Below are 89895 nucleotides of genomic sequence, written 5' to 3' on the forward strand. Positions count from 1 at the left end.
GGGTGAAGCGCAGCGCGCTTCCCGACTCGCCGTCGCGCTCCAGATGGAAGCGGATACGGCCGCCGGCCTCCACGGTGTACTCGGCGACCCGGTCCACGTCCCACGCGGTGACCCGCCCCGAGCCCAGCCCGCGCAGCCCGACCGCGCCGCCGAGCCGGGGTTCGAGGGTGTCCACCGGGGCCAGCCAGCCCGCGAGGCCCTCCGGGGTGGACAGCGCGGGCCAGACCGACTCCATGGGCCGGGGAAGCCGCACCAGGAAATGCAGGATGTGCGTGTTCCCGTGGGTCTGGCTGGTGCCCTGCTCGATGGCTCCGGTCTTTCCGGTCATGCCTCCAGCGTGACTCAGAAGCCCACGGAGTGCAGCGCGCCCAGGCCGACGTCGGCGTAGGAGTGCTTGCCGGAGAAGAGGATGTTCACGCCGTAGTAGTTGAACAGCCACGTGGCGAAGGCGAACAGGGCGAGCCAGGCGGCCTTGCGGCCCTTCCAGCCGGCCGTGGCGCGGGCGTGGAGGTAGCCGGCGTAGGCGACCCAGGTGATGAAGGACCAGGTCTCCTTGGGGTCCCAGCCCCAGTAGCGGCCCCAGGCGTCACCGGCCCAGATGGCGCCCGCGATGATCGTGAAGGTCCACAGCGGGAAGACCGCCGCGTTGACGCGGTAGGAGAACTTGTCCAGGGAAGCCGCGGAGGGCAGCCGGTCCAGGACGGAGTGGGCGAAGCTGCCGGGCTTGCCGCCGCCGGCCAGCTTGTTCTCGTACGAGTCCTTGAACAGGTACAGGATCGTCGTGACCGCGCCGATGTAGAACACCGCGCCGCAGAAGATCGCCGTCGAGACGTGGATGTACAGCCAGTACGAGTCGAGGGCGGGAACCAGCTGGTCGCTGGCGGTGTACAGGACCTTGACGGCGATGCCGAGGTCGAGGAGGACCGAGGTGATCAGGAACAGGCCGATCCAGCGGACGTTCTTCTTCAGCGCCAGCAGCCCGAGGTACACCCCGACGGCCACCGTGGAGAAGGTGATGTTGAACTCGTACATGTTGCCCCACGGCGCCCGCTGCACCGACCAGGCGCGGGCGAGCACCCCGCCGAACGCCAGCAGGAAGCCGAGCACCGTGAGGGAGATGGCGATACGGCCGTAGAGGTCGCCCTGCTCGTCACCGCCGTGCGCCCCCGGGCCGTCGGGCACGTCACGGGTGCCGGACGCAGCCCGCACGGTCACCTTGGGCCGCTCCAGGACCGCGGTGCCGCCCGCCTTGTTCACCGTCACCGCCGGGGCGGACTGCTGCTGCGCGGTGAGCGCGGCGGCCGTGCGGCCGACCTTGCTGCGGCTGCCGAAGGTCCATTCGGCGATGTAGGCGAGGAAGGCCAGGGTGTAGACGGCCATCGCGGAGTAGATCAGCGTGTTGCTGAGGTTCGCGAGGTTCTCGTTGGTCGCGGCGGCCAGATCGCTCGCGGCGGCGAAGTTCACGGCTTGTCAGCCCCTTCGGCAGGTGCGGCTTCGTTCTCGGGTTCGGGGGCGCCGGGCGCCTTCCGGTACAGGGCGTCGGCGAGCTCGCCCAGCTCCTCGGGCAGCTTCGCGGACTCGCTGCGGCCGAGGCCGGCCATCTCGACGACCGTCACTCCGTCGTCGCCGGTGGTGGCCCGCACCCAGACGCGGCGGCGCTGGATGAAGAGGGAGCCCGCGAGGCCCGCGATCGCGGCGAGGGCGCCGACCAGCGCCCAGCCGCCGCCCGGCTGCTGCACGATCTGGAAGCCGGCCCATTCCCGGGTCTCCTTCTCGTACGTGATGGAGCCGTAGCCGCCGGGGAGCGTCAGGGTGTCACCGGGGCGCAGCTGCTTCTTCAGCAGGCCGCCCTTGGCGTCCTTGAACTCCTTCATGTGCGTCTTGTCCAGCTGGTACACGTTCTTCGGGATGCCGGAGTTCACGCCGAGGTCGCCGTGGTAGGCGTTGACGGCCATCATCGGGCTGATCAGCGCGGGGAACGCGGAGACCATCTGGCCCTGGCTGTACGTCGGCAGGAACCAGATCTGGAAGCCGAGCTGGTCGCTCCTGCCCTCGGGGTCCTTGTAGCCGTCCATGACCCGGACGACGCCGGAGGAGGTGACGTTGGCGTCCTGCGGGAGCAGCGGGACCGCGTCCTGGAAGACGATGTTCCCCTTGCCGTCGCGGACCGTGATGACGGGCGCGTAGCCGTGGCTGACGAGGTAGGCCTTGGCGTCGCCGATGTGCAGCGGCTCGTTGACCTCGACGGTGGTCTTCTTCTCCTTGCCGTCGGCGCCCTCGCTGTAGGTGAGGTCGGCCTCGTAGGTGCGGGGGGTGCCGCGGTTGGGGCCGGTGAGCTCGTAGGTGCCGGTGAAGCGGTCCAGCTTGAAGCTGAAGGGTTCCAGATCGTCGTTCTGGAAGAGGCTGCCGGACTTGAAGTCGTCGTACTGCGAGAGCGTGTTGGAGAAGCCGTCGCCCTCGACGATCAGCTTGTTGCCCTCGGACTTGAACAGCTGGCCCCAGGCGAAGGCGACCAGCATCACGATCAGCGCGATGTGGAAGGCGAGGTTGCCGGCCTCGCGCAGATAGCCCTTCTCCGCGGCGACCGCGTCCCCGGCGATGTGCGCGCGGTAGCGGCGCCCCTTCAGCAGGCCGAGCGCGGCCTCGCGGACCTCGTCGGGCGTGGCCCCGGTGCGCCAGGTGGTGTGCGCGGGCAGCCGGGTCAGCCGCTTGGGCGCGGCCGGCGGGCGGCCGCGGAGCTGGCCGACGAACTGCCAGGTGCGCGGGACGATACAGCCGATGAGGGAGACGAACAGCAGGATGTAGATCGCGGAGAACCACACCGAGCTGTAGACGTGGAAGAGGCCGAGCTTGTCGTAGACCGGCGCGAGGGTGGTGTGCCGCTGCCGGAAGTCCTCGACCTGGGTGATGTCGACGCCGGTCTGCGGGATGACCGAGCCGGGGATCGCGGCGAGCGAGAGCAGCAGGAGCAGCAGCAGCGCGACCCGCATGGAGGTCAGCTGCCGCCAGAACCAGCGCAGCCAGCCGATCACCCCGAGGGCGGGCAGGCCGGTCGCGGCCTCCTCCTGGGGTGCGGTGGACAGCTGGGAGCCGGCGGCATCGAGGTCCTGGTCCTCACGGGTGCCGGGTGTCGTCTTGCTCATGGATCAGATCCCCACAGTGAAGCCGTCGGACCAGGTCTGCATCTCGCGCACCAGACTGTCCCACGCGCCGGTCAGCAGCAGCACACCGGTCAGGATCATCATCGTGCCGCCGATGCGCATGACCCACACATAGTGGCGCTTGATCCAGCCGAAGGCGCCGAGCGCCTTGCGGAAGGCGACCGCGGCGAGCACGAACGGGATGCCGAGGCCGAGGCAGTAGGCGACGGTCAGTATCGCGCCGCGCCCGGCGCTGGCCTGCTCCATGGCGAGAGTCTGCACGGAGGCGAGGGTCGGGCCGATGCAGGGCGTCCAGCCGATGCCGAACAGGGCGCCGAGCAGCGGCGCGCCGAGCAGGCCGGTCGTGGGCCGCTTGTGGAAGCGGAACTCGCGCTGGGTCAGCCAGGGCATCAGGCCCATGAAGAACACGCCCATGAGGATCATGAGCACGCCCAGCACCTTGGAGAGCACGGCCTGGTGCTCGCGCAGGGTGTAGCCGAAGAAGCCGAACAGCGCCCCGCCGGAGACGAACACGACGGTGAAGCCGAGCACGAACAGCGAGGCGCCCGCGACCATCCGCCCGCGCCGGGCCTCGGCCAGGTCGGTGCCGCTGACGCCGGTGACGTAGGAGAGGTAGCCGGGGACGAGCGGCAGGACGCAGGGGGAGAAGAAGGAGACGAGGCCGCCGAGGACCGCGAGCGGCAGCGCGAGCAGCAGCGCGCCGTGCATCACGGTGTCGTTCGGGTCGGTGGCCGCGGCCAGGGTGGACAGCGCGGTCACGTCACTTCTCCGCGAGGACCGGCTCGATCATGCCGCGCAGCTTGTCCTCGCTGAGCGGCTGCAGCGCACGCGCCGCGATCTTTCCCTCGCGGTCGATGACCAGCGTGGAGGGCACGAGCTGCGGGTTGAGCGTGCCCTTCTTGAAGCGGAGCATCAGCTTGCCGGTCGGGTCGTACAGGCTCGGGTAGGTGATGCCCCACTCCTTCTCGAAGGCGAGGGCGGGGACCGTGCTGGTGTCGCGGGTGTTGATGCCGACGAACTCGACGCCCTGGCCCTTGACGCCCCGGTAGACCTTCTCGAAGTTCTTCGCCTCGACGCGGCAGGGGCCGCACCAGGAGCCCCACACATTGACCACGAGGACCTTGCCCTTGTAGTCGGCGGTGCTCAGCGGCTTGCCCTCCAGCGTCTCGCCGTCGAGCTCGGGCGCGGCGGCCCGCTCGCCCTTCGCCGCGGTGGCGATGCCGTCGTCACCGGTGACGAAGTTGGTGCTGCCGCCCCCGCCGGACGTCCCCCCGGAGGTGCAGGCGGACAGTGCCAGCGCGGTGACGACGGCACCGGCGGCGAGCAGGGTGGTACGGCTGGCGGCACTCATGTGAAAAGTTTCGCATGTCCGTTCCGGGGATCTTGCGCACCCCCCTCGCGGGCGCAAAGCCGCATTTCACAGCCGCTTCCAGCCCTCTGCGGGCGCCTGTCCGACACCCAGGGTGCGCAAGCTGTCGAGCACCTCGGGCCGCTGCACGTCCAGCCAGTCGGTGAACTGCCGGAAGGACACAAGCCGTACGTCCTTCTGGCCGGCCATGTGCTTGAGCGCCTCCTCGACGGCGTCCATGTAGATGCCGCCGTTCCACTGCTCGAAGTGGTTGCCGATGAAGAAGGGTGCCCGGTTTGTCTCGTACGCCCGCTTGAAGCCGGATATGTAGGCCTGCGCGGCCTGTTCACGCCAGGCCGGGTAGTTGTACGCGGGCGCGTTGGTGGAGTTCAGCGACTGGTTGGCGAGCATGTTGTAGTCCATCGAGAGGACCTCGAAGCTCCGCCCGGGGAAGGGCACCTGCTGGAGCGGCAGGTCCCATATGCCCTGCTTCTTCGTCGGCCAGACCTGGAGGCCGCCGGGCGAGGAGGCGTCGTAGCGCCAGCCCAGCTCGCGGGCGACGGGCAGCAGGTTGTCCTGGCCGAGCAGACAGGGCGTACGGCCGCCGACGAGCTCCTTGTCGTAGTCGAAGGGCAGCGACGGCAGGTCGGTCCAGCCGGTGTTCGTGCGCCACTGCTTCACGAACGACTTCGCCTGGTCGATCTCGCTGCGCCACTGCTGGGGCGTCCAGTGGGCGACCGAGCCGTGGCCCTCGCCGCAGAAGTGGCCGTTGAAGTGGGTGCCTATCTCGTGCCCCTCGAGCCAGGCCCGGCGCACGCCGTCGAGCGTCATCCTGATGTGCTCGTCGGTGAGGTAGCCGATGTCGGAGGCGCCGCGCTGGTTGTTCGGGGGGTCGTAGAGCCGCTTCTTCGACTCGGGCAGCAGATACAGCCCGGAGAGGAAGAAGGTCATGGACGCGCCGTGCTCCTTGGCGAGGTCCAGGAAACGCGGGAAGAGGCCGTTGCCGACCTCGCCCGCGCCGTCCCAGGAGAAGACGACGAACTGCGGCGGGGTCTCGCCGGGCTCCAGCGGGACGGGCCGCTCCGGCTGGTGGGGCTGCCTGCCGGTGAAGGACGTCGAACCGTCCCCGATGGGGCGGACGGTGGGAGTCGGGCTGCCGGTCGGCCGGTGCTGCACGGAACCGGGACCGGGCGCGGCCCCGTCCGAGGAGTTGTGGGTGCCGCAGCCGGCCAGTGAGGCCGCCGCGGCAGCGCCCGCACCGAGTCCGAGCGCTCCCCTGCGGGTGAGAGTGCGCATGGCGCCCCCCGTTCGTCGTTCTTCTGAGGTGGTCACTCACTCAGAGGGCACGACGAACGAGGGGGTTCCTGCGCTATTTCCCGGTTTTGTAACGATCGACCACTTAGGCCCCGAAGGCCTTGTCCTTCCCCTTCACCGGCTTGGCGCCGGCGCGCAGGTGGGCGGGGACCAGGTCGATGGCCGGTTCGCTGTAGCCGACGGAGACGATCCGGTCGCCCGCGTAGGTGAAGGACGTCAGCGAGGCGAGCGTGCACTGCCGCTTGCGCGGGTCGTGCCACAGGCGCCGCTTCTCGACGAAGGAGCGCACGATCCAGATCGGCAGCTGGTGGCTGACCAGCACGGCCTCGTGCCCGCGCGCGGCGTCCTTGGCGGCGTCCAGCGCGCCCATCATCCGCACCACCTGGTCGACGTACGGCTCGCCCCAGGACGGCTTGAACGGGTTGACCAGGTGCTTCCAGTTGGCCGGCTTCTTCAGGGCGCCGTCGCCGACGCCGAAGGTCTTGCCCTGGAAGACGTTGTCCGCCTCGATCAGCCGGGCGTCCGTGGCGATGTCCAGGCCGTGCGCCTTGGCGATCGGCGTCGCGGTCTGCTGCGCCCGCTCCAGCGGGGAGGAGCAGACGTACGTGATGTCGCGGGAGGCCAGATGGTCGGCGACCCGCTCGGCCATCTTCCGGCCCAGCTCGGAGAGGTGGTAGCCGGGCAGGCGGCCGTAGAGGATGCCGTCGGGGTTGGCGACCTCGCCGTGCCGCATCACATGGACGACGGTGATGTCCTTCTCGCTGCTCACGCGGTGGCCTCCGCCGCGGCTCGGGCCGCCGCCGGGAGGGCGTCGGCGATCTTCTGGATCGCGCGCTCGTCGTGCGCGGTGGACACGAACCAGGACTCGAAGGACGACGGCGGCAGATACACGCCCTGCGCCAGCATCGAGTGGAAGAACGCGTTGAAGCGGAAGGACTCCTGGCGGCGGGCGTCCTCGTAGTCGCGCACCTCACGGTCGGTGAAGAACACCGAGAACATGTTGGAGGCGGTCTGCAGCCGGTGGGCCACGCCCTCCTTGGTCAGCGCCTCGGTCACGAGCGCCTGGATCTGCTTCGACACGCCGTTCAGGGTGTCGTAGGCCGCGTCGTCGAGGAGCCGCAGCTGGGCGAGGCCCGCCGCGGTGGCGACCGGGTTCCCGGAGAGGGTGCCGGCCTGGTAGACGGGCCCGGCGGGGGCGAGGTGGGCCATGACGTCGGCGCGCCCGCCGAAGGCCGCGGCCGGGAAGCCGCCGCCCATGACCTTGCCGAAGGTGATCAGGTCGGGGACGACGCCCTCGACGCCGTACCAGCCGGCGCGGCTGGTGCGGAAGCCGGTCATGACCTCGTCGGAGATGAACAGCGCGCCGTTCTTCTCGCACGCGTCCTTCAGGCCCTGGTTGAAGCCGGGCAGCGGCGGGACGACGCCCATGTTGCCGGGCGAGGCCTCCGTGATCACACAGGCGATCTCGCCGGGGTGCCGGTGGAAGGCCTCCTGCACGGCCTCCAGGTCGTTGTACGGCAGCACGATCGTGTCGCCCGCCTGGGCGCCGGTGACACCGGGGGTGTCGGGCAGCGCGAAGGTGGCGAGGCCACTGCCGGCCGCGGCGAGGAGCGAGTCGACGTGCCCGTGGTAGCACCCGGCGAACTTGATCACCTTGGACCGCTGGGTGAACCCGCGGGCGAGGCGGATCGCCGACATGGTCGCCTCGGTGCCGCTGGAGACGAGCCGCACCTGGTCGACCGGCTCGACCCGGGCGACGATCTCCTCGGCGAGCGCGACCTCGCCCTCACCGGGCGTACCGAAGGAGGTGCCGCGCGCGACGGCCTCCTGCACGGCGGCGATGACCTCGGGGTGCGCGTGGCCGAGGATCATCGGGCCCCAGGAGCACACCAGGTCGACGTACTCGCGCCCGTCCGCGTCGGTCATGTACGGCCCGGTGCCGGACACCATGAACCGGGGCGTGCCGCCCACGGCACGGAAGGCCCGCACCGGGGAGTTCACGCCGCCCGGCGTGACGGCCGCCGCACGGTCGAACAGCGCCTGCGAGACGGGTGCTTCGTATGGATATGGCAGTTCGCTCATGACCTGCGACTTCTCCGACTTCTCGGACTCCGGTGGGCAGTGACGTGTTCAGGGTAGGCCGCGCCCCCGGTCGATCGGTCATCCGCCGCCGGGGAATGCATCTGCGAAACTGAGAGCTGACACACACACGTCATTCGGACGATCGTTGTCAGGGGCTGCAAAGATCCTGCGGACAGGAGTTCCCACCGCACGTTTCGGCGGGCAACCGTGGGGGAGGTCACTGACACGATGATCGGGTTGCGCGGCGGGGGCCACGCGTCCTAGAAAAGCAGTCGGGTGGAGATATGCATCGCGGTGGCGGACTGGGCGAGGGGACTGACGATCTGGGTCCTCGACGTGCCCGGCGGGGAAGGCACCGGCGCGACGCGGAGGAAACGACCGAGGCACGGCAGGCCCAGGGCGGGCACAGGGAGCCCGAGCGGATCGACCAGCGCGTCGAGGGGCTCCGGGCGGGGAGCAGGAATGGTGGTCGGGTGGGGGTGACGTACAAGTACTTCGGCGCGCCGGACGGCGCGACCGCGGCCCGCGTCCCGATCTCGATGCGCCCCGAGGAACTCGGCGGCGACGAGCTCGGCATGAACGGCATGTTCACCAAGATCAAGCCCGAGACGATGGCCGCGATGGTCCTGACCGGCATCGAGGGCGTCCCCCTGCACAAGGTCCCCCCGCTCGAACTCGTCGTCCTCCACCCCGACTACGCCGTCGTCAAACTCCCCATGACCGTCGTCGACCCCCTGCGCGACATCGGCGAGGAGGCCGTCGGCGCGGCGGCCTTCATCTGGTCGACGGTCCCGGACCGCGGCGGCCCGCGGGACGCGTTCAACGTGTACCAGCTGCTGCACGAGTGGCAGGACTTCTCCAAGCGGCTGCACGAGGCGGGGCATCAGCCGTACTGCCTGGTCTGGCCCTGACCCGCCGGCCCGCTGCGAACGGAGCGCAGGCGCTCCTCCACAGGAAAGAAGTGCATGAAGCTCCTGATCCTCGGCGCGACCGGCCCCACCGGCCGCCATGTCGTCGATGCGGCCCTGCGGTCCGGCGACCAGGTCACCGCCCTGGTCCGCAACCCAGCGGGACTGGGCGAGTCGGCCGACCGGGTGACCGTGCTGACCGGGGACGCGACCTCCCGCTCCGACGTCTCAGGCGCTCTGGCCGGGCAGGACGCCCTCGTCTCCGCCCTCGGCCGGGGCAGGTCCGTGGTCGCCGACGGCTTGTTCACCCGCGCCTCGGCGGCCGCGCTCGCCGCCGCCGAGGAGACCGCCGTGTCGCGTCTGGTCTGGCTGTCGTCCTTCGGCGTCGGTCACACCTTCCCGTGGTCGAGCCTGACGCAGAAGCTGATGTACGCCACGCTGCTGCGCTCCCTGTACGCCGACAAGGAGATCGCCGACGACGACATCCGCTCCAGCGGCCTGGACTGGACGCTGGTCTACCCGACCCGGCTCACCAACGGCCCGGCCCGGGGCAGCTACCACGCGGACGACCGGCTGCCGATGAAGGGCAGCCCGACGATCAGCCGCGCGGACGTCGCCGCCTTCATGCACCGGGCGGCCCACGGCAGCGAGTGGGTGCACCGTACGGCGGTCATCTCCGACTGAGACCGCCCGCCGGGCCTTCCCATCTGATCTCGCCCTCGTGTCAGAGGCCGGTGGGCGTCAGGCCGGCGGCACGAGCGACGGCCGCGGAGGCGTGATGCTCCGGGTGGACATGGGCGCGTACCACCCGCACATCTCGCTCCGGCAGCCAGGCGACCAGGCCTCGGGCGGCCTCCGTCGCCACGCCGTGCCCTTGCCAGGGCGTGCCGACCACCCAGGCCACCTCGGCGACGGGCCCGCGCTCGGAGTCGGCGACCGTCGCCTGCACCGTCCCGGCCAGGCGTCCCTCCTCCCGGAGCCGGATCACCCAGTTCCACCACGTCACCGACGGATCGGGCGAGCCGGCCACCAGGCGCTCGTAGCGCGCGTGCAGCGCCTCGGCCGAGTGCGGGGCGCCTCCGATGAAGGCGTGCAGCGCCGGGTCGGAGAGCACCTCGGCCATCTCCCGCGCGTACTCGACCGCGAGCGGTACGAGGCTCAGTCGGGCGGTCTCGATCGGCGCGATCCTCAGGAAGTCCACGCCGCCGATTCCATCAGGTCGTCCCCCGCCCGAGCCAGGCGAGTCGGAGGGACGTGGCACCAGGCATCAGGGCGTGGCCCCGCTGTCATGGCGCCTCGCCCTCGCGGCCGGGGCGCCTCCCGCCCCGCCCGGGTCGGACGATCCTGCACCCCCGCCCCGCCCGCCTCACACGATCCGGCGGACCCCGTACCCTGCCGCGCGGTCGGCTGCGCGGAGAGTCTCGGTGACGCCGTTGCCGTTGCCGTCGGTGGCCGCCGGGGCGAGGTCCACGTAGGCGTCGGGCAGGTGGCGGGCCAGGGCGTCGGCCATGCCCCGGGTGCAGGTCCGGGCGCCGACGATCAGGAAACGGCTGTGGCTGCGGGCCAGTTCGGCCGCGGCCACCGCGAGGTTGCCGTCGTCCAGGTACACCAGGTGCGCATGGGCGAGCCAGGGCGCGAGGGCACGGGCGGCGCGGGCGGTGCCGGTGCCGTACTCGCCCACCGAGACCAGACAGACGGTGTCCTCGTCGCCGTGGCCCGGTGACTCCCAGGCCACGGGACGGGTCAGCGCGCCCGGCACGAGGTCGGGGCGTGGCCAGTAGGGGCGTGGCACGGTGCCCACTCTGATGTGGAAGGGCCGGTCCGTGGCGGCCGCGGCCCGCACGACCGCCCGGGTCTCCGCGTCCCCGCAGGGCGCGGCCAGTGTCACCCCCTCCAGGCGCCGTAACACCTGATAGTCCTCCAGAAAACCGGCGTACGGCGTGACCACGCTCGCGCCGGCCTCGAGCAGCCGGGCACGCAGCCCCAGGTTGCCCGCGGTGCCCAGGCCGCGTGGCCCCGGGCCGGTGCAGACGAACGGGCGGAACCCGGCCGCGACCATGCCCGAGACGACGTCCACCATCGCGGAGGCGACGCCGGCCAGGCCGAAGAAGCGGTCGGGGTGACGCAGCTCGAAGGGGTGGTCGGTGCGCCCCGGTGAGGCGTCCAGACACACGATCCGGCCGTCGTGCCGGGCGAGTGCGGTGAGTTCGTTGCGGTAGGCCTCGTAGCCGGACAGGCTCATCGCCTCACCCGGGTGCCCCGCGCGGTCCACACCCCGGGACGGGGTGCCCGACGCGTCGCCGCGGTGGCTCCGAACGGATTCATGACCTCGACTCCACTCCCTCCAGCGGAAAGTCACAGTGGTTTCACAGCCTTCACCTCTTGGGCAGCCGGTTGGCCTCCTCTACGCTCCGTTCGCATGCTCTGCCCGTCCGCGGCCACCGCTGTGGCCCAACTCGCAGCCGAGGGTGTTGCCGTGTGGCTGGCGGACAGCCCCGGCGCCCCGGCCGCCGTCGCCACGCTGCGACGGCTCGTCACCGGTGCCCCGGACGCTTTCCAGGGGCTGGTCAGCGCGGCCGTGTCGGTGGCGGAGGTCCGCTCCCTGTGCGACGCGCTGCTGCCCGCGCACCTGTCCTGCGACGGGCGCGCCGGTCTGGTCTCCGCGGCGCTGGACCCGGACGCCGCGCTCGCGGTCGGCCGGCCCAACCTGCTGGTGCGGATCGTGCCGGACACCGAGGGCCTCGCCGCCATCGCCGAGGCGCTGGGCCGGGGCCTTCGGGTGGACGCCGCTCCGGTGACCACCCTCGAGTCCTACGGCCGGGTCCTGGAGGCCTGTTTCGCCGGGCTGGAGCAGGCGCTGGCCCGTGGGCTGCCGCTGCCGGCCGGCACCGCCGTGACGTCGGTCCCGGTGGGGGCGATCGACGCGGCGGTCAATGCCCGCCTGGACGGGCGCCATGCCGGCGGCAGCCGGGTGCAGGCCTCGCTCGCGCTGGCCCGGGTGCTGTTCCGGATGCGCGAGGAACGCCTGGACGACGGCTGGTGGCGGGTGCTCAGGGCGGGTGGCGCCCAGCCGCCGAAGCTGCTGTGGACGATGTCCACGCCCCGCCATCTGACCGCGCTCGTCGGCTGGAACACCGCGCACACCGTGCCGGCCGAGCTGGCCGAACAGCGTCTGACCGTCGCCGGGTTGCGCGGCGACACCCTGCTGAACGAGCACGTCCGCGGCCACTCGGAGCTGGCCGCCCTGCGCCGGCAGGGCATCCGCCTGGACCAGTTGCACCTCGGTCCCGGCTTCCGCGACCAGACCCTGACCGGGGTGCCCGGCAGTTGAGGCGGCCGCACGGCACGCGCGGTGCCCGCCCGGTGCGGGCTCCGTACGCCGCGACCCGGCCGGTCTCAACGCCGTACGCCGTCCTCCGTCGGCGGACGCGCCGGGGCGGGCCCGACGTCGGGCGCCCCTTCGGTCCGCAGCACACGTATGTCCGCGTCGTCCCTCTCCCCCACTCGGCGCATGAACGCCCGCTTCCCTTCGTCGCCACCCCTGCGCACCGCTCTCCCCGCCGCCTTCTCGAACGGCCCTGCACACCGAGGCTGCCCGCCCGGCGGCGGCGGGGGAAGGTGTTTAGGCAACAGCATTCGGACGCCGGGTGGTGCTTGCGCCACCCGACCGTCTCCCACCTGCGGTGATGCCACGTCAAAAAGGGGCGGAGCGAAGGGTTCCGGCCAATGTTGACGGTAACCGCGGGAGCACTCTAGGTTCACAAAGGCCCGGTGCGGATTCCCCCTGTCCGCCAGGGCCTGGCTGGGGGTGACACACGGTGCCGGACGAGGACCGTCTCGTACGCGACGGGCTGCTCGGACTTCTGGAGATCCTGGCCATGGAGGCGCAGCCGGCACGGACGGGCCGCCCGGGCACCGCCCCGGCACCGCTCGTGCGGGACGAAGAGGCCGGGGAAGAGCCCGACGAAGAGGCCGACGCCGAGCCGTACAAGGAGCCCGCGCAGGGGCTGGCGCGCGATGTGCAGGGGCTGTTCGCCCGGCGCCGGCAGCGCGAGGCGGGTCTGGCCGCGCTGATGGAGACCACCCGCGAACTGACCGTCCCCTACGACGTGGACGAGTTCCTGCGGGTGGTGGCCCGGCGCGCCCGGCTGCTGCTGAACTGCGACACGTCCTGGGTCAATCTGACCTCCCCGGCCGGCGGCCGGTCGTTCGTGGTGACCACCGACGGCCGTACCACCGCCCTGACCGTCGGCTTCTCGGTGCCGCCGGCCGCGGGCGCGGGCCGCACGGCGGCCGCCCGCTCGGCGCCGTTCTGGACCCCGGACTATCTCGCCGACAAGCGGTTCCCGCACGCCCCCGCGCTCGACGACACCATCCGCGAGGACGGCCTGCACGCCCTGCTGGCGGTGCCGCTGAAGCAGGGCGGCACCGTGCTGGGCACGCTGTACGTCGCCGATCGCGCGGTACGTCACTTCACACCGGACGAGATCACCCTGATGTCGGCCCTCGGTGATCTGGCCGCCCTCGCGATCGAGAAGGCGCGGCTGCAGGAGCTGGCGGGCGAGGCGCCCACCGGGTCGCGGAGCCGCGGGCCACGGGCCGGCGGGCCGCGGGCCGGCGGGCCGCGCATCACCGGGCCGCGCGCCGCGGAGGGCTCGGCGCAGGCGGGGCCCGAGGAGCTGCACACCCGGCTGATCGACATGGTGCTGCGCGGCTGCGACATCACGGAGCTGGCGGCGAGCGCGGCGGCCGAGCTGGACGGCGCGCTGCTGGTGCGCGACGCGGCCGGGCGCACCCTCGCGGTGACGGACGGCTTCCCGCCGGTCGAGGACGGCGAGCTGTACCGGCGGATGCTGCAGGCGCAGGAGGCGCGCACCGCGGTCCGCAGCGAGGGCGGGCTGTGGGTGTGTCCGGCGGTCGCGGGCGAGGAGGTCGTCGGCACGCTCATCCTCGCTCCGGGCGCCGGCCTCGAGTTATGCGCGCCGCGGCTGCTGGAGGCGGTCGCACAGTCCACGGCCGTCCTGCTGCGGCTGCGCTCCACCGCGTCGGACGCCGAGGGCAACGGGCGCGACGAACTGCTGGCCGAGCTGCTGCGCGACCCGCCGCGCTCGCTGGAACAGGTGCAGCGCCGGGCCCGCCGGCTGGGCGTCGATCTGGACCAGCCGCATGTGGTGCTCGCCGTGCGGCCGGAGGGCGGGCCATCGGGCCGGGCCCTGGTGTGGGCGTCCTCCTACGCGCATCGACACGCCGGTCTGAAGACCACCGACGGCGGCTGTCTGGTGCTGGCACTGCCGGGCAGCGACCCTTCGGCGGCGGGGCGGGACGCCTCCGACGCGCTGCGTACGGCCCTCGGTCATCCGGTGACGGTCGGGTCGGCCGGGCCGGTGACCGAGCCCGGGGCCGTGCACCGCGCGTATGCCGAGGCACGGCGGTGTCTGGACGCGCTGACCGCGCTCGGCGGGGCCGGCGGCAGTGCCTCGCCGCAGGATCTCGGCTTTCTGGGCCTGGTGCTGGCGGACAACCCCGACACCGCGGCGTTCATCACGGACACCATCGGCCCGGTCCTCGACTACGACGCCCGGCAGGACACCGAGCTGGCGAGGACCCTGGAGGCGTACTTCGCCTCGGGCGGCTCGCCCCGGCGGGCCGCGGAGAGCCTGCATGTGCACCCGAACACCGTCTCGCGCCGGCTGGAGCGCATCACCGAACTGCTCGGCCCGCACTGGCAGGAGCCGGGCCGGTCGCTGGAGGTGCAGCTGGCGCTGCGGCTGCGGCGGACGCGGCACACCGTGCGCAGCCGCCAGGCGCCGCTGGCCGGGATGGACGAGCGGCGCCGCTGAGGCCGGGCCGGTTCAGAGCGCCTCGTCGTCGATGATCGACGACTTGGCGAGCAGAAAGGCGAGTTGGGCGCGGCTGCGGCTGTTGAACGCCTCGGACGCCTTCTTGATGTGCGTGGAGACGGTACGGGTGCTGATGCCGAGCCGCTTGGAGATCGCGGCGTCGGTGTGACCCTCGATCATCAGGCGGAGTACGGCTTTCCGCGTTTCGTCGGTCATCAGCGGGGGACGTGCCTGCTGGGAGGTGATGGTGACGGGCTCGGCCCGGTGCCAGGCGTTGTCGAAGACCATGGCGAGGTAGTGCACGATCGCGGGGTGCTCGATGGCCACGGCCGTGGAGTTGATGTCGAGTACCGGTTCGGGGATGAACGCGATGCGCCGGTCGTAGATGATCAGGCGGTCGAAGACCTCGTTGAGGGTGCGGACTTCGGCCCCGGCGGCGACCACCTGCTCGATGTAGGCGAGGGTGGGGCCGTGGGTGCGCACGGTGTGCTGGTAGAGCGTGCGCTGTTTGACGCCCTTCTTCAGCATGGAGAGGTTGGAGGGCAGGACCTGTTCCAGGAGGTGGGGTTCCCGGGCCCCGCCGGGCTTGGCGGTGATCACCTCTTCCACGCAGCTGTCGCGGGCCTGCCGCAGGGCGGCCCGGATGACGTCGATGCCCCGTAGCAGCCGTACCGCGGTGCCCGACTCACGGTGCTCCTCGCGGTAGATGTCCTCGGCCGCGCTGAGCGCCTCCTGGATGGCGGCGATGGCATGCTGCTGGACCAGGACGGCCCGCTCGATGGGGCGGCGTAACTCACTGCTCGCGATGTCGGGCGGGACGGCACCGAGGAGCGCGGGCTCTTCGGCCAACGGACGCAGCAGACCCAGCTCGACCAGACACTCGGGCACCTCGCCGCGGATCGGACCTTTCGTCAGGGCCTCGCGGTAGGCCTCCAGGCCTTCTTCGCACAGACGAACGACATTGGGTTGGGGATGTATGTCCGGATTCCTGCACACTTGCCCCCCCTTCCGGTTCTGACATTGCGTGCTCACGATGCTACCCAAGCCCCAGTTGGGCAGGGTTCGTACGGCATGATTCTGAAGGCGAAAGCGCGATTCAGTTTCAGCCAAACGGGAGAGGACATGCAATTCACGGATCACGCCGTGAAGGGATTTATCGGAACGCTGGCGATGGCAATAGCCATCGGCACCGCGGCGGCCCCCTCGGGAATCTCGACGGCCGAGGGCGACTCGGGCACTCAGACCGCCCAGATCGCTTCGGAGCGGGTCGTTTTCGGCCCGGACGACGACAACTGGCCGTAAACCAAAGTCCACTCAACACGATGGGGGCGTGATGAGCACCGATTCGGAAATCGTCGGCATCCTGCTGGCCGGTGGCCGTGGCGAACGGGCCAAGCCCATCACTCTTGAGTCCGCCGACTACATCAGGAGCAAGGCTCTGATCCCGCTCGTCGGCCGACGGCTGGTCGAGTGGGTGCTGGAGTCCTGCCGGGAGCAGGGGATCCGCCGCTTCTACGTGGTGACCCACGGCCTGGAGAACCGCAACCAGATCAAGCTGCTGCTCGGGCACGGCGAACGGTACGGCGTCCGCATCACGTACTCACGCTCCCGCTTCGACCGCTACAACGTCGGCTCCGCCGGCGCGACGCTCCACAATCTGGAGCAGTGGGACCTCCAGGGGAGGGCACTGGTCCTGCCGGTCGACTCGCTCTTCGACTTCGACCTCGCGTCCATGGCACGCACCCACGAGGAACAGGGCGCCGTGGTCACGGTCGCCTCCGTCGCCCGTACCGCTGCCGACATCGCCCGCAAGTACGGAGTGATGCGCACGGACGAGTCCGGGCTGGTGCGCGGCTTCGTGGAGAAGCCGGCCGAGGGCGAGCTGCGCGAGCTGTTCCCGCAGACCGCACAGGACCCGGCGGCCACCTTGCCGACCAACGCCGGCATGTACCTCGTCGACTGTGCCCGCCTGCGGCTGCTGGCCCGTGAGCCCGAGCTGTTCCGGCGCTCCCACCAGCGCCTCGACGTGGGCGGCGATCTGCTCCCGCACCTGGTCGAGCAGGGGCACCCCGTGGCCACCCACACCATCGGCAGGCTCGGCGACATGGGCAACGTGCCCGACTACCTGGACACCGTGCGGCTCGTGCTCAACGGCGCGTACGAGCAGATGAATCGTTTGACCGACCGCCCCGAGGACGGCTCCGGACGGCTGTGGATCCATGAGAGCAGCCTGCGGACCAAGGACGACGCCACCGGCACCACCCTCGCCCAGAAGATCGAGGAGGGCTCCGTGGTCATCGGCCCCGGTGTCCGGATCGGCGAGGACGTGGAGATCGGCCGGGGTGTGCGCCTGGAGCACGCGGACATCGGCGACGGAGCCGAGGTCCGCGAGGGCAGCACCGTGGTGCGCTCCACCGTCGGCGAATCCGCGGTCGTCGGCCGCTACGCCGACATATCCGACAGTTACGTCGGCCCGATGGCGGAGGTGTGCTCCGAGCGCGCCCGGCCCATCCGGCTGGAGAGGTACTCGGCCATCGGCGACGGCGCCGTGCTCTGGCCGGGATCGCGACTCTGCGGGGTGACTGTGTACCCGCGGCTGAGGGTGCCCGCGCTGACGGGACTGCCCGCAAGGACCGAACTCAGGAGCGCCGAGGACATCCTGCGCTGGGTGTGAGGCGTCGACCAGGGAGGGGACCCATGCAGAACCCCATCGCCGTCGTGGGCGGGGCGGGCCGGCTCGGCACGCGCATCACCCGGCGGCTCACCGAACAGGGCCATCGCGTACGAGTGGTGAGCAGAAGGCCGCAGAGCGGCCGGCTGCCACTCGGAGTGGAACTGCACCGGGCCGACGTCCGGTACGCCGACACGCTCGCTCCGGCGCTACGGGGATGCGCCGGAGTGGTGTTCACCGTCGAACCCGGCACGGCCGACTCGGGCCCCGACAGCCCCGAGACCACGATGTACGACGGTGTGCGCAATGTGCTCGCCGCGGCCACCGCACAGGGTGAACGCCCGCACTTCGTGCTGGTCAGCCAGATCTTCGTGACCCGGCGAGAACACCCGATGAACTCCTACGGCCGGCTGCTCGACTGGCGGCTGCGCGGCGAGGACGCCGTGCGGGCCAGCGGGCTGCCGTACACGGTGATACGCCCGAGCTGGCTGACCGACGACCCCTTCGCCGGCTGTGGTGTCCGTCTGGAACAGGACGACCGGGGCGACGGCTGGGTCTCCCGGGGCGCCGTGGCGGAGGCCTGTGTGCAGGCTCTGCGGGTGCCGGAGGCGGTGGGCAAGACGTTCGAGCTCTACAACGAGCCCGGCGACGCCCCGGCCGACTGGTCGCCGCTGTACCGCAGGCTCACCCCGGACCGGCTGCTGGCCTGGTCCGGCCGGGCCGGCTGAACCGCGCACCCCACGGTCACCGCCCGCCGGGAACCCCCCTCCCGCCGGGCCTCCTGAAGGATCCGGGGCCGGGACGAGCCGGCCACGCAGCGCTGCCGCGCCGCCGTCCCGCCCCGGGTCCCGTCGCCGCCGCCCGCACCGGGCCCGGTCCACGTCCCCCGCGCAGGGGGACGCAACACCGCGTGCCCGAAAACCCGACATCTGGACAGGCAATTCCACGCACCCGGAGTGAGCGACCGCTTTTCCGGGCCTGATGATCCACGGCCCAAAACCGGCCGGATGCCCTTGTTCCACTGCGGCGGCGAGCAAACAGCACCACTTGCAGAGAGGGCCCCACCATGTCCGTAGAACATCGGCAGAACTTGCCGGAGGGAATGCCGGAGGACGTATTCTCGGCCATCCTCTCCCGGGCTCTGGAGTCGATTCCGCGCAGCGATCAACGGCGCTGGGCAGAACTTTATGTCCGGGGTCTGCTCACGGTCGATGGCAAAAAGACGATGCGCGCGCTCGCCAACGGTGCCGGAAACAGCGTGGAGCAAAGCCTCTACCAATTCATCACCAAGTCCACGTGGCAGTGCGGGCCGGTGCGGCGTGCGGTGGCGCAGCTGCTGAGCGAGCGGCTGACCCCGCGGGCCTGGGTGGTCCACCCGCTGGTCATCACGAAGATCGGTGAGCACTCGGTCGGCGTGGAGCGCCAGTGGGTCGCGCACATCGGCCGGATCGTCAACTGCCAGCAGGCGGCCGGGGTCTGGCTGGTGTCGGAGCAGGGCAGCTGCCCGGTGGACTGGCGGCTGGCGCTGCCGGAGTGCTGGACCGAGCACCCCGAGCGCCGCCGGCGCGCCTCGATCCCGTCGCATGTGGACTCCTCGCCACCCGAGCAGTGCGGGATCGGCGCGGTCGACCGGATGGCCTCCGAGTGGAACCTGCCCGGCCGGCCGGTGGTGATGGACCTGCGCGACGGCGACCCGTACGCCGCGTGCGCCGAACTGAACGCCCGTCACATCCCGTTCGTGGTGCGGATCGACCCGGCCTCACGGTTCGCCCTCCTGGAGCCGCTGCAGCAGCCGGCGCTCGCCGACCGCGCGCAGGCGACCGACGTGCTGACCGCCGCGCTCAGCCGCAACTGCATGCCCGTCGAGTGGTACGACCACGTCACGGACACCGTCCGGGCGACGTCGGTCGGCACCATGCGCGTGCGGTTACGACGCCGCCGTGCGGTACCGGCCCAGCTCAACGAGCGGCAGGAGCTCGTCCTGCTCGGCGCCTGGACCTCGCGCAACCGGCGGGCGCCGGCCGAGTACTGGCTGTCCAATCTCTCGCGTACCCAGCTCGGCACGATCTATCGCACCGCGATGCTGGCGAGACGGGTCGAGCGGGATCTCTCCGAGGTGACCGACGGGCTCGGTGCGCGGGACTTCGAGGGGCGGTCGTTCCGGGGCTGGCATCACCACATGACGATGGTGAGCGTGGCGCACGCGGCTGCTGCGCTGGCCAACGCCTCCGGGGCTCCCGTGCCTTCGGGTGTCCGTCCTGCCCGGGTGGGTGTGGCATGAGTGCGCCCGCCGACCCGGGGGGTTCTGCCGGTGGGCGGCCGCCGGTTCGTCGTGGCTTGTCGCGCCCACGCGGCGACAGCCGCATATCGGATACAGCCCCGCGCCCCTTAGGGCATCAGCTGCTGCTCGGTCGTAAGAGCGGCTGGCATCTCATCGACGGGCAGGGCTGCCTCAGCCCCGGCTTCAAGGACAAGGACGACTCCTCCGACGCTCCCCCCACCCGGGCAGGTGCCGTATGAACACGCCCCTGATCACCACCGATGCCCCGCGGCTCGCCGCCGAGTTGCGGGAGCTGCTGCCGGGCTGGCTGGCCGGGCGGCGCTGGTTCGCCGGGAAGGGCGAGAGCGCGCCGGTCGTCGAGCCGGTGCTGGCCGATCTGGTCCAGGCCGGTGACCCGGCGCTGCTCCAGCTGATCGTGCGGGCCGGGCAGCCGGGCCAAGAGGAGTGGTACCAGCTGCTGGTCGGCGTCCGCGAGCAGGGGCCCGAACCGCCCGCGGAGGCCGTCATCGGGCGGGCGAGCGGATCGGGACTCCTCTTCTACGAGGCCACCGGTGACCCGGAGTTGATGTCCGGGCTGCTCGCGCATCTGGCCGCGGAGGACGCCGACGGGACCGTGGAGTGCCACCGGGTGGCCGACGCGGACATCCCGGCCGGGCTGACCCCGCATGTGATGACCGCCGAGCAGTCGAACACCTCCATCGCCTTCGGGGACAAGCTGATGCTGAAGGTGCTGCGGCGCCTGCAGCCCGGCCCGCACCCCGAGCTGGAGATGCTCACCGCGCTGCGGCGCGCGGGCGACGTGCCGAGCGCGCATCCGCTGGCGTGGATGCAGACCTCGGACGCGTTCGCGGCGGGCCGCACCACGCTGGCGATCCTCCAGCAGTTCGTGCCCTCGCAGGGCGACGGCTGGGCGCTGGCCACCCGGGAGGCGGCCGAGTGCATCACCGGCGAGTGCGCCTCGGTGGCCCCCTTCGGCGGGTTCGCCGAGGAGGCGCACGCGCTGGGCCGGGCCACCGCCCAGGTGCACACCGCCCTCGCCCAGCAGCTCGACAGCCGGCACCTGGCGGCCGACGAGATCGGCGCGCTGGCCGCCGAGCTGACCCGCAGGCTCGACGAGGCCGTCGACACGGTGCCTCAACTGGTGCCGTTCGCCAAGCAGTTGAGGGACATCCACCGCGATCTGCACGGCATCGCCGCCCGCGGCCACCCCCTCCTCGTGCAGCGCGTCCACGGCGACCTCCACCTCGGCCAGGTGCTGCGCGCCAAGGACGGCTGGGTGCTGATCGACTTCGAGGGCGAGCCGGGCCACCCGCTGGAGGAACGCCGCCGCCTCCAGCCCGCCGTACGCGATGTGGCGGCGATGCTGCGCTCCTTCGACTACGCCGCCCACCACGCCCTCACCGAGGTGCTCGGCGCCCCGCCCGGGGCGCAGGCGCAGGCGGGCCTCAAGGGCAGCAAGCTGGCCCGCCGCGCCTCGGCCTGGGCGGTGCACAACCGGCGGGCGTTCAGCGCCGGTTACGCACAGGCCGGCGGCGTGGACCCGCGCTGCGCGCCGGTGCTGCTGCGGGCCTTCGAGGCCGACAAGGCGGTGTACGAGGCGGTGTACGAGGCCCGTAACCGACCCGAATGGCTGGCGATCCCGCTGGCCGCGGTACGGCGTCTCGCCCAGGGCCGGCCCGAGGCCGTCTGAAAGCTCTTCAGGTCAGGAAGTCGTCCGAAGTTCATTGCCGGGCGCGTGTCGTATTGACACGCTTTTCCGAGTCCGGACCGGTGTGGAACAGGAGAAATTCAATGATCCACCAGTTCATTCTGGCGGCGCCCAAGCCGGGTATGACCGCGCAGGAATTCCAGGATTACTGGGTGAATGTGCACGCGGTGCAGTACGCATCGAAAATCCCGCAGATCCGGAAGTACATGGTCGACACCGTCGTCGACTTCGAGGGCAACCTCGGCACGCCGGCTCTGCCGCACCAGGGCATCGCGGAGATCTGGCTCAACCCCGAGGAGCAGGTCGCGTCGCTGCAGACCGACGAGTTCCTCAACGGCGCCCGCCTGGACGAGCCCAACTGGGCCGCGTTCTGGCTGACGATCGTGGTCGACACCAACGCCCACGAGATCGTCCCCGGCCCCGCGCTCGCCAAGGGCCAGGAGTGGGTGAAGCTGACGCTGCTGCAGAAGCGCCGCCCCGGCCTGGAGCTGGAGGCGTACCGCAAGCAGAGCCTCGGCGGCTACGCCGACGTGGTCAAGGAGACCCCGGGCCTGCGCCGCTATCTGCACGCCCACACGGTCGACGGTGCCTACACCTTCGGTGAGGCGTCCTTCGACTCGGTCGAGCAGCTGTGGTTCGACGACGTCGACGCGCTGCGGGAGGCCGTCGCCTCGCCGTACTTCACCGAGAAGGTCAAGGCGGCCCGGGACGAGATCGTCGACCCGAAGTACGTCTTCTCCCTCGCCGTCAAGGAGAACTGGATCATCGGCCCCGAGGCCCGCTGACGGCCCGCCGACGGTCCCCCGAACCACCCCACCACGAATCCAAGGAGCTGTCGTGGCCAGGAGGAATGCCAAGAAGATCCTCGTGATCCTGTCGGAGTACGGGTACTGGGGCGAGGAGCTCATCGGGCCCCTGTCCCACTTCGACCAGCGCGGTTACGAGGTCGTCTTCGCCACCCCGACCGGCAAGCGCGCGCACGCGCTGCCGCCGTCCATGGACCCCGAGTTCATCGACCCGCCGCTGGGCCGCTCGGTGACCTCCGAGAAGGTCGCCAAGATCACCAAGGAGATCGACGACTCGGACCGTCTCGACGACCCGATCGACATCTCCAGCTGGGTGCCCGAGCGCCCCTACACCTCCGACGACGACTACCTGCGCAAGCTGGAGGCGTACCACCGCGCGGTGGACGTCGTCGCGCAGGAGATCGAGGACTACGACGCGATCCTGATCGTCGGCGGCTCCGGCCCGATCGTCGACCTCGCCAACAACGAGCGCGTCCACCAGCTGATCCTCGCCTTCCTGCGGGCCGGCAAGCCGGTCGCCGCCGAGTGCTACGGCGTGACCTGCCTGGCGTTCGCCCGTGACTGGGAGGACCGCAAGTCGATCATCTGGGGCAAGCACGTCACGGGCCACTGCAAGGAGTACGACTACAAGGACGGCACCGGGTTCCTCGGTACCGACTTCCAGATGGGCCCGCCGCCGTACCCGCTGGAGTACATCCTGCGGGACGCCACCGGACCCGAGGGCCGTTACCACGGCAACTTCGGCAAGGAGACCTCGGTGATCGTGGACTTCCCGTTCATCACGGGCCGTTCCACTCCGGACTCGTATCTCACGGGCGAGAAGATCGTCGAGGTTCTCGAAGACGGGCTGACCCGCTTCGGCTGGTAATTCCAGAACTCGGCGCAGCACACAGCGCAGTCTCAGCGAGAGAAGGAAGACATGGCCAGGCAGGGCAATGCGGCGATCATCGAGCAATTCATCGCCGACGGAATCCCGTTCATGTTCGGCAATCCAGGAACGGTCGAGCAGGGTTTTCTGGACGCGCTGGAGAACTATGACGAACTCCAGTACATCCTGACGCTCCAGGAAACGGTCGCCGCCGGCATCGCGGACGGCTATGCCCGCGCCACGGGCCGCCCCGCCCTGCTCCAGCTGCACAGCGGTGTCGGTCTCGGCAACGCGATCGGCATGCTGTACCAGTCCAAGCGCGGCCACACCCCGCTCGTGGTGATCGCCGGTGAGTCCGGTGTGAAGTACGAGTCGATGGACGCGCAGATGGCGGCCGACCTGGTCGCCATGGCCCGCCCGGTGACCAAGTACGCGACCCGGGTCACCGACCCGAACTCCGTGCTGCGGACGCTGCGCCGGGCGTACAAGATGGCGATGACCGCGCCGCGCGGCCCGGTCTTCGTCGCGCTTCCGATGGACGTCCTCGACGCGGTCAACACCGAGCAGGTCGTGCCGAGCACGGTCCTGCGCACCGAGGCCCTTCCGGTGCCCTCGCTGGTGGAGCAGGCCGCGTCGCTGCTGGCCGGCGCCGAGAAGCCGCTCGTCCTGGTGGGCGACGGCGTCTCGGTGTCCGGCGGGCAGGCCGAACTGACCCGGGTGGCCGAGCAGTTGGGCGCCGACATCTGGGGCGTGGACTACTCCGAGGTCAACCTCGACGCCCGGCATCCGCTCTACCGCGGGCAGCTGGGCCACATGTTCGGCGAGGTCTCCACCTCGCACGTGAAGGACGCGGACGCGGTGCTGATCGTGGGCACCTATGTCTTCCCGGAGGTGTTCCCGAACCTGGGGAACCCCTTCCGTGAGGACGCGCGGATCGTCCACATCGATCTCGACGGCTACGAGATCGCCAAGAACCACCCGGTGAGCCTCGGCCTGGTCGCCGACCCCAGGGCCACCCTGGAGGCGCTCGCCGAGCAGCTGGAGACGAAGCTGTCCGCCGCCGACCGTTCGCGTGCGGCCGCGCGTCTCACCGAGCGGCGGGCGCAGCAGGCGCTGCTGCCGGCCGACGACGGCTCGCTGCTGAACACCTTCCTGCGTGAGCTGGCCGGCGCGGTGCCCGAGGACGTGATGGTCTTCGACGAGGCGCTGACCGCGGCGGGCCCCCTCAACGCCCATCTGCCCGGACGGCTGCCCGGCCACTGGTTCTCCACCCGCGGCGGCTCGCTCGGCGTCGGCATCCCGGGCGCGCTCGGCATCAAGCTGGCCCACCCGGACAAGACGGTGATCGGCTTCACCGGCGACGGCGGCTCGATGTACACGTTCCAGGCGCTGTACACGGCCGTCCGCCATGAGATCGGCGCCAAGTTCGTGATCTGCAACAACCGCAGCTACAAGCTGCTCGACCTGAACATCGAGCAGTACTGGCGGGAGCGGGGCGTCCAGCCGCACCAGTTCCCGACGCCGTTCGACCTGTCCCACCCCGATCTGCACTTCGCCGAGATCGCACGCGGTTTCGGCGTCGACGGGGTGCGGGTGGACACCAAGGACCAGGTGGCGGACGCGGTGAAGCGGATGCTCGCCGACGACCGTCCGTTCCTGGTCGACCTGCGCACCACCGAGGGAGCCTGAGCCATGGCCGGACCCATCCCGTCCCGCGACGGAGTGCTCTCCGGTCGCCGGATCGCGATCCTGACCGAGAGCGACTTCTACGAGCCCGAGATCGCCTACTACCAGCGCCGGTTCGCCGAGGAAGGCGCCCGCGTCGACCTGATCACCCGGCTGTGGGGGAACAAGTCGATCACCTTCTCGGGCCATGAGTACCGGGCGCCGCTGGTCGTCGACAAGAGCCTGGAGGACATCGACGACCGGGCGCTGCTCGAGTACAGCGCGCTGATCGTGCCCTCCGGCATGGTCGCCGACCGGCTGCGCTACACCGAGGACATCGAGAAGCTGCCGCCCGCGACGGACCTGCTGCGCCGGGCGTTCGCCCGGTCCGGGGTCGTCAAGGGGATCATCTGCCACGGCATGTGGCTGGCCGCCTCGATCCCCTACGTGGTGCGCGGCCGCAAGGTCGTCTGCCACAACAACCTCATCGGCGACGTGCGCAACATGGGCGCCAACTACGTGGACCAGGACGTCGTCGTGGACGGCGATCTGGTGACCGGACGTACCGGCGACCACTGCCATCTCTTCGCCAGGACCATCATCGACGAACTCGTGCTGCGAGGTGCGTGAGACATGACCAGCAACCCCGGCACCGTGAACTTCACCTTCTCCGACACCATCGCCGGCCGCGTCACCGCGTTCGACCGCGACGCCGCGGTGGTGACCGTCGCCACGGCCGACGGCCGGAGCTTCGACGTCTCCCTGGACGGCGCCCCCAGCGCGGAGCTGCTGCACAACCTGGGAGAGCCCTACCAGGACGCCTCGGGTCACATCTACGACCTGCTGACCCCGGGCCGTTTCCTCCAGGCGTACGGCATCTTCTACCCGCAGGGCGGAGGACTGCGGTTCGAGGCCAAGCGCCTGGTGTTCGTCGGCCGTGACACGGACGACTACCGCTACGAGGAGCCCGGCTGGTGGGTGCGGCAGATCCGCGAGATCGCCGCGTTCTACCGCAAGGCCCAGTTCGGCGACGGACCCGTCGACTTCAAGAACTACCGCACGGAGATCCGGCTCAGCGGCGACAAGACCGCCAGCCACATCCAGGAGACCGACACGATCTCCCGGCTGGTGTACGGCATGGCGTCGGCGTTCCTGCTGACCGGTGACGACCAGTACCTGGAGGTCGCCGAGCGCGGCACCGAGTACCTGCGCGAGCACATGCGGTTCGTGGACCAGGACGAGAACGTCGTGTACTGGTACCACGGCCTGAAGGTCGACGGCGACACCGAGACCAAGCTGTTCACCTCGGAGTTCTCCGACGACTACGACGCGCTGCCCGCCTACGAGCAGATCTATGCGCTGGCCGGCCCGATCCAGACCTACCGGGTCACCGGCGACCCGCGGATCAAGTCCGACGCGGACGCCACGATCCGCCTGTTCGACCGGTTCTACCTGGACCCCGAGCACGGCGGGTACTTCAGCCACATCGACCCGATCCTGCTCAGCCCCGAGCACGAGTCGCTGGGCCCGAACCGCTCGCGCAAGAACTGGAACTCCGTCGGCGACCACGCCCCGGCGTACCTGATCAACCTGTACCTGGCGACCGGCGAGAAGTCCTACGCCGACATGCTGGAGTACACCTTCGACACCATCGTGCAGCGCTTCCCGGACCTGGAGCACAGCCCGTTCGTCCAGGAGCGCTTCCACAAGGACTGGTCGGCGGACACCGAGCACGGCTGGCAGCAGAACCGCGCGGTCGTCGGCCACAACCTGAAGATCGCCTGGAACCTGATGCGCATGCACTCGCTGCGCCCCAAGGACGACTACGTCAAGCTCGCCACGAGCCTGGGCGAGACCATGCCGCCCATCGGCAGCGACCGGCAGCGCGGCGGCTGGTACGACGTCGTCGAGCGGGTCCTGGCCGACGGTGAGGAAAGGTTCCGCTTCGCCTGGCACGACCGCAAGGCCTGGTGGCAGCAGGAGCAGGCGATCCTCGCCTACCTCATCCTGCACGGCCTCACCGGCCGTGAGGACTTCCGCTCCGAGGCCCGTGACGCGGAGTCCTTCTACAACGCCTTCTTCCTGGACCACGACGAGGGCGCCGTCTACTTCAACACCCTGGCCAACGGCCTGCCGTACCTGCTCGGGGTGGAGCGGCTCAAGGGCAGCCACTCGATGTCGATGTACCACTCGGCCGAGCTGTGCTACCTCGCCGCGGTGTACAACAACCTGCTCATCAACGGCAACGCGATGGACTTCTGGTTCAAGCCGGACCCGTCCGACCTGCCCGAGCGCACCCTGCGCGTCTCCCCCGACCTGCTGCCGGCCGGCTCGGTGCGCATCGAGAGCGTGGAGATCGACGGCGAGGAGCACACCGACTTCGACGCCGGCGCGCTGACCGTGCGGCTGCCCGAGACCTCCGGGCGGGTCAAGGTCAAGGTCCGGCTCTCGCCCACGGAGGTGTCCGGATGACCGTCAAGCTCACGTCCCGCATGGAGGGCTCGGCCTGTGTGGTCGCCCTGGAGGGGGAGATCAACTCCACCACCTCCGGCGGTCTCCAGGCCCAGCTGCTGCCCTTCATCGGGCACAGCTCCAGCGTCCTGATCGACCTGACCGGGATCAGCTACATCTCCAGCGCCGGGCTGCGCACGCTGCTCATCGTGCACCGCCGTGCCCAGCAGCTGGAGGCCCGCGTCACGCTGGTCGGGCTGTCCGAGGAGGTCAGGTTCGTGATGTCCGCGACCGGCTTCCTGGACTTCTTCGACATAGCCGAGGACCTCGGCTCCGCACTGGAGAACGCGGGCCGATGACCGTCCAGGACGTACGAGAGCGCGTCGACGGTTATCCGACGCGCCAGATCTCCGGTTACCGGGTGCGCGCGGGACGTCCGTTCCCGTACGGCGCGCACCCGGTCCCGGGTGGGGTCACCTTCTCCGTGTACTCCGACCGCGCCACCTCGATGAGCCTGGTGCTCTTCGAGCGTGGCGCCAAGGAGCCGCTGGTGGAGCTGCCCTTCCCGCCCGAGTTCCGTATCGGCAGCGTGTACGCCATGACGGTGTTCGACCTGGACACCGAGAACCTCGAGTACGGCTTCCGCGCCGACGGTCCCTTCGACCCCGGCGCCGGCGACCGCTTCGACCCGACGAAGGTGCTCAGCGACCCCTACGCCCGGTCGGTCTCCGGCCGGGACGTGTGGGGCGCCGAGCCCGACTGGTCGAACGTCTACCAGTACCGGGCGACCATCCCCGACGACGACTTCGACTGGGGCGACGACACCCCGCTGGGCATCCCCAGCGAGGACCTCGTCGTCTACGAGACGCATGTGCGCGGCTTCACCCGGCACCCGTCCTCGAAGGTGGCCGCGCCGGGCACCTACGCGGGCCTGCGGGAGAAGATCCCGTACCTGCGCGAACTCGGCGTGAACTGCGTGGAGCTGCTGCCGGTCTTCGAGTTCGACGAGCTGGACAACACGCGCAGCAACCCGGCCACCGGGGAGCGCCTGTACAACTACTGGGGCTACAACACCGTCTCCTTCTTCGCGCCCAAGGCCGGATACGCCGCCACGGGACGCTTCGGCATGCAGGCCGACGAGTTCAAGTCGCTCGTCAAGGAGCTGCACAAGGCCGGCATCGAGATCATCCTCGACGTGGTGTTCAACCACACCGCGGAGGGCAACGAGCAGGGCCCCACGATCTCCTTCCGGGGCCTGGACAACTCCACGTACTACATGCTCACGCCGGAGGGGTACTACTACAACTTCTCCGGCACCGGCAACACGGTCAACTGCAACCACCCCGTGGTGCGCGACTTCGTGCTGTCCTGCCTGCGCTACTGGGTGTCCGAGTACCACATCGACGGCTTCCGCTTCGACCTCGCCTCGATCCTGGACCGGGCCCCCGACGGCACCCCGCTGCCCAACCCGCCCCTGCTGGAGCAGCTCGCCGCCGACCCGATCCTGAGGCACACCAAGCTGATCGCCGAGGCGTGGGACGCGGCCGGCCTCTACCAGGTCGGCAACTTCCCCAACTACGGCCGCTGGTCGGAGTGGAACGGCAAGTACCGCGACACGGTCCGCAAGTTCGTCAAGGGTGAGCCCGGACTGGTCGGCGAACTCGCGACCCGGATGGCCGGCTCGCCCGACCTCTACCAGGGCCGCACCTCCTCGGCGTCCGTCAACTTCATCACCGCCCACGACGGCTTCACGCTGTACGACCTCGTGTCGTACAACGACAAGCACAACGAGGCCAACGGCGAGGGCAACGGCGACGGCGCCAACGACAACAACAGCTGGAACTGCGGTGAGGAGGGCCCCACCGCCTCCGAGCACGTGCGCGCGCTGCGCATGAAGCAGATGAAGAACCTGATGGCGATCCTGCTCACCAGCCAGGGTGTGCCCATGTTCGTGGCCGGCGACGAGGTCGGCCGCACCCAGCTGGGCAACAACAACACCTACTGCCAGGACAACGAGCTGTCCTGGTTCGACTGGGGCCTGGTCGACTCCAACGCCGAACTCCTGGAGTTCACCAAGTCGTTGATCGCCTTCCGGCACGCCCATCCGGTGCTGCGCAACTCGATGCACCCGATCGGCGCCGACCAGGTCGGCAGCGGCTACCCCGACATCAGCTGGCACGGTGTGCGCGCCTGGGCGCCGGACTGGTCCAGCCACTGCCGGGTGCTGGCGCTGATGCGGTGCGGCAAGCACGCCAAGGGCGGCACCGTCGCCGACGACCACGTCTACATCGCCATCAACTCCCACTGGGAGGGCCACGACCTGGAGCTCCCGCGGCTGCCCGAGGGCCTGAAGTGGCGGCTGTTCGCGGACACCTCCGCGGCCGGCGCCCACCCGCTGGGCCAGGAGCCGCCGCTGGAGCATCCCGACAGCTACCACCTCGGCGCGCACTCCGTGGTGGTCCTCGTCGGCCGCTGACCGCCCCACCCCCGCACCATCCCCCGCGAAGGAGATTCCACCGTGTCTTTCGAAGTGAAGCTCAGGGTCAACGAGCGTGTCGCCACCATCGAGCTGAGCGGTGAGCTCGACGCGGCGACCGCGGGACAGTTCCACGACACCGTCGACGAGGCCGCCTCCGCGGGCGCCGTCGAGCTGGTCATCCGCGCCGAGAACCTCTCCTACCTGTCCAGCGCCGGACTGCGCTCGCTGGTCTTCGCCCGCCAGAAGATGGGCGACGACGTGCGGATCGCCGTCGTCGGAGCGCCGGAGCCCGTCGCCCGGACCATCCGGCTGGCCGGGTTCGACCACAGCATCGACCTCGTCGACGTGTGAGGGGGCGGGCAGGCCGATGGCGATCGACCACGGTGCGCCGTCCGCCGCCGGAGTCCCCGCCCAGGTGGCCCGCGGCGGCGGCCTCCCCTTGGGTGTCGTCCGCCGCGCCACCGCGGAGCACGCGGTGAGCGCGGGACGCATCAAGGTGCGCGCCGCTCTGGAGGAACTCGACCGCGTCGCGGCCTTCGTCCTGGACGTCGGCCGCCGCGCCGGACTGAACGAGAGCGCGCTGTACCGGCTGCGGCTGGCCGCGGACGAGCTGGCGACCAACATCGTCATGCACGGATACCGCGGCCGGTCCGGTGAGATCGCCGTGGAGGCCGCCATCGAGCCCGAGCGGCTCTGGGTCCGCTTCCAGGACGACGCCCCGGCCTTCGACCCGCATCAGGGCATGCGCGCGCCCGAGCTGGACGCGCCGCTGTCCGAGCGGCGGATCGGCGGCCTGGGCGTGTATCTCGCCGTCACGGCGGTGGACGAGTACCGGTACGAACTCGTGGCCGGACGCAACGTGAGCACGCTGGTCATGCTGCTCCCCGGCCGGGGCGGAAGCACACGTCCGCCCCGGACCCGGGGCGGCGACGACGAGCCGACAGCGGAGTAGACGAGGCGGAGATGGTGCAGACGAAGGTGCTGGTTCTGGGCGAGCATCGCAGCGTGCCTCCGGACCTGCACGACGCCCTGAAGCGCGTGGGCGCCGAGGTGCACGTGCACAGCCCCGGCGAGGTGCTTGCGACCTCGCCGGGGCGGCTGCCCGAGGTGACGGTGGTCCTGGCCCATGCGGAGCTGACCCCCCACACCGTCCGGGCGGTGGCGCGCAGACTGGACGACGAGGGACTGCAGCCTGCCGTGGTCGCCTACGCCGACCAGGAGCATCTGCATCTGCTGGATGGCCACGTGGGAGCCGGCGCGGACTACCTCGTCCCGCCGTTCCACACCCATCTGGTGCGGGCGCGACTGCGCGACTGCCATGAGAAGGCGCAGTTCAGCCGGACGATGGAGGACGTGGCCGCGCACGCGGAACTGCTGTCCTACGAGCGGGAGCTGGAGATCGGCCGGGAGATCCAGCTGGGTTTCCTGCCCGACGACCTGCCCAGCCCCGACGACTGGGAGATCCATGTGCGCTTCCGTCCCGCGCGGACGGTGGCCGGGGACTTCTACGACGTCTTCGAGATCGTCAACCGGCGGCGGCTCGCGCTGATCGTGGCGGACGTGTGCGACAAGGGCGTGGGCGCGGCGCTGTTCATGGCGCTGATCCGCTCGCTGCTGCGGCACACCGCCGAGCAGAGCGGGCTGCAGTCGCTGATCGCGGCCGAGCTGATGGGCGAGGAGACCACCTGGGCCGAGCACAGCCGGGCCATCCCGGTGGTGGGGGCGACACCGCTGCTGAACGCGGTGGTGGGCACCAACAACTACCTCACCCGCAACCACATCCGGCAGGGCTACTTCGCCACCATGTTCTTCGGCGTGCTCGACCCGGCCACCGGCAACCTCGTCTACATCAACGGCGGCCACAACCCGCCGGTGCTGCTGAGCGCGAGCGGCGCCGAGCCGGTGCTGCTGCAGCCGACGGGTCCCGCGGTCGGGGTCATCCCGGACGTCGACTTCTCCCTCGGCTACGCCCGCATCAGCCCCGGCGACACGCTGTTCATCTACACCGACGGGGTCACCGAGGCCCGGTCGGCGTCGGGGCTGTTCTTCGGCGAGGACGAGATGATCCGGCAGCTGACCGCGGCGAAGGTGTGCGGGGAGGGGCTGCTGGACCACATGGACGGGGCGCTCAGCGAGTTCGTCGGGTCCGCGGAGCAGTCCGACGACATCACCATGATGGCCGTCCACTGGCGCCCGCCCGGGCCGCAGAGCAACTGATCAGTCGGGGGTAGACGTGTCGCAGATCATCACCGTGCACTCCTATCGGGGAGGCACCGGCAAGTCGAGCACGGCCGCCAATCTGGCGCTGCTGCTGGCCGCCTCCGGCCGCCGGGTGGCGCTGGTGGACACGGACATCCACACGCCCGCGCTGGACGTGATCTTCGACGGCTCGGTGGAGCAGGTACGGCGTCGCTCGCTGACCGACTATCTGATCGGCCGGTGCGAGATCGAGGACGCGGTGTACCCGGCGGACGGCGACTGGGGCCACGACGGGTTCTTCCTGATCCCGGCGCGCAGCCGGTCCACCGCGGCCGCCGAGATCATGGGCCGCGGCTACGACGTGGGCCTGCTGCGCGAGGGCTTCGACCGGCTCATCGACTCCCTCGCCCTGGACGTGCTGCTCCTCGACACCCACGCCGGGTTCAACAACGAGACCGTGACCGCGATGGCCTGCTCCGACGACCTGGTCGTGGTCACCCGTGCCGACCGCCTCGATCTGGCCGGCGCCCGCGAGACGGTCGCCCTCGCCGAACGCCTCGGCGGGGTCGGCCTGACCGTGGCGGTCAACATGGCTCCCGACGGCCAGGTCCACGACCGTCTGCACGCCGAGGTGGAGAAGGCCTACGACACCAGGGTCTCCGCCGTCCTGCCCTACGCGCCCGAGATGGCCACCCTGGCCGGCGAACGCGTCTTCTCCACGGCCTACCCCCACCACCCCCTCGTCGCCGGCTACCGCCGCATCATCGCCGAGGTCAGCAACGGCACGACGGGGCTCCGCCGGTGAGCCGGCCTGAAGCCCGGCCCTCCCTTTCAGCGACAGCACCCCCCGTGCGAGGAGGCACATGATGCAGGAGAAGCGCGCCGCACGGCGGTTCGCGCCCAGTGTGGGGCGTATTCCCGTGCTGGACGTCCGGCCCTCGGTGGACGGGGGGCGGCGGCCCGCACGAGCCGTGCCGGGTGAGACGTTCGAGGTGTCGGCGACCGTGTTCCGGGAGGGGCACGACGCCGTCGCCGCGAACGTCGTGCTCACCGCGCCCGACGGCACCGAGGGCGAGTGGACGCCGATGCGGCTGCTCGCGCCCGGCACCGACCGGTACGCCGCCGCCGTCAGCGCCGACCGCGAGGGCGACTGGTCCTTCCGCGTGGAGGCCTGGTCGGACCCGGTCGCCACCTGGCGGCACACCGCCGACATCAAGGTCCCGGCGGGCATCGACGTACCCCTCGTACTGGAAGAAGGGGCGCAGCTCCTGGAGCGGGCCGCCGACGCGTTCGCCAAGCGTGAGGGCGCCCCGCTGATCGCCGCCGTGCGCCGGCTGCGCGACACCGACAAGGCGCCGGAGGAGCGGCTCGCCGCCGCCTCCGACCCGGTGGTGCTCGCGCTGCTGTGCGCGCGCCCGCTGCGCGAGCTGGTCACCCGCTCCGAGGAGCTGCCGCTGCGGGTGGACCGCGAACGCGCCCTGTACGGCGCCTGGTACGAGCTGTTCCCGCGCTCCGAGGGCGCCGTCGTGGCCGGTGCACCGCAGGCCGACGGGCTGCTCCAGCCGCCGCGCTCGGGCACCCTGCGCACCGCGGCCAAGCGCCTGGAGTCGGTGGCGGGCATGGGCTTCGACGTGGTGTACCTGCCGCCGGTGCATCCGATCGGCACGACGTACCGCAAGGGCGCCGGCAACACGCTCGTGGCGGGGCCCCACGACCCGGGCTCGCCCTGGGCGATCGGCTCCCCGGCCGGCGGCCACGACGCGATCCACCCCGACCTCGGCACGCTCGAGGACTTCGACCACTTCGTGGCCCGGGCCACCGAGCTGGGCCTGGAGGTCGCCCTGGACTTCGCGCTCCAGTGCTCCCCCGACCACCCGTGGGTCACCGAGCACCCGGAGTGGTTCAGGCACCGCCCCGACGGCACGATCGCCTACGCGGAGAACCCGCCGAAGAAGTACCAGGACATCTACCCGATCGACTTCGACACCGACCCCGACGGCCTGCACGAGGAGTGCCTGCGCGTCCTGCGCCACTGGATGGCCCACGGGGTGCGGATCTTCCGCGTGGACAACCCGCACACCAAGCCGGTCGCCTTCTGGGAGCGGCTGATCGCGGCCGTCCACGACACCGACCCCGATGTGCTGTTCCTCGCCGAGGCGTTCACCCGCCCGGCGATGCTGCACACCCTGGCCCGGGTCGGCTTCCACCAGTCGTACACGTATTTCACCTGGCGCAACTCCAAGGACGAGGTGGAGTCCTACCTCTCGGAGCTGGCCGGTCTCGGCGGCGAGGAGTCGGCCGCCTTCCTGCGGCCCAACCTGTTCGTGAACACTCCCGACATCCTGCACGCCTACCTCCAGTACGGCGGCCGTCCCGCGTTCGCCGTGCGGGCGGTCCTCGCGGCGATGGCGGGGCCCAGCTGGGGCATGTACGCGGGCTACGAGCTGTTCGAGAACGTGCCGGCCGGGCCCGGCAGCGAGGAGTACCTGGACTCGGAGAAGTACCAGTACCGGCCGCGCGACTGGGAGGGCCGTGAGGCGTCCGGCGACTCGCTCGCCCCGCTGGTGCGCACCCTGAACGAGCTGCGGCGCTGCCACCCGGCCCTGCACCAGCTGCGCAATCTGCGCTTCCACCGCACCGACAACGACGCGGTGATCTGCTTCTCCAAGCGGGACGACACCGACTGGGTGCTGGTCGTGCTCACCCTCGACCCGCACACCGCGCGCGAGGCGACCGTCTTCCTCGACCTGCCCGCGCTCGGCCTGGACCGCTCCGACAGCTTCGAGGTGTACGACGAGCTGTCCGGTCAGACGTACACGTGGGGCCGCGACAACTACGTACGCCTGGACCCGCACCGCCAAGTGGCCCACATATTCACGGACGGGAACCCGCAGACGTGACCACCGCATCGCACTCACCGGCCCTGCCCGCCACCGACATCAAGCGGCTCGTCACCGGCGAGATCAGCGACCCGCACGCCCTGCTCGGGCCCCATCCGGGCCCGGACGGGGTGACGGTGCGGGTACTGCGGCCGCTCGCCGACGCCGTCCGCATCACCGACCCCGGCGGGGGTCTGCTGCTGGAGCTGGAGCACGAGTCCGACGGGGTGTTCGCCGGCCGGCTGCCCGGTTCGGCCATCCCCGACTACCGGATCACCGCCGTCTACGGCGGCGGCAACGAAGTACACCGCTACGACGACCCCTACCGCTTCCTGCCCACGCTCGGCGACCTCGACCTGCATCTGATCCGCGAGGGCCGGCACGAGGAGCTGTGGCGGGTGCTCGGCGCCAACGTCCGCACCCACGAGTCGGGTTGGGGGCCGGTCACCGGCACCGCGTTCGCGGTGTGGGCGCCCAACGCGCGTGCGGTGCGGGTGGTCGGCGACTTCAACTACTGGGACGGCCGCGCCCATCCGATGCGCTCGCTCGGCATCAGCGGCGTCTGGGAGCTGTTCGTGCCGGACGTCGGCGACGGCTGCCACTACAAGTACGAGATCCTCACCCCCGACGGCCGCTGGATCCAGAAGGCCGACCCGCTCGCCACCCGCGCCGAGCCGGCCCCCGGCACCGCGTCGATCGTGCACACCCCCCGCCACCGCTGGGGCGACAGCACCTGGATGGCCCGCCGCGCCTCCTTCTCCGCGCACCGCGAGCCGATGAGCGTGTACGAGATGCACCTGGGCTCCTGGCGGCCCGGCCTCACCTTCCGCGAGCTGGCCCGTGAACTCCCGGCGTACGTCAAGGCGCTGGGGTTCACCCATGTGGAGTTCCTGCCGGTCGCCGAGCACCCCTTCGGCGGCTCCTGGGGCTACCAGGTCACCTCCTACTACGCGCCGTCCGCGAAGCTGGGCGGCCCGGACGACTTCCGGTTCCTGGTCGACGCGCTGCACCAGGCCGGCATCGGGGTGATCGTCGACTGGGTGCCGGCGCACTTCCCGCGCGACGAGTGGGCCCTGGCCCGCTTCGACGGCACCCCGCTGTACGAGCATCCCGACCCGCGGCGCGGCGAGCACCCCGACTGGGGCACGCTCGTCTTCGACTACGGCCGCAACGAGGTGCGCAACTTCCTCGTCGCCAACGCCCTGTACTGGATCGAGGAGTTCCATGTCGACGGGCTGCGGGTCGACGCGGTCGCCTCGATGCTCTACCTCGACTACTCGCGCGGCGAGGGGCAGTGGCTGCCCAACGTCTACGGCGGGCGCGAGCACCTGGAGGCGGTGGAGTTCCTCCAGGAGGTCAACGCGACCGTGCCGCGCCGCAATCCGGGCGCCCTGACCATCGCCGAGGAGTCCACGTCCTGGGAGGGCGTGACCCGGATGACCGACCACGGCGGGCTCGGCTTCTGCCTGAAGTGGAACATGGGCTGGATGCACGACTCGCTGGACTACATGGCCAAGGACCCCGTGTACCGGCAGTACCACCACCACGCCATGACCTTCGCGATGGTCTACGCGTACTCGGAGAACTTCGTGCTGCCGATCTCCCACGACGAGGTCGTGCACGGCAAGGGCTCCCTGCTGACGAAGATGCCGGGCGACCGCTGGCAGCAGCTGGCCAACCTGCGCGCGTTCCTGGCCTTCATGTGGGCCTTCCCGGGAAAGCAACTGCTGTTCATGGGGCAGGAGTTCGCGCAGGACACCGAGTGGTCGCACGACCACGGCCCGGACTGGTCGCTGCTCCAGCACGCCCCGCACGCCGGGGTGCGCGACCTGGTGCGCGACCTCAACGGCGGCTACCTCGCCCAGCCCGCGCTGTGGCGCCATGACACCAGCCCCGAGGGCTTCTCCTGGATCGACGCCGACGCGGCGCAGGACAACGTCTACTCCTTCGCCCGGCACGGCGACGACGGCGAACTCCTCGTCTGCGTCTACAACTTCCAGCCCACTCCCCGCCCCGGCTTCCGCATCGCGCTCCCCCGGGCCGGCGAGTGGACCGAGGCCCTCAACACCGACGCCCCGGCCTACGGCGGCAGCGGTGTGCTCAACCCGGGCACCGTGCACGCCGAGGAGACCCCCCACCAGGGCTTCCCGGCCAGCGCCGTCATCACCCTGCCGCCCCTGGGAGCGGTCTGGCTGCGGCCTGTCTGAGCGACGCGCCCCACGACGGCGGCCCCGGGACACGGCGGTGTCCTGGGGCCGCTTTTTGCCGTTCCTAGGGCTGCTTTTTACTGTCCTGAGAACCTCTTCCGCAGCGCCCCCGACCCGGTCTGCGGTGCCCCCGCGCACCCCTCCACCCGGCAAAAACCGGTGCGCTAACCGGAATCAGGTCCGCTACATACGAAAGTCGGCCTGTTCACCCGACGCATCCCGGCCATGCACCCTTCACAGGTTCTCCCAGTTCACCCACCCCGCCAGGACGAACTGCGTGTACAGGGCCGCTTTTCCCTCCCGACGGAGGGGGGCGTTCCAGCCATACGTTCCTCTCGCCGACCCGGCCGGAACTGACCGGCCCCTTTCGGCCAGACGCACATGCACTTTCCGTGCAGATCCGTGCAAGGAGGAACCTTCATGCGACTCACCCGCGCGCACCGCAGCCTCGCGGCCCTCGCCCTGGCGCTGTCCGGCCTCGTCGCCGCCGCGGCCGCCCCGTCGACGGCCCTGGAGCCGGAGACCGTCGAGACCCCGAAGAAGGTCGACGGTCCGCTCTACGTCCAGGACGCCATCAGCCTGCCCGGCACCGACGCCTACCCGGAGGGTATGTCCGTCGACTACCGCAACGGCGACACCTACATCACGTCCTTCGCGACCGGCGCCGTCTACAAGGCCCCGGCCGGCCAGACCCAGGCCCAGGTCTGGCTGCCCGCCGGCACCGACGGCCGCACGGAGGCGATGGGCGTCGAGGCCGACAAGAACGGCCGCATCTGGGTCTGTGACAAGAACTACGTCACCCTCTACGACGCGGCCACCAAGGCCCGGCTCGCCCGCTTCGTCACCCCGACCCCGGGCCAGTCCGTCCTCAACGACCTGGACATCACCCAGGACGGCACGGCGTACATAACCGACTCCAACCGGCAGAAGGTCTACAAGGTCACGCCGACCCAGCTCACCGAGGCGATCTCGTCCGGCGCCGACCGCACCCTGACGGTCGCCTTCGACCTCAACAGCCTCGTCGCGCCGCACGAGGAGGGGGCCATCACCCTCAACGGCATCGAGGCGGGCCAGTACAGCAACTGGCTGATCACCGTCGACATGATGACCGGCGACCTGTTCAACCTCAACATCGCCACCGGCAAGGCCACCAAGGTCCAGTTCGTGGGCGGGAGCCTGCTCTCCGCCGACGGTCTGATGATCGAGAAGAACAAGATGTGGGTCGCCCAGTTCGGCACCAACAAGATCAGCCGGCTGCTGCTGAACTCCGAGGGCACCTCAGCCCTGGTGGAGAGCGAGGCCACCGACGCCAGCCTGATGAAGCCCACCACGATCGTGCGCAAGGACGGCTCGATCCACGTCGTGCGCTCTCAGTTCGGGCTCGACCCGACGACGCTGCCCTTCACGGTCGGCCGGATCAGCAGCGGCATCTGATCCTCGGCGGGCAGCGGCCGCAGCCGGTCCACCAGCCGTAGCCCCGGCCCTGCCATCGCGGTCGTCGCCAACGCCACCACCGTCAGCGCGACCAGCAGACCCCGGTCGATCAGACCGGCGTCGAACCCGGCCGACAGCACCACGATCTCGGTGAGGCCACGGGCGTTCATCAGCACCCCCAGGCGCAGCCACTGCGCGGACGGCAGTCCGCGCACCACCCCCGCGCCCGCACAGCCCACGGCCTTCACCACCACGGCGACGGACAGCAGGACGGCCAGCAGGAGCGCAAAATCGGCGTCCCAGGGGACCCCGCCCAGGTCGACCCGCTGCCCGAACCCCAGAAAGAAACAGGGCAGCAGGACATGGTCCACCACCGTGTCCAGCCGCCCGGCGGCCAGGTCCTCCACCGGCCGGCGCCTGCCCCACACGAAGCCGAACACCACGGCCCCGAGCAGCTGGTGCAGCCCGGCGGCCGAGGAGGCCGCAGCGGCCAGCGCACACCCCGCGACCAGCACACCGGCGTCCGCAGGGGCGCTGGGGGCCCCGGCACCGCGCCACCGCAGCAGGGCGGCACACAGCAGCAGCCCCGCGGCCACCAGCGCGATCCGGCCCGGGCCCAGCCGGCCCGCCGCGACCAGCGCCGCGGTCAGGACGACCCACACGGCCGCGTCCCCGGCGGCAGCAGCGGCCAACGAGATCCGGCCGGCCCTGCTGTCCGTCAGCCCCTCGTCCTGCAGCAGCCGTGCCAGCACCGGCACGGCCGTCACCCCGAGCGCCCCGCCCAGGAACAGGGCGAGCGCGACCGGGGTGGCGTGCTCTCCGGCGTACGGGGCGCACAGCGTCAGCGCGAGCGGCACGCCCGCGGCGAAGGGCAGCACGAAACCGGCCGCCCCGACCGCGAGAACGGTCCCCCGCTCCCCCGAGCCGCCACCCTCGCCCCGCGCCAGCAGCCGCCCGATCCGCAGCGCCAGCAGCACCAGCCCGAGCTGCCCGAGCCCGTCGAGCAGCGGCAGCACGTCATCGCCGTAGAGCAGGGCGTGCGCGCCGGGGACGAGCGCCCCGAAGAGGGAGGGGCCGAGCAGAATGCCGGCGGTCAGCTCGGCGAGGACGGCGGGTTGTTTCATACGCCGGGCGACGAGCCCGGCGGCACGAGTAACCAACAACAAGCAAGCAAGGCCGAGCAGAAAACGACCGGAAAGGTCCACCTTCTCGACTCCCTAGGCTGGACATGCCCAGGGGCGCGGGGCTCTGTTCGATGTGCGGCTCCGCCGCGCGGGCGCGACCAACCACACTCAACTCGAACAGACCCCGCGCCCCAGGCACTCACATCCTCAGCGCTCGACCTTTGCGTACCGCCCGGAGGAGACGGTCGACTTGTCGATGGCGGCGAGGAACTCCTGCGTCTCCGGCGCGGCGAAGAAGCCGCCCATCGTCGCGTCGGCCTCCTCCGGCGAAGCCCAGTGCACGATGACGAGGTACTCGCCGTCCTCGCTGAGCGTCACCTCACGGGAGACGAACCCGGGCCGCTTGGCCATGTACTCGTTCTCGACCTTCTCGTCGAGCTTGCCGAAGGCCTCCGGGTCCGTACCGGGTATCAGCTTGAAACGGACGGTCTCGACAGTGGTCATGCCACGTACCCCTTCTCGAAGTTCAACTCTGGCTCTGGCTCTGGAAGTTCTGCGCGTGCGCCCGGGCCCACTGCGCGAAGGTGCGCGGCTCACGCCCCAGCACCTCGCGCACACCCGGCCGCACGATCGAGTCGTCGAGCGTGCCCTCGGCGTAGTAGCGGAAGAACGCGTCGACGTACTCCTGCGGCATCGAGCCCTCCATCCCGGCCCGCGCCTCCTCGTCGGTCAGCCCGACGAAGGTGAGCGGCCGGCCGAGGACCTCGCCGAGGATGCGCACCCGGTCCGCGGGCAGCAGGGCCTCGGGCCCGCTGAGGGCGTGCGCCGCGCCGAAGTGGTCGGCGTCGAGCAGCACCCGCGCGGCCACGGCCGCGATGTCGTACGGGTCGACCATCGCGACCCGCACCCCGCCGAAGGCGTCCCGCACCTCGTCGCCCGCCGCCAACTGGCCCTGCCACTGGAAGGTGTTGGACATGAAGCCGCTCGGCCTCAGGATCGTCCAGGGCACATCCGCGGCCCGGACCGCCTCCTCGGAGCGGATCATGAAGCGGGAGATGGCGTTGTCCAGGTCGCCGTCGGGTGCGGCGATGCTGGACAGCAGGACCACATGCTTCACGCCGGCCGTGCCCAGCTCGGCCAGCACGCCCGGCATGTCCGCGTAGCCCGGCAGCAGGAAGACGCCCTCGACGCCCTCCAGGGCGGGCCTGAGGGACGCCGGGTCGTTCAGGTCGCCGACGGCCGCCTCGGCGCCCTCGGGCAGGGTGCCCGCCGCCGGTGCGCGGCGGGCCAGGGCCCGTACCGGGCGGCCCGTACGGGCGAGTTCGGCGACCAGTTCACCGCCGACGTGTCCGGTCGCTCCCGTCACCAGGATCATTCCGCCTCCTCCTTCAGTGCCATGGGGTGGTCATCCGTTCCCCGGGAGGGTCAGGACAGATCCAGGACGAGCCGGCCGCGCACATGCCCCTGCTCGCCGAGCGCGTGCGCCTCGGCCACCTCGCCGAGCGCGAACACCCGCTCCACATGAGGGCGCAACCGCCCCTCCGCCAGCAGCGGGGCGAGCCGGTCCAGGACGGGCGCGTCGGGGTGGACGTAGGTGAATCCGGCGCGCACCCCGTGCTCGTCGGCGGCCCGCCGGTGTTGCGGACCTTCACCCTTGAGGGTGACAACGATGCCGCCGGGCCGGACGACGTCGAGCATGCGGAAGTACTCGGCGCCGCCCATCGGGTCGACCGCCAGGTCCACGTTCTTCACCTCGCGGACCATGTCGTGCGCGACGACGTCCTTCGCGCCCAGGGAGAGCACGAAGTCACGGTTGCGGGCCGAGGCCGTGCCGATGACCTCGGCGCCCGCGTCCGCGGCGAGCTGCACCACCAGGTGGCCGACGCCGCCGGCGGCCCCGGCGACCAGCACCCGCTGACCCGCGGTGAGGCCGCCGTGCCGGAACACGGTCTGCCAGGCGGTGATGCCGGGCATCGGCACCGCGGCCGCCTCCACCATCGACAGTCCCTCGGGGACGGCGGCGAGCTCGTCCTCGGGGGCCACCGCGTACTCGGCGTACGCCCCGGCGAGGGCCGGGAAGCGGGGCATGCCGTAGACGGCGTCGCCGACGGCGAACCGGCCTGCGCCGGGGCCGGTGGCGGCCACGGTGCCGGCGATGTCCCAGCCGAGCACGGCCGGGAAGGCGTCGATGCCGACGCCCCGCCCGACGCGGGTGGCCCAGTCGATGGCGTTGATCCCGGCCGCCGCCACCCGCACCAGGACCTCACCCGGGCCGGGCTGCGGCACGGGCAGGTCGGTCAGGCGCAGGGTGTCGGCGGCGGGACCGAGACGGTCGATGACGGCGGCGCGCATGGTTGTCGCTCTCTCCACGCTTTTCCAGCCTCTTTCCTTGGTCGTTCTTTGTCGCTGGTGCGCCGCCGTGCGGTCACCGACCCCGCTTGTGGTTACGGGGCCAGCGTCAGATCGTGGCGCGGCGCGAGGTCCACGATCATCTGCTTCTGTTCGGGCGTCAGCGGCGCCGGAGCCTCACCGGCCCGCGCCTCCTGGCCTATCTCCATGAAGAACTTCTCCAGGTAGGCCGGGGTGAACATGAACAGCATGTGCGCCGTCTGCAGACCGACGTTGCGGAAGCGGTGCCGGGTGCCGCGCGGCACGAACACGAAGTCCCCGGTGCCGGCGACGAAGGTCTTCTCGCCGTTGAGGAACTCGATCTGGCCGCTGAGGATGTAGAACGCCTCGTCGGCGCGGGGGTGGATGTGCGGGGGCGGGCCGCCGCCCGGCGGGACGGTGGCCTCGGCCAGCGTCAGGTTGCCGCCGGTGTTCTCCGAGATCGCCTTGAAGCTGTAGATCGCGTCGCCGAACCACACGGTCTTCACGCCCGTGCCCGCCGGACAGTGCACGACGGCACCCTCCGGGTGGTTCGCCGCCGGGGCGGCACCCGGCTGCGCTGTGGTGGTCATGATCTCTCCCAACTACAGAGGTGTTGGTGGTCTCGCTCAGAGCCGGAACAGGCCCGGGTCCTCGGTCTTGACGTCGATCAGCACCGGCCCCTCGGCGGTCAGCGCGTCACGCAGCGCCTCCTGCAGGCCGTCGGGCGAGTCGACGGTCTCGCCGCGCACACCGAAGCCGCGGGCGATCAGCGCCATGTCGACGTCGCTGAGGTCGTAGCCCGCCTCCCACGACTTCTGGTCCTGGAGGTAGTACTTCAGGGACAGATAGCCGGAGTTGTCCGGGATGACGAAGGTGACCGGCAGGTTGTGCCGGGCCGCCGTCCACAGGGCGTGGATGGTGTACTGCGCGGAGCCCTCGCCGACCACGACTACGGCACGCCGGTCGGGGCGGGCCAGCGCGTAGCCGACGGCACCCGCGAAGGGGAAGCCGAGCGCGCCGGAGGCCGTGGCGAAGTAGCCGTTGTCCTCGCCGAGCGGGATCTGCTCGTGGAAGTCGGCGCGGGCGATCGGCAGCTCCTCGAACAGCACCGCGTTGTCGGGCAGTTCCTTGGACAGCACGTGGAACAGGTACGCCTGCGTCAGCGGCGTCGACGGCTCCGGCACCGCGACCGGCTCGCGCACCGGCGCCAGCTCGACCCGCTCACGCTGCTCGACCAGCGGCACCAGGCCCTTGACGACGGCACCCGGCGGGGCGACGAAGCTGCGTCCGGCGAGGGTCGCGGCGGCGGCCTGCGGGTCGTCGGTGACGTGCAGGAAGTCCACGTCCGCGGTCAGCGTCGGCCGCGGCGACTTGTCCAGGTCGGCCGGGGCGGTGGAGAACAGGTCCCACGCGGTGAACAGCGTGAACGCCGGCCCGCCGAGGACGACGACCACGTCGTGCTGCGCGGACAGCCGCTCGTTGATCAGCTCGGGAATGGGCGGCAGCACACCCGCGAACAGCGGGTGGTTCTCCGGGAAGGCACCGCGCGCCCACACCGGCGCGCCCCACACGCGTGCGTTCAGCTTCTCGGCGAGCGCGATCAGGTCCCCGCGGGCACCCTGCGCGTCCACCGGACCGCCCGCGATCAGACCGGGCCGCTCGGCCCCGTTGAGCGCGGCGGCGATCTGCTCCAGCGCCGCCGGGTCCGGCACGACCGCCGACTCGACCTTGGCGATGCGCAGCGGCTCCGGGTCGGCCGGGCGTACCCAGTCGTCCTCGGGCACGGCCACGAACACCGGGCCCTGCGGGGTCTGCTTGGCGATCTGGTAGGCCTGCGCGATGGTCGCCGGCACGTCCTGCGGCCGCGCGGGCTCGGCAGCCCACTTGATGTACGGCTTGGGCAGCTGGGTGGAGTCCTTGGCGATCAGGAACGGCTCGCCCAGGAGCATCTTGCGGGCCTGCTGGCCACCGAGGATCACCATCGGCGTCTTCGCGGAGGCCGCGGTGTAGACGCTGCCCATGGCGTTGGCCAGACCCGGCCCGCCGTTGATGATGACCAGCGCGGGCTCGCCGGTGGCCTGCGCATACCCGTCGGCCATGCCGACGACGGCCTTCTCCTCCAGGCCCAGGACGAACTTGAAGTCCCCCTCCAGCCAGTTCTCGAACAGCTTCATCTCGCTGTGGCTGGGGTTGCTGAAGACCGTGGTCAGCCCTAACTGCTTCAGCACGTCCAGCGTGGCGTCACGTACGGTCCGCCCGGTTTCGGTCACGGGGTTTCACTCTCCTGAGAATGGTTGGTACGGAACTTGTGGGGGGCGTTCTAGGCGGGACGCGTCAGCCGGTGGCGGTGACCGGCGCCTTCTGGGCGGCTCCGGAGGCGGCGACCTCGCTGGGGGTGCCGGGCACCTTGAGGAACCTGGTGCCGAACACGGCCGGCAGGGCGATCACGGCGACGATCAGAGCGGTCAGCGGCACATTGCGCACCTCGAAGGTGTCCAGGGCCCAGCCGCCCACGGCCGCTCCCAGCGCGACACCCACGTTGGTCGCGGAGGCGCCCAGCGTCGCCGCGAGGTCACCGCCCTCACCGGCCAGCGAGATCACCCGCAGCTGGTACGCCGGCGTGACACCGAAGCCGACGATGCCCCAGCCGGCCAGCGCGATGGCGACCAGCACCGGGTTGCCGCGGAACAGATACAGCCCGGCCAGCGCCACGATCAGCACCACGTTGCCGATGAACAGCGTCGCCGAGGCGTTGATGTCGGCGAAGCGGCCGCCGGCGATCGTGCCGATCGCGCTGAACACACCGAAGATCAGCAGGAACGCGGAGACCGCCCCGCTGCTCACCCCGGTGACGTCCTCCAGGAACGGCGCGAGATAGGTGAACGCGATGAACTGCGCGCCCATCAGCAGCACACCGGAGGCGAGCATCGCCAGCACCCGCGGGTGGAAGGCGTGCCGGGCCTGGGCCGCAAGGCCGCCCGAGCCGGAGCCGTGCACGACCGACGGCACGAACGCCATCATCGCGGCCAGCGCCAGCACACCGAGCACGGCGACACCGGCGAAGGTGGCCTCCCAGCCGAGGTTCTGGCCGAGCAGCGTGCCCAGCGGCACACCGACGACCGTGGAGACGGAGATACCGCCGAAGACCAGGCCGACGGCCTGTCCGCGGTGCTCCGGCGCGACCAGGCCGGTGCCGACCGCCGTCGCGGCGCCCAGGAACAGGCCGTGGATCGCGCCGCACAGCACCCGCGCGACCACCAGGAGCCCGAACACCCCGGCGAACACGGCCACCAGGTTGCCCACGATGAACACGGCCATGGCCAGCCACAGCAGGGAGCGGCGCGACATGCGGATGGTCGCGGCGGTCACCACCGGGCCGCCGAGGGAGACGCCTAGGGCGTACGCGGTGACCAGCAGGCCCGCGGTGCTCACGGAGACACCGAGGTCGTCCGCGATCAGTTCCAGGACGCCGACGATGACCAGTTCGGCGGTGCCGATGACGAAGGCACCCAGACCGAGCGAGGCCAGCGCGAGCCGGTTAGGGCTGCCGGATGCCGTCGTGGTGGGGGTACTCATGGTGGACCTCTCCTGTCGGGCGGGTCAGGCGTACTGCAGGTCGAGCTTCGTGATGAGGCCGTCGCGGGAGGTGAACTCGTAGTTGGCCTCGAAGCCGCCGTCGCCGCCGGGGGCGAAGCGGACGAGGAGCGTGGTGCCGTCGGACTTGGGCGTGTTCTTCAGCACCGTGAGCTTGCCGCCGATGACCTCGTTGTCCGCCCAGTCGCGGATCTCGTCGTGGCCCGTGAACTCACGGCCGACGTCTGTGAGTTCGGCGTCGGGGTGGAAGGCGGCCACGAGCGCGTCCAGGTCCTCCGCGGCGACCGCGTCGACGTACTTCTGGGCCGCCGGGTCGATCCCGCCGGGCTTCTCGCTGCTCGCCACGTCGTCCGTTTCCTTCGTGTCGCTCGGTTCGTTCGTCGCGCCGGCACCGGAGTCCTGGGGCGCCGAGACACTGGTGGTGGGCCCGTCGGCGGCGGTGTCGTCCTCGCCGTCGGAGCAGGCCGTCAGCAGGACGGTGGCGGCCAGGGCCAGGGGGACGTATATGCGATGTCGCACGGCAGTCCTTCTTTCTTCGGGCTCAGGCGTACGCCATGGACACCCGGGCGATCCGGTCGTCGTCCACGTCGAACAGGTAGGTGGCCCGGAAGCCCACGAGCGGGCCCTCCGGGTCGAAGCGCAGCAGCACGCTGGAGGTGCCGTCGCTCTCCGGGGTGTTCCTCAGCACGGTCAGCCGGCCGCCGATCACCTCGTCGCTCGCCCAGGCACGGATCTCCTCGTGCCCGCGGAACTCGCGTCCGGTGTCGGTGACGACCGCGTCGGGGGCGAAGGTGCCGACCAGCGCCTCGACATCCTTGTCGTCGACCGCGCTGACGTATCCGCGCACCGCGGGGTGCAGCGAGGCCAGCGCTTCGGCGTCGTGCTCCTCGGGGGTGTCGCGCACCGCCTCCTTGGCGGCGGCCCGCACATAGTCGCTGCTGAAGGCGAGTGCCACGCCCAGCACCAGCACCGCGGACAGGGCGTACGCGACGATCCGCCGCCTGCTCGGGCGGCGTGCGGCCAGAGTCACCATGCGATCCTCCTGCGGTGGCGGAAGAACCCGCCGGTGGGTCCGTCGTCCGGCAGCCGGGCCAGCCAGACCGCCGTGTCGGCGCCCTTCTCGACGCTGGTCGGCGCCCATGCGCCGCCCATGTCGGTGCGCACCCAGCCGGGGCACACCGCGTTGACCTTCACCCCGTGCCCGGCCGCCGCGGACACCACCAGCGTCAGCGCGTTCAGCGCCGCCTTGGAGATGCCGTACGCGGCCGGGGAGGGCACGTTGTCGGTCATGGCGCCGAGCCCGGAGGACACGTTGACCACGCGGCCCCAGCCGCGCCGTGCCATCGCCGGGACGAACACCTGGCTGGTGTGGAAGGCGCCCATCAGGTTGACGTCGAGCGCCTCACGGAAGGTGTCCTCGGTCAGCGAGAAGAACGAGTCCGTCGGGTAGACGCCGGCGTTGTTGACGAGGATGTCGATCTCGACGCCGTCGGCGGCCAGCCGGGTCGCGCAGTCCGTGACGCTCGCCCGGCTGGTGACGTCGAGCTGTTCCACCCGGAGCCGGCCGTCGGCGCCCTTGAGGCCGCGGGCCGCCGACCGGCCGCGCGCCTCGTCGCGTGCGGCCAGGACGACGTCGTGCCCGGCCTGCAGCAGCTGCCGGCAGATCTCCAGGCCGATGCCCCGGTTGCCGCCGGTGACGAGTGCGGTGCGGGTCCTTGACCGGCTCACGTGCGTCAGTCCTCTCGGCTCAGACCTTGTAGCGCTTCTTGACGTCCTCGGCGAAGCCCAGGTAGTCGCGCAGCGGCCAGACCTTCTCGAACTCCAGGTAGTCGCGCATGGGCAGCCGGCCGAGCGCGGTGCGGTCCAGCTCCTCGGCGTCGGGCGAGTCGATGATGGCTATGACGCGCTTCTGCGCGGCGACCTTCCAGATGCCCACGCAGAACCCGGAGTCGAGGGTCTCCTGCGCGTGCTCGGCCTCTTCCTGCTCGAGCTCCCAGAGCTCGTCGAGGGTCATGCGGCCCTCGTGGATCCACTTCATCTGGACGTAGAAGAGCATGGACGACTCCCGTCGTACGAAAGGGGGTTGGGGGCGGCGGGCGGGGGTGCTCAGCCGGCCGAGCGGGCGCGGATCAGCTCGGTCAGGGCGTGGCCCTCGCCGAAGACCTCCACGGCCAGGTCGAGCGGCGTCTTGCCGTCGTGGGCGACGTGGGTCAGGTCGGCACCCGCCTCGACGAGGATGCGGGAGCAGTCCTCGTAGCCGTGCCACAGGCTGTCGTGCAGCGGCGTGTAGCCGTTGGTGGCGCCGACCCAGTTCAGGTCGATGCCGTCCTGGCGGACCAGGTCGGCGGTGATGTCCGCGTGGCCGTTGTAGACAGCCTTGTGCAGCGGGACCGCGCCGAAGGTCGGCTCGACGGCGTTGACGTCGGCGCCCGCGGCGAGCAGCAGCCGCACGATCTCGGTGTGGCCGTCGCGGGAGGCGACCAGCAGCGGGGTGTGGCTGTCGTTGAAGCCGCCCACGTTGGGGTAGCGCTCGTCGACCTCGGCGCCGTCGTCGAGGAGCTTGCGCACCCGGTCGGTGTCGCCCTCGGCGGTGGCGGCCATCAGCTCCTGGCGGGCGATCGCGGCCTCGTCGGCGCCGCGCCGGGCCTTGAGGTGCTGCTCGGCCTGGAGCAGCTTGTCCTTGCCGAAGGTGTTCACGTTCAGCTCGTACTGGAAGTGCTGCTCCAGCGAGAAGCCGTAGTGCGTGTAGATGTTCAGCGAGGTGCCCTGGGCGAGCAGGTACTCGGCGATGTCCGGGAACTTGTACCAGAGGGCGTCCATCAGCGCGGTGTGGCCGGTGGTCGTGGCGATGGCGTCGACGAACGCGCCGGCCTCGACGAGCTGGCGCACCACGTCCAGGCTGCCGCCCTGGCAGGCCTTGTGCAGTGCGGTGGCGCCCGCGCGCGGGTCGGTGGTGAGGACGTCGGCGCCGGCGCCGATCAGGACCCGCACGGTGGCGGGGTCGGCCTGGCCGGAGGCGATCATCAGCGCGGTCAGCCCGGAGGAGTTCTCGCGGGTGTCGGGGTTGGCGCCCGAGGCGAGCAGGCGCTCGACGACGGGGGTCTGGCGGCCGCGGACGGCCTTGATCAGTTCGGCGCTCATCAGGCGGCCACCTCATCGGGCTTGTCCCCGCGCAGGGCGCGGATGATCTCGGAGGGGTCGGTGTAGGACTTCCAGCGCACGATCTTTCCGTCGCGGACCGTGAGGGACTGGATGAATTCGATGTGGAATTCGACGCCCGTCTCCTTGACGACGGAGACCTCGTCGATGACACCGAAAGCCTGGTCCCCGTCGGCGACGAGGTTGATCAGCCGCTCGGATTTCACGTCGACGGCACCGGTGAAGATCTGCAGGGTGCCGAGGACGGCCTCACGGCCGTGGACCGTGCCGATCCACTTCATGTCGTCGTTGTAGCCGGGAACGATCGTGTAGTTGATCCACTCGACGTTCTCGTCCAGTGTGTTGAGCGCGGTCTCGAAATCACCGGAGGTAAGCGCCTCGAACCACGTCCGGGCGACTTTCCTGGTCTCTTCGGTGAGGTTGCTCATGGGGTCTCCTCGACAAGGTGGAGAGAGTGCCGAATGGTCGCGCAGGCATTCACCGGAAAATCATTCGCGGGCCGCTCGACCTGCGGCAAGAAAGGGAAGGTTGACTTCCTGACTTTCGGCTCCCGCCGACCGGCTTTCAGCTCTCGCCGGACGCGATCTTGGCCGCGTCGGTGAACAGCTGCTGGTTTCCGTCGGCCCACAGGACGGTCATCACGACGTCGTCGATCTGCCAGCCCGACTGGGTGCGGGTCAGCCCGAAGCGGTACTTCCCGGCCAGCGTCCACAGCGGACCGCCGTGGTCGCTGGGCATGCGGTGGGTGGCCTGGAACATGGCGGTGACGACCGCGGTGTCACCGGACACCTCGGCGAGGAAGTTGCTCAGGATGTGCTGGGTGGCGGTGAACGCGCCCAGCAGGCCCGACCAGGCGGCCACGAGGTCCTTGCGGGCGATGGTGAAGGGCTCACCGCCGTTCAGGCTCGTGTAGTCCAGCCGGATCTCGTCGGCGAAGGTCTCGCCGAGCTTCTCCCAGTCGCGGGAGTCGGTGTACCAGGCCATACGGGTACAGGTGTCGATGACGTCCAGGCGGTCGGCCACGGAACTCATGAACGGTTCACCTCCGGTGTCGCGGTGACGCGGGTGGGCGGGGCAGGGGGGTGGTGCGGGCGGTCGGCCGTTTCGGCGGCCGTACGCAGATGGGGTGCGAGCCGGTCGATCTGCCGGGACCAGCGGTGCTCACTGACCAGGGCGGCCACGATGAGCAGTCCGAGCGCGACGACCTCCGAGACCGCGCTGCCGTAGCGGCCGACGGCGATGGCGCCGAGGCCGATGACGGAGGCCGCGAGATGGAAGCGCTGCGGCCCGATCTTGAGGATGCCGTGGAACCAGGCGATGCCGGCGAGATAGAGCGAGACACCGCCGGCCAGCGCCATGGAGGGCGCGAGCTCGAGGGGGTCGAAGGGATGCACGATGGTCTTCTTCACCGCGGAGGCGATCAGGATCAGCCCGAGCAGCATCGGCACATGGGCGTAGAAGAAGGCGCTGAGCGCGAGCCGGGAACGCTGGTGGGCGTCCTCCTTCTCCAGCGCCAGCTCCGCCCGGCGGGCCTTCTCGGACTCGTCGAAGTACACCCACCACAGACAGGCCGGGATGACGAAGATCAGGACGGCCGTCGTCACGTGCGAGAGCCCGGCCTGTCCGCCGTCCATGCCGATGCCGAGCGCCAGGAACGAGTCGCCGAGCGCGATGATCATCAGCAGGCCGTGGCGTTCCACGAAGTGCCCCGGCCGCAGTGCGAAGCCGGAGACGCCGGTCACGATCGGCGCGACGACCTCCAGCAGCACGGCCGTGGCCCACAGCGCGTAGACGACCGGCCCGTCCAGGAAGCCGGCCGCGATGATCAGCAGCGCGGACAGTGTGTGGAAGGGCGCGATCCGCAGCATGTTGCGGGCCGCGTCGGGACCGCCGTACGCGAACAGCGCCGCGTGCACGCCGACGGTCAGCAGGTATCCGATGCCGAAGGCCACGCCGTCCCCGCCGAAGGCGTTGGGCGTGGCCAGGCCGAGCACCAGGAAGGACGCCATGCCGAGCAGGAGCAGCAGCCGGTGGCTCTTGCGGTGCGGGGGCAGATGGTTGGTGAGCCAGGCGTAGCCGCCGTACATCCACCACAGCAGCCAGAACACCAGCAGGACCTGCACCAGGCCGCGCGGGGTCATGTCCCGGCTCAGGAGCCGGGCCAGCTGGGTGAAGTTGAAGACGAAGGCGAGGTCGAAGAACAGCTCCAGGGTGGTGACCCTCGTCTCGCCGTGCGTCGTCGACGGGGACTGCGCTTCCGACATGTCCGCGAACGTAACGGCCGTGCGGGTGCCCCGGTCAACGCCTTCGAACGGACTCCATGAGGTCGCGCCGCCTCACCCTCGAAGGGCGCTGCGGTACACCTCGTGCACGCGTTCGGCGGCCACGTCCCAGCCGAACTCCCGCTCGGCGCGCAGCCGTCCGGCGGCGCCCATGGAACGGGCCGTTCCGGGCTCGGCGAGGAGCCGGTTGACGGCGGCGGCGAAGTCGGAGGCGAAACGTTTCTCGTCGAGCGGCGTCCCGGTCCCGTCCTGCTCCTGCTCGATCGGCACGAGCAGCCCGGTCTCCCCGTCGACGACGACCTCCGGAATCCCCCCGGTGGCGGTCGCCACGACAGCGGTCCCGCAGGCCATGGCCTCCAGGTTGACGATCCCCATCGGCTCGTAGAGCGAGGGACACACGAACACGGAGGCATGCGTGAGCAGTTGCCGCAGCGAGCGCTGGTCCAGCATCCCGTCGATCCGCACCACCCGCCCCCGCCTGCGCCCCAGCTCCTCGGCGAGGGCGGCGGTCTCGGCGGCGATCTCCGCGGTGTCGGGCTGCCCGCAGCACAGCACCAGCTGCGCCTCGGGATCGATCTCGAAGGCGGCGCGCAGCAGTTGGGGCAGCCCCTTCTGCCGGGTGACGCGCCCGACGAACAGCACGATGGGCCGGTCGGGGTCGACCCCGTGCCGGACGAGGGCGTCGGTACCGGAGTCGGGCCCGTGGACGGCGGTGTCGATGCCGTTGTGCACGACGTGCACCCGCGCGGGGTCGACCTCGGGGTACACCCGCAGGATGTCCTCCCGCATGCCCCGGGACACCGCGATCACGGCGTCGGCATGCTCCAGCGCGCCCCGCTCCACCATGGACGACAGGGCGTACCCGCCGCCCAGCTGCTCGGCCTTCCACGGCCGCAGCGGCTCCAGGCTGTGCGTGGTGACCACGTGCGGGACGCCGTACAGCGTCTTCGCCAGATGCCCGGCCGCGTTGGCGTACCAGGTGTGGCTGTGCACCAGCTCGGTGCCCTCGCACCCGGCCGCCATCGCCACGTTCGCCCCGAGGGTGCGCAGCGCGGTGTTGGCCCCGTCGGCGAGGTGGGGCTCGGCATAGGCGCTCACCCCCTCCTCGTCGCGGGGAGCCCCGAAGCAGTGCACGCGCAGGTCGACCAGACGCCGCAGCGCCTTGGCGAGTTCGGCGGCGTGGACTCCGGCTCCGCCGTAGATCTCCGGCGGGTACTCCTTGGTGAGCAGATCGACGCGTGTGTTCATCCGACTTCCTGAGGTAGGCGAGCCTGGCGGTACGACTGTCGGCAGCCGCGGCCCGGACCTCAGGGCGGTGTTCCGGCCCGGTGGGGACGGGTCGCAGGGTGCCTGAACTGGCCTTGCGGGGGGCCGGCGACGCTGCGACGGCGGGGTTGTTGGCGCATCCACCACCGACCCCCTCGCCGGCACCGTAACGAAAACCGGGCGCGCACCCGGCGCGGACCGGGGGCGAGCGCGGGCTCGGCGTGGTCACGGTTTGTTGCGGAATGCAGGCCTTGAGCCACCTCTCACCCTGCAACTTTCGGTGATCACACCCCCGGAATACGCCGGACCCCCGCCCCGTTCAAGCGTATGGTTGAACGGTCAACAAAAACTGGAGGGTGAGCGACCATGCAGTTCGGGATCTTCACGGTCGGCGATGTCACGCCGGACCCGACGAACGGCCGGACGCCGACCGAGCGCGAGCGGATCAAGGCCATGGTCGCCATCGCCCAGAAGGCGGAGGAGGCCGGGCTGGACGTGTTCGCCATGGGTGAGCACCACAACCCGCCGTTCGTGCCGTCGTCGCCGACGACCATGCTGGGCTGGATCGCCGCCCGCACCGAGCGGATCATCCTCTCCACGTCCACCACGCTGATCACCACCAACGACCCGGTGAAGATCGCCGAGGACTACGCGATGCTCCAGCACCTGGCCGACGGCCGCGTCGACCTGATGATGGGCCGCGGCAACACCGGCCCCGTCTACCCCTGGTTCGGCAAGGACATCCGCGACGGCATCGACCTGGCCATCGAGAACTACGCCCTGCTGCGCCGCCTGTGGCGCGAGGACGTCGTCGACTGGGAGGGCAAGTTCCGCACCCCCCTGCAGGGCTTCACCTCCACCCCCCGCCCGCTCGACGGCATACCGCCCTTCGTCTGGCACGGCTCCATCCGCTCCCCGGAAATAGCCGAACAGGCCGCCTACTACGGCGACGGCTTCTTCCACAACAACATCTTCTGGCCCGCCGACCACACCAAGCGCATGGTCGAGCTCTACCGGGAGCGCTACGCCCACTACGGCCACGGCACCCCCGAACAGGCCATCGTCGGCCTCGGCGGACAGGTGTTCATGCGGCGGACCTCGCAGGACGCGATCCGCGAGTTCCGCCCCTACTTCGACAACGCGCCCGTCTACGGGCACGGCCCCTCCCTGGAGGACTTCACCGACCAGACCCCGCTCACCGTCGGCACACCGGAGCAGGTGATCGAGAAGACGCTGGCCTTCCGCAGTTACGCCGGCGACTACCAGCGCCAGCTGTTCCTGGTCGACCACGCCGGGCTGCCGCTGAAGACCGTGCTGGAGCAGATCGACATGCTCGGCGAGGAGGTCGTGCCGGTGCTGCGCAAGGAGTTCGCGGCCGGGCGGCCCGCCGGCGTCCCCGACGCCCCCACCCATCAGTCCCTGCTCGCCGCCGCTTCGAAGGAGGTCCTCGCATGAAGCTCGTCGTCGTCTCCGCGGGGCTGAGCGTCCCGTCGTCGACCCGGCTGCTCGCCGACCGCCTCGCCACCGCGGTGGGGCGGGCGACGCCCGTGGACGTGCAGTTCGTCGAGCTGCGCGAACTCGCGGTCGAGATCGCGCAGAACTTCACCAACGGCTTCCCCGGCCGGTCCCTCGCCGCCGCGCTGGACGCCGTGACCGAGGCCGACGGGCTGATCGTCGTCACGCCCGTGTTCTCGGCGTCGTACAGCGGACTGTTCAAGTCGTTCTTCGACGTCCTCGACAAGGACGCCCTGACCGGCAAGCCCGTGCTGATCGCCGCGACCGGCGGCACCGCGCGGCACTCCCTGGTGCTGGAGCACGCGCTGCGCCCGCTCTTCGCCTACCTGCGGGCCGTCGTCGTACCGACCGGGGTCTACGCCGCCTCGGAGGACTGGGGCGCCGAAGGGCTCCAGGACCGCGTCGACCGGGCCGCCGGGGAGCTGGCCGCGCTGATGAGCGGGCTCGGCGGGGCCCGGCGGCCCGCGCCGAAGGACGACCTCGCGGTCGTACCGTTCGAGCAGCGGCTGGCGGCGCTCCGGCCGACGGGGTGAGCAGCAGGTAAGAACAGGCGGTACGCGGGCCGGGGCCGCTCGTCCGCACAGGTGGCTTTGCCACACTGGGCGGGTGGCCCCGACTGTTCTGCTCGCCGAAGACGACCGCGCGATCCGGCACGCCCTGGAGCGCGCCCTGACCCTGGAGGGATACCAGGTGACCGCGGTCGCCGACGGGGTCGAAGCCCTGGAGCAGGCGCACCGCACACCACCGGACGTACTCGTCCTCGACGTGATGATGCCCGGCAAGGACGGCCTCCAGGTCTGCCGCGCCCTGCGCGCCGAGGGCGACCGCACGCCGATCCTCATGCTGACCGCACTGGTGGAGACCGCCGACCGGATCGCCGGCCTGGACGCCGGCGCCGACGACTACGTCGTCAAGCCCTTCGACGTCGAGGAGGTCTTCGCCCGCCTGCGCGCCCTGCTGCGCCGCACCAGCCCCCCGCCCGAGACCCCCGCCGCTCCCGAGCCCGCCCAGGGCACGCTGGAGGCGGCCGGGCTGCGGATGGACCCGCAGGCACGCAGGGCCTGGCGCGGACAGCGCGAACTGGAGCTCACCCGCACCGAGTTCGAACTCCTGGAACTCCTCGTACGGCACGCCGGCACGGTCCTCGACCACGCCACCGTGTACGACCGCATCTGGGGCTACGACTTCGGGCCCGGCTCCAAGAACCTCGCCGTCTACGTCGGTTACCTGCGCCGCAAGCTCGACGAGCCCGGCGCCCCGCAGCTGATCCACACGGTCCGCGGGGTGGGTTACGTCCTGCGGGAGGGCTGAGTGAGCGGCGGCCGCCGCTGGCGGCTGGTGTCGCTGCGCACCACCTTCGCGCTGTCCTTCGCCGCGGTCACCGCGGGCGTCACCGTACTCGTCGGCATCCTGTCCTACGGCGCCGCGGCCCGGCTCGTGCGCGTGGACCAGCAGACCGTGTTCGACGAAGTGGTGCAGGACGTACGGGCCGAGGTGCGGCGCGGCCGCATGATCCCGGCCGACTTCTCCTCGGCGCCCGGCCACGACCTGGTCCGCCCGGCCCGCACGGACGTACAGGTGCTCGGGCCGGACGGGCACGTCTTCGACGAGGGCAGCCCGGGCCTGCCGGTCGGCGAGGACGACCGGCGCATCGCGGGCGCCGCACCGGCCGGCCGGCTGGTGGTGCACGAAGGCGTCGGCGTCGGCGACGACGTCTACCGCGTGGCGACCGTCGCACTCGGCGGCGGACGCGGCGCGGTGCAGGTCGGGCAGCAGTTCAGCGACACCGAGGACCTGCTGCGGGTGCTCCAGCAGCGCACGCTGGTGCTGGTCGGCGCGGTCGTCCTGGGCGCGGGCCTGTTCGGCTGGTGGCTCGCCTGGCGGATCACCCGGCGGCTGGTCGTCCTCACCTCCGCCGCGGAGGCCGTCGCCCGCACCCGCCGCCTCGGCATCGAGGTACCCGTCTCCGGCAACGACGAGGTGGGACGCCTCGGCCGCGCCTTCGACCGCATGCTGGGCCGCCTCGCCCAGTCGGAGGAGGACCAGCGACGCCTCGTCCAGGACGCGGGCCACGAACTGCGCACACCGCTCACCTCCCTCCGTACGAACATCTCCCTGCTCAGACGGATGGACGAACTGCCCCCCGAGGCCCGCGAGGAACTCGTCGCCGACCTCGGCCAGGAGGCCCGCGAACTCACCGACCTGGTCAACGAACTCGTCGACCTCGCCGCCGGCCAGTCCGACAGCGAACCGCCCCAGCGGGTGGACCTCGCCGACATCGCCGAGGACGTCGCCGCACTGGCCCGCCGCCGCACGGGCCGGGACATCGTCGTGCAGGCGACCGGGGTGACCATCACCCAGGGCCGCGCCGGCTCCCTCACCCGGGCCGTGTCCAACCTCGTCGAGAACGCCGCCAAGTTCGACCGCGCCGGAACCACCCCGATCGAGATCCGCGTGACCGGCGGCCCCGGCGAAGGACTCCCCGTCCGCGTGGAGGTCCTCGACCGCGGCCCCGGCATCGCCGACGACGACCTCCACCGCGTCTTCGACCGCTTCTACCGCGCCCCCGACGCCCGCGCCCTCCCCGGCTCCGGCCTCGGCCTCTCCATCGTCCGCGAAGTCGCCCTGGCCCACGGCGGCGCCCCCTTCGCCTACCCCCGAGAGGCCGGCGGCTCAGTGATCGGCTTCACGGTCCGCACGGCGTTTCCTGAGACGGGGGCGGGCTTGTGATCGCCGGACACTGAGCCGTCGGCGGCCTCTCCGGACCGTCCCCTACGGCGACGGCGACGGCTACGGCATCGGCTACGGCACCAGCACCACCCGCCCCCGCACCCCGCCCTCCGCCAGCAGCGCGTGGGCCTTCGCCGCGTCCTCCAGGGCGATGGTCTCGGCGACCCGCAGGGTGAGTACGCCGTCGTCGACCAGCCGCGCCAGCTCGGCCAGGCGGGAGCCGTCCGGGCTCACCTCGACGGCGGCCACCCGCACATCCCGGACCGGGGAGGGAGCGGCCTGCGGGATGACGCCCGCGTAGGCGCCGCCGTCCCGCACCCAGGCCAGTGCCCGCTCCCCCAGCACCGCCGCGTCCAGTACCGCGTCGAAGCCGGAGTCGATGCCCTCGGTCAGGAACGCCGAGGCGCCCAGCGAGCGGACCAGGTCCTCGTCGGCGGCGCGGGCCAGCCCCGTCACCGTGACGCCCGCGTGCGCGGCGAGCTGGACGGCGAAGCCGCCGACCGCGCCGGCCGCGCCGGTCACCAGCAGGGACTGCCCCGGCCGCAGGTCGAGCAGGTCCAGGGCCTGGGCGGCGGTCAGCGCGTTCAGCGGGAGCGTGGCCGCGTGGACCGGGTCCACCGACGCCGGCGCCTTGGCGAGGGCGTCCGTGTCCACGACGACGTACTCCGCATGCGTGCCCAGCGCCTTCGCCACGCCGTACTGAAGGGCCACGACCTCCTCGCCCACCTGCCACGCCGAGGCGACGGCCACCGCGTCCACCGTGCCGGCCACGTCCCAGCCGAGCCCCACCTGCGTGCCGGCCCCGCCGAACGCGCCCGAGCGCACCCCGGCGTCCACCGGGTTCAGCGTGGCCGCCGCGACCTTGATCCGCACCTGCCGCGCGGCCGGCTCGGGCACCGGCGCGTCCACGATCCGCACGGCCTCAGGACCGCCGAACTCCGTCACCACTGCAGCTCGCATCTCAACTCTCCCCGGTTCACCATCACTTGTGGGGCTCGCCGCCCCGTGACCACAACCCTAGGAAGAGTTACTATCCAGAAGGAAGTAGTTACCTGAAGGTGCCTACCGCACCCCAAGGGGAGCGCAGAGGAGAGCCATGGCCACCCAGACCGCCGCCCAGCGCCGCGAACAGGCCCGCGCCGAATACGACGCGTTCATCAAGGCCTGCCCCACCAACCAACTGCTCGACCGCATCAGCGACAAGTGGGTCAGCCTCGTCGTCTCCGCCCTCGCCCCCACACCCATGCGCTACAGCGACCTCAGCCGCAAGATCGCCGGAGTGAGCCCCAAGATGCTCACCCAGACCCTGCGCTCCCTCGAACGCGACGGCATCCTCACCCGCACCGTCACCCCCTCCGTCCCCGTGCGCGTCGACTACGAACTCACCCCGCTCGGCCGCAGCCTCGCCCTGCTCCTGACCGCCGTGAAGGACTGGGCCGAAACCCACTTCGACGAGGTCCACCGCGCCCGCGAGCGCTACGACGACCAGCCGCTGCAGGCTCAGAAGTAGTACGTGTCCCCGGTGTCCAGCACCAGCACCCGCTGCCGGTCGTTGTCCCGGTTCCGGTCCACCGCACCCCCACCCCACACCGTGTCCAGCTCCAGCCCCACCTCCGGCGGCACACCCCGCAGCCGTACCGCCAGCTCCACCCGCTCCCCCAGCCCGTCCGCCGCCAGCTCCCCCGTACGGCACACCACCACCCGCACACCCGCCCGCGCACAGCCCTCCGGCAGGACCTGCCGGACGCCCAGCGGCACCGACCAGCGCAGCCGCACCGTCGCATCCGGCACCGCCTCCGGCCCGTGATTGCGCGCCACGAACCACACCCGCATCCGCCCGTCCGCCATGACAGCGGCCCCGTGATACGCCAGATCGGCCTCCCCCTGCGCCGCACCCACCTCCCGACCGTCCCCCGACAGCCCCGGCCCGCTCACCGCACCCGCCCCCGACACCCCCGCCCCGGCCAGCCCCAGCACCGCACCGCACACCACAAGCCGCCGCGCCACCGCCCGCATGCCGTTCACCAGCCCTCACTCCCGCACTGCGCCGGGCCACCCGATGTCCACCCGGTACGCACGGCCATGTATCCCCCGGCCCACCGGCCCCCAGGCGCCCTCCAACAGGTGACAGACCCCCGCCGTGCCAAGCTGCCCCCATGCTTGTGCTCCGCTCCGCCGCCCTCTTCGTCGTCGCCGCCCTCTTCGAGATCGGCGGCGCCTGGCTGATCTGGCAGGGCCTGCGCGAACACCGCGGCTGGCTGTGGATCACCGGCGGCGTCCTCGCCCTCGGCGCCTACGGCTTCGTCGCCACCTTCCAGCCGGACGCCCACTTCGGCCGCATCCTCGCCGCGTACGGCGGGATCTTCGTCGCCGGCTCGATCCTGTGGGGCGTGGTCGCGGACGGCTACCGCCCCGACCGCTGGGACATCGCCGGCGCACTGATCTGCCTCACCGGCATGGCCGTCATCATGTGGGCCCCGCGCAACGGCTGAGGCGTCCGCCCCACGAAACTCCACGTCATCCGCAGCAACACGCCGCCTATCCTGGCGGAAGCCCGACGTACGAACGCCAGCACGAGGAGCAGCCCCATGGCCACCGCCGCACCGTCCGCCGCCTCCCGCATCGCCGTCGTCACCGGTGCGAGCAGCGGAATCGGCGCCGCCACCGCCCGGCAGCTCGCCGCGGCCGGCTACCGCGTCGTGCTCACCGCACGCCGCAAGGACCGCATCGAGGCACTGGCCGAGGAGATCAACGCGGCCGGCCACTCCGCCACGGCGTACCAGCTGGACGTCACCGACCGCGCCGCCGTCGACGAGTTCGCGACGGCCTTCAGGACGATCGGCGTACTCGTCAACAACGCGGGCGGCGCCCTCGGCGCAGACCCGGTGGCCACCGGCGATCCGGCCGACTGGCGCACGATGTACGAGACCAACGTCATCGGCACCCTGAACCTCACCCAGGCCCTGCTCCCCAAGCTGGAGGCCGGCGGGGACGGCACGGTCGTCGTGGTCTCCTCCACCGCCGGCCACGGCACCTACGAGGGCGGCGCGGGCTACGTCGCCGCCAAGCACGGCGCCCACGTCCTCGCCGAGACCCTCCGCCTGGAGATCGTCGGCCGCCCGGTCCGCGTCATCGAGGTCGCCCCCGGCATGGTCAAGACCGACGAGTTCGCCCTCACCCGCTTCGGCGGCGACGAGGCCAAGGCGGAAAAGGTCTACGCGGGCGTCCCCGACCCCCTCACCGCCGACGACGTGGCCGACACCATCACCTGGGCCGTCACCCGCCCCAGCCACGTCAACATCGACCTCCTGGTCGTCCGCCCCCGCGCCCAGGCCTCCAACACCAAGGTCCACCGAGAGCAGCCGTGACGGACCCCGAATCCCCGGCCCACCGCCAGGCCCGCCGGGCCCGCGAAAAACGCGACGAACGCCAGATGTGGATGTGGCTCGCCTACTTCCTCTTCGGCATCCACATCGTGGCGCTCGTCATGATCTACGCGGTCATGCACGCGAAGTAGCGCGCGACGGCCCGGCTCAGCCCTTCACGCAGACGACCTGCTTCAGCTTCGCCACGACCTCCACGAGGTCCCGCTGCTGGTCGATGACCTGATCGATGGGCTTGTAGGCGCCCGGGATCTCGTCCACGACGCCGGAGTCCTTGCGGCACTCCACGCCCTGCGTCTGCTCCTCCAGGTCCTTCGTCGAGAAACGCCGCTTGGCCGCGTTGCGGCTCATGCGCCGACCGGCACCGTGCGAGGCCGAGTTGAAGGCCTTCTCGTTGCCGAGTCCCTTCACGATGTACGAACCGGTGCCCATGGAGCCGGGGATGATGCCGTAGTCGCCGGAGCCCGCGCGGATCGCGCCCTTGCGGGTCACGAGCAGGTCCATCCCGTCGTAGCGCTCCTCGGCCACGTAGTTGTGGTGCGCGCTGATCTCCTGCTCGAAGGTCGGCTTCGCCTTCTTGAATTCCTTGCGGATCACGTCCTTCAGGAGCGCCATCATGATCGTGCGGTTGTACTTGGCGTACTCCTGAGCCCAGAACAGGTCGTTGCGGTACGCCGCCATCTGCGGGGTGTCCGCCACGAACACGGCGAGGTCGCGGTCGATCAGGTTCTGGTTGTGCGGGAGCTTCTGGGCCACGCCGATGTGGTACTCCGCCAGCTCCTTGCCGATGTTGCGGGAACCGGAGTGGAGCATCAGCCAGACGGAACCCTCCGTGTCCGTGCACACCTCGACGAAGTGGTTTCCGGATCCGAGCGTTCCCATCTGCTTCGTGGCACGTTCCTGACGGAATTTGACCGCTTCGGCCACCCCGTCGAACCGCCCCCAGAAGTCGTCCCACCCCCCGGTCGCGAGCCCATGGAAGCGCCCCGGGTCCACCGGGGAGTCATGCATGCCCCGCCCCACCGGAATCGCCTGCTCGATCTTCGACCGCAGCCGCGACAGATCCCCCGGAAGGTCGTTCGCCGTGAGGGACGTCTTGACGGCCGACATCCCGCAGCCGATGTCGACGCCCACCGCCGCCGGGCAGACCGCGCCCTGCATGGCGATGACGGAGCCGACGGTGGCGCCCTTGCCGAAGTGGACGTCCGGCATGACCGCGAGGCCCTTGATCCAGGGCAGGGTCGCGACATTGCGGAGCTGCTGCATGGCGACGTCCTCGACGGTCGTCGGGTCGGTCCACATGCGGATGGGCACCTTGGCGCCGGGCACCTCGACGTACGACATATCGTCCTCATTCCCCCGGAAAGCAATCAGAAGCCATAAATCGCAAAACCGGCGCCAAGGTCGATGAAAGGGATGACGGACCGGCGTCCACGGCATTGCGTGCGATACACATTGTCTGCGGGTGACACCCCCGCCCGGCAACCGAATAAGCGGCGGCCGGCACCCGCGGGGACATCGACCGAGAGGAGCCCGACCGTGCAGCGGAAGGCCTACGTACCCGGCACCGCCGCCCTGCTCGCGGCGCTGCTGGCCGGCTGCACAGGCGGCTCCGGCGGCGACGCCACCTCCGACGGCTCCAACCCGGAGGACACCGGCACGACGGTCACGGACGTCGAGCCGGGCCGCTACCGCACGCTCCCCGAGCCCTGCGGAGTCGTCAGCCGCGACACGCTCGACACCCTCCTGCCCGGCATCCGCGAGATCCCCGACGAGGTCCAGCGCGAGCAGGCGTACGAGGGTGAGGCGACGCTCACCTACGACACGGACCGCAAGGTCGGCTGCCGCTGGAAGGTCGAGTCCGCGACGGCCACGGACCATCTGCTGATCGACTTCGAGCGGGTGGTGTCGTACGACACGGCGGTCAGCGACGACAGCGAGGCCGAGGCCCTCTTCGCCACGAAGGTCACCGCCGCGGACCTCCCCGAGCCGATCGCCACGGACACGGAGACCGGCACCGAGACCAGCGCCGAGGCCGCGGACGCCGACGCCGACGCCGACGCCGACGCCGACAGCAGCCAGGGCGCCAGCCCCTCACCGAGCAAGTCCGCCAAGGCCCCCTCCGGCAGCCCGAGCGCCCACTCCTCCCCCTCGGCCTCGGCCTCCCCCTCCGCCTCCTCCACCCCCACCGCCCTCCAGCCCCGGCTCCTGGACGACCTCGGTGACGAGGCGTTCGTCGACGACGAGCTCGGCAGCTCCGGTTCGACGGCCGAGCGCCGTACGGTCACTGTGGCGTTCCGCACGTCGAACGTCATCGTGACCATCGAGTACGAGGAGCAGCCGGCGACCATCGGCACGGCCCCGGACAGCCAGGAAATGCAGGACAGGGCGCGGAAACTGGCGTCCCGGCTCGCCGACTCCCTGTCGGGCTGAGCCACTTGCGCGGCCGGCCCGTGCCGTCCGGCGATGCGTCCGTAGGAAGGCCGTGGGTGTCGCGCACCGCGTACCGTGGCCCCTCGGACCCGATCCGACCGCAGGAACCACGAGCGTCATGAGTGAAGGAACCATGCAGCGACGAGCACAGCGAGCCGACCGGTCTGAACAGCGTGCCCAGCGAGTGACGCGGGGTCGCCGCGTCCTTGTCGGTGCCGCCGCCCTCCCCGTGGTGCTGCTGGCCGCGGCCTGTTCCTCCGGCTCGGACTCCGACGGCGGCGACGCCAAGCAGGCGTCTGCGAGTGTCACCGCGAGCCCGTCGCCGACGGTGCGGGCGGCCGCGTACGCGACGCTGCCGGAGGCATGTGACGTGTTGTCGGACAAGACGCTCGAGGATCTGGTGCCCGAGGCCCGTAAGTCGGGCAAGGAGGGCAGTTCGGACGATCTGGAATCCCGGGCGAGCTGTTCCTGGGACAGCCTGGACAACAACGGCGTGAAGGGCTCGCAGTTCCGCTGGCTGAATGTCTCGATGCTGCGCTTCGAGTCGGACGTCGCGCGCGGCGCGGGTGACGAGCTGGCCGCGGAGTACTACGAGGGTCAGGTCGAGGACGCGCGGGCGGTGACGGGTGCGAAGAACGTGAAGTCGGCTCCCGCCGCGGGCATCGGTGACGAGGCGACGGCCGTGCGGTACGACCTGAAGAAGAAGGAGGGGTCCTTCAAGCAGCAGACGGTCGTGGCCCGGGTGGAGAACGTCGTGGTCACGGTGGACTACAACGGTGCCGGTCTGGCGGGCGACAAGACTCCGGACGCGGACGAGCTGATGAAGGACGCCCAGAAGGCGGCGAAGGAGGCTGTCGCGGCCGTTCTGAAGGCGAACAGCGCGGTCAGCGGGGACGCCGATGCCAAGGTGCCGTCCGCGACGAAGTCGCCGTCGAAGTCCGCGTCGACCTCGTCGGGCACGTCTTTGAAGAAGCCGTCGGCCTCCAAGTCGTCCTCCACTTCGCGGAGTTCGTCGAAGTCGTCGACGCGTAAGAGCTGACGCCGACAGCATCACCCCGGTCCGGCCACCCGTTCCCCGCACATGTGTGCCACTCTGTTGCCCGCACAACAGCATGCAGTGGGAGGGGAGTACGGGTGGCCGCGCCCATACAGCTGACACGGATGCACCGCGTTCTCATCGGCGTGGTCGTCTTCGGTGCCGTGATCATCGCCGGCATCGGTTTCGCGGGTTCCTACGCGGCCGTCCGCGAGCTGGCCCTGAAGAAGGGCTTCGGGAACTTCTCCTACGTCTTCCCGATCGGGATCGACGCCGGTATCTGCGTGCTGCTGGCGCTGGACCTGCTGCTGACGTGGATCCGTATCCCGTTCCCGCTGCTGCGGCAGACGGCGTGGCTGCTGACGGCGGCGACGATCGCGTTCAACGGCGCGGCCGCCTGGCCGGACCCGCTGGGCACGGGTATGCACGCGGTGATCCCGGTGCTGTTCGTGGTCGCCGTGGAGGCGGCGCGGCATGCGATCGGCCGGATCGCGGACATCACGGCCGACAAGCACATGGAGGGTGTCCGGATCACCCGCTGGCTGCTGAGCCCGCTCCCGACGTTCCTGTTGTGGCGGCGGATGAAGCTGTGGGAGCTGCGGTCGTACGACCAGGTGATCAAGCTGGAGCAGGAGCGGCTGGTCTATCAGGCGCGGCTGCGGTCCCGGTACGGCCGGGCGTGGCGGCGGAAGGCTCCGGTGGAGTCGCTGATGCCGCTGCGGCTGGCGCGGTACGGCGTGCCGCTGGCGGAGACGGCTCCGGCGGGGCTGGCCGCGGCGGGCATCGAGCCGGCGCTGATCCCGCCGGCGCCCCAGGTGCAGCAGGCCCAGCAGATTCAGCAGCCGCGGTTCGCCGCCGTGCCGGTGCAGGCGCAGCAGCAGTTGCCCGCGTCGGATCGGGCGGTGGATGCGGATGCGGATGCGGACCCTGAGCAGAATCCGTGGCTGCATGCCCGGGACCCGCATGCGGTGGAGTACCACGGGGGCTACGACCCCAACTTCGATCCGGAGCTGTACGGGCCGCCGTACGAGGAGTCGCCGTTCCCGCCTCATGAGGAGGAGCCTGTGCCCGAGGGGCCTTCGGGTGAGGAGACGGGTGGCTTCCCGGTGCCGGCAGGGCCGGGCCGGACGCGTGAGCTGGGTGAGGGTGGCGGCTCGGAGCCGGACGAGGAGGCGTACTACCAGGTGTTCCGCGAGTCGATAAAGAGCGGGAACGGGGCGCCGACGCCGCGCGGGTTCATGGCGGACGTGGAGGCGACGTACGGGATCGCGCTGCCCGAGGCGGAGGCGAAGCGCATGGTGAACCGTTTCTCGAACCGGTTGAACGCGGAGCTGGCGGACGAGCACATCGCGTAACCCCGGACATGCGGAAGGGGCCCTCGTGAGAGGGCCCCTTCTTCATGCGCGACTCACTCCCCGAGCAGTGCCCGGACGCGGTCCTGGCCGACCGCCAGCAGCAGCGTGGGCAGGCGCGGGCCGGTGTCACGGCCGACGAGCAGGTGGTAGAGCAGGGCGAAGAACGTCCGCTGGGCGGTCTTGATCTCCGGCGGGAGCTCCTTGGGCGTGGCGTCCGCGGAGAATCCGGCCTGGACCTTGGGGACGCCGTAGACGAGGTGGGTCAGTCCGTCGAGGGACCAGTGGGAGGCGAGTCCGTCGAGCAGGAGTCGCAGGGACTCGCGGCCGGCGTCGTCGAGGGACTTCAGCAGCTCGGTGTCGGGGTCGGTGCGGACGATGGTGCGCTGGTCGGCGGGGACGTGGGTGTTGATCCACGCCTCGGCCTTGTCGTAGCGGGGGCGGACCTCGTCGAGGGAGCCCACGGGCCGGGAGGGGTCGAGCTCGGTGAGGATGCGCAGGGCCTGGTCCTCGTGGCCGGCGGTGATGTCGGCGACGGAGGCGAGGGTGCGGTACGGCATCGGTCGTGAGGTCCGCGGCAGCTCGCCGGCGGCGGTGCGCACGGCGCGGGAGTGCGCGGCCACGTCGGCCGGAAGGGCGGAGCCGTCCGTCACCTTCGCGTCGAGCTTGTCCCACTCGTCGTAGAGCCGCTGGATCTCCTGGTCGAAGGCGATCTTGAAGGACTGGTTGGGCCTGCGGCGGGCGTAGAGCCAGCGCAGGAGCTGCGGCTCCATGATCTTCAGCGCGTCGGCGGGGGTGGGTACGCCGCCGCGGGAGGAGGACATCTTGGCCATGCCGCTGATGCCGACGAAGGCGTACATGGGGCCGATGGGCTGCTTGCCGCCGAAGATGCCGACGATCTGCCCGCCGACCTGGAAGGAGGAGCCGGGCGAGGAGTGGTCGACGCCGCTGGGCTCGAAGATCACGCCTTCGTACGCCCAGCGCATGGGCCAGTCGACCTTCCAGACGAGCTTGCCACGGTTGAACTCGTTCAGCCGGACGGTCTCGGAGAAGCCGCACGCGGTGCAGACGTACGTCAGCTCGGTGGAGTCGTCGTCGTAGGAGGTGACGGTCGTCAGGTCCTTGTCGCAGTTGCCGCAGTACGGCTTGTACGGGAAGTACCCGGCGGAGCCGGAGGAGCCGTCGTCCTCGCTCGCGGCACCCGACCCCTCGGCGGCCTCCAGCTCGGCCTCGTCGAGCGGCTTCTGCTGCTTCTTGGCGGGGGCCTTCTTGGTGCGGTACTGGTCGAGGATCGCGTCGATGTCGCCGCGGTGGCGCATGGCGTGCAGGATCTGCTCGCGGTAGACGCCGGAGGTGTACTGCTCGGTCTGGCTGATGCCGTCGAACTCCACGCCCAGCTCGGCCAGCGACTCGATCATCGCGGCCTTGAAGTGCTCGGCCCAGTTGGGGTGGGCGGAGCCCTTGGGGGCGGGCACGGAGGTCAGGGGCTTGCCGATGTGCTCGGCCCAGGTCTCGTCGACGCCCGCGATGCCGGCCGGGACCTTGCGGTAGCGGTCGTAGTCGTCCCAGGAGATGAGGTGGCGCACCTGGTGGCCGCGGCGCCGGATCTCGTCGGCGACGAGGTGCGGGGTCATGACCTCGCGGAGGTTGCCGAGGTGGATGGGGCCCGACGGGGAGAGGCCGGACGCGACGACGACCGGTTTGCCCGGGGCCCGACGCTCCGACTCCTCGATGACCTCATCCGCGAAACGGGAGACCCAGTCGGTGGTCTCGGTGCTCTGAGCCACGATCGGCACGTCCTTCTTTCCTCGGGGCGGCTGTACGGTCGATCGGCCGCGCCTTTCAGTTTAGGCGGCGCAGCGGCCTGCAAGGGGCGCGGGGAACTGCGCGACCGGCCCCCACCGGCCCGCGGCCGCAAAATCGCTTTACCCTCCATGGGATACTGGCGGAGTCTGTCAATCCACGAGGAGAACGGCTCCCACCCCATGACCTCGGTCACGTCGCTCACCGATCTCGTCAACCAGCAGCTCACCGACGCCCTCGCTTCCGCCCTGCCGGAAACCGACGGGGTCGACCCGCTGCTGCGACGAAGCGACCGGGCCGACTTCCAGGCCAACGGCATCCTGGCGCTGGCCAAGAAGGCGAAGGCGAACCCGCGTGAGCTGGCGACGCAGGTGGTGGCCGGGATCGTCACGGGCGAGGAGCTGATCAAGGACGTCGAGGTCTCCGGCCCCGGCTTCCTCAACATCACGCTGTCCGACCGGGCGATCACCGAGAACCTCGCGGCGCGGTACGAGGACGGCGACCGTCTCGGCGTGCCCCGCAAGCCGGAGCCCGGCATCACGGTCGTGGACTACGCCCAGCCGAACGTGGCGAAGGAGATGCACGTCGGTCATCTGCGTTCCGCGGTGATCGGCGACGCGCTGCGCGGCATGCTCGACTTCACGGGTGAGCGGACGATCGGCCGGCACCACATCGGCGACTGGGGCACCCAGTTCGGGATGCTCATCCAGTACCTGATGGAGCACCCGGGCGAGCTGGCCCCGGCCTCCGAGGTCGACGGCGAGCAGGCCATGTCGAACCTGAACCGGGTGTACAAGGCTTCCCGGGTGCTGTTCGACGCGGACGAGGAGTTCAAGGAGCGGGCCCGCAAGCGGGTCGTCGCCCTGCAGTCCGGCGACAAGGAGACCCTCGAGCTGTGGCAGCAGTTCGTGGACGAGTCGAAGGTCTACTTCTACTCCGTGTTCGAGAAGCTCGACATGGAGATCCGCGACGAGGAGATCGTCGGCGAGTCCGCGTACAACGAGGGCATGCCGGAGACCGCCCGGCTCCTGGAGGAGATGGGCGTCGCGGTGCGCTCCGAGGGCGCGCTGGTCGTCTTCTTCGACGACATCCGCGGCAAGGACGACCAGCCGGTCCCGCTGATCGTGCAGAAGGCGGACGGCGGCTTCGGCTATGCGGCCTCCGACCTGACGGCGATCCGCAACCGTGTCGTCGACCTGCACGCGACCTCGCTGATCTACGTGGTGGACGTGCGGCAGTCGCTGCACTTCAAGATGGTCTTCGAGGCGGCGCGGCGCGCGGGCTGGCTGACCGACGAGGTCACCGCCCACAACATGGGCTACGGCACGGTGCTGGGCGCGGACGGCAAGCCGTTCAAGACGCGTGAGGGTGAGACCGTACGGCTGGAGGACCTGCTGGACGAGGCGGTTCAGCGGGCGACCGCGGTCGTACGCGAGAAGGCCGAGAAGGTGGGCCTGACCGAGGAGGAGATCGTCGAGAACGGGCGGTACGTCGGGATCGGCGCGGTGAAGTACGCGGACCTGTCGACGTCGCCGAACCGTGACTACAAGTTCGACCTGGACCAGATGGTGTCGCTGAACGGTGACACGTCGGTCTACCTCCAGTATGCGTACGCCCGTATCCAGTCGATCCTGCGCAAGGCCGAGGGGGCGGCCCCGGTCGCGCACCCGGAGCTCGAACTGGCCCCTGCGGAGCGGGCGCTGGGCCTGCACCTGGACGCGTTCGGCGACACGGTCTTCGAGGCGGCCGCGGAGTACGCCCCGCACAAGCTGGCCGCGTACCTGTACCAGCTGGCGTCCCACCTGACGACGTTCTACGACCAGTGCCCGGTGCTGAAGGCCGACACCCCGGAGCAGACGGAGAACCGCCTGTTCCTGGTCGACCTCACGGCCCGCACCCTCCACCAGGGCATGGCCCTGCTGGGCATCCGGACGCCTGAGCGGCTCTAGCAGGAGGATGCCTCTCCGCCGCGCGGCGGAGAGGGTCCACCGGAGCGACTGATGTGAGGTCGCTGTCGTCACGGCCAGCATGGGGGCATGACGACAGCGACCGCTCCGTTCCCCGCCTCCCCCGTGTCCCTTCCCGCGCCCGTCTGGGCCCGTCGTGCCGCGCACGCGATCGCCCTGTGCGCCCTGCCGTCCGGCCTGTGGCGGATCGCGATGGCGTCGGGGGTGTACGTCGGCTACTCGGACCGGGTCCTGCGGGAGGTCTTCGACATCCCGGGGTGGGGCATCGCGTACGTCGTCGGGCTGTCGGTCCTCACCGAACTGGCGGCGCTGCTTCCCCTGTTGCTCGTCACGGATCGCCCGCCCGTGCGGCGGCCCCGGGTGCTGGGGGCGGTGGCCTGGACGGCGTCGGCCGTGCTGCTCCTGGGGGCGCTGTGGCAGCTGGTGGTGGCGTTCACCGTGGAGAGCCAGACCTATATGACGAGCGCCGCGGCCCATACGGTCTGGGCCGTCACCTTCGCCCCGCTGTTCGCCGTCCCGTTCCTGCTGACGGCGGTGACGTGGTCGTACACGAAGCGGTGCCGGGGCTAGACGGGCCGTTGTCAGTGGGTGCCCGTACAGTCCCGGGCATGGCGACTCTTCCGAATCCGCTGCCGGGGCTGGCGGCCGATCCCAGTGGGCGTTCTCTCGGGCTGCGGCTGCCGCCGGGCCGGCTGGTCGACGTGACCGGCGACGGGCCGTGGCACGAGCCGTTGTTGTGGCATGCCGAGAAGGGTGCCTCGTCGGGGAACTGGGCTGTGCTGGGCGGCCCTGCGGCCCAAGTGGGGCTGCTGCCGGTGCTCGTGGATCTGGGGGACCGTCAGGGTGGGCCTGCTGACTGGGAGTTGGATCCTGCGGGCGTGTCGTATCCCGGTGATCACGACGTCGAGGACGTTCTCGCCGAGTACTGGGAGGGCGACGAGGACGAGTGGGACGAGGAACTCGCCGAGGTGACCGAGCCGTTCGGGCCGGACTGGCCCGGGCTCGCGCCCGCCGGTGCGCTCACGGCCGAGCCGGGCTCGTGCGCGGCGCAGGTCGCGGACTCGTTGTGCGACGGGTCGCGGCCGTGGCAGGAGGCGCCGCACCTGTCGCTCGTCCCGGCGCGGCGCTCCGCCGACATACCGGCCGCGATCGGCTGGACGGGCCCGCTCAACCACGACAACGACGTGGCCCGGCTGTGTGCCGTGCTGCGGTCCTGGGAGGACCGGTTCGGCATACGGGTCGTCGCGCTGGGCTTCGACACGCTGGTGGTGTCCGTGGCCGCGCCGCCGGCCGACCTCGAGCAGGCGGAGGCGCTCGCGGCGGAGCACTTCGCGTTCTGCCCGGACGCGGTCACGCAGGACGGTCCGGGCAGTGTCGGGGCGTACGCGAAGGGGCTGGTCGGCGAGCGCGCCTGGCGCTTCTGGTGGGACTGAGGGCCTACGCCGCTCCCAGGCCCCGCGCCAGTCTGCGCAGGCCCTCGGCGATCTCGTCGGGGGTCTGGGTGACGAAGCACAGGCGCAGGGTGGCGGGGTCGGGGGTGCCGGCGTAGAAGGGGGCGCCGGGGACGTAGGCGACGTCGTGCTTGACCACTTCGGGGAGCAGGGCGGTGGTGTCGTAGGAGTCGGGGAGGCGGGCCCAGACGAACATGCCGCCCTCGGGCCGCTGCCAGGTGGAGCCCTGGGGGAGGGCGGCGGGCAGGCCGGCGAGCAGGGCGTCGCGGCGTTCGCCGTAGACGGCGCGGACCTTGGTCACATGGGCGTCCAGGACGTCCAGGTAGCGTGCGGCGGCGAGCTGGTTGAGGGTCGGGGTGTGCAGGTCGGCGGCCTGCTTGGCGACGGCGCAGGCGCGGCGCAGGGCGGCGGGTGCGCGCAGCCAGCCGAGCCGCAGTCCGGGGGCCATGATCTTGGAGAAGGAGCCGAGGAGGACGGTGCGGTCGGCGGCGCCTTCGTGGGAGGCGATCCACGGCAGGTGGTCGCCGTCGTAGCGCAGTTCGCCGTACGGGTCGTCCTCGACGATCCACAGCCCGTGCGTCAGGGCGACGGACGCGACGGCGGCGCGGCGGTCGGCGGGCATGGTGCGGCCGGTGGGGTTCTGGAAGGTGGGGACGGTGTAGAAGAACTTGGGCCGTTCGCGGGTGACGAGGTCGGCGAGGGCCTGCGGGTCGACGCCGTCGGCGTCGGTCGGCACGGGGACGACGCGTGCGCCGGCGAGGCCGAAGACCTGGAGGGCGGCCAGGTAGCAGGGGTCCTCGACGAGGACGGTGTCGCCGGGGTCGAGGAGTGCGGTGGCGAGCAGGGACAGCGCCTGCTGTGAGCCGGTGGTGATGAGCAGGTCGTCGGCGTCGGTGGGCAGCCCGCGGCGGGTGGCGCGGCCGGCGAGCGCGGCGCGCAGGGAGGGCTCGCCCTCGGTGGTGGAGTACTGCAGGGCCTGGGCGGGGGTGTGTTCCAGGGTGTCGCGGAAGGCCGCGGCGATGCCCTCGCGGTCGAACAGCTCCGGCGCGGGCAGCCCGCCCGCGAAGTTGATCACCTCGGGGCGTGCGGTGACCGCCAGGATGTCGCGTACGGGCGACCCGCCGACCGTCGCGGTGCGCGCGGCGAGCGGCGGGAGGGGAGCGGGGGCGATGGCTGCGGTCATGACACGGCTCCTTGGCTGCGGTGCGGTTCGTGACCGCAGCCTAGGTAATCCGTGCCGCCTACAACTTCCTTTTCGGGATGTGGACTTACCGCTACCGCTGCTGGGCGACCAGCCGGGCGGCCTCGGTCGCCCAGTAGGTGAGGATGGTGCGCGCGCCGGCCCGCTTGATGCCGGTCAGCGTCTCCAGGATGGCCCGGTCGCGGTCGATCCAGCCCTTCTCGGCGGCGGCCTCGATCATCGAGTACTCGCCGGAGATCTGGTAGGCGGCCACGGGGACGTCCACGGCGTCGGCGACGCGCGCGAGGATGTCGAGGTAGGGCCCGGCCGGCTTGACCATCACCATGTCGGCGCCCTCCTCCAGGTCCAGGGCCAGCTCCCGCAGGGACTCGCGGACGTTGGCGGGGTCCTGCTGGTACGTCTTGCGGTCGCCCTGGAGCGAGGAGCCGACGGCCTCGCGGAAGGGGCCGTAGAAGGCGGAGGCGTACTTGGCGGTGTACGCGAGGATCGCGACGTCCTCCCGCTCGATCTGGTCGAGCGCGTCGCGGACGACGCCGATCTGGCCGTCCATCATGCCGCTGGGGCCCACGACGTGGGCGCCGGCGTCGGCCTGGACCTGGGCCATCTCGGCGTAGCGCTCCAGGGTGGCGTCGTTGTCGACGCGGCCGTGTTCGTCGAGGACACCGCAGTGGCCGTGGTCGGTGGTCTCGTCGAGGCACAGGTCGGACATGACGAGCAGTTCGTCGCCGACCTCGGCGCGGACGTCGCGGATGGCGACCTGGAGGATGCCGTCGGGGTCCGTGCCCGGGGTGCCGAGGGCGTCCTTCTTCGACTCCTCCGGCACGCCGAACAGCATGATCCCGGAGACCCCTGCCTCCACGGCCTCGACCGCGGCCTTCTTGAGGCTGTCCCGCGTGTGCTGCACGACGCCGGGCATCGCCGTGATCGGCACCGGCTCGCTCACGCCCTCCCTTACGAAGGCCGGGAGGATGAAGTCCGCCGGGTGCAGCCGCGTCTCGGCGACCATCCTTCGCATGACGGGAGTGCCCCTCAGTCGCCGAGGCCGCGTACCGGGAAAGGAACCGTACTTCGTCATGCCCCTAAGCTACGCCTGGCCGACGGGTGCCTTTGCCGACGCGGCGTCGGGGGCGAGGCCGGGCGCGGAGGGGACAGAGGGGGCTGCCGGGACGATGCCGTCGTGCGCGTGCGGACCGTGGTGGGCCGGTCGCGCAGTTCCCCGCGCCCCTGACGGCACACCCGCCGCGGGACATCGGCCCGTACAGGCCACTCAGCTGCGGGCAATCGTGCCGCTGGGGCGGCACGGGTGGGCGCAGCGGCACCTCGTAGCGCCGAGCCGCGCAAACGCCCTGCCGCAGCCACACCGACGTGCACCCGGGCCGCGGCGACGGACACGCCTGCCACTGTGCAGGCGATGCGGCGATGGCCCCGTACGGCACGGGCCGCACCATGGTCAACATCCACGGCCGCCCCGGCGACGAGCCGGACCGCGCCCGGACCTCCGAGGTGTACGCCCGTCTGCGCCGCACGAAGGCGGCGTACGACCCGCACAACCTCCTCCGCCAGGGCCACACGGTCAGCCCGGAGGCCGCCCCGGCCTGACGGAGGAGGGCCGGCACATCACGTCGCCCGGCGTCTCCGTGCCCCGGGGCGTCGCTCGCTCGGCCGCGTCACCGGATCGCCGGCCTCCATGGCCGCAGCCCGGCGCTTGAGGCCGAAGTCGGCGAGGGCCTCGGCGAGCTTGTGGACGGACGGCTCCGGGGCCATCACGTCGACGCGCAGGCCGTGTTCCTCCGCCGTCTTCGCCGTCGCCGGACCGATACAGGCGATCACCGTCACGTTGTGCGGCTTGCCGGCGATGCCGACCAGGTTCCGCACGGTCGACGACGACGTGAACAGCACCGCGTCGAAGCCGCCGCCCTTGATCGCCTCACGGGTGTCCGCCGGCGGCGGCGAGGCGCGCACGGTCCGGTAGGCGGTGACGTCGTCGACCTCCCAGCCCAGCTCGATGAGCCCGGCGACGAGGGTCTCGGTGGCGATGTCGGCGCGCGGCAGGAAGACACGGTCGATCGGGTCGAAGACCGGGTCGTACGGCGGCCAGTCCTCCAGCAGACCGGCGGCCGACTGCTCGCCGCTGGGGACGAGGTCGGGCTTCACGCCGAAGGCGATGAGGGCCTTCGCCGTCTGCTCGCCCACCGCGGCCACCTTGATGCCGGCGAAGGCACGGGCGTCGAGGCCGTACTCCTCGAACTTCTCGCGGACGGCCTTGACGGCGTTGACCGACGTGAAGGCGATCCACTCGTAGCGGCCCGTCACCAGGCCCTTGACCGCGCGCTCCATCTGCTGGGGCGTGCGCGGCGGTTCGACGGCGATGGTCGGCACCTCGTGCGGGACGGCGCCGTAGGACCGCAGCTGGTCGGAGAGCGAGGCGGCCTGTTCCTTGGTCCGCGGGACGAGGACCCGCCAGCCGAACAGCGGCTTGGACTCGAACCAGGACAGCTGGTCGCGCTGGGCGGCGGCGCTGCGCTCACCGACCACGGCTATGACCGTGCGGCCGCCGTCGGGCGAGGGCAGCACCTTGGCCTGCTTCAAGGTCTGCGCGATGGTGCCGAGGGTGGCGCACCAGGTGCGCTGACGGGTCGTCGTACCGGCGACGGTGACGGTCATCGGGGTGTCGGGCTTGCGGCCCGCCGAGACCAGCTCGCCGGCGGCGGAGGCGACGGAATCCAGAGTGGTCGACACGACCACGGTCCCATCGGACGCCCCCACCTCCGTCCAGCACCGGTCGGACGCCGTGCGCGCGTCGACGAAACGGACGTCCGCGCCCTGCGCGTCGCGCAGCGGCACACCGGCGTACGCGGGTACGCCGACGGCGGTGGCGATGCCGGGGACGACCTCGAAGGGCACGCCGGCTGCGGCGCAGGCGAGCATCTCCTCGGCGGCGTACGCGTCGAGTCCGGGGTCCCCGGACACCGCACGTACGACCCGCCTGCCGCCCCGTGCGGCCTCCATGACAAGATGTGCCGCATCCCGCGCAGCGGGAGCACCAACGGTTGTTGACGCACCGTCAACAACCGCCTGCTGAGGCGTGCCCGCGCCCGGGTTCGGGTCCGACGAGGGATCCGTGTCCGTGTTCACGACGGAGACGCCCGGCCTGGCGTGCGTCCGTACGACGTCGAGCACCTCGTGCTCGGCGACGAGGACGTCCGCGTTCGCCAGCGCCTCCACGGCGCGCAGGGTCAGCAGTCCCGGATCCCCGGGTCCGGCACCGAGGAAGGTGACGTGCCCGTGTTCCGGACCGGCGGGAAGGGTGGTGGGGCTCACTGTGCTTGCTCCCCCATCAGACCGGCCGCGCCCTGGGTGAGCATCCGGGCCGCGAGTTCGCGGCCGAGTGCCACTGCCTGGTCGTGCGTCTCGGGCACGGGACCGGTGGTGGACAGCTGCACCGTACGCGTGCCGTCGGTGGTGCCGACGACGCCGCGCAGGCGCATTTCCTTGACGATCTGCCCGTCGGCCAAGAGGTCGGCCAGCGCGCCCACGGGGGCGCTGCAGCCGGCTTCCAGGGCGGCGAGCAGTGACCGCTCGGCGGTGACGGCGGCCCGCGTGAACGGGTCGTCGAGCTCGCCGAGCGCGGCGATGAGGGCAGCGTTGTCCGCGGCACACTCGATCGCCAGGGCCCCCTGGCCGGGGGCGGGCAGAACGGTGTCGACCGACAGGAAGTCGGTCACCTCGTCGGCGCGGCCGATCCGGTTGAGCCCGGCGGCGGCCAGCACGACGGCATCCAGCTCGCCGTCGTGGACGTACCGGATGCGCGTGTCGACGTTGCCGCGGATCGGGACGGTCTCGATGTCCAGGCCGTGGGCGCGGGCGTACGCGTTCAGCTGCGCCATGCGGCGCGGCGAACCGGTGCCGATCCGTGCCCCGCGGGGCAGGTCGGTGAACTTCAGGGCGTCCCGGGCGACGATCACGTCGCGCGGGTCCTCGCGCACGGGGATCGCGGCGAGCGCGAGGTCCTCGGGCTGCGTGGTCGGCAGGTCCTTCAGGGAGTGCACCGCGAAGTCCGCCTCGCCCTTGAGCAGCGCGTCGCGCAGGGCGGTGACGAACACGCCGGTGCCGCCGATCTGCGCGAGGTGCTCGCGCGAGACATCGCCGTACGTGGTGATCTCGACGAGCTCGACGGGCCGTCCGGTCACCTGGCTCACGGCGTCCGCCACCTGCCCCGACTGGGCCATGGCGAGTTTGCTGCGCCTTGTCCCCAGCCTCAGTGCCTTCTCACTCATGCTGGCCCTCGGTTCTTCTCGGTGCTGTCCTCGGCGCGGGAGACGGAGGCCACCGTCTCCTGGTCGAGGTCGAACAGGGTCCTCAGGGCGTCCGCGTACCCGGCACCGCCGGGCTCGGCGGCGAGCTGCTTGACCCGTACGGTCGGCGCGTGCAGCAGCTTGTCCACGACGCGCTTGACGGTCTGGGTGATCTCGGCCCGGTGCTTTTCGTCGAGCCCGGGCAGCCGCCCTTCGAGGCGGGCGATCTCGCCGGCCACGACGTCGGCGGCCATGGTGCGCAGGGCGACCACGGTCGGGGTGATGTGCGCGGCCCGCTGGGCGGCGCCGAACGCGGCGACCTCGTCGGCGACGATCCGCCGCACCTGGTCGACGTCGGCGGCCATCGGCGCGTCAGCGGAGGCCTCGGCGAGCGACTCGATGTCGACGAGACGCACTCCGGCGAGCCGGTGCACGGCGGCGTCGATGTCCCGCGGCATCGCCAGGTCCAGCAGGAACAGGCTCGGCTCGGGCCGTGGCGCCTCGGCGACCGGCTCGGGCTTGCGCCGCTCGGGGATGCGTCCGACGGTGGCCGCGGTCGCGGCGAGCGCGGTGATCAGCTCGGCGTCGGCCTCGGGCGTGCGCCGGGCGCCCTCGCGGCGCACGGTGCCGGTGCCGCTCAAGGCCCAGGCCGCGTGCTGCTCCAGCGTGGCCGCGTCCATCCCGGCGACGGCGGCCTCTCCCATGACGGAGAAGCCGGGCTGTACGGCGGTGAGGTCGAGCGGACAGTTCTCCTCGACGGCGGCGGGCTGGCGTACGTCCGTCCGCGCGGCGGGCAGCATCCGGGGGTGCTGCCCGGCGATCCGCTCGGCGGGCGCGCCGGTGCGGTCCTCGACGGCGGAGGCGACCGCGTCGGCGGTCAGCACGAGTCCGGTCGCGCCGGTGCAGGACACCGCGACATCGGCACGTGTCAGCTCGGCCGGCACCGACTCCATCGGTACCGCGCGGGCCACCACGTCGCAGTCGTCGGCGAGGTTGAGGATCTCGGCGAGGCGCTCGGCCCGCTCGAAGGTGCGGTTGGCGACGACGACCTCGGCGACCCCGGCCCGTGCCAGGGTGGCCGCGGCCAGCGAGGACATCGAGCCCGCGCCGATGACCAGCGCCTTCTTGCCCGAGGCCCAGGACGGGACGTCGCCGCCGCGGGCGAGCTGCTCCAAGCCGAAGGTGACCAGGGACTGCCCGGCCCGGTCGATGCCGGTCTCGGAGTGGGCGCGCTTGCCGACGCGCAGGGCCTGCTGGAACAGGTCGTTCATCAGCCGGCCGGCGCTGTGCATGTCCTGCGCGCGGGCCAGGGAGTCCTTGATCTGGCCGAGGATCTGGCCCTCGCCGACGACCATCGAGTCCAGCCCGCACGCCACCGAGAACAGGTGGTGCACGGCCCGGTCCTCGTAGTGCACATAGAGATACGGAGTGAGTTCGTCGAGTCCGACGCCGCTGTGCTGGGCGAGCAGCGTGGACAGCTCGGCGACACCGGCGTGGAACTTGTCCACGTCGGCGTACAGCTCGATGCGGTTGCACGTGGCCAGCACCGCGGCCTCGCCGGCCGGTTCCGCGGCGACGGTGTCCTGGAGCAGCTTGATCTGGGCGTCCGCGCTCAGCGCGGCCCGCTCCAGCACGCTGACCGGGGCGCTGCGGTGGCTCAGCCCGACGACGAGGATGCTCATGCCGGCATCACGGCGGGTACGTCCCCGTCGGGCCCCTTGTCGGCGGACTCCTTGCGGGTCGCGGCGGGGACGCTCGCCTCGGCGGCGCTCTCCTCGCCGGCCTTGCGCTGCTCGTGGAAGGCGAGGATCTGCAGCTCGATGGAGAGGTCGACCTTGCGTACGTCGACGCCGTCCGGGACGGACAGCACGGTCGGCGCGAAGTTCAGGATGGAGGTGACCCCGGCGGCCACGAGCCGCTCGCAGACCTGCTGGGCGGCGCCGGCGGGGGTCGCGATCACGCCGATGGACACGCCGTTGTCCTGGATGATCTTCTCCAGGTCGTCGGTGTGCTGCACGGGGATGCCGGCGACGGGCTTGCCCGCCATCGCGGGGTCGGCGTCGATGAGCGCGGCGACGCGGAAGCCTCGGGAGGCGAAGCCGCCATAGTTGGCGAGCGCGGCGCCGAGGTTACCGATACCGACGATCACAACCGGCCAGTCCTGGGTCAGGCCCAGTTCGCGGGAGATCTGGTAGACGAGATACTCGACGTCGTAGCCGACACCTCGGGTGCCGTAGGAGCCGAGGTAGGAGAAGTCCTTGCGCAGCTTCGCGGAGTTGACCCCCGCGGCGGCCGCGAGTTCCTCGGACGAGACCGTCGGCACCGAACGCTCGGAGAGCGCGGTGAGGGCGCGGAGGTACAGCGGAAGCCGGGCGACGGTGGCCTCGGGAATCCCTCGGCTACGGGTCGCCGGTCGGTGAGTTCGGCCAGTTGCCACGGTGCTCCTGCGGGTAGAGCGGGGCTGCAGGCGGTCATACGTCCCCAGACCGCCCCGTCGACAGCAGGCTATGTCTTTGTGAACGCGTGCACAAAGATGGTGTCCGATTTGCCCGGCCAACGTGACCGGGGTCACGCGCCCCCGGCGCGCGTCCGGGGAACCGGCGCCTGTGCACCGTCGTTCCTTCTGTCTTGGGGGCAAAACCGCACACTCTCCTCAACGATCCATGCCCCCGAGACCAGCTCGCCGTCGATCCTAAGCGACTTTTCGGACTACTTGTACTGGCCGGTCAGTGACTTACGGCTCTCCTACGACTCTCCGAGCGCCCGTCGCAGACGCTCCTCGTTCACGCGCCAGAAGGTGTGCTGCTCGCCGTCGACGAGCACCACGGGGATCTGCTCCCAGTACTGCCGGTGCAGTTCCTCGTCCTGGGTGATGTCCTTCTGCTCCCAGGGCACTCCGAGTTCCCCGCACACCTTCTCGATCACGGCCTGCGCGTCGTCGCACAGATGACACCCCGGCTTGCGGACGAGAGTGACGAGATGGTCCTGGGGAGAGCGGCGGGCCCTGCCGCGGCGGAAGAGGGGGCTCATACGAGTCATTGTTCAACGTCGCGGCCGTGAAGAGTTCACGGCGCCGGAACCTGGCCGGTCCGAAGCCACCGAACAAACTGGCTATGCTCACGCCATGGCCGCTCTCGGATGGCTCACTCCCCGTAGGCGCTCCGCCACGGCGCGGAGCGTGTTGGCAGGCGAGGCCTCGGCGGAGGCCGCGCGCAAGTCCGTGCCCGAGACCGCGGACGAGGAACCGCAGTTCCCGGTCTTCGGCGACGACAAGGCCGCGGCGTTCTTCGACCTCGACAACACCGTCATGCAGGGCGCGGCCCTGTTCCACTTCGGGCGGGGCCTGTACAAGCGGAAGTTCTTCGAGACGCGCGACCTCGCCCGCTTCGCCTGGCAGCAGGCCTGGTTCCGGCTGGCCGGCGTCGAGGACCCCGAGCACATGCAGGAAGCACGCGACTCGGCGCTGTCCATCGTCAAGGGCCACCGCGTCTCCGAGCTGCAGTCCATCGGCGAGGAGATCTACGACGAGTACATGGCCGAGCGGATCTGGCCCGGCACCCGCGGCCTGGCCCAGGCCCACCTCGACGCCGGCCAGAAGGTCTGGCTGGTGACGGCGGCCCCGGTGGAGATCGCCCAGGTCATCGCCCGCCGCCTGGGCCTCACGGGCGCGCTGGGCACGGTCGCGGAGTCGGTCGACGGCGTCTACACGGGCAAGCTGGTCGGCGAACCCCTGCACGGCCCCGCCAAGGCCGAGGCGGTCCGCGCCCTGGCCGCGGCGGAGGGCCTGGACCTCTCCCGCTGCGCCGCCTACAGCGACAGCCACAACGACATCCCCATGCTGTCCCTGGTCGGCCACCCCTACGCCATCAACCCGGACACCAAGCTCCGTAAACACGCCCGTCAACTCGACTGGCGCCTGCGCGACTACCGCACCGGCCGCAAGGCGGCGAAGGTCGGCATCCCCGCAGCAGCGGGCGTCGGCGCTGTGGCCGGCGGCACGGCAGCGGCGATCGCGCTGAGCCGACGCCGCCGCTAGGGGAGCGCCCCTTTCAGGGGCGCGGGGAACTGCGCGAGCACCCCGCACGGTCCGCGCTCGCGAGACGGCATGGATGGGGCAGCTCGGCGGGCGAGGTGTCGGCGGGGCCCAGCTTCCCGCGCCCCTAGGGCCTCGCCCTCGACACCGCATGCCCGCGCAGCGAAACGCGCCCAATCCAACGGACGTACCCGTCCGAGCCCCTGTCCAGTCACCTTGTCCGCGCACTGCCACAACACGCCCTGGTTCCAACCGGAATCCGAACCGATTCGATCAACAACCTGTCACTCTCCGGCAGTTGATCGAGCGTCAATCGGTTACAGAAGCGACGTAATCGATGATTTGAGCAACTCGGTGTAGCAGTGCCTGCACGAAGCGTTATTCTCCTCAGACGCAAACCGGTACCCCTCCGTCGCTACGACGGGTGAACGGTCCCGCACTGCACGTGATGGAAGCTCTGCCTCTGGGAGTCCCGTGTACCCACACGTCGGGGTTGACGCCTCGGGCCTGGCTACGCTGCGCGCAACGGTCCTCGACCTGTTGCGCGGCTTCGTCCCCACCGCGTACGCCGTCCCCGCCTTCGCCACCGCCGCGCCCCTCGGCCCGTGCTACGCACTGGCCGAGGGCAGCGCCGCGGTCGGCAGACGCGGACGCTCCGCCGGCGCGGCCGCCACCCCCGCACGCCGGCCGGCCGCCGACAGCGACAGCGCCCGCATGATGGACCTCGTCGAGCGCGCCCAGGCCGGCGAGGCCGAGGCGTTCGGCAGGCTCTACGACCAGTACAGCGACACGGTGTACCGGTACATCTACTACCGGGTCGGGGGCAAGGCCACCGCCGAGGACCTGACCAGCGAGACCTTTCTCCGTGCCCTGCGCCGCATCGGCACCTTCACCTGGCAGGGCCGCGACTTCGGCGCGTGGCTCGTCACCATCGCCCGCAACCTCGTCGCCGACCACTTCAAGTCCAGCCGCTTCCGGCTGGAGGTCACCACCGGCGAGATGCTCGACGCCAACGAGGTCGAGCGCTCCCCGGAGGACTCCGTCCTGGAGTCCCTGTCGAACGCCGCGCTCCTGGACGCCGTACGCCGGCTCAACCCCCAGCAGCAGGAGTGCGTGACCCTGCGCTTCCTCCAGGGCCTGTCCGTCGCCGAGACCGCCCGGGTCATGGGCAAGAACGAGGGCGCCATCAAGACCCTCCAGTACCGCGCCGTGCGCACGCTCGCCCGGCTGCTCCCGGACGACGCCCGCTGACCGCACCACCCTCGGTGACACCCAACTCACGGTCAGTGAAAGTCCGTTGACTTCTCGATCCGATCATCCGCAGTCCGTAACCCAAGTGCCACGCCGCTCGTTGTGCGGGATGCAGGCTCCCTGTGGTCACGTCCGAACCAGAGCCCGGTCACTCGATCGGGTGGAAGCGGTCCAGGACGTGCAACTTTCAGGATCCTCAGGGAGTCGACCGTCATGACGAGAGGAGGTGCCGCCAGTGATCGCGAACGTATCGGCGCACCGGCGGGCGAACGCCTTCGCCCAGGCCCTGGAGGAGCAGTCCGAGCAGGGCACGGCGGCCGAGCAGTCCGAGGGACCGGCACCCACCCCGGCCCCCGCGGAACAGAGCGAGCAGGGCCGCCTCTTGGCCCTGGCCGCCGGTCTCGGTGAGCTGCCCAAGCCGGAGCTGGACCCCGAGGTCAAGGTCGTACAGCGGGCCCAGCTCGTGGCCGCGATGGAGGCCATGCTGCAGACGGGCACCGCGGGGGGCGAGGCTACGGACCCTTCGGTACCCGAGCAGCGCTCCCGGAGCCGGGGCGCACACCGGGCGACACCACTGAGCAGATTCCGGCCACGCACCCGGCTGGCCAAGGGCCTCACCGCGGGCGGGCTCAGCGTGGGCGTCGCCGCGGGCGCGTTCGGCGGCGTCGCAGCCGCCAGCTCCGACGCCCTCCCCGGTGACTCGCTCTACGGCCTCAAGCGCGGCATCGAGGACTTCAAGCTCAACTACCTGGCCGACGGCGACACCGAGCGCGGCGAGGTCTACCTCGACCACGCCTCCACCCGCCTGAGCGAGGCACGCCGCCTGATGGAGCGCGGCCGCAGCGGACCCCTGGACCACGAGTCGCTCGGCGAGATCCGCCGCGCCCTGTCCGGCATGCAGCACGACGCCTCCGAGGGCCACCGGCTGCTGCGCGAGGCCTACGAACGCGACCCCGACTCGCTGGGCCCCATCCAGGCGCTGTCCAGCTTCTCCCGCTCCCACCGCGAGGCCTGGGGCGCCCTGCGCGACAAGCTGCCCCTCCAGCTCGGCGACGTCAGCGACGAGGTGTCCTCGGTCTTCGACGCCATAGACGAAGAAGTCGCCCCGCTGCAGTCCCTCCTGCCCCAGCCGCCCGCGCAGTCCGGCGGCGGCGCGGGCGGAGGCACCCGGCAGGGCAGCGGCCCCTCCCAGTCGACCGGCACCTCCGGCGCGGGCCGCTCCAGCGCACCCGGCTCAGGCGGTGGCAGCACCTCCGACAGCAGCCACGGCACCAGCACCAGCCGCCCGAGCGGATCGGCCGGCACCGACACCGACGAGGGCCTCCTCGGCGGCAACACCGGCGGCCTCCTCGAACCACCCCAGGAGCCCGGCACCGCCTCGCCGCCCCAGAGCACGACACCCACCGCCGAACCCGACGTCACCCTCCCGCCCCTCCTCCCCGGCCTCCTGCCGGGCCTGGGCATCGAGGGCGAGGACGCGAAGTAACGCCCTTACGGCGACGGGGCGCACCTCCTCATCAGCAGGAGGGACACCCCGTCGCCGTATGCGTACGGCTGTCTCGGTACGGCCTAGAAGAACACCGACCTGCGCTGCACCAGCAGCTTGTACAGCGTGTGCTGGATCTGTTCCCGGACCTGGTCGGTCAGGTTGAACATCAGCATCGGGTCCTCGGCGGCCTCCGGCGGGTAGCCGTCGGTCGGGATCGGCTCGCCGAACTGGATCGTCCACTTGGTGGGCAGCGGGATCGCGCCCAGCGGGCCCAGCCACGGGAAGGTCGGCGTCAGCGGGAAGTACGGGAAGCCGAGGAGCCGGGCGAGGGTCTTGGCGTTGCCGATCATCGGGTAGATCTCCTCCGCCCCGACGATCGAGCACGGCACGATCGGCACGCCCTGCCGCAGCGCCGTGGAGACGAAGCCGCCACGGCCGAACCGCTGGAGCTTGTAGCGCTCGCCGAACGGCTTGCCGATGCCCTTGAAGCCCTCCGGCATCACCCCGACCAGCTCACCCTGCGCCAGCAGCCGCTCGGCGTCCTCCGCGCAGGCGAGGGTGTGGCCCAGCTTGCGGGCGAGCTCGTTGACGACCGGCAGCACGAACACCAGGTCCGCCGCGAGCAGCCGCAGATGACGGCCCGCCGGGTGCTGGTCGTGCACGGCCACCTGCATCATCAGGCCGTCCAGCGGCACCGTGCCCGAGTGGTTGGCGACGATCAGCGCCCCGCCGTCGGCCGGGATGTTCTCGATGCCCTTCACCTCGACCCGGAAGTACTTCTCGTACACCGGGCGCAGCAGGGACATCAGGACCTGGTCGGTGAGTTCCTCGTCGTAGCCGAAGTCGTCGACCTCGTAGTCCCCGGTGAGGCGCCGGCGCAGGAACGCCAGCCCGCTCGCCACCTTGCGCTCGAGGCCGTTCTGCGGCTGCTGCTCCTCGCCCGTCACCGGCACATCGTCCTGCGCGGCCGCCCTCGTGGGCAGGGGCTCGACCTCGCGGACCGGCTCGGTGCCCTTGAGCCGGCTCCCCGCGCCGCGGCGCCGCGCGGGCCGCGGCACGCCGCCCCCGCGGGACCGGTCGTCGTCGAACGGAATGACCTTGGCGTCCGCCATCGTTGATGCGCTCCTCAGTCGGCGCTCTGCGTCCGGGGATGGGTCGGGGGCTGGGGCGTGGGGCTGTCGTCCGGTCGCGCCAGCGCGGCGATCCGGTCCACGGCCCCGGCGAGGGCCTCCGGCGGGAGGAGTCCGGGACCCCGGCTGCGGGCGAAGTCCGCGAACGCCTCCGCGGTCGTGTACTTCGGGTGGAATCCCAGCGTCTCGCGCATCTGGTCCGTCGACACCACCCGCCCGTGGGTGAGCAGCCGGATCTGCTCCGGCGAGAAGTCCGTCACTCCCAGCGTACGCACCATCGTGCCCGCCCAGGTGACCGCCGGCAGCAGCAGCGGCACCGTGGGGCGGCCCAGCCGCCGCGAGCACTGCGACAGCAGCAGGACACCGTCTCCGGCGATGTTGAAGGTGCCGCTGTTGAGGGTGCCGCGCGCCGGCTCGTGGGAGGCGATCCGCAGAACGTCCATCACGTCGTCCTCGTGCACGAACTGCAGCCGCGGGTCGTAGCCGAAGACGGTGGGCAGCACGGGCAGCGAGAAGTACGCGGCGAGCGGCGAGTCCGCGCTCGGGCCGAGGATGTTGGCGAACCGCAGCACGCACACCGCCACATCGGGGCGGCGGCGCGCGAAGCCGCGCACATAGCCCTCGACCTCGACCGCGTCCTTGGCGAAGCCGCCGCTCGGCAGCGACTTGGGCGGGGTCGTCTCGGTGAACACGGCCGGATCGCGCGGCGCCGAGCCGTACACGCTCGTACTGGACTTCACCACCAGCCGCTTGACCGTCGGGGACTTCTGGCAGGCGCCCAGCAGCTGCATCGTGCCGATGACGTTGGTCTCCTTGACCGTGGTCCGGCTGCCGCTGCCGAGCGCGGTGGCGGTGACGTCCATGTGGACGACCGTGTCGGCGCCCGTCTCGGCGAGCACACGCGCGATGGTGGGCTGCCGGATGTCGGCCTGGACGAAGGCCGCGCCGCCCAGGTGGTGCTCGGGCGGCACCGCGTCCACGGCGACGACCCGGTCCACGTCCGGGTCACGCAGGATCCGTCGTACGAACCGGCCGCCCAGCCGACGGGCCACTCCGGTGACGAGCACGACCTTGCCCAAGATCAGCGCCTTCCTTCCGCCTGGCGGTTCGGATCGGTTCCGGTTTCCCTGGCTCGTACCCTGCCGCGTTCCCCGTGTACGGCCAACTTAGCGGGTCGGCGTTGCGCTGTGATGACCTCCGGATGCGGGAGGTGACCGGAAAGAGAGGGGCCGGGGGATATGCGTGTGGCCCCCCACCGCAGGGTGGGGGGCCACAGCCACGCCGTCGTCGGACGGGCCACTACACGTGGCCGCCCGAGGCGCTTACTTCTTGTTGCGACGCTGAACGCGCGTGCGCTTGAGCAGCTTGCGGTGCTTCTTCTTGGCCATCCGCTTGCGCCGCTTCTTGATAACAGAGCCCACGACTACCCTCGCTCACTTCTCATCACTCGGTGCTGGGCGCCATGGGCCCATACGACCTACGAGGGGCTAGCCTACCCGCCCGAGGGCCGAGGTCGTAATCGAGGGGCTGGAGGAGATCCACAAGCGACCGGTATTGCCCTGCGTTGCCCGGAACGGATCTCCTCACCGGTGGCCGTCAGGCGGTTTCCACCCCCACGTAACTCTCCCGCAGGTATTCGTGAACCGCTTGCTCCGGGACACGGAACGACCGACCGACCCGGATCGCGGGCAGATGACCGCTGTGCACCAGCCGGTACACGGTCATCTTCGACACTCGCATCACTGAGGCGACTTCCGCCACGGTGAGGAACTGAACCTCGTTCAGAGGCCTCTCGCCAGCTGCAGCCATGACACACCTGAACCTTCCGCACTCGACGGCCACCGGCTTCCCCTTCCGGTGACTCTTCGTCGTTGCGTGCTCACTCCCCAATGTAGGGGCGGGTGATGCGAGTGGGGAAGAGGTGCACCCATCGGCGGCCTACTGTGACAGACACGCCCGATTGAGTACGTAGCGGGTAAGCGGACGGTAGTAATCGGACCGCACAGCGTCATCAAGTGGAACGGCCACGGACACCACGCCCTCCGCCTCGCCCACGAAGAGCGCCGGGTCGTCGGTGTCGCCGAGCCCGATGGCCTCGAACCCCAGCTGACCTGCCCCGCAGACCCAGCCGTGGTCGCCGATCACCAGCTCGGGCAGCGGGCCTCCGGCCTCCGCGGCAGCGGCCAGCGCCGTACGAACCGGGAGCGGTGAGTGGGTGTGTGCGCCGGTCGCACGACCCGGGGCGCGAGCGTCGGGGCCGCGCACCAACGCGACGCCTCGTACGTAGTCGAGGACGTGTGTACGTAGACCGAACCGGGTCGTTATGTCGACACAGCGACCCGTCGCTGGGGTGAGGACAGTACATCCCGCCGTCGACAGAGCGTCTGCGAGCTCGGCGTAGAAGCCGAGCAGCCGGTGAGGATGTCCGGTGCCCAGCAGCACGGGCACCCGGCGCCGGGCGGCGGCCCCGACCCTCTCCGCGAACGCGTCCAGCGCGGTGAGCGTCCGCTGCGGGTCGATCACATCATGCCCCGACGTGCAGCGCGGATCGGCCGAAACCCCGCACTTGTCCGCCATGAGCTCGATCAGATCCCGCTGCCCCCACGTCCACATCGGATCGAGCCCGATCAGCACCCGGGGGTCCCGCGCCGCGAACAGCCGATAGCTCCGCAGGCTCTCCTCCCTCGACGTCGCCACCGCCCCGGCGATCCGGGCAGCGACGAGATGCGCACGCAGGGCACCGGGACTCACCATGCGGCGATGGTGACGGAGGGGGCGAGGAGGGGGGACGTAAACAGGGGTAACACCCCACGGTTGGCGTAACGGCGCGCCGCGCACGGTTCGGGAGCCATCCACCGTGGACGACCGCGGGCCGTCGCAGGCCGATCGCGCAGTTCCCCGCGCCCCTGGGGACATCCAGCCGAGGTCCGTCCCGGCCGCGGGTGTCCGCGAGCGGCTCAGCTGGACGCGTGAGCGAGCCGCATAGCCGCGGGCATGCGCGAGCGGCTCAGCTGGACGCGTGAGCGAGCCGCATAGCCGCGGGCATGCGCGAGCGGCTCAGCTGTACGCGTGCACGACCCGCTCAGCTGCGGGCGCGCGGGACCGCTCAGCTACGGGCGGGCGCGAGCCACTTACCTGTACGCGTGAGCGAGCCGCATAGCTGCGGGCGTGCGCGGCCGCTCAGCTACGGGCGGCCGAGCGGCTCAGCTGGACGCGTGAGCGAGCCCGCATGGCTGCGGGCCTGCCCGAGCCGCTCAGCTGTACGCGTGAGCGCGCCGCTCAGCTGGACGCAGGCGCGATCCCGTCAGCTGCGGGCAGGCGCGAGCCGCATAGCTGTGCGCGTGCGCGAGCCGCATAGCTGCGGGCAGGCGCGAGCCGCTCAGCTGTGCGCGTGCGCGAGCCGCATAGCTGCGGGCAGGCGCAAGCCGCATAGCTGCGGGCAATCGTGCCGCTAGGGCGGCACGGGTGGGCGCAGCGGCACCTCGTAGCGCTGAGCCGCGCGAACGCCCCGTCCTCAGCCCAGACCCACCCGCACAGCGAAAACCCGCCCAGCGACCACGCCCCTACGCCAACAACCCCCGCAACGGAAACACGGCCCGCCGAGCAGCCAGCACGGCCTGGTCCAACCGGTCCGCCGGGTCGTACCCCGCCTCCCAGTCGGCGAAGGAAACCGGCCACCGCCCATCGGTCATCCGCATCGGCGCCAACTGCCGAGTCCGCGCGTAGACCTCCTGCCGCCAGCTCTCAGGAATCACCGTCTCCGGCCCGATCTCCCGCCCCGCCGCGATCCCCACCAGATGCGTCCAGGACCGAGGCACGACGTCCACCACCGCATACCCGCCCCCACCGAGCGCGATCCACCGCCCGTCGGCGTATTCATGCGCCAGCGAGTGACAAGCCACCTGCACCGCCCGCTGCGCGTCCAGCGAGACCGCGAGATGGGCCAGCGGATCCTCGAAGTGGGTGTCGGCGCCGTGCTGTGTCACCAGCACCTGCGGCCGGAAGTCGGCGATCAGCTCCGGCACGACCGCGTGGAACGCCCGCAGCCACCCCGCGTCCCCGGTCCCCGCCGGCAGCGCGACATTCACCGCGCTCCCCTCCGCCGAGGACGCCCCGGTCTCCTCGGGCCACCCGGTCTGCGGGAACAGCGTCCGGGGATGCTCGTGCAAGGAGATGGTCAGCACCCGGGGGTCCTCCCAGAACGCCGCCTGCACCCCGTCCCCGTGATGGACGTCGACATCGACGTACGCGACCCGCTCCGCCCCCAGCTCCAGCAGCCGCGCGATCGCCAGCGAGGCGTCGTTGTAGATGCAGAACCCGGCCGCACCCCCGGGCATCGCATGGTGCAGCCCGCCCGCGAAGTTCACCGCGTGCAGCGCCTCCCCGCGCCACACCGCCTCCGCCGCACCCACCGACTGCCCCGCGATCAGCGCCGACACCTCGTGCATCCCGGCGAACGCAGGATCGTCCAGCGTCCCGATCCCGTACGACCCGTCGGCCCCGCCCGGATCCGCCGAAGCAGCCTTCACCGCCCGCACGTAGTCCTCACGGTGGACGAGCCGCAGCGTCGACTCCCCCGCCGGCTTCGCCGCCACGACCTCCACGTCCCGGTCCAGCCCGAACGCCCCGACCAGACTCCTGGTCAGGGCGAGGCGGACCGGGTCCATCGGATGCCCCGGCCCGAAGTCATAGCCCGTTACTGCCTCGTCCCACATCAGCTGTGCGCGGCCGCTCATGTCCGCCACCGTATCGGTCCGGTTGAGCCGCGAACGACCGGGCATACACGAGCGTCACCAGCACCAACACCATCGGCACCAGCATCGCCCCGCGATAGCTCCACGTGTCCCCGAGCGCCCCCACCAAAGGCGAGCCGATCAGGAACCCGACGTAATTGAAGACGTTCAGCCGCGCCACCGCCGCATCCGACGCCCCCGGGAACAGCCGCCCCGCCGCCGCGAACGTCTGTGGCACCAGCACACACAACCCCAGCCCCAGCAGCAGGAACCCGAGCATCCCCACCCACGCCCCGGGCGCCCCGGCCACCACCGCGAACCCGACCGCCGCCACCAGCGCCCCACCCCGTACGACCGCCACCGCCCCGAACCGCCGCACCCCGAAGTCCCCGAGCGTCCGCCCCACCAGCGTGGTCACCATGTAGACGTTGTACGGGACCGTCGCCAGCTGCTCCGAGCTGCCCAGCACATCCTGCAGATACTTGGCACTCCAGTTGGAGACGGTCGAGTCCCCGATGTACGCGAAGGTCATCACCAGGCACAGCGGCAACAGCATCTTGAAGACGACACCGCTGTCCCCGGCACCGGCGGTGTACTCCCCGCCCTTGCCTCCGTCGCCCCCGTCACCTCCGCCGCCGACGTACCACCGGCTCCCCACCAGACACAGCGGCAACAGCACACCGACGACCGGCAGATAGGACACGAACAGCGCCAGGTCCCAGTGCGCCCCCACCCACGCCAGCGAGGCCCCGAGAATCCCGCCCAGGCTGTACGCCGCATGGAACCCGAGCATGATGCTGCGCCCGTACGCCCGCTGCAGACTCACCCCGAGCATGTTCATCGAGGCGTCCAACGCCCCCACGGCCAGCCCGAACACCCCCAGCGCCACGGCCAGTTCCGCCATACGGTCCCCCGCCCCCACCCCGAGGAGCGCCAGCAGCACGACCGGCTGGGACCAGCGCAGCACGGCACTGGCCGGTATGCGCCGTACCAGCCACTCGGTGCCCACACTGCCCGCCCCGGCCAGCACCGGCACGGCGGCGAGGAACGCGGGCAGCAGGGCGTCGGAGACCCCGTACCGGTCCTGAACGGCCGGGATGCGTGTCACGAGCAGAGCAAAGGCGACGCCCTGCGCGAAGAAGGAGAACGCCAGCGAAGCCCTGCCGCGGCGCAGCACATCAGTCATGGCGGCGAGCGTAGGGCCCCGCGGTCCGGCTGGATACGCCGAAGCTGAATTTTCCTCAGCTTCGCTGCAACAGCCCGGCCAGCTCCTTCATGGAGGAGAACAGCAGCGTGGCCCCCGCAAGCTTGGTCGCAGGCGTCATCGCCGTGAATCCATACACATCCATCCCGGCCGCCACGGCCGCCTGCACCCCGAGCGGGCTGTCCTCGACGACCACACACCGCTCGGGCGCCACCCCCATCCGCTCCGCGGCATGCAGGAACAGATCCGGCGCCGGCTTCCCCCGCCCCACGTCCTGCGAGCTGAACACCCGCTCCTCGTCGAACCACCGGTCCAGCCCGGTCGTCCGGTGCCCCACCCGGATCCGCTCATGACTCCCCGAGGACGCCACGCAGTACCGCACCCCGGCCGCGTCGAGCCCTTCGAGCACATCGGCGGCCCCGTCCACCGCTTTCAACTCCCGCTCGAACGCCGCGAAGACCCTGCCGTGGAAGACATCGTCGAACTCGGCCGGCAGCCGCTGTCCGGTCCGCTCCTCGATCAGATCGTGGATCCGGTGCATCGCGGACCCCATGTAGTCCCGAATGGAGTCCTCGTACGTCGTCGGATGCCCGACCTCGGTGAGGTACTCGGCCAGCAGCCGATTGGAGATGGGCTCACTGTCGACGAGTACGCCGTCGTTGTCGAAGATGATCAAGTCATAGCGCATAGGGTGAGCCTAAACGCAGAAAAGGCCCACACCATAAGGTGTGAGCCTTTTCTTCAATGATTGTTCGGCGGCGTCCTACTCTCCCACAGGGTCCCCCCTGCAGTA

At 71.1% G+C, this 89895-nt stretch carries 87 protein-coding genes (1 of these 87 cut by a window edge); 41 read left to right on the top strand and 46 right to left on the bottom strand.

The features are described from left to right. The 8 genes from ACIQ6Y_RS31400 to hemL form a co-directional block, all read right to left on the bottom strand. A protein-coding gene (locus ACIQ6Y_RS31400; RefSeq protein WP_404044009.1) for an SRPBCC domain-containing protein crosses the window boundary here: on the bottom strand, positions 1–328 show its 5' portion. It extends 80 nt beyond the left edge of the window; only the first 328 of its 408 coding nucleotides appear in the window; the start codon lies at positions 326–328; the stop codon falls past the left edge of the window. A 14-nt stretch (positions 329–342) separates the two neighbouring features. Next, on the bottom strand, positions 343–1380 hold the full coding sequence (gene ccsB, locus ACIQ6Y_RS31405; RefSeq protein ID WP_404044191.1) for a c-type cytochrome biogenesis protein CcsB: 1038 nt from the start codon (positions 1378–1380) through the stop codon (positions 343–345). 80 nt (positions 1381–1460) lie between these two features. Continuing rightward, a complete protein-coding gene (locus tag ACIQ6Y_RS31410) occupies positions 1461–3143 on the bottom strand; it encodes a cytochrome c biogenesis protein ResB (protein ID WP_404044011.1) in 1683 nt (560 codons plus the stop codon). Positions 3144–3146: 3 nt separating this feature from the next. Next, positions 3147–3920 (bottom strand): cytochrome c biogenesis CcdA family protein, encoded by a 774-nt coding sequence (locus tag ACIQ6Y_RS31415; RefSeq protein ID WP_404044013.1) that lies wholly within the window; start codon positions 3918–3920, stop codon positions 3147–3149. A gap of 1 nt (position 3921) precedes the next feature. After that, positions 3922–4512, bottom strand: coding sequence for a TlpA family protein disulfide reductase (locus ACIQ6Y_RS31420; protein WP_404044015.1), 591 nt, complete (start codon positions 4510–4512; stop codon positions 3922–3924). 66 nt (positions 4513–4578) lie between these two features. Continuing rightward, positions 4579–5805, bottom strand: a complete 1227-nt coding sequence (locus ACIQ6Y_RS31425) for a hypothetical protein (protein WP_404044017.1) — start codon at positions 5803–5805, stop codon at positions 4579–4581. A 103-nt stretch (positions 5806–5908) separates the two neighbouring features. Then, a complete protein-coding gene (locus tag ACIQ6Y_RS31430; protein ID WP_404044193.1) occupies positions 5909–6556 on the bottom strand; it encodes a histidine phosphatase family protein in 648 nt (215 codons plus the stop codon). Positions 6557–6588: 32 nt separating this feature from the next. Further along, positions 6589–7905 (bottom strand): glutamate-1-semialdehyde 2,1-aminomutase, encoded by a 1317-nt coding sequence (gene hemL / locus ACIQ6Y_RS31435; RefSeq protein WP_404044019.1) that lies wholly within the window; start codon positions 7903–7905, stop codon positions 6589–6591. A gap of 284 nt (positions 7906–8189) precedes the next feature. On the opposite strand from hemL, the gene ACIQ6Y_RS31440 reads away from it, so the two are divergent. Together ACIQ6Y_RS31440 and ACIQ6Y_RS31445 are read left to right on the top strand one after the other, a co-directional pair. Further along, positions 8190–8816 carry a hypothetical protein gene (locus ACIQ6Y_RS31440; RefSeq protein WP_404044021.1) on the top strand — a complete coding sequence of 209 codons (627 nt, stop codon included), beginning with the start codon at positions 8190–8192 and terminating at the stop codon, positions 8814–8816. A 54-nt stretch (positions 8817–8870) separates the two neighbouring features. Then, on the top strand, positions 8871–9497 hold the full coding sequence (locus ACIQ6Y_RS31445; protein ID WP_404044023.1) for an NAD(P)-dependent oxidoreductase: 627 nt from the start codon (positions 8871–8873) through the stop codon (positions 9495–9497). Between the two features lie 40 nt (positions 9498–9537). On the opposite strand, the gene ACIQ6Y_RS31450 is transcribed toward ACIQ6Y_RS31445, so the two are convergent. Together ACIQ6Y_RS31450 and ACIQ6Y_RS31455 are read right to left on the bottom strand one after the other, a co-directional pair. Further along, positions 9538–10014, bottom strand: coding sequence for a GNAT family N-acetyltransferase (locus ACIQ6Y_RS31450; protein ID WP_404044025.1), 477 nt, complete (start codon positions 10012–10014; stop codon positions 9538–9540). A gap of 165 nt (positions 10015–10179) precedes the next feature. Then, positions 10180–11055 carry a transketolase gene (locus ACIQ6Y_RS31455; RefSeq protein WP_404044027.1) on the bottom strand — a complete coding sequence of 292 codons (876 nt, stop codon included), beginning with the start codon at positions 11053–11055 and terminating at the stop codon, positions 10180–10182. A gap of 177 nt (positions 11056–11232) precedes the next feature. On the opposite strand from ACIQ6Y_RS31455, the gene ACIQ6Y_RS31460 reads away from it, so the two are divergent. Next, entirely contained in the window at positions 11233–12144 is a 912-nt protein-coding gene (locus ACIQ6Y_RS31460) for a hypothetical protein (RefSeq protein WP_404044029.1), read from the top strand. 487 nt (positions 12145–12631) lie between these two features. Further along, on the top strand, positions 12632–14653 hold the full coding sequence (locus ACIQ6Y_RS31465) for a helix-turn-helix domain-containing protein (protein ID WP_404044031.1): 2022 nt from the start codon (positions 12632–12634) through the stop codon (positions 14651–14653). Positions 14654–14665: 12 nt separating this feature from the next. Here the strand turns inward: ACIQ6Y_RS31465 and ACIQ6Y_RS31470 are convergent, their stop codons facing one another. Further along, positions 14666–15541 (bottom strand): LuxR C-terminal-related transcriptional regulator, encoded by an 876-nt coding sequence (locus ACIQ6Y_RS31470; RefSeq protein ID WP_404044033.1) that lies wholly within the window; start codon positions 15539–15541, stop codon positions 14666–14668. A 183-nt stretch (positions 15542–15724) separates the two neighbouring features. Between ACIQ6Y_RS31470 and ACIQ6Y_RS31475 the strand changes: the two genes are divergently transcribed. The 19 genes from ACIQ6Y_RS31475 (at position 15725) to ACIQ6Y_RS31565 (ending at position 38301) form a co-directional block, all read left to right on the top strand. Next, complete coding sequence (locus ACIQ6Y_RS31475; RefSeq protein WP_404044035.1) at positions 15725–15955, top strand: hypothetical protein; 231 nt, start codon at positions 15725–15727, stop codon at positions 15953–15955. 31 nt (positions 15956–15986) lie between these two features. Then, a complete protein-coding gene (locus ACIQ6Y_RS31480; RefSeq protein WP_404044037.1) occupies positions 15987–17327 on the top strand; it encodes a sugar phosphate nucleotidyltransferase in 1341 nt (446 codons plus the stop codon). A gap of 23 nt (positions 17328–17350) precedes the next feature. Continuing rightward, a complete protein-coding gene (locus ACIQ6Y_RS31485; RefSeq protein WP_399649323.1) occupies positions 17351–18052 on the top strand; it encodes an SDR family oxidoreductase in 702 nt (233 codons plus the stop codon). Between the two features lie 374 nt (positions 18053–18426). After that, positions 18427–19605, top strand: coding sequence for an IS701 family transposase (locus ACIQ6Y_RS31490; RefSeq protein ID WP_404044195.1), 1179 nt, complete (start codon positions 18427–18429; stop codon positions 19603–19605). Between the two features lie 235 nt (positions 19606–19840). Then, positions 19841–21295 carry a hypothetical protein gene (locus ACIQ6Y_RS31495; RefSeq protein ID WP_404044039.1) on the top strand — a complete coding sequence of 485 codons (1455 nt, stop codon included), beginning with the start codon at positions 19841–19843 and terminating at the stop codon, positions 21293–21295. Between the two features lie 101 nt (positions 21296–21396). Next, positions 21397–22098: an EthD domain-containing protein gene (locus ACIQ6Y_RS31500; protein ID WP_404044041.1), complete on the top strand. Its 702-nt coding sequence runs from the start codon at positions 21397–21399 to the stop codon at positions 22096–22098. A gap of 52 nt (positions 22099–22150) precedes the next feature. Then, positions 22151–22987, top strand: coding sequence for a type 1 glutamine amidotransferase domain-containing protein (locus tag ACIQ6Y_RS31505; protein WP_404044043.1), 837 nt, complete (start codon positions 22151–22153; stop codon positions 22985–22987). Between the two features lie 51 nt (positions 22988–23038). Next, complete coding sequence (locus ACIQ6Y_RS31510) at positions 23039–24676, top strand: thiamine pyrophosphate-binding protein (RefSeq protein ID WP_404044044.1); 1638 nt, start codon at positions 23039–23041, stop codon at positions 24674–24676. Between the two features lie 3 nt (positions 24677–24679). Next, a complete protein-coding gene (locus tag ACIQ6Y_RS31515) occupies positions 24680–25282 on the top strand; it encodes a DJ-1/PfpI family protein (protein ID WP_404044046.1) in 603 nt (200 codons plus the stop codon). A 3-nt stretch (positions 25283–25285) separates the two neighbouring features. Further along, positions 25286–27124, top strand: coding sequence for an AGE family epimerase/isomerase (locus ACIQ6Y_RS31520; protein WP_404044048.1), 1839 nt, complete (start codon positions 25286–25288; stop codon positions 27122–27124). Beyond that, positions 27121–27462, top strand: a complete 342-nt coding sequence (locus ACIQ6Y_RS31525) for an STAS domain-containing protein (protein WP_404044050.1) — start codon at positions 27121–27123, stop codon at positions 27460–27462. The genes ACIQ6Y_RS31520 and ACIQ6Y_RS31525 overlap by 4 nt, the downstream gene beginning before the upstream one ends. Next, positions 27459–29579: a glycogen debranching protein GlgX gene (gene glgX / locus ACIQ6Y_RS31530; RefSeq protein WP_404044052.1), complete on the top strand. Its 2121-nt coding sequence runs from the start codon at positions 27459–27461 to the stop codon at positions 29577–29579. The genes ACIQ6Y_RS31525 and glgX overlap by 4 nt, the downstream gene beginning before the upstream one ends. A gap of 42 nt (positions 29580–29621) precedes the next feature. Continuing rightward, a complete protein-coding gene (locus tag ACIQ6Y_RS31535; RefSeq protein ID WP_404044054.1) occupies positions 29622–29933 on the top strand; it encodes an anti-sigma factor antagonist in 312 nt (103 codons plus the stop codon). 16 nt (positions 29934–29949) lie between these two features. Then, complete coding sequence (locus ACIQ6Y_RS31540; RefSeq protein WP_404044056.1) at positions 29950–30534, top strand: ATP-binding protein; 585 nt, start codon at positions 29950–29952, stop codon at positions 30532–30534. A gap of 11 nt (positions 30535–30545) precedes the next feature. Further along, entirely contained in the window at positions 30546–31799 is a 1254-nt protein-coding gene (locus tag ACIQ6Y_RS31545; RefSeq protein WP_404044058.1) for a PP2C family protein-serine/threonine phosphatase, read from the top strand. Positions 31800–31815: 16 nt separating this feature from the next. Next, a complete protein-coding gene (locus ACIQ6Y_RS31550; protein ID WP_404044060.1) occupies positions 31816–32586 on the top strand; it encodes a P-loop NTPase in 771 nt (256 codons plus the stop codon). A gap of 58 nt (positions 32587–32644) precedes the next feature. Beyond that, a complete protein-coding gene (locus tag ACIQ6Y_RS31555; RefSeq protein WP_404044062.1) occupies positions 32645–34681 on the top strand; it encodes an alpha-1,4-glucan--maltose-1-phosphate maltosyltransferase in 2037 nt (678 codons plus the stop codon). Then, positions 34678–36867: a 1,4-alpha-glucan branching protein GlgB gene (gene glgB, locus ACIQ6Y_RS31560; RefSeq protein WP_404044064.1), complete on the top strand. Its 2190-nt coding sequence runs from the start codon at positions 34678–34680 to the stop codon at positions 36865–36867. Before ACIQ6Y_RS31555 ends, glgB begins: the two co-directional genes overlap by 4 nt. A 420-nt stretch (positions 36868–37287) precedes the next feature. Next, on the top strand, positions 37288–38301 hold the full coding sequence (locus tag ACIQ6Y_RS31565; protein ID WP_404044066.1) for an SMP-30/gluconolactonase/LRE family protein: 1014 nt from the start codon (positions 37288–37290) through the stop codon (positions 38299–38301). Here the strand turns inward: ACIQ6Y_RS31565 and ACIQ6Y_RS31570 are convergent. The 16 genes from ACIQ6Y_RS31570 to glgA all read right to left on the bottom strand — a co-directional run bounded on the left by ACIQ6Y_RS31570 (position 38238) and on the right by glgA (position 52078). Further along, positions 38238–39506: a cation:proton antiporter gene (locus ACIQ6Y_RS31570; RefSeq protein ID WP_404044068.1), complete on the bottom strand. Its 1269-nt coding sequence runs from the start codon at positions 39504–39506 to the stop codon at positions 38238–38240. The two genes, ACIQ6Y_RS31565 and ACIQ6Y_RS31570, sit on opposite strands and share 64 nt — an antisense overlap. Before the next feature lie 126 nt (positions 39507–39632). Next, positions 39633–39929 carry an antibiotic biosynthesis monooxygenase family protein gene (locus ACIQ6Y_RS31575; RefSeq protein WP_404044070.1) on the bottom strand — a complete coding sequence of 99 codons (297 nt, stop codon included), beginning with the start codon at positions 39927–39929 and terminating at the stop codon, positions 39633–39635. Between the two features lie 22 nt (positions 39930–39951). Then, on the bottom strand, positions 39952–40800 hold the full coding sequence (locus ACIQ6Y_RS31580; RefSeq protein ID WP_404044072.1) for an NAD(P)H-binding protein: 849 nt from the start codon (positions 40798–40800) through the stop codon (positions 39952–39954). A gap of 50 nt (positions 40801–40850) precedes the next feature. Further along, entirely contained in the window at positions 40851–41795 is a 945-nt protein-coding gene (locus ACIQ6Y_RS31585) for an NADP-dependent oxidoreductase (RefSeq protein WP_404044074.1), read from the bottom strand. A gap of 74 nt (positions 41796–41869) precedes the next feature. Continuing rightward, positions 41870–42385, bottom strand: coding sequence for a cupin domain-containing protein (locus ACIQ6Y_RS31590; RefSeq protein WP_404044076.1), 516 nt, complete (start codon positions 42383–42385; stop codon positions 41870–41872). 36 nt (positions 42386–42421) lie between these two features. Beyond that, a complete protein-coding gene (mdlC, locus tag ACIQ6Y_RS31595) occupies positions 42422–44065 on the bottom strand; it encodes a benzoylformate decarboxylase (protein ID WP_404044078.1) in 1644 nt (547 codons plus the stop codon). A gap of 64 nt (positions 44066–44129) precedes the next feature. Further along, entirely contained in the window at positions 44130–45371 is a 1242-nt protein-coding gene (locus tag ACIQ6Y_RS31600) for an MFS transporter (RefSeq protein WP_404044080.1), read from the bottom strand. A 24-nt stretch (positions 45372–45395) separates the two neighbouring features. Continuing rightward, the gene (locus tag ACIQ6Y_RS31605; RefSeq protein WP_404044082.1) at positions 45396–45908 is read right to left on the bottom strand and encodes a nuclear transport factor 2 family protein; all 513 of its coding nucleotides are present in this window, start codon (positions 45906–45908) and stop codon (positions 45396–45398) included. A 22-nt stretch (positions 45909–45930) separates the two neighbouring features. Next, a complete protein-coding gene (locus ACIQ6Y_RS31610) occupies positions 45931–46422 on the bottom strand; it encodes a nuclear transport factor 2 family protein (protein ID WP_404044084.1) in 492 nt (163 codons plus the stop codon). Beyond that, complete coding sequence (locus ACIQ6Y_RS31615; RefSeq protein WP_404044085.1) at positions 46416–47117, bottom strand: SDR family NAD(P)-dependent oxidoreductase; 702 nt, start codon at positions 47115–47117, stop codon at positions 46416–46418. Before ACIQ6Y_RS31615 ends, ACIQ6Y_RS31610 begins: the two co-directional genes overlap by 7 nt. A gap of 19 nt (positions 47118–47136) precedes the next feature. After that, a complete protein-coding gene (locus ACIQ6Y_RS31620; protein WP_404044087.1) occupies positions 47137–47445 on the bottom strand; it encodes a muconolactone Delta-isomerase family protein in 309 nt (102 codons plus the stop codon). A gap of 50 nt (positions 47446–47495) precedes the next feature. Further along, on the bottom strand, positions 47496–48530 hold the full coding sequence (locus tag ACIQ6Y_RS31625; protein WP_404044089.1) for an ankyrin repeat domain-containing protein: 1035 nt from the start codon (positions 48528–48530) through the stop codon (positions 47496–47498). After that, positions 48530–48976 (bottom strand): nuclear transport factor 2 family protein, encoded by a 447-nt coding sequence (locus tag ACIQ6Y_RS31630; RefSeq protein WP_404044091.1) that lies wholly within the window; start codon positions 48974–48976, stop codon positions 48530–48532. The genes ACIQ6Y_RS31625 and ACIQ6Y_RS31630 overlap by 1 nt, the downstream gene beginning before the upstream one ends. Before the next feature lie 136 nt (positions 48977–49112). Next, positions 49113–49580: a nuclear transport factor 2 family protein gene (locus tag ACIQ6Y_RS31635; protein ID WP_404044092.1), complete on the bottom strand. Its 468-nt coding sequence runs from the start codon at positions 49578–49580 to the stop codon at positions 49113–49115. After that, entirely contained in the window at positions 49577–50812 is a 1236-nt protein-coding gene (locus ACIQ6Y_RS31640; RefSeq protein ID WP_404044093.1) for a low temperature requirement protein A, read from the bottom strand. Before ACIQ6Y_RS31640 ends, ACIQ6Y_RS31635 begins: the two co-directional genes overlap by 4 nt. A 72-nt stretch (positions 50813–50884) precedes the next feature. After that, on the bottom strand, positions 50885–52078 hold the full coding sequence (gene glgA, locus ACIQ6Y_RS31645; RefSeq protein ID WP_404044094.1) for a glycogen synthase: 1194 nt from the start codon (positions 52076–52078) through the stop codon (positions 50885–50887). 384 nt (positions 52079–52462) lie between these two features. Here glgA and ACIQ6Y_RS31650 point away from each other — a divergent pair, with 384 nt between their 5' ends. The 4 genes from ACIQ6Y_RS31650 to ACIQ6Y_RS31665 all read left to right on the top strand — a co-directional run bounded on the left by ACIQ6Y_RS31650 (position 52463) and on the right by ACIQ6Y_RS31665 (position 56341). Continuing rightward, positions 52463–53551 carry an LLM class flavin-dependent oxidoreductase gene (locus ACIQ6Y_RS31650; protein ID WP_404044095.1) on the top strand — a complete coding sequence of 363 codons (1089 nt, stop codon included), beginning with the start codon at positions 52463–52465 and terminating at the stop codon, positions 53549–53551. Then, positions 53548–54144 (top strand): FMN reductase, encoded by a 597-nt coding sequence (locus tag ACIQ6Y_RS31655; RefSeq protein ID WP_404044097.1) that lies wholly within the window; start codon positions 53548–53550, stop codon positions 54142–54144. Before ACIQ6Y_RS31650 ends, ACIQ6Y_RS31655 begins: the two co-directional genes overlap by 4 nt. 73 nt (positions 54145–54217) lie before the next feature. Further along, the gene (locus ACIQ6Y_RS31660) at positions 54218–54922 is read left to right on the top strand and encodes a response regulator transcription factor (RefSeq protein ID WP_404044099.1); all 705 of its coding nucleotides are present in this window, start codon (positions 54218–54220) and stop codon (positions 54920–54922) included. Next, on the top strand, positions 54923–56341 hold the full coding sequence (locus ACIQ6Y_RS31665; RefSeq protein WP_404044101.1) for an ATP-binding protein: 1419 nt from the start codon (positions 54923–54925) through the stop codon (positions 56339–56341). Between the two features lie 72 nt (positions 56342–56413). On the opposite strand, the gene ACIQ6Y_RS31670 is transcribed toward ACIQ6Y_RS31665, so the two are convergent. Then, the gene (locus ACIQ6Y_RS31670) at positions 56414–57301 is read right to left on the bottom strand and encodes an NADP-dependent oxidoreductase (RefSeq protein WP_404044103.1); all 888 of its coding nucleotides are present in this window, start codon (positions 57299–57301) and stop codon (positions 56414–56416) included. A gap of 136 nt (positions 57302–57437) precedes the next feature. Between ACIQ6Y_RS31670 and ACIQ6Y_RS31675 the strand changes: the two genes are divergently transcribed. Continuing rightward, positions 57438–57851 (top strand): winged helix-turn-helix transcriptional regulator, encoded by a 414-nt coding sequence (locus ACIQ6Y_RS31675; protein WP_404044105.1) that lies wholly within the window; start codon positions 57438–57440, stop codon positions 57849–57851. Here ACIQ6Y_RS31675 and ACIQ6Y_RS31680 read toward each other — a convergent pair. Next, entirely contained in the window at positions 57842–58357 is a 516-nt protein-coding gene (locus ACIQ6Y_RS31680; RefSeq protein WP_404044196.1) for a hypothetical protein, read from the bottom strand. The genes ACIQ6Y_RS31675 and ACIQ6Y_RS31680 overlap by 10 nt on opposite strands. 140 nt (positions 58358–58497) lie before the next feature. On the opposite strand from ACIQ6Y_RS31680, the gene ACIQ6Y_RS31685 reads away from it, so the two are divergent. From ACIQ6Y_RS31685 to ACIQ6Y_RS31695, 3 genes are all read left to right on the top strand, one after another. Beyond that, entirely contained in the window at positions 58498–58833 is a 336-nt protein-coding gene (locus ACIQ6Y_RS31685; RefSeq protein WP_404044107.1) for a YnfA family protein, read from the top strand. A 96-nt stretch (positions 58834–58929) separates the two neighbouring features. Further along, positions 58930–59709, top strand: a complete 780-nt coding sequence (locus ACIQ6Y_RS31690; RefSeq protein ID WP_404044109.1) for an SDR family NAD(P)-dependent oxidoreductase — start codon at positions 58930–58932, stop codon at positions 59707–59709. Continuing rightward, positions 59706–59858 carry a hypothetical protein gene (locus ACIQ6Y_RS31695; RefSeq protein ID WP_404044111.1) on the top strand — a complete coding sequence of 51 codons (153 nt, stop codon included), beginning with the start codon at positions 59706–59708 and terminating at the stop codon, positions 59856–59858. Before ACIQ6Y_RS31690 ends, ACIQ6Y_RS31695 begins: the two co-directional genes overlap by 4 nt. 16 nt (positions 59859–59874) lie before the next feature. On the opposite strand, the gene ACIQ6Y_RS31700 is transcribed toward ACIQ6Y_RS31695, so the two are convergent. Then, positions 59875–61068, bottom strand: coding sequence for an RtcB family protein (locus ACIQ6Y_RS31700; RefSeq protein WP_404044113.1), 1194 nt, complete (start codon positions 61066–61068; stop codon positions 59875–59877). 195 nt (positions 61069–61263) lie between these two features. Between ACIQ6Y_RS31700 and ACIQ6Y_RS31705 the strand changes: the two genes are divergently transcribed. The 3 genes from ACIQ6Y_RS31705 to ACIQ6Y_RS31715 all read left to right on the top strand — a co-directional run bounded on the left by ACIQ6Y_RS31705 (position 61264) and on the right by ACIQ6Y_RS31715 (position 64548). Continuing rightward, positions 61264–62157: a DUF3558 domain-containing protein gene (locus tag ACIQ6Y_RS31705; RefSeq protein ID WP_404044115.1), complete on the top strand. Its 894-nt coding sequence runs from the start codon at positions 61264–61266 to the stop codon at positions 62155–62157. A gap of 118 nt (positions 62158–62275) precedes the next feature. Beyond that, positions 62276–63196, top strand: a complete 921-nt coding sequence (locus ACIQ6Y_RS31710; protein ID WP_404044117.1) for a DUF3558 family protein — start codon at positions 62276–62278, stop codon at positions 63194–63196. 95 nt (positions 63197–63291) lie between these two features. Further along, positions 63292–64548 (top strand): DUF2637 domain-containing protein, encoded by a 1257-nt coding sequence (locus ACIQ6Y_RS31715; RefSeq protein ID WP_404044119.1) that lies wholly within the window; start codon positions 63292–63294, stop codon positions 64546–64548. A 53-nt stretch (positions 64549–64601) separates the two neighbouring features. On the opposite strand, the gene lysS is transcribed toward ACIQ6Y_RS31715, so the two are convergent. Continuing rightward, positions 64602–66341 carry a lysine--tRNA ligase gene (lysS, locus tag ACIQ6Y_RS31720; protein WP_404044120.1) on the bottom strand — a complete coding sequence of 580 codons (1740 nt, stop codon included), beginning with the start codon at positions 66339–66341 and terminating at the stop codon, positions 64602–64604. Between the two features lie 189 nt (positions 66342–66530). Here lysS and argS point away from each other — a divergent pair, with 189 nt between their 5' ends. The 3 genes from argS to ACIQ6Y_RS31735 all read left to right on the top strand — a co-directional run bounded on the left by argS (position 66531) and on the right by ACIQ6Y_RS31735 (position 69748). Then, the gene (argS, locus tag ACIQ6Y_RS31725; protein WP_404044122.1) at positions 66531–68297 is read left to right on the top strand and encodes an arginine--tRNA ligase; all 1767 of its coding nucleotides are present in this window, start codon (positions 66531–66533) and stop codon (positions 68295–68297) included. Between the two features lie 87 nt (positions 68298–68384). Further along, on the top strand, positions 68385–68885 hold the full coding sequence (locus tag ACIQ6Y_RS31730; RefSeq protein ID WP_404044124.1) for a hypothetical protein: 501 nt from the start codon (positions 68385–68387) through the stop codon (positions 68883–68885). A gap of 38 nt (positions 68886–68923) precedes the next feature. Further along, complete coding sequence (locus ACIQ6Y_RS31735) at positions 68924–69748, top strand: DUF4253 domain-containing protein (RefSeq protein ID WP_404044126.1); 825 nt, start codon at positions 68924–68926, stop codon at positions 69746–69748. Between the two features lie 4 nt (positions 69749–69752). On the opposite strand, the gene ACIQ6Y_RS31740 is transcribed toward ACIQ6Y_RS31735, so the two are convergent. Together ACIQ6Y_RS31740 and hemB are read right to left on the bottom strand one after the other, a co-directional pair. Beyond that, positions 69753–70949, bottom strand: coding sequence for a PLP-dependent aminotransferase family protein (locus ACIQ6Y_RS31740; RefSeq protein ID WP_404044128.1), 1197 nt, complete (start codon positions 70947–70949; stop codon positions 69753–69755). Positions 70950–71040: 91 nt separating this feature from the next. Then, positions 71041–72042 carry a porphobilinogen synthase gene (gene hemB / locus ACIQ6Y_RS31745; RefSeq protein ID WP_404044130.1) on the bottom strand — a complete coding sequence of 334 codons (1002 nt, stop codon included), beginning with the start codon at positions 72040–72042 and terminating at the stop codon, positions 71041–71043. 344 nt (positions 72043–72386) lie between these two features. Between hemB and ACIQ6Y_RS31750 the strand changes: the two genes are divergently transcribed. Further along, positions 72387–72566 carry a BBE domain-containing protein gene (locus tag ACIQ6Y_RS31750; RefSeq protein WP_404044132.1) on the top strand — a complete coding sequence of 60 codons (180 nt, stop codon included), beginning with the start codon at positions 72387–72389 and terminating at the stop codon, positions 72564–72566. A gap of 18 nt (positions 72567–72584) precedes the next feature. Here the strand turns inward: ACIQ6Y_RS31750 and ACIQ6Y_RS31755 are convergent, their stop codons facing one another. The 5 genes from ACIQ6Y_RS31755 to ACIQ6Y_RS31775 form a co-directional block, all read right to left on the bottom strand. After that, positions 72585–74288: a uroporphyrinogen-III synthase gene (locus ACIQ6Y_RS31755; protein WP_404044134.1), complete on the bottom strand. Its 1704-nt coding sequence runs from the start codon at positions 74286–74288 to the stop codon at positions 72585–72587. Further along, the gene (hemC, locus tag ACIQ6Y_RS31760) at positions 74285–75244 is read right to left on the bottom strand and encodes a hydroxymethylbilane synthase (protein ID WP_404044136.1); all 960 of its coding nucleotides are present in this window, start codon (positions 75242–75244) and stop codon (positions 74285–74287) included. The genes ACIQ6Y_RS31755 and hemC overlap by 4 nt, the downstream gene beginning before the upstream one ends. Further along, a complete protein-coding gene (locus tag ACIQ6Y_RS31765) occupies positions 75241–76944 on the bottom strand; it encodes a glutamyl-tRNA reductase (RefSeq protein ID WP_404044138.1) in 1704 nt (567 codons plus the stop codon). Before ACIQ6Y_RS31765 ends, hemC begins: the two co-directional genes overlap by 4 nt. Next, the gene (locus ACIQ6Y_RS31770; RefSeq protein ID WP_404044140.1) at positions 76941–77699 is read right to left on the bottom strand and encodes a redox-sensing transcriptional repressor Rex; all 759 of its coding nucleotides are present in this window, start codon (positions 77697–77699) and stop codon (positions 76941–76943) included. Before ACIQ6Y_RS31770 ends, ACIQ6Y_RS31765 begins: the two co-directional genes overlap by 4 nt. A gap of 308 nt (positions 77700–78007) precedes the next feature. Beyond that, the gene (locus tag ACIQ6Y_RS31775; protein WP_404044142.1) at positions 78008–78292 is read right to left on the bottom strand and encodes a glutaredoxin family protein; all 285 of its coding nucleotides are present in this window, start codon (positions 78290–78292) and stop codon (positions 78008–78010) included. A 94-nt stretch (positions 78293–78386) separates the two neighbouring features. On the opposite strand from ACIQ6Y_RS31775, the gene ACIQ6Y_RS31780 reads away from it, so the two are divergent. The 3 genes from ACIQ6Y_RS31780 (at position 78387) to ACIQ6Y_RS31790 (ending at position 82032) form a co-directional block, all read left to right on the top strand. Then, positions 78387–79298, top strand: coding sequence for an HAD family hydrolase (locus ACIQ6Y_RS31780; RefSeq protein ID WP_404044144.1), 912 nt, complete (start codon positions 78387–78389; stop codon positions 79296–79298). Between the two features lie 471 nt (positions 79299–79769). Then, positions 79770–80546: an ECF subfamily RNA polymerase sigma factor, BldN family gene (locus ACIQ6Y_RS31785; RefSeq protein WP_404044146.1), complete on the top strand. Its 777-nt coding sequence runs from the start codon at positions 79770–79772 to the stop codon at positions 80544–80546. A gap of 235 nt (positions 80547–80781) precedes the next feature. Continuing rightward, positions 80782–82032 carry a DUF5667 domain-containing protein gene (locus ACIQ6Y_RS31790; protein ID WP_404044148.1) on the top strand — a complete coding sequence of 417 codons (1251 nt, stop codon included), beginning with the start codon at positions 80782–80784 and terminating at the stop codon, positions 82030–82032. Between the two features lie 83 nt (positions 82033–82115). Here ACIQ6Y_RS31790 and ACIQ6Y_RS31795 read toward each other — a convergent pair whose 3' ends face one another. The 8 genes from ACIQ6Y_RS31795 to ACIQ6Y_RS31830 form a co-directional block, all read right to left on the bottom strand. Further along, on the bottom strand, positions 82116–83147 hold the full coding sequence (locus ACIQ6Y_RS31795; protein WP_404044150.1) for a lysophospholipid acyltransferase family protein: 1032 nt from the start codon (positions 83145–83147) through the stop codon (positions 82116–82118). Positions 83148–83161: 14 nt separating this feature from the next. Continuing rightward, positions 83162–84244 (bottom strand): NAD-dependent epimerase/dehydratase family protein, encoded by a 1083-nt coding sequence (locus ACIQ6Y_RS31800; RefSeq protein WP_404044152.1) that lies wholly within the window; start codon positions 84242–84244, stop codon positions 83162–83164. A 243-nt stretch (positions 84245–84487) separates the two neighbouring features. Next, positions 84488–84586, bottom strand: a complete 99-nt coding sequence (locus tag ACIQ6Y_RS31805; protein WP_003948845.1) for a 30S ribosomal protein bS22 — start codon at positions 84584–84586, stop codon at positions 84488–84490. A gap of 175 nt (positions 84587–84761) precedes the next feature. Continuing rightward, entirely contained in the window at positions 84762–84974 is a 213-nt protein-coding gene (locus tag ACIQ6Y_RS31810) for a helix-turn-helix domain-containing protein (RefSeq protein ID WP_004984898.1), read from the bottom strand. 129 nt (positions 84975–85103) lie between these two features. Continuing rightward, on the bottom strand, positions 85104–85919 hold the full coding sequence (locus ACIQ6Y_RS31815; RefSeq protein ID WP_404044154.1) for a phosphatase: 816 nt from the start codon (positions 85917–85919) through the stop codon (positions 85104–85106). 809 nt (positions 85920–86728) lie between these two features. Beyond that, a complete protein-coding gene (locus ACIQ6Y_RS31820; protein ID WP_404044156.1) occupies positions 86729–87901 on the bottom strand; it encodes an acetoin utilization protein AcuC in 1173 nt (390 codons plus the stop codon). Next, positions 87852–89084: an MFS transporter gene (locus tag ACIQ6Y_RS31825; protein ID WP_404044158.1), complete on the bottom strand. Its 1233-nt coding sequence runs from the start codon at positions 89082–89084 to the stop codon at positions 87852–87854. Before ACIQ6Y_RS31825 ends, ACIQ6Y_RS31820 begins: the two co-directional genes overlap by 50 nt. A 55-nt stretch (positions 89085–89139) precedes the next feature. After that, a complete protein-coding gene (locus ACIQ6Y_RS31830; protein WP_404044160.1) occupies positions 89140–89790 on the bottom strand; it encodes an HAD family hydrolase in 651 nt (216 codons plus the stop codon). Between the last annotated feature and the right edge of the window lie 105 nt (positions 89791–89895).

The organism is Streptomyces sp. NPDC096205 (assembly GCF_044763135.1).
GTDB lineage: Bacteria > Actinomycetota > Actinomycetes > Streptomycetales > Streptomycetaceae > Streptomyces.

Bases quoted from the DNA above. Each gene is read 5' to 3' on its own strand.
- ACIQ6Y_RS31555 (WP_404044062.1), top strand. From the start codon at position 32,645: ATGATGCAGGAGAAGCGCGCCGCACGGCGGTTCGCGCCCAGTGTGGGG.
- ACIQ6Y_RS31640 (WP_404044093.1), bottom strand. From the start codon at position 50,812: ATGTCGGAAGCGCAGTCCCCGTCGACGACGCACGGCGAGACGAGGGTC.
- ACIQ6Y_RS31710 (WP_404044117.1), top strand. From the start codon at position 62,276: ATGAGTGAAGGAACCATGCAGCGACGAGCACAGCGAGCCGACCGGTCT.
- ACIQ6Y_RS31475 (WP_404044035.1), top strand. From the start codon at position 15,725: ATGATTCTGAAGGCGAAAGCGCGATTCAGTTTCAGCCAAACGGGAGAG.
- ACIQ6Y_RS31495 (WP_404044039.1), top strand. From the start codon at position 19,841: ATGAACACGCCCCTGATCACCACCGATGCCCCGCGGCTCGCCGCCGAG.
- ACIQ6Y_RS31515 (WP_404044046.1), top strand. From the start codon at position 24,680: ATGGCCGGACCCATCCCGTCCCGCGACGGAGTGCTCTCCGGTCGCCGG.
- hemB (WP_404044130.1), bottom strand. From the start codon at position 72,042: ATGACGAAGTACGGTTCCTTTCCCGGTACGCGGCCTCGGCGACTGAGG.
- ACIQ6Y_RS31735 (WP_404044126.1), top strand. From the start codon at position 68,924: ATGGCGACTCTTCCGAATCCGCTGCCGGGGCTGGCGGCCGATCCCAGT.
- ACIQ6Y_RS31670 (WP_404044103.1), bottom strand. From the start codon at position 57,301: ATGCGAGCTGCAGTGGTGACGGAGTTCGGCGGTCCTGAGGCCGTGCGG.
- ACIQ6Y_RS31655 (WP_404044097.1), top strand. From the start codon at position 53,548: ATGAAGCTCGTCGTCGTCTCCGCGGGGCTGAGCGTCCCGTCGTCGACC.
- ccsB (WP_404044191.1), bottom strand. From the start codon at position 1,380: ATGGCCGTCTACACCCTGGCCTTCCTCGCCTACATCGCCGAATGGACC.
- ACIQ6Y_RS31445 (WP_404044023.1), top strand. From the start codon at position 8,871: ATGAAGCTCCTGATCCTCGGCGCGACCGGCCCCACCGGCCGCCATGTC.
- ACIQ6Y_RS31590 (WP_404044076.1), bottom strand. From the start codon at position 42,385: ATGACCACCACAGCGCAGCCGGGTGCCGCCCCGGCGGCGAACCACCCG.
- ACIQ6Y_RS31685 (WP_404044107.1), top strand. From the start codon at position 58,498: ATGCTTGTGCTCCGCTCCGCCGCCCTCTTCGTCGTCGCCGCCCTCTTC.
- ACIQ6Y_RS31775 (WP_404044142.1), bottom strand. From the start codon at position 78,292: ATGAGCCCCCTCTTCCGCCGCGGCAGGGCCCGCCGCTCTCCCCAGGAC.
- ACIQ6Y_RS31520 (WP_404044048.1), top strand. From the start codon at position 25,286: ATGACCAGCAACCCCGGCACCGTGAACTTCACCTTCTCCGACACCATC.
- hemL (WP_404044019.1), bottom strand. From the start codon at position 7,905: ATGAGCGAACTGCCATATCCATACGAAGCACCCGTCTCGCAGGCGCTG.
- ACIQ6Y_RS31510 (WP_404044044.1), top strand. From the start codon at position 23,039: ATGGCCAGGCAGGGCAATGCGGCGATCATCGAGCAATTCATCGCCGAC.
- ACIQ6Y_RS31815 (WP_404044154.1), bottom strand. From the start codon at position 85,919: ATGGTGAGTCCCGGTGCCCTGCGTGCGCATCTCGTCGCTGCCCGGATC.
- ACIQ6Y_RS31680 (WP_404044196.1), bottom strand. From the start codon at position 58,357: ATGCGGGCGGTGGCGCGGCGGCTTGTGGTGTGCGGTGCGGTGCTGGGG.
- ACIQ6Y_RS31545 (WP_404044058.1), top strand. From the start codon at position 30,546: ATGGTGCAGACGAAGGTGCTGGTTCTGGGCGAGCATCGCAGCGTGCCT.
- ACIQ6Y_RS31630 (WP_404044091.1), bottom strand. From the start codon at position 48,976: ATGAGCAACCTCACCGAAGAGACCAGGAAAGTCGCCCGGACGTGGTTC.
- ACIQ6Y_RS31750 (WP_404044132.1), top strand. From the start codon at position 72,387: ATGGCCCCGTACGGCACGGGCCGCACCATGGTCAACATCCACGGCCGC.
- ACIQ6Y_RS31675 (WP_404044105.1), top strand. From the start codon at position 57,438: ATGGCCACCCAGACCGCCGCCCAGCGCCGCGAACAGGCCCGCGCCGAA.
- ACIQ6Y_RS31525 (WP_404044050.1), top strand. From the start codon at position 27,121: ATGACCGTCAAGCTCACGTCCCGCATGGAGGGCTCGGCCTGTGTGGTC.
- ACIQ6Y_RS31830 (WP_404044160.1), bottom strand. From the start codon at position 89,790: ATGCGCTATGACTTGATCATCTTCGACAACGACGGCGTACTCGTCGAC.
- ACIQ6Y_RS31690 (WP_404044109.1), top strand. From the start codon at position 58,930: ATGGCCACCGCCGCACCGTCCGCCGCCTCCCGCATCGCCGTCGTCACC.
- ACIQ6Y_RS31740 (WP_404044128.1), bottom strand. From the start codon at position 70,949: ATGACCGCAGCCATCGCCCCCGCTCCCCTCCCGCCGCTCGCCGCGCGC.
- ACIQ6Y_RS31780 (WP_404044144.1), top strand. From the start codon at position 78,387: ATGGCCGCTCTCGGATGGCTCACTCCCCGTAGGCGCTCCGCCACGGCG.
- ACIQ6Y_RS31610 (WP_404044084.1), bottom strand. From the start codon at position 46,422: ATGGTGACTCTGGCCGCACGCCGCCCGAGCAGGCGGCGGATCGTCGCG.
- ACIQ6Y_RS31425 (WP_404044017.1), bottom strand. From the start codon at position 5,805: ATGCGCACTCTCACCCGCAGGGGAGCGCTCGGACTCGGTGCGGGCGCT.
- ACIQ6Y_RS31460 (WP_404044029.1), top strand. From the start codon at position 11,233: ATGCTCTGCCCGTCCGCGGCCACCGCTGTGGCCCAACTCGCAGCCGAG.
- glgA (WP_404044094.1), bottom strand. From the start codon at position 52,078: ATGAACACACGCGTCGATCTGCTCACCAAGGAGTACCCGCCGGAGATC.
- ACIQ6Y_RS31540 (WP_404044056.1), top strand. From the start codon at position 29,950: ATGGCGATCGACCACGGTGCGCCGTCCGCCGCCGGAGTCCCCGCCCAG.
- ACIQ6Y_RS31810 (WP_004984898.1), bottom strand. From the start codon at position 84,974: ATGGCTGCAGCTGGCGAGAGGCCTCTGAACGAGGTTCAGTTCCTCACC.
- ACIQ6Y_RS31625 (WP_404044089.1), bottom strand. From the start codon at position 48,530: ATGAGCGCCGAACTGATCAAGGCCGTCCGCGGCCGCCAGACCCCCGTC.
- ACIQ6Y_RS31825 (WP_404044158.1), bottom strand. From the start codon at position 89,084: ATGACTGATGTGCTGCGCCGCGGCAGGGCTTCGCTGGCGTTCTCCTTC.
- hemC (WP_404044136.1), bottom strand. From the start codon at position 75,244: ATGAGTGAGAAGGCACTGAGGCTGGGGACAAGGCGCAGCAAACTCGCC.
- ACIQ6Y_RS31795 (WP_404044150.1), bottom strand. From the start codon at position 83,147: ATGGCGGACGCCAAGGTCATTCCGTTCGACGACGACCGGTCCCGCGGG.
- ACIQ6Y_RS31700 (WP_404044113.1), bottom strand. From the start codon at position 61,068: ATGTCGTACGTCGAGGTGCCCGGCGCCAAGGTGCCCATCCGCATGTGG.
- ACIQ6Y_RS31420 (WP_404044015.1), bottom strand. From the start codon at position 4,512: ATGAGTGCCGCCAGCCGTACCACCCTGCTCGCCGCCGGTGCCGTCGTC.
- ACIQ6Y_RS31500 (WP_404044041.1), top strand. From the start codon at position 21,397: ATGATCCACCAGTTCATTCTGGCGGCGCCCAAGCCGGGTATGACCGCG.
- ACIQ6Y_RS31730 (WP_404044124.1), top strand. From the start codon at position 68,385: ATGACGACAGCGACCGCTCCGTTCCCCGCCTCCCCCGTGTCCCTTCCC.
- ACIQ6Y_RS31440 (WP_404044021.1), top strand. From the start codon at position 8,190: ATGCATCGCGGTGGCGGACTGGGCGAGGGGACTGACGATCTGGGTCCT.
- ACIQ6Y_RS31580 (WP_404044072.1), bottom strand. From the start codon at position 40,800: ATGATCCTGGTGACGGGAGCGACCGGACACGTCGGCGGTGAACTGGTC.
- ACIQ6Y_RS31485 (WP_399649323.1), top strand. From the start codon at position 17,351: ATGCAGAACCCCATCGCCGTCGTGGGCGGGGCGGGCCGGCTCGGCACG.
- ACIQ6Y_RS31430 (WP_404044193.1), bottom strand. From the start codon at position 6,556: ATGCGGCACGGCGAGGTCGCCAACCCCGACGGCATCCTCTACGGCCGC.
- ACIQ6Y_RS31650 (WP_404044095.1), top strand. From the start codon at position 52,463: ATGCAGTTCGGGATCTTCACGGTCGGCGATGTCACGCCGGACCCGACG.
- ACIQ6Y_RS31820 (WP_404044156.1), bottom strand. From the start codon at position 87,901: ATGAGCGGCCGCGCACAGCTGATGTGGGACGAGGCAGTAACGGGCTAT.
- ACIQ6Y_RS31600 (WP_404044080.1), bottom strand. From the start codon at position 45,371: ATGAGTACCCCCACCACGACGGCATCCGGCAGCCCTAACCGGCTCGCG.
- ACIQ6Y_RS31575 (WP_404044070.1), bottom strand. From the start codon at position 39,929: ATGACCACTGTCGAGACCGTCCGTTTCAAGCTGATACCCGGTACGGAC.
- ACIQ6Y_RS31635 (WP_404044092.1), bottom strand. From the start codon at position 49,580: ATGAGTTCCGTGGCCGACCGCCTGGACGTCATCGACACCTGTACCCGT.
- ACIQ6Y_RS31480 (WP_404044037.1), top strand. From the start codon at position 15,987: ATGAGCACCGATTCGGAAATCGTCGGCATCCTGCTGGCCGGTGGCCGT.
- ACIQ6Y_RS31765 (WP_404044138.1), bottom strand. From the start codon at position 76,944: ATGAGCATCCTCGTCGTCGGGCTGAGCCACCGCAGCGCCCCGGTCAGC.
- ACIQ6Y_RS31455 (WP_404044027.1), bottom strand. From the start codon at position 11,055: ATGAGCCTGTCCGGCTACGAGGCCTACCGCAACGAACTCACCGCACTC.
- argS (WP_404044122.1), top strand. From the start codon at position 66,531: ATGACCTCGGTCACGTCGCTCACCGATCTCGTCAACCAGCAGCTCACC.
- ACIQ6Y_RS31620 (WP_404044087.1), bottom strand. From the start codon at position 47,445: ATGCTCTTCTACGTCCAGATGAAGTGGATCCACGAGGGCCGCATGACC.
- ACIQ6Y_RS31565 (WP_404044066.1), top strand. From the start codon at position 37,288: ATGCGACTCACCCGCGCGCACCGCAGCCTCGCGGCCCTCGCCCTGGCG.
- ACIQ6Y_RS31410 (WP_404044011.1), bottom strand. From the start codon at position 3,143: ATGAGCAAGACGACACCCGGCACCCGTGAGGACCAGGACCTCGATGCC.
- ACIQ6Y_RS31490 (WP_404044195.1), top strand. From the start codon at position 18,427: ATGCCGGAGGACGTATTCTCGGCCATCCTCTCCCGGGCTCTGGAGTCG.
- glgX (WP_404044052.1), top strand. From the start codon at position 27,459: ATGACCGTCCAGGACGTACGAGAGCGCGTCGACGGTTATCCGACGCGC.